We start from the raw sequence: 80,814 nt of genomic DNA, 5'->3' as shown, positions 1-80,814 counted from the left end.
TGGTCTGCGCCCGGTAGCGGGTCAGCGGGTCAGCGGGTCGGCGGGGGAGGTGGCTGGCGCAGCGCGAGCAGGAGCGCGGGGGCGTCGGCCGCGGTGGCGGCGGCCGCGGCGGCTGCGTAGCGGGCGGGGTCCTTCGCACCCGGGCCGGTCAGGTCGCCGCCGTGCGCGCGCAGCGCGGCCACGAACGACGGCCACAGCGCCAGTTCGGCCTCCAGGGCGTCGGGCAGGACCGTGACCCGCTGCGGCGGCAGCAGCCGCAGCACCTGCGCGGTGGCCCGGTGGTGCGTGGTGCGGGCGCGGGAGCGGTTGCGGGCACGCCGCCAGCCGTCCGCGTCACCGTCCACGACGGCGTGCCAGGACGCGCCCAGCGCCTGCGCCACGGCCCCGGCCAGCGGCAGCAGGTGCTTGCCGCCCACCGCGAGGACCACCGGCCCGGACGGGCCGTGCAGCAGGGGACCCAGCACGGCGGCGTCCGTGGCGCCCTCCACGAGCAGCACCGCCCGCCCCCGCACGGCCGCCTCCCGCGCGGAACGCGCGAAGCCCGGAGGCAGCGCGGTGCGCGCCAGCCTCCGGGCTCGTGCGGTGCTCGTGCCGAGGGCCGCGGCGACCAGCGCCACCGCGTCCTCGTCCACGTCCTGCGGGACCTGCGGGTCCAGCGAGGAGTCGTCCAGGTCAGCCGACCTTGGGCTTGTCCTCGGCCTTCGGGTAGATCTCGGTGTTCTGCGCGGTGCTGATCAGCGCGTCCTCGGAGCGCGTCTGGTTCAGCGCCACCGCCTGCGGCGGCAGCACCGCGTGCAGCGCCCAGTCGGTGAGCACCCGGACCCGGTTCGCCATGCTCGGCAGGGCGAACAGGTGGTAGCCGCGCGCCACGATCTTCGCGGGCAGGCCGGTGAGCTCGACGCCCAGCGGCTTGGCCACGGCGGTCAGCCCGCCGAGGTCGGCGACCAGGCCCAGGTCCTTGTGCACGTAGTCCTTGGCCTGGCCGATGCCGAAGCTGGCGGCGATGTTCTGCCCGACCGCGGTGCCCTGGCGCTGCGCGTGCTGCGCCGTCGGCGGGGTGACCGGCTGCGGGCCGTCGGCCGGCTTCTCCTTGGCGAGGTCCGGCACGGCGGCGGCGTCCCCGACGGCCCAGACGTCGTCGGTGACCTTCATCTGCGCGTCGACGACCAGGCGGCCGCGCTCCAGCGGCAGCCCCAGGGTGCCCATGAGCGGGTTGGCGACGATGCCCGCGTTCCAGATGAGGGTGCGGGAGGGGACCGCGGTGTCGTCGGTGAGGTTGATGACGTTGCCCTCGACGGAGGCCACCGACACGCCCAGGCGCACGTCGATGCCGCGGGCCTTCATGGCGGACAGCGCGTACTGGCCCAGGCGCGGCCCGAGCTCGGGCAGCACCGCGGGGGCGACGTCGATGAGCAGCCACTTGACGTCGTCCACGTCGATCTTCGACCAGCGGTCGGCGACGCGCTTGAGCCACCGCTGCGTCTGGGCGACGATCTCGGTGCCGGTGTAGCCGGCGCCCACCGCCACGACCGTCATCCGCTCGGCGCGCTCGGCGTCGAAGCGGGGGTCGTCCGGCAGGGAGTCCGCGGCGTCGAGCTGGTTGACCAGGTGGTCGCGCACGAACGCGGCCTCGGTGATCGTCTTCACGCCCCGCGCCGACTCCGCGACGCCGGGGATGGGGAAGCGGCGGGTCACGGAGCCCGGCGCCAGCAGCAGGCGGTCGTAGGACATGACCTGCGGGTCCGCGTCGGACTCGCCGCGGGAGATGGTGATCGTCTTGGCCTCCACGTCCACCGAGGTGACGTGGCCGACGACCAGCCGGTGCCGCGGCAGCGACTGGCGCAGCGAGACCGCGACGTGACGCGGCTCGAGCACCGATGCGGTGACGTCGGGCAGCAGCGGACTGTAGGTGAGGTGGTCGGTGGGGCTCACGATCACCAGCTCCGCCGTGCTCGCGGGGAGCAGCTTCTCCAGCTTCTTACCGGCGTACAGGCCGGCGAAGCCCCCGCCGACGATGACGACTCGCTGTCGATCGACCATGTAGGGCACCTCTCGTCTCTCCGTCGTCGGGACCGGGACTCCCGTTGCTCCCCGGAATCCTTGCACGATGCTCGCCGGAGTCTCAGCCCGGTGTGTCACCGCCGGGTCCCGCGGGCTCCCGGCGGGCCCGTGAGGGCACCCCGCGGCGGCACCGTCAGCGCCGGTCGCGGCGGGCGGGGCAGGCGGCGAGGTGGTCGTCGACGAGGCCGCAGGCCTGCATGGCGGCGTAGGCGGTGGTGGGGCCCACGAAGCGGAACCCGGCGGCCTTCAGCGCCTTCGCCAGGGCCGCGGAGGCGGGGGTGGAGGCGGGCACGTCCGCCGGTGAGGCGGGTGCGGGCCCGGGCGGGGCGGGGGCGAAGGACCACACCAGCTCCGACAGCCCGGGGCCGGTCTCGGCCAGCCGCAGCGCGGCGCGCGCGTTGGCGACGACCGCGGTCACCTTCAGGCGGTTGCGGATGATCCCGGGGTCGGCGAGCAGCCGGGCCACGTCCGCGTCGCCGTAGCGGGCCACGAGGGCGGGGTCGAAGCCGTCGAAGGCGGCGCGCAGCGTCTCGCGCCGGCGCAGCACGGTGATCCACGACAGGCCCGACTGGAACGCCTCCAGGCACAACCGCTCGTACAGGGCGGCGTCGCCGTGCACGGGCCGGCCCCACTCGGTGTCGTGGTAGCGCTCGTAGAGCGGGTCGCCGGTGCCGAAGCAGCGGAACGGCACACCCGGTGCGGCTCCCTCGGTGGTGCCTCCGGTGGTGCCTCCGGTGGTGCTCGTCGTGGTCACGGCCGCACCCTGGCAGCCGCCGCCGACACGAGGGGCCGGGCGCCCGCCCCTCCCGCCGCGGCGCGGGTCGTCGCGGCGCGGCGCGGCACGGGTCGTGTCGGGAGGGGCCGGTACCGTCCCGTCCCGTGCAGCGCGTCCTCGTCCTCAACGGCCCCAACCTCGGCCGGCTCGGCAAGCGGCAGCCGGAGGTGTACGGCACCACGACCCTCGCGGACGTCGAGGCCGGGCTGCGGGAGCTGGCGGCCGAGCTGGGCGTGCAGGTCGAGGTCCGCCAGACCGACGCCGAGCACGAGATGCTCGCCTGGGTGCACGAGGCCGCCGACGAGCGCCGCCCGGTGGTGCTCAACCCCGCGGCCTGGACGCACACCTCGGTGGCGCTGCGCGACGCGTGCGCGGAGCTGACGGCGGGGCTGGTGGAGGTGCACCTGTCGAACGTGCACGCGCGCGAGGACTTCCGCCGCCGCTCCTTCATCACCCCCGTCGCCACCGGCGTGATCGCCGGCCTGGGCGTGGAGGGGTACGCGCTGGCGGTGCGCTTCCTGGCCGCCCGCCGCGCGTAGGCTCCCGTCGGGCCCGCGCCGGGCGGTGCTCGGCGGCGGGCGGTTCCGGCAGCACGTCAGCGCCGGGCCGGCAGCAGGTCCTTTCAGCAGCAGGTCAGCAGGTCAGCGGGTCGCGAGCACGGGAGACGCAGTGGTCGAGCACATGAAGTGGTGGGGCTGGGGCCAGGAGGGCGTGGCCTTCCACCACGAGGACAAGCCGGGGCTGGCGCCGTTCGCGCGCAGGATGGCCGGCATCGACTTCGACGCGCCGCCGGTGCGGGTGCCGGAGCTGTCCGAGCTGACCGTGCCGGCCTCGCAGGCTCCCGAGGAGCTGCGCGCGGCGTTCGCGGGGGCCGTGGGCGCCGAGCACGTCCACGACGACGACCTGGACCGCGTCGTGCACTGCTACGGCAAGTCGATGCGCGACCTGGTGCGCATCCGCCGCGGCGACTTCGGCCGCCTGCCGGACCTGGTGGTCTACCCGGGCACCGAGGCGGAGGTGGAGGCCGCGCTGCGCGTGGCGCTGGACGCCGACGCCGTGCTGATCCCCTTCGGCGGCGGCTCCAACATCGTCGGTTCGCTGGAAGCGCCGCGCGAGGAGACCCGCCCGGTCGTCTCGCTGGACCTGGGCCGCCTGCGCTCGCTGCTGGAGCTGGACGAGACCTCGCAGCTCGCCCGCATCCAGGCCGGTGCCCTGGGCCCGGACCTGGAGGCGCAGCTGAACGCGCGCGGCTGGACCCTGGGGCACTTCCCCGACAGCTTCAAGCACTCCACCCTCGGCGGCTGGATCGCCACGCGCTCCTCGGGCATGCAGTCCGACCGCTTCGGCGACATCGCCGACATCACCCGCGCCGTGCGCGTGGTCACCCCCAAGGGCGTCGTCGCCACCCGGCAGGTGCCGGTGCAGGCCGCGGGCCCGAGCGTGCGCGAGATGGTGCTGGGCAGCGAGGGGCGCCTGGGCGTCATCACCGAGGCCACCGTGCAGGTGCACCGCCTGGCCGAGGAGCGCGTCATCCAGGCGTACTTCTTCCCCGACTACGGCGCCGGCCTGAAGGCGATGCACGACATCGCCGCCTCGGACGCCTCCCCGTCCATCACGCGCGTCTCGGACGAGATGGAGACCCAGTTCACGCTGGCCACCTCCAAGAAGGGCAGCGCCCTGTCGCAGCTGCTGTCCAGGGGCGTGAAGCTGTACGCCGCCAGGGGCAAGGGGTTCGACCTCGAGAAGATGTGCCTGTCGTTCATCGGGTTCGAGGGCTCCTCGCTGCACGTCAAGCGCAGCAAGCGCCTCGTGGACGAGATCGTCAAGCGCCACGGCGGCTTCGGCGTCGGCACCGGCCCGGGCACCCTGTACGACCAGAAGAAGTTCGACACCCCGTACATCCGCGACTTCATCCTGGACCGCGGCGCCTACGGCGACGTGTCCGAGACGTCCTCGAGCTGGGCGACGCTGAAGACGCTGCACGACGACGTGGTCGCCGCCGCCCAGAAGGCGTTCGCCGAGATCGGCACGAAGGGGTTCGTCTTCTGCCACCTGTCGCACAGCTACCACTCCGGCGCGTGCCAGTACTTCACGTTCGCGTTCCAGCCGCCGGCGGACCGCGACGGGCTGGAGGCGTACGACATCGTCAAGGGCGCCATCCAGCAGGCGTTCATCGACAACGGCGGCACGCTCTCGCACCACCACGCGGTGGGCCGCGAGCACAAGCCGTGGGTCACCGACGACCTCTCCCCGGCGGGCGCCGAGGTGGTCAAGGCGCTGTTCGCGGGCGTGGACCCGGGGCGCAACCTCAACCCGGGCGCGATCGTCGACTGACGCGCCGAGCGCGGTCGTGGCCTGACGCGCCGGGCGCGCGTCAGGCCACGCGCAGCTCGGCCCAGACGGTCTTGCCGTCCCCGTGGGCGCTGACCCACCAGCGTTCTGCGAGCACCTCGACGATCTGCATGCCGCGGCCGCTGAGGGAGTCCTCGCCGGCCCCGCGCGGCAGCGGGTGCGAGGTGGAGCAGTCGTCCACGCCGAGGGCCAGGCACGCCGACAGCGGGTCGTGGCGCACCGTCAGGGCGGTGCCGGAACCGGTGTGCAGCACCGCGTTGGTGACGAGCTCGGAGACCACCAGTTCCGCCTCGTCGGCGACGCGCACCAGTCCCCAGGCGTCCAGGGTCACGCGCAGGTGCTCGCGCGCGGCGGCCACGGCGCGGGTGTCCCCGGGAAGCGCGAGCTGCGACTCGCGGCTGCCGGGCGCCGGGCCGGCGTAGTCGGCGAGGAGCAGGGCGGCGTCGTCCGCGCGGGCTCCGGCGGCCGGGGCCAGCAGGGCGTCGGCGAGGTGGTCGGGGTCCGCGGCGGCGTGCTCGCGCAGCACGCGCTCCAGGACGGCGACGCCGTCGGTGCGGCCCCCGCGCGGCCACTCCACGACGCCGTCGGTGTGCAGCAGCAGCCGGCTGCGCCCGGGGAAGCGGTGCCGCGCCGCCGGGTAGGTCGCTCCGGGCACCACGCCCAGCGGCGGCCCCGGCTCCACCCGGAGCGCGCGCGGCGGGTCCGGTGCGAACGCCACGGGGGCGGGGTGCCCGGCGCTGGCCACGGTCGCCTCGCCGGTGTCGGTGTCCAGGGCCAGCAGGCAGCAGGTGGCGAACAGCTCCGTGCCGGCGGAGCAGAGCAGGTCGTTGGTGCGCTGCAGGACGGCGGAGGGCTCGTGGCCCTCGCTGACGTAGGCCCGCACGGCGGTGCGGACCTGCCCCATGAGGGCGGCGGCGGCGGTGCTGTGCCCCTGCACGTCGCCCATGACGAGCACGAGGGTGCGTTCGGTGCGCACGGCGTCGTAGAAGTCGCCGCCGACCTCGGCGCCGTCGGTGCCCGGCAGGTAGCGCGCGGTCAGGAGCACCGCCTCGTCGCGGGGCAGGGCACCGGGCAGCAGGCCGGCCTGCAGCGCGCGGGCCGTCTCGGCGGCCCGGCGGGCGTGCTCGACGGCCTCCCTGTCCTGCGCCTGGCGGCGGGCGCGCCGTTCCCGGTCGAAGATCGAGACGACGAGGTCGGCCAGGTCGGCCAGGTCGGCGCGCCGTCGCGCGTCCAGCGTCGCCGGCTCGGGCCCGAACGCGCACAGGGTGCCCAGGGCCAGGCCCTCGGGGGTGAGCAGGGGGGCGGCGGCGTAGGCGCGCACCTGCGCCATCCGGCCGTCGACCCAGGGGTTGGCGGCGAAGCGGACGTCGCGGCTGGCGTCGGGGGCGTGCACGAGGCCGCCGACGCCGATGGACACGGCGCACATGGAGTCCTCGCGCGCGCACTCGGAGCGCTCGAAGCCCTCGGCGGCCAGCTGCCGCTGCAGGTGCTCGTCGATGACGTTGACGACCGCGTGGGGCAGGCCGGTGACGCGGGTGGCGAGCCGGACGACGGCCTGCAGCTCGCGCGGGGGGTCCGCGGTGACGTCGACGTAGTCGCGCAGGGCCGCCAGGCGTGCGTCGTCGGGGGCGGCGGCCTCCCCGGCGGGCCTGCCCGAGGGGCTGCTGTGCACGACGGCAGGTTACTAGATGGTCACTCTCTGTTGTGAGGTGTCGGGGGAGTCAGTGCTTCCCCGTCGGGTGCCGCCGCGCGGCCCCGCCCGGTGCGGCGTTCCACACGCGGCTCACCAGCCCTCGGGGCACCACGTCCAGCAGCGTCGAGACGGCCTGCCAGCGCCGCGTCGGCACGCTCACCGCCCGGCCCGCGAACAGGTCGTCCAGAGCGGCGTCGACCACGTCGTCCACGTCCAGCCACACGCGCCGCGTCAGCGCCGAGCGCCCGCCCGAACGCATCCCCGAGCGCTCGTGGAACTCCGTGCGCACGTACCCCGGCGCCACGACCGTCGCGCGCACCCCCGTGCCGCGCAGCTCCCCGGCCAGCGTCTCGGTGAGCACGATGACGTACGCCTTGGCCGCCGAGTAGTGGCCACCCCCGGGCACCATCCCGGCCACCGAGCCCACGTTGAGGACGTACCCGCGCCCGCGCGGCACCATCGCGCCCGTCGCGGCGCGCGAGAGCACCAGCACCGCCCGGCACAGCACGTCGAACATCCGCTCGTGGTCGGCCGGGTCGCCGTCGAAGAAGCGCTGCTTGAGCCCGAAGCCGGCGTTGTTCACCAGCACGTCCACCGGTCGCACCGGGTCGGCCACCCGCTCGGCGACCCGCTGCAGCGCGGCGCGGTCCGCCAGGTCCGCGGCCAGCAGCTCCACCGCCACCCCGTGCCGCTCGCGCAACCGCGCCGCGCGCTCCTCCAGGCGCCCGGCGTCGCGGGCAACCAGGACCAGGTCGTGCCCGCGGGCGGCCAGGCGCTCGGCGAAGCCGGCGCCCAGACCGGCGGTCGCTCCCGTCACCAGGGCGGTGGGGCGGGCGGGGACGGGGGCGGGGGAGGCGGCGGGGGTGCTCACGGCGCGCGAGCCTACGCGGGCACGGCCACCACGCCGCGCCAGCGCCGCTGCGACAGCAGGGCGACCGCGGCCGCGGCCAGCACCGCCCCGGCGGCCGTCGCCAGCGACAGCTGGGCCGTGCGGTGCTCCAGCACCGCCCCGGCGACCGCGTTGCCGATCGCCGCGCCCGCCGTGATCGCCGTGGTCAGCCACGCCTGCGCCTCGCCCATGCGGTGCGCGGGCACGAGGTCGTCGACGAGGTGCTGGGCGGCGATGAGGTTGGGGGAGATGAACAGGCCCGTGACGAACAGCGCCCCCAGCAGCAGCGGCAGCGGCACGCCGCTGCCGGCGCTGGCCGACAGCAGCACCAGCAGCCCGCCGAACCCGGCGAGGGTCACCACCAGGCGCAGCCGGTCCGCGCTGCTCCAGGAGCGGCTGCCGTACAGCAGGCCGCCGACCGCGCTGCCGCTCGCGATCGCGGCGAACAGCACGCCGAGGTCGTCGGCGGAGCCGAACCGCTGCTCGGCCATGCCCGCCATCGACACGTCGAGGAGCCCGAACCCGATGCTCATGGCCGCCATCACGGTCAGCACCGCGGGGATCCCCACCGCGCGCAGCACGCCCAGGCCGGCGCCCGCCCCGACGGCGGTCTCGGCGCGGGCGGCGGGCGCCGGGCGCCGGCGCGGGCCCTCGCACCGGCAGTAGGCCAGCGTGCCGCCGGCGAGCATCACGGCCGTGGCCACCAGCGGCACCACCGCCGGCCCGACGGCCAGCAGCAGCGTCAGCAGCAGCGGCCCGGCCACGAAGAGCGTCTCGACGGCCACCGCGTCGAGCGCGTAACCGCGGCGGCGCAGCCGCTCGTCGGTCACCACGACGCGCCAGGTGGTGCGCATCGCCGGGCTCAGCGGCGGGAACGTCAGGCCCGCGCCGAGAGCGAGGACGAGCAGCACGGGCGTCGGCACCGCCGGCGCGGCGATCGCCGCGGTCAGGACCAGCAGCAGCGCCGCGCACGAGAACGCGGTCGGCAGCAGCACCCGCGGCTGCCCGTGCCGGTCCAGGCCGCGCCCCCAGAAGGGGGTGCCCACGGCCAGTCCCACCGCGAAGACGCCGGTCACCAGCCCCGCGAGGTCCCACGCGTCGCGCAGGTCGCGCACCAGGAGGACCAGGCCCAGCGGGATCGTCGCGATGGGGACGCGCGCGACCACGGAGGCCGAGAAGGGAGCTGCCACCCGCGGATCGCGCAGCAGCGCGACGTACCCAGCCATGTCACCGTTCCAGTCCGCTCACCCGGGGACGTGCCACCCGGTGCCGGCGGCCGCGCCGGTCCTCGCAGCCTGCCACAGCGCGGGCGGGCACCCGGGCCCGGTGCGGGCCCGTGCTCCGGCCGCCCGGTGCGGGCCCGTGCTCCGGCCGCCCGGTGCGGGCCCGTGCTCCAGCGGGGAGAGGGGGCGGGGGTCAGGCGGCGCTGATGCGGGCGCAGGCACCACCGGCGGCGCGGGCCGCGTCCAGCGCCGCAGCGGCCTGCCGCACCGCCTCGGCGGTGGTGGCCGCGCGCTGGGTGGCCAGGCTGGCGCCGACGCAGACCCCGAGATCGGCCGGTTCCCAGCGCTCCACCGCGTGCAGCAGCGCGTCGGCGGCGCGTTCCACCGTCGCCTCGGCGGTGGCGGGCCGCAGCCCCGTCAGCACGACCGCGAGCAGGCCGGGCGACAGGCGCGTCCAGCGGCCGGCGGCGCCCACGGCCGAGCGCACCCGCCGCTCGACGGTCGCGGCGCAGGGGCCGTCGGGGCGGGTGGCGACCTCCACCAGCAGCAGCGCGGTGACCGTGCCGAGGCGGTGGTCGGTGTCCAGCGCGTGCTCCAGGGCGTGCTCCAGCGCGTGTGCCAGGTCGTGCTCCGGCGAGCGCCGCGGGTGGGTGGGCAGGCCGGCGAGCACCGGCGTGGGGGACAGGACGAGCGCGGGGGAGACGGTGCTGGCCGGGGTCACCGCACCTGCATCGGCCGGACGGGCGACGCCCTTGAGGGGGCGACGGTCCCGCGCCGGGAACGTTCGACATCGTCGAACCGTCGACGTTGACGCCCCCGGAGGGTCCTCCTAACGTCCCCGACCGCGGCCCCCAGCCGCCCGTCGACTCAACGAGGAGTTCCCCCACCCATGGCAGAGACCAGATCCACGACGGCGCCGCGTGTCGTGCGGCGCGAACCGACCCTGACCGGCGAGCTGCTGGCCGAGTTCGCCGGCACCGCGATCCTCATCCTCTTCGGCGTCGGCGTCGTCGCGCAGGTCGTCGCCGGCCAGAACGGCGACGACGACTCGATCCACTGGGCCTGGGGCCTGGGGGTCACCTTCGGCGTCTACGTCGCCGGCCGCACCAGCGGTGCGCACCTGAACCCGGCCGTGACCGTCGCGCTGGCGGTCTTCAAGGGCTTCGCCTGGCGCAAGGTCCTCCCCTACAGCGTCGCGCAGCTCCTCGGCGCCTTCGTCGCAGCGCTCATCGTCCGGTGGGTGTACGCCGACGCCATCGCGACCGTCGACCCCCGGACGACCTTCGACAGCCAGGGCATCTTCTCCACCCTGCCCGGCGCGGGCGTCAGCATCGGGACCGCGTTCCTCGACCAGGTCGTCGGGACCGCGCTCCTCGTCTTCCTCATCTTCGCGGTCACCGAGCTGCGGGCGACGCCGCCGGCGGCGAACCTCGCGCCGTTCATCATCGGCCTGATCGTCGTGGCCATCGGCTTCGCCTGGGGCAGCAACGCCGGCTACGCCATCAACCCGGCCCGCGACCTCGGCCCGCGCCTGGCGTCGTTCCTCACCGGCTACTCCACGGCGATGCGCGAGCCCGGCGGCCAGTTCTACTTCTGGGTGCCCATCGTCGCCCCGCTCATCGGCGGCGTGCTCGGCGGCGGGCTGTACCGGGTCCTGGTGGAGCGCCACCTGCCCGACCAGACGGACGCGGAGCAGCCCACCGGCCGCATCCCGGCCGAGGACGACTGACCGCCGCCGGCGGCACCCACCCACCACCCCTGCAGAGAGGCAGCACGAACATGGCGAACGGCAGCGGAGCCCGGTACGTCGGCGCGGTCGACCAGGGCACGACCTCCACCCGCTTCATGGTCTTCGACCACAGCGGCAACGAGGTGGCCAAGTACCAGCTCGAGCACACCCAGATCATGACGAAGCCCGGCTGGGTGGAGCACGACCCCATCGAGATCTGGGAGCGCACCAGCTCGGTGATCCAGAGCGGGCTCCGGCAGGCGAACCTCGGCGCGGACGACCTCGCCGCCCTGGGCATCACGAACCAGCGCGAGACGGCGCTGGTGTGGAACCGCCGCACCGGCCGGCCGTACTACAACGCGATCGTGTGGCAGGACACGCGCACCGACCGCCTCGCCTCGGCGCTGGACCGCGACGAGCGCGGGCAGACGATCCGGCGCAAGACCGGCCTGCCCCCGGCGACGTACTTCTCCGGCGGCAAGGTGCAGTGGATCCTGGAGAACGTCGAGGGGGTGCGCGAGGCCGCCGAGCGCGGCGACGCGATCTTCGGCAACACCGACTCCTGGCTGATCTGGCACCTGACCGGCGGTGTCCACGGCGGCGTCCACGTCACCGACGTCACCAACGCCAGCCGCACGATGCTCATGGACCTGGAGACCCTCGACTGGGACGACGAGCTGCTGGAGATCTTCGGCATCCCGCGTTCCATGCTCCCCGAGATCAAGCCCTCCTCGTTCACCGCCGGGTACGGCACGACCACCGCCGACGGCCCGCTGGGCGGTGAGGTGCCGCTCACCGGGATCCTCGGCGACCAGCAGGCCGCCATGGTCGGCCAGGTGTGCTTCGAGCCCGGCATGGCGAAGAACACCTACGGCACCGGCAACTTCATGCTGCTGAACACCGGCACCGAGCTGGTGCGCTCCAAGGCCGGCCTGCTGACCACGGTCTGCTACCAGTTCAACGACGAGAAGCCCGTGTACGCGCTGGAGGGTTCCATCGCCGTCACCGGCTCGGCCGTGCAGTGGCTGCGCGACCAGCTCGGCATCATCTCCGGCGCCGCGGAGTCGGAGAGCCTGGCCCGCCAGGTGCCCGACGCCGGCGGCTGCTACTTCGTGCCGGCGTTCTCCGGACTGTTCGCGCCGTACTGGCGCTCCGACGCGCGCGGCGCGATCGTCGGCCTGTCGCGCTACAACACCAACGCGCACATCGCCCGCGCCACGCTGGAGTCGATCTGCTACCAGAGCCGCGACGTCACCGAGGCGATGGCGGAGGACTCCGGGGTGGCCGTGGAGGTCCTCAAGGTCGACGGCGGCATCACCGCCAACACGCTGTGCATGCAGCTGCAGGCGGACGTCCTCGGCGTGCCGGTCTCCAAGCCCGTCGTGGCCGAGACCACCGCGCTGGGCGCCGCCTACGCCGCCGGCCTGGCCGTCGGGTTCTGGAAGGACACCGACGAGCTGAAGGCGAACTGGAACGAGGGCGCCCGCTGGGAACCCACCTGGACCGACGAGCAGCGCACCGACGGCTACGCGGGCTGGAAGAAGGCCGTGCAGCGCACGCTGGACTGGGTGGACGTCGACTGACGCCCGCGAGGACGTGATCGCGCGCGGGTGGGGCACCCCGCCCGCGCGCTCCGCGGCACCAGGCCGCACGATGGACGAGACGCTCGATCTGGAGGACACGACGTGGAGACCAAACCGCTGTCGCCGCAGGCGCGGCAGGACGCGCTGCGCGAGATGGCCGAGGGCGAGCTCGACGTGCTCGTCGTCGGCGGGGGCGTCGTCGGCACCGGCGCCGCACTGGACGCGGTGACCCGCGGCCTGCGCACCGGGCTGGTGGAGGCGCGCGACTGGGCCAGCGGCACCTCGAGCCGCTCCAGCAAGCTCGTCCACGGCGGCCTGCGCTACCTGGAGATGCTCGACTTCGCCCTCGTGCACGAAGCGCTGCGCGAGCGCGGCCTGCTGCGCAACAAGCTGGCCCCGCACCTGGTGAAGCCGGTGCCGTTCCTGTACCCGCTGACCAAGCGGTTCGCCGAGCGCCCCTACGTGGGTTCCGGCGTGGCCCTGTACGACGGCATGGCCCTGTCCAGCGGCAACAACCAGGGTTTCCCGCTGCACCGGCACCTGACCCGCAAGGGCGTGCAGAAGGAGGCGCCCGGCATCCGCCGCGACGCCATGGTCGGCGCCATCCAGTACTACGACGGGCAGGTCGACGACGCCCGCCACACCATGACGATCGCCCGCACCGCCGCCACCTACGGCGCGCTCGCCGCCAACCGCACCCGCGTGAAGGAGTTCCTGCGCGAGGGTGAGCGGGTCGTCGGCGCGGTGCTGGTGGACCTGGAGTCCGGCGCGGAGATCCGGGTGCGCGCCAAGCAGGTCATCAACGCCACCGGCGTGTGGACCGACGAGACGCAGGAACTCGTCGGGGCCCGCGGGCAGTTCAAGGTGCGCGCCTCCAAGGGCATCCACCTCGTCGTGCCGCGCGACCGCATCCAGTCGAAGACGGGGATGATCCTGCGCACGGAGAAGAGCGTGCTGTTCATCATCCCGTGGGGCCGGCACTGGATCATCGGCACCACCGACACCGACTGGGACCTGGACAAGGCGCACCCGGCGGCCACCAGCGCCGACATCGACTACGTCCTCGAGCACGCCAACGGGGTGCTGAAGTCCCCGCTGACCCGGGCGGACGTCGAGGGCGTCTACGCCGGGCTGCGCCCGCTGCTGAGCGGTGAGTCGGAGTCCACCAGCAAGCTCTCCCGCGAGCACGTCGTCGGCCACCCCGTGCCCGGCCTCGTCGTCGTCGCCGGCGGCAAGTACACGACGTACCGCGTGATGGCGAAGGACGCGGTGGACGTGGCGGTGGACGGCCTGGACGGCAAGGTGCCGGCCTCGACCACCGAGAACGTGCCGCTCGTGGGCGCCGAGGGCTACCACGCCCTGTGGAACCAGCGTCACCAGCTGGCGGCGCGCGCCGGCATCCACGTCGACCACGTGGAGCACCTGCTGAACCGCTACGGCTCGGCGGTCGACGAGGTGCTGGCGCTGATCGCGCAGGACCCGTCGCTGGGGGAGGTGCTGCCGCACGCCGACGACTACCTGAAGGCCGAGGTCGTCTACGCGGCCACCCACGAGGGCGCCCAGCACCTCGACGACGTCCTGGCCCGCCGCACCCGCATCTCCATCGAGACGTACGACCGCGGCACCGAGAGCGCCGAGCTCGTCGCGCAGCTCGTCGGCGACGCCCTCGGCTGGGACGAGGAGCGGCGCACCACCGAGGTGAAGACGTACCTGGAGCGGGTGGCCGCCGAGCGCGCCTCCCAGGAGGAACCCGACGACGCCGCCGCCGACGCGGCGCGCCTGCGCGCCCCGGAGATCGTGCCGGTCTGACCCCCGGCTGCCTGCCCCCGCCGCACCGCGTCCGCGGGGCGGCGGGGGTCCTCGCAGCGGGTCGGTCGGCCGGCGGGGAACCGCTTCGTGCGCTCCTCGCGCAGGTCGTCGAGGACGGCCGCGGCCCGGGCCCCGCTCACCCGCGCGGCATCGGCGGCACGTGCCGCAGCGGCGCCAGCGACCACAGCGACAGCAGCACGGCCGCCACCACGGCGCTCGCCAGCACCGCGGCCGTCAGCCGGCCCGCGAAGCCGAGGACCACCGCGGTCCACGCCGCCGCGAGCAGCACGAAGACCACCCGGGCCGCGCCGAGCCGGCCGGACGCGGCGTGCACCAGGAACGCGGCCAGCCCGCTGGTGGTCCCGGTGAGCAGCCCGAAGAAGGCCCCGGGCAGCAGGGCCCCCGCCCAGTCGTCGCCGGGCTGCCCGTCGCCGGTGGCCGCGCGCACCGCCGCGGCGATCGCGGCCAGGACGACGGAGCCGAGCAGCGTGCGGGTGGCGGCCGCCACGGCGGCCCACCCGGGTGTCCGGGGCATCAGGGGCACCTGCGCACCCTCGCACGTCACCGCCGCTCACCGGTGACCGCGTGGCCCGTGCCGTGACCCGCTGCCGGTGGGTGAGCACGCGGACGGGTGTGTGGAACGGTGGGTTCGGTCCCCACCACCCCGCCCAGCCGGCGTCGTCCTGCCAGCCCGGGGGAGCGAACGTCCCTGGCGAAGCCGTCCAGCGAGATGGAGGAGTCGTGGATGCGGGTCCGTGTCATCTGCTCGCTCCGTCCGGTGGGATCACAGGCGTCCCAGCGCGTCGTGCACGTCGGCGTCCAGGTCCAGCGCCTCCAGGACGGCCGTGAGCTGGCGCTCCTCGTAGCGGAAGTGCGACTCCACGATCGCCGCGACGCCCTCCAGGTGGCGGTCCAGTTCGACCGGGGTCGCCGACCGGTCGACGGCGGCCCGCGACCCGGCGAGCAGGTGCGCGATCATCGAGTGGTCCTGCTGCAGGAGGAGCAGCGCACCGCGCAGGTGCGGGTGCTGCTGCGCGATCGAGGGGAACAGCTCCCGGTCCTCGCCCTCGTGGTGCCCGGTCAGGGCGGTGCAGAACCCGTGGCAGTGCAGCAGCAGGTCTCGGGTGGCCGGTGGCGCGGCGTCGCCGCCCTGCGCGAGCGCGGTTCTCGTGACGTGCAGCGCTTCTCTCAACCGCTCGTGCACGGTGCGCAGTTCACGGCTCCAGGTCAGCAACCTGGTCTTCTCGCCCTCACCCACGGGTGACGGGCGAAGGGGACGACGGCATCAGCGTCGCGCTCCTTCGTTCCGGTGCCTCCATGCCTGACACGGTCTGCCACCGGCACGCGACGCTGCGGCGACCGTAGCCCTCGACACCCGAGGTGCACCAGGGTGTTCGGGACCCGTCGACGACCGCGGGAACTCCGGGTCACGTACGGGTGCCGCACCACCGGTGAGTGCCGGGCACCGGTGCGGTCATCGATGCGTCGGCCCGCTCTCAGGAGGACGGTTCACATCTGCCTCGCCCGCCGCTGACCCCTCGGACCTGCCCGCGCGCACCGGCCGCCCGGTGCGTGAGGCGCCTCCGCAGCGCACCTCCGCTCAGGCCGGTCCCGCCGCCCGCTCGGGGACGGCGGAGGTGGAGGCGACCGTGGTCCAGTACTCCTGCTGAGCGGGCGTCAGTTCACCGGTGGTCCCCGGTTCGGCGGGGGGCTTCAGCAGGACGTGGAAGGGGGCGGAGTCGACCGTGCCGCTTCGCACGACGACGACCGGGGCGTTCCCCGTCGCCGCCTCGCAGGCGGGCAGTTCGTCGCGGCACACGACGACGCCCGATCCCTCGCTCATGACGTCCAGGACGGGGTGGTCCCACCAGGTGCTGGTTGCGGTCGGAGGCGGGCCCGGCTCCGACCCGGGTTCGCGCAGAACGCGCCACGTGCGTGCGGCACACCGCTGGCCGAAGCCGAGGTCGCGGTGCCGCTTCGGGGATGCGCCCTTGAACCGTTGACCTATCGGTGAAAACCGATACAGTCTCCTCCGTGGCCCGGCCTCCAGCGACGCTCGACGTCTTCACCGCCATCGGGCACCCGCGACGCCGCCAGATCGTGCAACTGCTCGCCACCGGCGACAAGGCCGTCGGTGAACTGGTCAGCGAGCTCGCGGCCTCGCAGTCGACCGTCTCCGAGCACCTGGCGCACCTGCGGGCCGCAGGTGTCGTCAGCGGCCGCCCGCGCGGCCGCGAACGGCTCTACCACCTCGAGAGAGCACCGCTGCGACAGGTCAGCGCGTGGATCGACCACCTCGACGCGTTCTGGGACGAGCGCATCGAGAAGCTCCGGCACGTCCTCGACGACCTCCAGGGAGAGGGACCACGATGAGCCAGATCCACAAGAGCGTCGACTTCGACGTCCCGGCGAGCACGCTGTGGCGCGCCCTGACCGAGAAGGACCTGCTCGCCACCTGGCTGATGCCCAACGACTTCGAGCCGCGGGTCGGTCACCGCTTCACCATGAGCACCGACCCGGCGCCCTTCTTCGACGGCACCGTGCACCTGCAGGTCCTGGAGATCGACGCACCGCACCGCATGCGCTGGTCCTGGCGCGGCGGCCCGATCGACACCGTGGTGACCTTCACCGTCACCGAGCTCGGCCCGGGATCGTGTCGCTTCGACTTCCTGCAGGAGGGTTTCCACGGGGGCAAGGCGCAGTTCGCGCGGTTCTTCCTCGACCTGGGCTGGCGCAAGACCGGGCGGGTGCTGCTGCGCACGGTGGTGCGCACCCTCGAAGCGACCTCGGTCGCGCGGTGACCGGCGTCGCGCCCGCGCCGACCGCTGCGCTGCACCGCAAGCTGCGCATCGGCCCCGGCGCCCGGGTGTGGGTCTGGCCGGACGCGGAAGACCTGCGCGACGTGCTGGGGGACCCCGGCGGCGGGTACTGCGACGACCCGTCGCAGGCTGACGCCGCACTCGTCGTCGTCGCCGACCGCGCCGGCCTGCGCGAGGCGCTGGAGGAGCACCTGCAAGCCCTCGCGGGCATCGAGGTGGTGTGGCTCGTCTACGCCAAGGGCAACCGGATCGACGTCAACCGCGACTCGCTGTGGGTGGAACTGGCCGCTCACCAGTGGCGGGCGGTGTCCCAGGTGGCCTTCGACACCACCCGCTCCGCCCTGCGGATCCGGCCCCTCAGAGTCGGCGAAGCAGTGCGCCGCGGGTGACGTCGGCACTTCGCGCACTTCGACACGGGGTCTGCTGCACTGATCGGTGACAACCTGATCATGCGGCAGACCCGCTCGGGAGCCGCGGGTTTCGAGGACACGGGACGGGCGTGGGTGGGTGCGCGTGAGGCGGTCGCCGTCGGCACGGTGCGCGCGAGCGACCGCGAGGCACCGGCGGTGGCCGAGTCGTGGATCCGCCTGGTGCGCCAGCTGCGCCTGCGTCTGACCGCGGAACTGGGCGTGTCGGTGGTGCACGTGCTGCCCCGCGAGGTCGCCACCGACCCGGCCGCGCGCCTGAAGGCCACCACCGCGCAACTGGCGGAGGGCGGGCAGCTGGAGGCGACGCTGCGCGTGCCCGGCGCGGCAGGTCCGGTGAGCATCGTGGCGGACCTGCGCACCACCCGGGTGCGCACGTCCGTGCGCGTGAACGCCCCCGCCGACCTGCTCATCGAGACGCACTCCACCGGGCGGGCTGAGAGCACCTGCGAGCAGCTGCGCGACGTGCGCTGCAGGCCGTCCCGGGCGGGAGCGTCCCGAGCTGGTCAGCGGCGCGCCGGCCCCCGCGCTCCACCCAGACCCGCGCGCGCCGGCAGCCCGCGGCCCGCGACGGCCCTCACCGCGACGGTCAGGGCCGCGGCACCGACCAGCCCGGCGAGCGCACCGCCGCACACCGCCCTGCGGGTGCTGCCCACCGGGGCGAGGGAGTCGACGACGTCCTTGACCCGGTCGGACAGGGCCAGGCCGGCTCCGGCGACGACGTTGCCCGGGGGACGGCGGGAGACCTTCGGGTGCGGCCGGGTCGGCGAGCCCAGCCGAGCGGCTTCCCAGGCGGCGCCGATGGCCCGCAACTGCCGGGCGCTGGCGACCTGCTGCAGCCGGGGCAGCAGGTCGTCCTCCTCGTCGTGGGCGTCGTGGCGGATCACCGCGAAGGCGCGGCGGACCTCGGCGTCGTAGTCCGCCGAGCCCGGGTCGGCGCGCTGGAGGTCCTTCAGCATCTCGTTGACCTGCTGGTGGTCACCCTCGATGTGCCGGGTCAGCTCGTCGTCCTGGCCGGCAGCGGGCAGGAACCGCCGGTACGCCGGGAAGAGCACGGTCTCCTCGGCGAAGGCGTGACGCAGGGCCCGCTCGCTCAACTCGGCGACGATGCGACCGCGCGCGCCGGCGTCGGGCTCGCGCTCGTAGGCGTGCATCAGCTCGTCGAGGTCGCGGTGGTCGGCGCTCTGCCGGCTGAGGATGCTGCCCGGACCCCCGCGCTGGTCCTCGGACTGGTCCGCGACCGACGTCAGCCCGTCGCGGCGTGGGTTCGTCATGGCCGGGCCCTACCCGCGCCCCACCACGGGCAAACGGCACGGGCGGTTCCAGGCCGCTGCCCACCCCGACGAGCACCGCCCCGGCACACACCACCCAGGACTCCTCGGACTGCGTGAGTTGTCGTCTCCTCGCGCAGCACGTCCCGTCGTCAGCGGTGGCGACGGGTGCACCGGACGCGGGTGGGCGCACCGCACCCCGGTGGGACACGGTCTCCCGGCCCGCGGCGCGAGCGACGAGTCTGGAAGGCGTGAACAGAGGAACCGGACAGGAAACCGTGCCCGCACCCGGCGACGCGGCGCTGAGCGCGCACCTGGGGCTGTGGTGCACCGGGGGCGGGCACGTGCGCCAGGAACTGCGCCCCGACGGTCGCTACGTGGAGGCGCGCGGCACGCACGAGGCCGCCTACACGGGCCGCTACCGGATCACCGGCGACCGCATCGAGTACTGGGACGACTCGGGTTTCACGGCCGATGGCACGTTCGTCGCCGGCGAGCTCCTCGAGGGTGCGGTCCCGGGTGTAGGCGGTGGCGCGCAGCAGGGCCAGCGCATCGGCGGTGCACAACGCCTGACGGGCCGTGCTGATGATCGCGCGTCTGCCGAGACAGTGAGCTCGTGAACGAGGCCCGAGCCTGGCTGCCAGCTGTGGTCGGCGCAGTCGCTGCCGGTCTCGGAGGGGTTCTGGGACTCGGCGTAGCGACGCTTGCGCCATCAGCTCCGGCTGGCTCCACCTGCTGCTGATAGCTGCCTTCGGATCAGGGGTCGGCGCCTGGGTGGCGTGGGGGCTCGTCGCAGGCTCCGGTCTGGCCGAGGTGTTGCACTGACCGCCTGAGCCCGCAGCCATGACCGGGCAGGTGGCGACATGAGCGCCCCTACGACTCAGCCTGGGCGAGCGATCAGATCAGGTAGGAGATGTGCAGCGCAGCCATCAGAGACATGGCCGCCACGACGATCGTGTCGCTGACCCTCCAGGTCTTCTCATGACGACGTCGTCGACGGTGAGCGCCGATCAGGACAGCGCCGATGAGCGCGATCGAAGCGACGAGGAAGATGACGCGACCCGTGGTGCCGAACACCTGTCGAGGTTATTCAGCTCTGGACGAGGGCGTGAAGACCATCCGCGACTCGACACGATGGCGCACCGGAGGGCGGCATGAGCGGACGTGTCGCAAGCTCGCCCCTACCGTGGTGGCGTGGAGCGACAGCGATCTCGTGCGTGGCGGGTGGCTGAGCGTCTACGGCTCGTCGAAGAGCCTGGGCTCCGCCCGGTGGGCAGTCGAGCATGGTGGCGCCGTTTGGCGTTGGCCCTCGGTGTGGGCTTGGGCGCCAACATCCTCATCCGTGCCTTCGACCTCTTCGGCTGAGCTGCTGGCTGAGGCCGGTGACGGGGCAGGTCTGGTGGGTCAGGTGCTGGGAACCGGTGGTCGGCGCGGAAGCAAGCGTGGTTGCAGGGGTTGATGGTTCAGCGGCCCGTTGCGGGCGAGGACGTCGATGTCCTCACCTTCGCCGACCTCGACGTGCAGGCGACCGGTACCAGCGGGCCAGGGGGTACCGCGGTAGCGGATGAAGGTCTCGACCAGGTGGGGTCCGACCGTCAGGGGGAAGGACGAGGTCTGTCCCCAGGTGAGGGGGTGCTCCTGCCCGTCCAGGCGCAGGAAGGGGCGGGTGCAGGGGAGCAGGACGATCGCGTTCACCCAGTGGGCCCGGGCCTGGATGCGTAGGCGCGCTGCCGGGGTGCCCTGACGGGGCTGGGCAGGTGTTGGGGGTGGGGTGTTGCTCACCTCTCCAGCCTGGCACTGCGGTGCTCAGCTGCGGCTGAGCACTGAGGGTGCTGGTGCTCATCGAGTGCGTGGTCTTCGGCATGAGCGCGCCTTCGACCCGGTGATCGTGCTGCCACGGTGAAATGGTGCGCAGCGAGGGCGTGGCCCCCCGGGACGCCGGCTTCGAGGTCGAGCATCCGGTCCACCGCGCCTGCTCCTGGCGGCCCACGGGCACCGGCCACACCTTCCCGCAGCGCCGCGGCGGCGAGCAGGGGCCGACGCGGGCGGACCCGTCGTACGCCGGGCGGCGAGCACCGCCTGCGCGAGGCCGGCGACGTTCAACCCCGCCGCGCACCTGCTCGGGCGGCCACGGCCCGGTCGGCTGCTGCGGGACTCGCGTCGAGCCGCGTCACCGTGAGCGCCTCACGTCCGTGCGTGTCGTCCCCTCCGCACTCGGTCCCTGGCCGACGATCACCGGGGGCCTGGCGCGTTCCACCTGTCACCGTCGGCTGCCCTGGCAGGAGCCGCCTCGTCGCCCGTGGGGGCCGCCCTGGTCGCCGAGCTGGTGCAGTGGCGCGCCTCGCGCCGGGGGTGGAGCGACGAGGCCAGGCCACTGCCCGGCCCGCAGGTGGTCCTGGTGCTGGGCTGCCCCTCGCGCCCGGGCGGCCGGCTGCACCCGGTGCAGCGCTGGCGCACCGACATCGCGGTGCGCTCGATGCACCCGGTGCACGGTCGGCTGCGCTTCACCGGCGGGTGCACCGGTGTTCCCGGTGAGCCTGGCGGAGCGCGCGTGGTGGCCTCCTGCGCTCGCGACGTCGTCGGCGTGCCCGGTGAGCGGATCGCGCTGGAGGAGGCGGCGCGCAGCACGTGGCAGAACGTGGAGCAGCACGTGGAGCACTGCCTGGACGACCGGTCGTCAAGTGCGCATGCCCGCTCGTGGACCCGGCGGGCCCGTGGTCGTGCTCGCGGCCGCGTGCTCGTGCAGGGCCGCGTAGAACGGGCGCAGCGCGTCGGCGACCCCGCCAGCGCCGGGGCCCAGGGCCACCGCGTCCAGGTCGTCCGCGGCGGTGCGTCCCGGCGCGCGCCGCACCACGCTCAGCTCCGGCGGCTCCGCGGCCATCCGGTGGAACGCGACGGGGTCCGACGGCAGCGCCTCCGCGGCGGGGGAGGGGCCGGAGGCGGCGCTCTCCACCCGGCGCAGCAGCGCCGCCGGCGCGGCCCCGCGCAGCACCAGGACCGCGGCGGGTTCGGCGTCGGCGTGCTCGGCGAGGGCGTGCAGCAGGGCCGCGACGTGCTCGCACGCCCCCTCGCCGTCGTGCGGGCAGCTGCAGTCGTGGGTGAGGTCGCCGCAGGAGGGCAGCAGGTCCAGGCCGACCTCGCCGAGGAGGTCGGTGAGCGCCGGCGGCACGTCGCCGGCGGCCAGCGGCGCGATGAGCAGCGGGTGCTCCACCACGACGGCGACGAGCGCGTCCACCTCGGCCGGGCCCCAGCGGCGCACGCCCACCTCCACCAGCCACGGCCTCGGGCGCTCGCCCTGCACGCGGGCGCCGACCGCCCCGGCGCGCACGCGCAGCTCGCCGACCGCCCCCGTGCCGGCGAGCTCGGCGCCGCGGCGCCAGGCCGCGGGGTCGTGGCCGCGCTCCAGGGCGCGGGGCAGGGCGGTGAGCAGGCGGTGCGACCAGCGGGCCGCGGCGGGGCGCGACCTGCCGGGGCCGGGGCGTCCCGCGCCGGGCCGGGCGTCGCCGGGTGCGGTGCGTCGGTAGCGGGCCACGGCTCAGTCCCCGACCGCGTCGGCGCCCAGGCGCAGCAGGTCGTGCAGCGCCTCGTCGTCCAGCTCGGTGATCCAGCGCTCGCCACCGGCGACGACCGAGCCGACCAGTGCGCGCTTGCGGGCGATGACCTCGTCCACCTTCTCCTCCACGGTCCCCGTGCTGACGAGCGTGCGCACCTGCACCGCGCGCCGCTGCCCGATGCGGTGCGCGCGGTCGGTGGCCTGGTCCTCCACCGCGGGGTTCCACCAGCGGTCCAGGTGCACGACGTGGTTGGCGGCGGTCAGGTTCAGCCCCGTCCCGGCGGCGCGCAGCGACAGCACCAGCACCGGTGGGCCGTCGTCGCGGGCGAACTCGGCGACGACCGCGTCGCGGCGGGCGCGGCTCAGGCCGCCGTGCAGGAACGGCACGCGCCGCCCGGTGCGCTCGGACAGGTGCGGGGCCAGCAGGTGCCCGAACTCGGCGAACCGGGTGAAGCACAGCACCTTCTCGCCCTCGGCGAGGGCGGTGCCCACCACGTCGTCGAGGACCGCGAGCTTGCCCGAGCGGTGCCGGCCGCGGTGCAGGACGCCGGAGCCGTCGCCGAGGTAGTGGGCGGGGTGGTTGCACACCTGCGCCAGGCGGGTGAGGGCGCCCAGCACCAGCCCGCGCCGGCCGACGTCGTCGGCGTCTGCCAGGCGCGCGAGCAGCCGGTCCAGCACCGCCCGGTACAGCGCCGCCTGCTCGGGGGTGAGGTTCGCCCGCACCGTCATCTCCAGGCGCTCGGGCAGGTCCGGGGCGACGGCGGGGTCGGTCTTGACGCGGCGCAGCACGAACGGGCGCGTCACCAGCGCCAGCCGCTGCGCGGGCGCGGTGTGGCCGAGCTTCTCCACGGGCACGGCGAAGGTGTCCCGGAACGCCGCCGGGCCGCCCAGCAGGCCGGGGTTCACCGCGTCCAGCACTGCGCGCAGGTCCTCCAGCCGGTTCTCCACCGGGGTCCCGGTCAGGGCGACCCGGTGCTCGGCGGGCACGGCCCGCACGGCGCGCGCGGCGCGGGTGGCGACGTTCTTGACGTGCTGGGCCTCGTCGAGGGCGAGGCGCCGCCAGCGCACGGCGGCGAGGTCGGCGGCGTCGCGCACGAGCAGCCCGTAGGTGGTGACGACGAGGTCGTGCGCCGCGGCCGCGCGGGCCAGGTCCGCCCCGCGGGGCCTGCCGGGGCCGTGGTGGACGTGCACGCGCAGGGCGGGGGTGAACCGGGCGGCCTCGGCGGCCCAGTTGCCGACCAGGCTCGTCGGGCACACCAGCAGGGTCGGCGCACCCCCGCCGGGGGTGCGCTCGTGCAGCTCCAGGGCGAGCAGCTGCAGGGTCTTGCCCAGGCCCATGTCGTCGGCGAGGACCGCGCCCAGCCCGAGGCGCGCCATGGCCGCCAGCCACGTCACGCCGCGCCGCTGGTAGGGCCGCAGCGTCGCCGCGAGCCCCGGCGGGTCCGGCAGCTCCTCCAGGTGGGCCTCGGCCCCGCCGGAGAGCACCTCGCCCAGCGCGCCGCGCGCGTGGACGCCGGTGACGGCGGCGGGCAGGTCGCGCGCCGAGCCCAGGCCGGTCAGCAGGTCCAGGACGGTGGCGCGGCCGCTGCCGCGCCGGCGCAGGAACTGCGCGCTGCGCCGCAGCGCCTCGCGGTCCACCTGCACCCACTCGCCGCGGAAGCGCACCAGCGGCTCGCGGGACGCGGCCAGCGCGCGCAGCTCCGCCTCGGTGACGGGCTCGTCGCCGAGCGCGGCGCGCCACTCGAAGGCGACGAGGTCCGCCTGCCGCAGCCGCGGGTTCGTCACCACCCCCGGCTGGACGGCGCCGGCGTGCAGGGACAGGCCCACCGCGCGCCGCGTCCAGTGCCGCGGCAGCTGCAGGGCGATCCCGGCGGCGGTCAGCCGCGGGCCGCCGACCTCGACGAGGTCCAGCAGGTCCTCGGCGCCGATCTCGACGTCGCCGTCCCCGGCGCCGGCGAGCAGCCGCTTCAGCGGCGGGTGCACGGCGGCCGCCTGCGCGGTGCGGGCCATCAGCAGCAGCACCGGGTCCTCGCCGGCCCCGGCACCGCCGCCGGCCCCGGTCTCGGCGCGCACCTGCTCCAGCGTCAGGGCGAGGCTGGGCTCGTCCACGGGACGCAGCCGCGCGTGCAGCCGCCACGGCGCGTCCTCGCCGGGCGCCGGTTCGAGCACCCGCAGCACGAGGTCGTAGCCGGACTCGTCGGCGCTGCGGTGCCAGTCGCGCACCCGGTGCGCCAGCGCCCGCGGCTGCGCGCCGTCGGGCACCGCGGCGCCGGTGGCCAGGGCGCGCAGCCAGGCGGCGGGCGCAGGGGCGAGGCCGTCGAGGTCGGGACGCACGTGCGCGGTGCGGCGGCTGACGAGCAGGTCTGCGACCGCGGCGCACACCTCGTCGACCAGCGCGGCGGCCGCCGGGACCGGCGTGCGCGGCGGGCGGGCCTCGGCGCGCAGCACGGCGGGCGCCAGCTCGGCCAGCGCGGTGCGCCAGCGGTGGAAGCGCTTGTCGGGCAGCGGGACCCAGCGGGCGAGCGCCTCGCCGCCCACCTCGCCCAGCGCGGGCACGACCGAGCCGGCGTCCACCGCCGCGCGGGCGCCGCGGGCCACGTGCGCCAGCCAGCGCAGCCCGTCGCCGGCGACGCCCGCCGCCGCGCCCGGCCCGGGGTCCAGCACCTCGGTGAGCACGTCCACGGCCGCGTCGCCGCGCAGCTCCACCACGGGCACCGCCACCTCGTGCAGCACCAGGTCCGCGCGGGGGCGGGCGCCCGCGGCGGCGGGCCGGCCGACGGGGGTGCAGGGCAGCTCCACCAGCAGCGAGCGGGTCACCGGCCGGGCCAGCGCGGCGGCCATGTGCACCGCCCGGGGCGCGGCGGAGGCCAGGGCGGCGCGGTCGGCCGGACGGGCCGCGCCGACCGGGCGGCGCGGTGCCTCCACCCACAGCGCCAGGGTGCCGGCCCGCGTCCAGGTGCCGTGCACGCGCAGGCGGGTGGACGGCGTCGGGGAGCGGTCGGGCACGGCGAGGAGGCTAGGGGGCGCCGGCGACACGACGTCGCCACCGCGGTCCGGCTGCGTGCGACCCGGCAGCAGCAAGCGCTTTCCGATCCGGGGGTCCGGTGCTTGGATGCTTCGGTGACCGCTCCACCGCCGGACCGGGCCCTCGACGGGGACCGCCCGCTGCGCTCGGCCCTGCGACTGCTGGGCACCCACCGCCGCCGGGTGGCCGGTGCCGTCGCCTTCATGGTCGTGAAGGAGACGCCGCTGTGGCTGATGCCCGTCATCACCGGCCGGGTGATCGACGTCCTCGTGGCCGGCGGCCCGGTGAGCCGGCTGTGGCTGTGGACGACCGTGGCCGTGGTGGCCCTGGTCCAGAACTACCCCTGCATGGTGCAGTACACCAAGCGGTACATGGGGGCGGTGCGCACCATCGGCGCGGACCTGCGCAACGCCCTGGCGGACCGGCTGCAGAACCTGTCCATCGGTTTCCACACCCGCGTGAGCTCCTCGATCGTGCAGACGAAGGTCGTGCGCGACGTGGAGAACGTCGAGCTGATGTTCCAGCAGATCGCCCACCCGCTGCTGTCGGCGACGATGGTGGTGCTCGGCGCCGTGGCGATGACCGCGGTGACGGTCCCGCAGTTCCTGCCGTTCTACGCCCTGACGATCCCCCTGGCGGCCCTGCTGCGGTACGCCCTGGGCCGCCGCTCCCGCCAGCGCAACGAGGAGCTGCGCCGCGAGGTCGAGCGGTTCTCCGCCCGGGTGGGCGAGATGGCCACGCTCATGCCGATCACCCGTGCGCACGCCCTGGAGCGCACCGCCGCCGAGCGGGTCGCCGCCGGGGCCCGCGAGGTGCAGGAGGCGGGGCTGCGGCTGGACGTGCTCAACGGGCGCTTCAGCGCGCTGTCGTGGGTGAGCCTGCAGCTGCTGGGGGTGCTGTGCCTGGTGCTCGCCGCGTTCGCCTCCCTCTCCGGCGCGCTGGAGATCACCCCCGGCCAGGTGGTGCAGCTGTCGTCGTACTTCACCCTGCTGACCGGTGCGGTGACGAACCTGCTGATGCTGCTGCCGGCCGGTGCGCGCGGCCTGGAGTCGATCCGCTCGATCGCGGAGGTCCTGGCCGAACCGGACCTGGAGGAGAACGAGGGCAAGCGCACCGTGCCGGCCGTGCGCGGCGAGCTGGCGCTGCGGGACGTGCGCTACCGCTACCCGGACGCCGCCGAGGACGCCCTGGACGGCGTCACCCTCGACGTGCGGCCGGGGGAGACGGTGGCGTTCGTGGGTTCCTCCGGTTCCGGCAAGTCCACGCTGCTGAACCTGGTGCTGGGCTTCGTGCGGCCCACGGGCGGGCGGTTCCTCGTCGACGGCGTCGACGCGGCCACCCTGGACCTGCGCAGCGTGCGCCGGCACGTGTCGGTGGTGCCGCAGGAGTCGGTGCTGTTCGAGGGTTCCGTCCGCGACAACGTCACGTACGGCCTGCGGGACGTCGGCGACGAACGGGTCCGCCGCGCCCTCGCCGACGCCAACGCCGCGGGTTTCGTGGACGCGCTGCCCCGGGGGTGGGACACCGTCGTCGGGGAGCGCGGTGCCCGGCTGTCCGGCGGGCAGCGTCAGCGGCTCGCCATCGCCCGCGCCCTCGTGCGCGACCCGCAGGTCCTGCTGCTGGACGAGGCCACCTCGGCGCTGGACGCGGAGTCGGAGGTGGCGGTGCAGCAGGCCCTGGCGCGCCTGATGCGCGGGCGGACCACGCTCGTCGTCGCGCACCGGCTCTCCACCGTGCGCGCCGCCGACCGCATCGTCGTCCTGGACCGGGGCCGCGTCGTCGAGGCCGGCACCCACGAGGAGCTGCTCGCCACCAGCGGCCGCTACGCCGAGCTGCAGCAGGCGCAGCGGTCGTGACCGGACCGACCGAACCACCGACCGGCCCCCTGGAGGACGAACCCGTGGAGGACCCCGTGCAGGACACCGACCCCCGGGTCCCCGCCCACCTCACGGTGGACGACCTGGTCCGCCCGCTGAGCGCGGGGCCCTCGCCCCGGTTCGGCTGGTTGCCGCAGCACCCCGGCGGCGACCAGGTGCAGACCGCGTACCAGGTGCGCCTGCTGGACGCGGTGTCCGGGCGGCTGGTGGCCGACACCGGCCGGGTCGACTCGCCGGAGTTCCAGCAGGTGCGCTGCCCCGTCCCGGACCTGCCGCCGGGGGAGGCGTTCACCTGGACGGTGCGCACCTGGGACCGCGACGGCGCCGTCTCCCCGTACGCGCCCGAGGAGGGTTTCGACACCGCCCTGACCGACCGCGACTGGTCCGGGGCGCAGTGGGTCCGGCGGGTGCCCGCGCCGCCGGCGACGGGGTCGGGCACCACGTCCCTGGACGCGTACGACGACTACACCCTGGCCCGGCTCGAGGTGGACGTCCCGGCTTCGCCCGTGGTGCGGGCGCGGGTGCACGTCGCGGCGAGCAAGCAGTACGAGCTGCACCTGGACGGCGCCGTCGTCGCCCGCGGCCACGCGTTCGGCTACCCCTCGGAGGGGTACTCCCAGACCACCGACGTCACCGCGCACGTGCGCGCCGGCACCCGCCTGGCGATCGGGGTGGTCTACCACTACTGGGTGGGCACCTGCCAGGGGAACCCCCCGGGCCCGGACGGGCACCCGTCGGGGTTCCTGCTGAAGCTCGTCGCCGACCACGCCGACGGCAGCCGCACCACCGTCGTCAGCGACGGGACCTGGCGCGTGGCGCGCGCCCCGCAGTGGTGCGCCCCCGAGGTCGACGACGTCCCCGGCAGCCCGCGCCGCTACACCGAGCGCTACCGCAACGACGACGCCGGCGACTACTGGGAGGAGTACGACGCCCGCGCCGAACCGGACGGGTGGGACCGGCCCCGTTACGACGGCCGGGGCGCGAACTGGGAGGAACCCGTCGTCGTGGGCGAGCACCCGCTGCCGCCGCGCGCCGACGGGGCGCCGGAGTTCACCCGGCTGCACGCCCAGGAGACCCGGCTGGAGCGCACCGAGCGCGAGCCGGTGTCGCTGACCCGCCTGCCGGACGGCACGCTCGTCGCGGACCTCGGGCAGGTCGTCTCGGCCGTGCCCGTGCTGCGGTTCCGCCGCGGCGTCGCCGGCCGGCGGGTGCGGGTGCTGACCGGCTACACCCTCGACCCCGACGGGCGGGTGGCCACCGACCGCACCTCCACGCAGGGCAGCCGCACGTGGTTCGACCTCGTGCAGCGCGACGGTGAGCAGGAGCTGCGGCCCTTCACGTACTGGGGCTTCCGCTACGTGCAGCTGCCCGCCGAGGCGGTCGCGGGGGAGGAGCCGACCTCCGCCGACGTGCGCGCGGTGGTGCAGCACACCGAGGCCCCGCACCCGGCGGGGTTCTCCAGCTCCGAACCGGTGCTGGACGAGGTGTTCGAGCTGATGCGGCACTCCGCGCTGGTGTGCGCCCAGGAGCAGTTCCTGGACACCCCCACGCGCGAGAAGGGCCAGTTCACCGCCGACGCGATCAACATCTCGGCCGCCACCACGGCCGCGTGCGGGGAACGCGCGCTGACCCGGCAGGCGATCCGCGAGATCGTCGCCTCCCAGGCGCGGCACTGGTACGAGGGGGAGTTCCGCGGGCGCGTGAACGCCGTCTACCCCAACGGCGACGGCCCGCGCGACATCCCCGACTTCACCGAGATGGTCCCCGGGTGGGTGTGGCAGCACCACGTCGAGACCGGGGACCTCGAGCTGCCCGAGCAGGTGCACCCGGCGCTGGTGGAGATCGGCGAGTACGTGCAGCGCGCCACCGACCCGGCCACCGGGCTAGTCACGGCGCTGCCCGGGGGCGGTTCGCGCGGCCGGGAGAACGCCGTGTACCGGCAGGGCATCGTGGACTGGCCCGCCGCCGTGCGGTACGGCTACGACTGGGACGGCACGCTCGACGGGGTGCGCACGCCCGTGAACGCCTGGGCGGTCGACGCGCACGCGTCGCTGGCGCGGCTGGCGCGGGCGCTGGGCCGGCCGGCCGACGAGGTGGCGCGGCACGAGGAGCGCGCCGCGGCGCTGGTGCGCGCGGTCAACGCCCGGCTGCGCCGCCCGGACGGCGTCTACGTCGACGGCCTGGCCCCCGACGGCACCCCCTCCGCGAGGGCTGCGCAGATCTCCAGCTCCCTGCCGCTGGCGTTCGGGTTCGTGCCGGAGGCGGACGTCGCCGCCGTCGCCGACCACGTGCAGTCCCTGGGGATGAACCAGGGACCGATGACGGCGCACCGGCTGCTGCAGGGCCTCGCCGCCGCGGGGCGCACCGACGCCGTGCTGCACCTGCTCACCGACCCGGACGCCGACGGCTGGGCGAACGTCCTGGCCCGCGGCGGCACCTGCTGCTGGGAGCAGTGGAACCCCGTGGACGACCAGAGCTACTCGCACGGCTGGGGCGCGCAGGCGGTCGTGGACGTCCAGGAGGTGCTGCTGGGCGTGCGGATCGCCGCCCCCGGCGCGGCCCTCGTGGAGGTGCGGCCCCCGGTGTGCGCGCTGCGGCGCGCGGCCGGCACCCGCTGGACGCAGCGCGGGCCGGTCGAGGTGCGCTGGTCGCGCGAGGAGGGCACCGGCACCGAGCTGGAGGTGCGGGTCCCGGTGGGGGTGCGGGCCCGCGTCAGCGTCCCGGCCGACTCGCGCGGTGCGCGCGGCGAGGGCCGACCGCGCCTGCTCGAGGAGGGCGCCGGCCGCGTGACCTACCTCGTGGGCAGCGGGACCAGCGCGTTCGGCCGCGCCGCTGCAGGTGCCTGAGGCGCCTCACGCCTCCTGGCGCGGGGACCCGGGGCGGGGGAGGTGCGGTGCGGTCTCGTCGAGGGCCTGCTGCACCCCCTCGGCCGCGCGCAGCGCCAGCGCGCCGCCCGCGGCGGTGAGCACCGCGGCGGCCACCTGCCCGGCGGCCCCCAGCGCCTCGACGCCGCCCACGAACGGCACCACGGCCGCCGCGGCGGCGGCGGCGGCCAGCAGGACGCGACGCGAACGGGGGTGCGCGGTGAGCGCCGGCGGGGCCAGCGCCGGCAGCGCCAGCAGCAGGGCACCCAGCACGGCCGCGGCGGCGAGGAGCGTGCCGGGCGCGCGCACGGCACCGGCGAGTGCCGTGGCCGCGTAGGCCGCCCCCCAGGTGGTGGGCAGCAGGCTCGGGCCGCGCCGCGCACCGCCGCACCCGTCGTCCACGACCCCTCCCTGCTGCGAGGAGAACCCCGGGCGGTGCCCGGCGTCAAGGGCCCCGCACCCCCGGTTGCCGGTCCCCCGGGCGACCAGCCGGAGCACCTGGAGCAGGACGACGTCCGGGGGGCCGGGGTCGGCCAGCACCGCCTGCGCCACGGTTGCCGTGCCGTGCCGTGCCGTGCCGTGCCGTGCCGTGCCGTGCCGTGCCGTGCCGGGCACGGTCCACCGGTCACCGTCGCGGCGCACCGACCGGACGGCGGGCAGGGCCTCCAGGACACCGTGGTCCACCGGTGGCAGGGGGCGGAAGGCGAGGCTGTGCCCGGCGCCGTCGTCAGCGCCGGCGGCGGTGAGCTCGTCCGGGGTGCCCGTGGCGCGCACACGCCCCCGGGCGAGGACGGCGACGCGGTCGCACAGGTGCGCCACCTCGTCCATCTGGTGGCTGACCAGCACCACGGTGGTCCCGCCGCGGTTGACCTCCCGCACCAGCTGCCACACCCCGCGCCTGGCCGCGGGGTCCAGCCCGGTGGTCAGCTCGTCGAGGACGACCACCTCGGACCGGCCCAGCAGGGCGAGCGCGACGGGGACGCGCTGCTGCTGACCGCCGGACAGCTCGCCGAACGCGGTGCGCTCCGCACCCGCCAGACCCACCCGCTCCAGCACCTCCCGCCAGTCGGCCGGGTGCGCGTAGAAGGACGCGTACAGCGCGAGCACCTCCGCCACCCGCAGCCGCGGCTGCACCCGGCTGGCCTGCAGCTGGGCCCCGACCCGCTGGACCACCTCGGCGCGCTCGCGCACCGGGTCCAGGCCGAGGACGCGCACGCTGCCGCGGTCGGGACTGCGCAGCCCCAGCAGGCACTCCACCGTCGTGGTCTTGCCCGCCCCGTTGGGGCCCAGGACCCCGAACACCTCCCCCTCCTCCACGGACAGGTCGACGTCGTCCACCGCCACCCTCGAGCCGTACTCCTCGTGCAGCCCCCGCACCTGGACCACCGGCACCGTTCCCACCCCCGTCGTCGTCGCGAACCCGCTGACGCGTCCAGGCTGGCGATCGGCGGCGCGCCGCGGATCGCTCGACGGGCGGGGGCGCCGGCCGACGGGGGTGAACCGGGGGTCGACCGTCCGGTGGACCTCCGGGCGCGCGGGTGACGGAGACGTCGTCACGCTCCGCCGGGCGCGGCCCCGTCGCGCACCACCCGGTAGCGGCACACCAGCACGCCGGTGGGGCTCGTCGTCGCGGACACCAGCTCCAGCGGCCGCGCGCGCCCGTCGGCGGGGAAGACCCCCTTGCCGCCGCCCAGCAGGACCGGCTCCAGCGCGAGCTGGTACTCGTCGACGAGGTCGTGCTCGGCCAGCTGGGTGGCCAGCGAGGCGCTGCCCATCACCTGCAGGACGCCACCGGCACCGGCGCCGCTGTCCTCGCGCAACCGGCGCACCGCGCCGATCGCGTCGTCGGCCGGCAGCAGGGCGGAGCCCCGCCACGTCAGGTCCGCGGCGGTGAGGGTGCGCGAGGCGACGTGCTTGGGGATCGAGTTCATGCGGTCGGTGAACCCGTCACCGTCCCCGCCGCGCTCGGGCCAGGCGGCGGCCATGGCCCGCCAGGTGCGGGCGCCGAACAGCAGCGCCTCCGTCTCGCCCATGAGGGCGTCGATCGCCCCGCCCAGCACCTCGGGGTCGAAGTACGGCATCGACCAGCCGCCGTGGGTGAAACCGCCCTCGGTGTCCTCCTCCGCCCCGCCCGGGGCCTGCACGACGCCGTCCAGGCTGCTGAACTCGCTGACGACGATCCTCATCGCTGCTCCTCCGTCTCCTGCGCCACCACGTGCCCCTGGGACCGGCGCGGGTGCGAGAACTCATCGTCGGGCCCCGCCGCGCTCAGGCGCCGTCGTGGACCGTGACGGCGTAGCCGTCGGGGTCGGCGAAGGTGAAGGTGCGCCCGAACGGTCCGTCGACCGGGGTGCTGAGGATCGGTGTGCCGGCGGCGGCCAGGTCGTCGTGCAGCTCTTGCGCGTCGTCGGCGCGCAGCCACAGCGCGACGCCGAGGCCGGGGCTGTCCAACGCCGAGCTGGCGCGCGGGGCGTTCGTCACCCGCCAGGCCACGAACGGTGTGCTGCGCGGCCTGGAGGAGCGAGGGCTGGTCACCCGCCCCGGCACCGCCCCGCACGGCCGGGCGCTGCCCGCCGAGCTGACCGCGGACGGGCGCGAACTGCTGCGCTCGGCGAGCGCCGCCGTGCGCGCGGTGGAACGGCGGATGCTGGAACCCCTCGGGAGCACCGGGCAGCACCGGCTGCGCCAGGACCTCGCCGCCTGCACCGCCGCTCTCGGCGAGCGGCGCCCCGAGGGTCCCTGACGCGCGGCGCCCCGCCGCCCGGCACGGTGCCGGGCGACGGGGCGCGTCGCGGGGTGGGGCCGGGTTCAGCCGCGGTGGCCGCCGCCGTGCCCGCGCCCGTGACCGCGCCCGGCGTCGCACCCGGAGTCCTGGTCGGCCACGAAGGACGCCACCCACGCCATCGGCGCGTTCCAGTTGATCGTGATCTCGTTGGTCGACCACGAGCCGATGTCGTCGACGTAGCAGAACTGCGCCACGCAGCCGTCGGGGAACAGCGCCGCGGTGATCGGGTCACCGCTGGTGGCGGTGGGCGAGTACGGCCCGCCGGCCACCGTGCCCGCCGGCGGGTTCGGCGACGCCGGGTCCAGCTGGTTCGCGTACATCCGCGAGTGCTGGTTCCGCGAGAACACGTCCCCGTAGCCGGTGATGTAGGAGTTGTTCAGCGCGTTGCGCCCGAGCAGGTAGTCCGTGCTGCGGACCACGCCGTCGCGGTAGGCGTCCTTCCCCGTCAGGTCGAACGCGGTGCCCAGGACCTGCAGGTTCGACAGGATCTGCGCGTTCGACCCCCAGGCGTACTGGCCGTCCTCGGGGGCGTAGGCCTGCCCGAACGGCTGGGTCGCCTGGGCGGCCAGGAGGCGGTCGGCCGCCTCGGTCACCGAGCGCCGCACCTGCCGCAGCTCGTGCTTGCCCAGCCGGCTGGGCACGGTGGCCAGGTCCAGGCGGCCCAGGGCCCCCACGTGGCCCCAGTCGAAGCCGCCGGCCGGGAAGACGTCGGCGGTGTGCACGGGGGAGCGCAGCACGTCCTTGCGGAACTGCGGCTCACCCGTGGTCAGGTACAGCTCTGCGGCCGCCCAGTAGAACTCGTCGGACACGTCGTCGTCGTCGTACGGGCCGCTGCCCGGGTTCGGGTCGAGCGTCGCGTCGGGCGCCGGGGCGTACAGCTCCGGGTTCGCCCGCGCTGCCGCGTAGGCGGTGCGGGCCGCGGCGAGCAGGCGCTCGGAGAACGCCGGGTCGAACTCCGCGAAGAGGCGCGCGCCCTGCGCGGCGGTCGCCGCGACGTTCAGCGTCGCAGCGGTGGAGGGCCGGTACAGCACGCGCGGCTGCGGGTCGGCGGCCGGGTCCAGCGGCAGGCCGGTCCAGTCGACGTCGGCGACCTTGTGGAACACCATCCCCTCCAGGGGGCGGCCCGGCTGCACCTGCATCTTCAGGAACCACTCCAGCTCCCAGCGCGCCTCGTCGAGGACGTCCGGGACGCCGTTGCCGGCCTCGGGGATGCGCAGGGTGCCGTCGGCGAGCGCACCCCGGTCCGCGGTGGGGGCGTGCAGGCTGCGCTCGTACTGCTGCAGCAGCTGCGCGACCGCGATGCCGCCGTTGACGACGTACTTGCCGTGGTCGCCCGCGTCGTACCAGCCGCCGGTGACGTCGGTGGTGTAGTCGCACGTCCAGGGCTCGTCACCCTGGGCCACGAGGATCTCCTGCGAGTCGTCGTCCAGGCTCTGGCACGGCACCGCGGTGTCGCCCTGGTTCGGCGCCACGCCGACGTGGCCGGCCTCCCGGCCGTAGCCGGGGGTGAGCTCGTCGGAGATCGGGGTGCCGCTGCGGTTGGTGTAGAAGAACGTCATCGCGTCGTCGCGCAGGCGCTCCCAGGCGGCCTCGCCGATGTCGAACGGGTGGCTCGTCTCGCCGTCGGCCACGAGCGCGTACCCCGTGCCGCCCTCCGCGTAGCGGCTGAAGTCGATCGTGTGGACGTTCAGGCCCGCAGTGGGGTCGACGCCGCGCGGGGTCGTCGTCCCCTTCGCGACGGTGGTGCCCGCCGCGTCCTTCAGCTCCCACGGCAGGGACGTGGTGGCGTCGGTGACCAGCGTGGCGCCCTTGGGGCCGTCCGGCAGGTACGTCTCCTGGTTCACGCGCACGCGCGGGCCGGTCTCGGGCACGTACGGCGGCCGCTCGGCTCCGCCCTCCAGCACCACGTCGTCCACGCACAGCGTGTACCCGACGGGGTTGACGACGTCCTGCTGGAAGGCCAGCTGGGCGTTCGGGTAGTCGCGCTCGGCCGTGAAGTAGTACTCGTGGGTGCCGAACGCCGAGGCGAAGGCGGGCTTGTCGGCCGGCAAGAACTGCTGGTGGTTCACGTCGGCGCCGCCCTGCACGACGACGCGCACCGGCCCCTCGGTGGCGGGGGTGGTGCGGGCGCGGAAGGTGAGCTTGTAGCTCTCCCCGGCCACGAGCGGGATCTCCTGCTGGATCGCCGCGCCGTAGGCGGCGGTGGAGGCGGGCACGGTGGCGCAGCCGGCGCCGTCCTGGACGGAAGGGTTCGGGTAGATCGTCCAGCCCGTGGTGCCCTGGTCGAAGGCGCCGTTGACGATCTGGTCGGCGGCGTGGGCCGCGGTCGGGGTGAGCAGCAGGCTCACCGGGGCGAGCAGCGCGGTGGCCGCGGTCAGTGCGCGGGCGCGTCGCTTGCGCGCGGGGTGCATCGGCACGTGGTCCCTCCTCGTTGAGAGCGCTCTCACAGCGCGCGGACAGAGTCACCTCGCAGTGGCCGCGTTGTCAACGCGAACCGGCCCGCACGTCGAGGGCGCGGCTCCCGCGTCGTCGCTCCCGCCCCCGGCGGGCGCGGGTCACCGGGCTGTCTGAGCCATCATCATCGGGTGGAGCAACGGCCCGGGGAGCACCCCGACGAGCACCGCCGGGGCCGGCTGCGGGTCTACCTCGGAGCCGCCCCCGGCGTCGGCAAGACCTACGCCGCGCTCGACGAGGCGCAGCGTCGCGCCGAGCGCGGCACCGACGTCGTCGTGGCCGTCGTCGAGACCCACGGGCGCCGGTGCACCGCGGAGCGGCTGGAGGGCCTTCAGGTGCTGCCGCGCCGCGTCGTCGACCACCGCGGCCACGAGCTGTCCGAGATGGACCTCGACGCGGTGCTGCGCCGCCACCCCGAGGTCGCCGTCGTCGACGAGCTCGCCCACACCAACGCGCCCGGTTCGCGCCACGCCAAGCGCTGGCAGGACGTGCAGGAACTGCTGGAGGCCGGGATCGACGTGGTCTCCACGGTGAACATCCAGCACTTGGAGTCCCTCAACGACGTCGTCGCCCACATCACCGGCGTCGAGCAGCGCGAGACCCTGCCCGACGCGGTGCTGCGCGGCGCCGAGCAGGTCCAGCTCGTCGACATGACGCCGGAGGCGCTGCAGCGCAGGCTCTCCCACGGCAACGTCTACCCGGCCGGGCGGGTGGACGCGGCCCGCTCGAACTACTTCCGCACCGGCAACCTCACCGCCCTGCGCGAGCTGGCGCTGCTGTGGCTGGCCGACCGCGTCGACGAGGGCCTGGAGCGCTACCGCGCCCAGCAGGGCATCGAGCAGACCTGGCCGGCGCGCGAGCGCGTCGTCGTCGCCCTCACCGGCGGCCCCGAGGGCTCCACCCTGGTGCGCCGGGCCGCGCGCCTCGCCGGCCGCGGCGCCGGGGGTGAGCTGCACGCCGTGCACGTCGCCAGCGGCGACGGCCTGGTGCGCACCTCCCCGGCGCGGCTGGCCGAGCAGCGCACCCTCGTGGAGTCCCTCGGCGGCAGCTACCACCGCGTCGTCGGCGACGACGTGGCCGGCGCCCTGCTGGAGTTCGCCCGCGGCGTCAACGCCAGCAGGCTCGTCGTCGGCGCCAGCCGGCACGGGCGGCTGGCCGCGCTGTTCCGCGCCGGTGTGGGCGACGCCGTCGTGCGCGGGGCCGGGGCGGTCGACGTGCTCGTCGTCACCCACGAGGAGCAGCCCGCCGGGCTGCGGCTGCCGCCGCGGGCGCGCGCGGCGCTGTCGGGCGGGCGCCGGCTGCTCGGGTGGGTCCTCGCGCTGGGCGGCCCGGCGGTGCTGACGGCCCTGCTGGGCACGTTCCCGCGCCAGGACCTCTCGACCGACCTCATGGCGTTCCTCGTCGTGGTCGTCGCCGCCGCGCTCGTCGGCGGGCTGCTCCCCGCCGTGGCCGCCGCGCTCGTGGCGAGCCTGGCGGTGAACTGGTTCTTCACCCAGCCGACGGGGCGGCTGACCATCGCCCAGCCCGCCAACGCCGTCGCCCTCGGCGTGTTCGTCCTCGTGGCGCTCGCGGTCTCCAGCACGGTCGACCGCGCCGCGCGCCGCACCGAGCAGGCCGCCCGCAGCCGCGCCGAGACGGAGGCGCTGTCCGTGCTGACCCGCACCGTCATGGCCGCCGAGGACCCGCTCGCCGAGGCCCTGGAGCACACCCGCACCACCTTCGCCGTCACCTCGGCGTCCTGGCTGGAGCGCACCGGCCCGTCCGCGCCGTGGACGTGCGTCGCCTCGTCCGGGGACCCGCCGTGCGCCTCGCCGGCCGAGGGGGACGCGGAGGTCGTCGTCGACGCCACCGCGTCCCTCGCGCTGCGCGGGCGGCTGCTGGCCGCCGGCGACCGGCGCGTGCTGGAGGCGTTCGCCGCGCAGATCGCCGCGCTGCGCCAGCGGCAGCGGCTGCGCGCCGAGGCCGCGCAGGTGCGCCGCCTGGAGGAGGGCGACGCGGTGCGCGGGGCGCTGCTGACGGCCGTCTCGCACGACCTGCGCACCCCGCTGGCGACGCTGAAGGCGTCCGTGGACGGGCTGCGCGACGAGGAGCTGACCCTGCGGCCGGAGGACGAGGCGGAGCTGCTGGCCTCGGTGGCCGAGTCCGCCGACCGCCTGCAGCAGCTCATCGACGACCTGCTGGACCTGACCCGCGTGCGCAGCGGCGTCGTGCGGCCGCACCTCGTCGCGACCGGCCTCGACGAGGTGGTGCCCGCGGTCGTCGCCGAGGCCCCGCCCGGTCGCGTCCGGCTGGAGCTCCCCGAGGACCTGCCGGCGGTGTCCACCGATCCCGGCCTGCTGCGGCGCGTCGTGGCGAACCTCGTGCAGAACGCCGTGCGCCACGGCGCCGGGGCACCGGTGGAGGTCGTGGGGGCCGTGGCCGTCGAGGAGGGGCGGCGCAGCGCCCAGCTCCTCGTCGTCGACCACGGGCCCGGCCTGCCCGGGGCGGCGAAGGAGCGGGCGTTCACCCCCTTCCAGCGCCTGGGGGACCGCTCCGGCGCCGGTCTGGGCCTGGGCCTGGGCCTGGCGGTGGCGCGGGGGCTGACCGAGGCCGTCGGCGGGCGGCTGGACGCCGAGGACACCCCCGGCGGCGGCCTGACGATGGTGCTCGCGCTGCCGCTGGCGGGTGCCGCGCCCGCGGGTCCGGCGCCCCGGCCCGGGCGCCCCGCGGAGGTGGGCGGGTGAGCCGCGTCCTGGTCGTCGACGACGAGGCCGGGTTGCGCCGGGCCCTGGCCATCAACCTGTCCGCCCGCGGCTGGGACGTCACCGCCGCCCCCGACGGCGCCACCGCGCTGGAGGCCGCCGCGAGCACGCACCCGGACGTGGTGCTGCTGGACCTCGGGCTGCCCGACCTGGACGGCCTGGACGTCATCGCCGGGCTGCGCGGCTGGACCGACGTGCCGATCATCGTGCTCACCGCCCGCACCTCCTCCGCGGACACCGTCGACGCCCTCGACGCCGGCGCGGACGACTACGTCACCAAGCCGTTCGCGATGGACGTGCTGCTGGCGCGGCTGCGCGCCGCCGTGCGCCGCGGCGCCGCGGGGGAGGGCGGTGCCCCGGAGGTCGTGGAGGCCGGCGCCCTGCGCGTGGACCTGGCGCGGCGCACCGTCACCCGGCACGGCGAGCCGGTGAAGCTGACCCCCACCGAGTGGCACCTGCTGCAGGTCCTCGTCACCCGCGCCGGCCGGCTCGTCACGCAGACCGAGCTGCTGAAGGAGGTGTGGGGCCCGGCGTACGGGCGGGAGACGAACTACCTGCGCGTCTACGTCGCGCAGCTGCGCCGCAAGCTGGAGGAGGCGCCGGCGCAGCCGCGCCACCTGATCACCGAGCCGGGGATGGGCTACCGCTTCGAGCTGTGACCGCCTCCCGGGGCCGGGCGGTGTTCCGGGCACCGACTAGTCGACATCTCGACTAGCCGGTGCCACGATGAGCGGGTGGACGCGGACGGCGGGAACCCCGACTGGCAGCGCGGCGTGCTCACCACGTGCGCGCTGGCGGTCCTGGCGCGCGGCAGCGCCCACGGGTACGCCGTGGCCCAGCAGCTCCAGTCCGCCGGCATCGGCCCCGTCAAGGGCGGGGCGCTGTACCCGGTGCTGAACCGCCTGGAGCAGGACGGGGTCCTGACCTCCGCGTGGCAGGAGGGCGCCGGTGGGCCCGGCCGCAAGGTCTTCACCCTGACCGGTGCCGGCCACGCACGCCTGGAGGCGCTGCGCCGCGGCTGGCAGCCCTTCGCCGCGGCCGTGGCGGACCTGCTGGCCCCCGACACCTCCCCGGCGGCCGCAGCCGCCGGGGGACGACGAGCGGACGGGAGCACCCCGTGAGCGCACCGGTGCAGCAGCGCTGGCCGAGCCCCGAGGACGAGCGGTGGGGCGATCGCCTGCGGGTGCGGCTCGCCGTGGAGCACGGCGTGCCCGCTCCCGTCGCCGAGGAGGCCGCCGAGGAGGCCCGGCTGGCCTGCCGGGAGTCCGGTCGGCCCGCCGAGGAGCTGTTCGGCCCCGCCGACGAGCACGCCGCCGAGGTCGCCCGCGAGCGCGTGCCCGTGGAGCGGCGTGCCGCCGTCGACCTGGACGGCGGCTCCCCGCGCGACCGCTGGACCCTGTGCCTGCTGGGAGCGGGCTGGGGCGGTTCCCTGGGCGGCGTCCTGCTGCTCGTGACGCAGGGGTGGACGACCCCCGTCACCCCCGCCGCACTGGCCGTGCTGGCCGCGACCGCCGCCGGGTGGACCGGCGCCGCGTGGGGCGTGCTCGAGCGCCGCGACGGCCGGCTGGAGCGAGGGTGGGCGTGGGCCGCAGCGGGTGCCGCCGGCGTGGTCGCCGGAGCCGCCGCGGCCGACGCGCTGCGGGACCGCCCGGCGCTGGGGGAGCTGCCGGTGCCGCTGGTGCTGCTCGCCTCCGCCGCGCTGGTCGTGGCCGGGCTGAAGCTCCCGCAGCGCCCCGCAGCCCTGGACGCGCGCGCTGCCACCGGCGACCCGGGGGAGTGGTTCGAGCGCCTGGCCGGCGTCCTGCGCGGGCGCTTCCACCTGACCCGCGGCGACGTGCGCGACCGCGTGGAGGAGGCCCGCGGCTACTGGCGCGACAGCGGCAGCGCCCACCCCCGGGACGAGTTCGGCGCGCCCGAGGTGCACGCCCTGCGGCTCGTGGAGGGCTCCGACGAGCCCCGGCGGCGCCGCTCGCGCATGAAGGCGTGGTTCTACGGCGCGCTGACCCTCTACTGGGGCACCACGGTCGTCGACACCGCCCTCGGCGAGGGGTTCGGCGGGGAGCTGCTGTGGCGGGCGGCCGCCGTCGCGCTGACCGCCTCCCTCCTGGTGGGTGCCTGGCGGGGTTCTCGCGCGAGCGCTCCGGCCGCCGGGTCGTAGCCGTCGCCGAGCGCCGGCCCCGGTCAGGCCGAGCGCTCGTCCGGCTCGTCGCCCGCGACGGTGGACCGGCGTGCGCGGCGGCCCCGCGCCACCTCGGTCGCCAGCGCGTCCAGCGGTTGCGCGAACGGTGCCAGGGGGTCGGCGGCCCGCGCGAGCCGGTCCAGCCACTCCCGGGCCGCGCCGACGCCGGACGCGTCGAGGCCGTACAGGTGTCGGGTGCCCTCGGAGCGCACGGCGACCAGACCGGCGGTGCGCAGCACCCCCAGGTGCTGGGACACCGCCGGCTGGGAGATCGCCCCGTGCTCCCGCAGCGCCGCGACGACCTCGCCGACGCTGCGCTCACCTGCGGTGAGCAGTTCCAGGACCCGTCGGCGGGTGGGGTCGCCGAGCGCGGTGAAGACGTCCCCGCTCACGCGCCGGTGTCCTCCTCGCCGGCGCCGTCGGGGACGGTCGTGTAGAAGGCCGTCGTGCGTTCGGCGGCCGCGCGCGCCCCGCTGGGCTCGTCGCCGTCGGTCACGGCGGCCTCGGCCCACCCCGCGGCGGCCCGCTCGACGAACGCGACGCCCTCGGGGGAGGTGCTGAAGGCCGCGGCGGCGGCCGGGTCCACCGCCGTTCCGCTCGCCAGGTGCAGCCCCAGCCCCACCAGGGCGAGGTCCCAGCCGACGCCCACGGCGCCGGGGCCGAACTCCTCCCAGAACCCGGGGTCCACGGGAGCTTCGTGCGTCAGCTCCAGGCGGGTGCCGGCGCCGTCGGGGACGAGCCGCACCTGCAGCCAGGACACCGCCGGGCCCATCTCCCAGGTCAGGGCGAAGGACCGCGGCCGCTCGCAGCGTTCGACGAGGCCCCCGGCGTTGCCCTCCAGCTGGTAGCGGCCGCCCACGTGCAGGTCGCCGCTGACCGGCAGGAACCAGCGGGGGATGCGCTCGGCGTCGGTCAGGGCGCTCCACAGGTCCTCGGCGCCGGTGGGGTAGGTGCGGTGGGCGACGGCGACCTTCGTCGGTGCGCCGTCCCGGGTGGAGCTGCGCACCGCGCGGGTCACCAGGCCCGCCGCGGCCAGGGGATCGGGGATCACGGCCACTCCCTCCATAAGTTTCAGCTTATGAAAGGAGGTTAGGCTCGGGGTTCTCGCGCCGCAAGGGTCTTCAGCTCCCCAGCGACACCAGGACCTTCCCGGACACCTCCGAGTCCGCCGCCACCGCGAACGCCTCCGCGGCGCGCGCCAGGGGGAACTCGTGGGTGACGACCCGCTCCAGCGCCGGGTTCGCCGCCAGCACCCGGACCGCCTCGTCGATCTCCCCGGCGAAGCGGAACGTGCCGCGCAGCTGCAGCTCCTTGGACACCAGCGGCGCCAGGTTCACCGGGCGGGGCTCGTCCGGCACCATGCCGACCTGCACGACGACGGCCGCCCGGCGCGCCGCCGCCAGCGCCGCGCTCACCGCCACGGGCACGCCGGAGCACTCCAGCACCACGTCGAAACCCTCGCGCTGCACCTCCTGCTCCCCGATGCGCACGGTGCCGTGCACGCCGAGGGCGCGGGCGCGCTCCAGCGGGCCGGGCAGCACGTCGGTGGCGACGACCTCGCCCGCGCCGCGCTCCAGCGCCGCCGCCGCCACCAGCAGCCCGATCGGCCCGGACCCGGACACCAGCACGCGGCGGCCGGCGACGTCCCCGGCGACCGTCACGGCGTGCAGGGCCACCGCCAGCGGCTCGGCCAGCGCCGCGGTGCGCAGCGGCAGCCCGTCCGGCAGCACCCGCACCATCGAGCGGTCCACCACCAGGAACTCGCTCATCCCGCCCTGGGTGTGCGGCCACGTCGAGGCGCTGCCCAGGTAGGACCCGCCGGGGCGCAGGTGCGGCAGGTCCTCGAGACCGTCCGCGGACGGCCCGAACGTCGCCGGGTGCACCGTCACCGGCGTGCCCGGCGCCAGCTCACCGGAGGGGTCCGCGTCCACGGTGCCGGACACCTCGTGCCCGGGCACCAGGGGCTCGCGCACCACGTACTCGCCGTTCGCGCCGTGCGCGAAGTAGTGCAGGTCCGAGCCGCAGATCCCCGCGTACGCCATCCGCAGCCGCACCCGCCCCGGGCCGGGGTCCGGCAGCGCGAGCTCCTCCTCGCGCAGGTCCCTCTCCCCGTGGATCCGAACAGCTCGCACCGCAACGCCTCCCGGAGGTCTCAGAGCACCGACGTCATGCCGCCGTCGACGACGACGTTCTGCCCCGACACGTAGCTGGACGCGTCCGAGGCCAGGTAGATCAGCGTGCCCAGCAGCTCCTCCACCCGGCCCCAGCGGCCCGCGGGGGTGCGCTGCTCCACCCAGGCGTTGAACTGCTCGTCCGCGACGAGCGCGGCGTTCATCTCCGTGGCGAAGTAGCCCGGGGAGATCGCGTTCACCTGGATCCCGTGCCCCGTCAGGTCCGCCGCCATGCCCTTGGTGAGCGAGGCGACCGCGCCCTTGGTGGCGGTGTACGGGGCGATGGTCCGGCGCGCCAGCACCGACTGCACCGAGGCGACGTTGACCACCTTCCCGGAACCGCGCGCCACCATGTGCGGCACCACCGCGCGCGAGACGTGGAACACGCTGGACAGGTTCGCGGCCACCAGGTCGTCCCAGTCGGCGGTCGCGAACTCCTGGAAGGGCGCGCGCCGCTGGATGCCCGCGTTGTTCACCAGCACGTCCGGCACGCCGTGCTCGGCGACCAGCGCCTCGACCGCCTCGGCGACGGCCCGCGCGTCGGTGACGTCGAAGCTCACCACCGCCGGCTCCGAGCCGGTGCGCCCGGCGATCTCCGCCCGTGCCCGCTCCAGCTGCGCGCCGTCGCGCCCGTGCAGCACCACGCGCGCGCCGGCCTCCGCCAGCCCCGCCGCCATGGCGCGGCCCAGCCCGCGCGAGGACCCGGTGACCAGCACCAGCCGGCCGGTGACGTCGAACAGTGTGCTCACCCGGTGAACACTGGCACACCCGCCGCCGAGACCGCCCGGGACCCGGCCCGGCTTCGCCTACCGTGTCCGGGTGACCGCCACCTCCCGGCCCCCGTCCCCGCCGTCGTCCCCGTCCTCCCCGTCGTCGTCCGGCGGGCGCCGGCTGCCCGCCGACGTCGTGCGCGGTGCCCTCATCGGCAGCGCCGAGGTCGTCCCCGGCGTCAGCGGGGGGACGCTGGCCCTGGTCACCGGCGTGTACGAGACGCTCATCGGCGGCGCCGGGCACGTCGTCACCGCCGCCCGGTACGCCGTGACCGGCCCCCGCTCGCAGGTGCGCGCCGAGCTGGCCCGGGTGCGCTGGTCCGTGGTGGTGCCCGTCCTGGTGGGCATGGCCGCCGCGGTCGTCGTCGGCTCCGCGGTGCTCGAGCCCGTGGTCACCGAGCACCCGGTCGGTTCGCGGGCGGTGTTCTTCGGCCTGGTGCTGGCCTCGCTCGTCGTGCCCGCCCGGATGGTGGGGCGCTGGACGGCGCCCCTGGCGCTCGTGGCGGCGGTCGCGGCCGTCGCCGCCTTCCTGCTCACCGGGCTCCCGGCGGCGTCGGAGCAGCAGCCCTCCCTGCTGGTCGTCGCCGTCGCGGCGGCCGTCGCGATCTGCGCGCTGGTGCTGCCGGGCGTCTCCGGGTCGTTCCTGCTGCTGACGGTGGGCCTGTACGAGCCGACGCTGCGCGCCGTCGCCGACCGCGACCTCGCCTACGTCGGCGCCTTCGCCCTGGGGGCGGTGGTCGGCCTGGGCTCGTTCGTGCGCGTGCTGCAGCACCTGCTGGACCACCACCGCGCCGTGACCCTGGCGGTGATGACCGGGCTCATGGCCGGTTCGCTGCGGGCCCTGTGGCCCTGGCAGGGCGAGGACCGCGAGCTGGCCACGCCGTCCGGCGACGTGCTGACCGTGGTGCTGCTCGCGCTGGCCGGTGCCGCCCTGGTCGTGGTGCTGCTCCTCGTCGAGGACCGCATCCAGCGCCGCGGCGCGTCAGCGCCGGCGGACCCCGTGCGCTGACGCGTCACGGCACCTCGTGGCGCACCCACCCGAACGTGCGCCGCACCGCCTCCTGCCAGTCCTGCCACCCGCGCTCGCGCACGTCCCCGGCCATCGCCGGCGACCACTGCGCGGCGCGGTGCCAGCGGCGGCGCAGCGCGGTCGTGTCCGGCCAGAAGCCCACCGCCAGGCCCGCCGCGTACGCCGCGCCCAGCGACACCGTCTCGGAGACCATCGGCCGCACCACGGGCACGTCCAGCACGTCCGCGACCGTCTGCATGAGCAGGTTGTTCGACGTCATGCCGCCGTCCACCCGCAGCGAGGACAACCGCAGGCCGGAGTCGGCCTCCACGGCCTCCACCACCTCGCGCGTCTGCCAGGCGCTGGCCTCCAGCACCGCGCGCGCCACGTGCCCCTTGGTGACGAACGAGGTCAGGCCGATGAGCAGCCCTCGCGCCTCCGCCCGCCAGTGCGGGGCGAACAGCCCGGAGAAGGCGGGCACGAAGTAGCAGCCGCCGTTGTCGGGCACCGTGCGCGCCAGCGACTCCACCTCCGGGGCGGTGGAGATCAGCCCCAGGTTGTCGCGCAGCCACTGCACCAGCGCCCCGGTGACCGCGATGGACCCCTCCAGCGCGTACGCGGGCGGCTCGTCGCCGATGCGGTGCGCCACCGTCGTCAGCAGCCCGTGCGAGGAGCGCGGCACCTCGGTGCCGGTGTTCATCAGCAGGAAGCCGCCGGTGCCGTACGTGCACTTCGCCTCGCCGGGGGAGAAGCACGTCTGCCCGAACAGCGCCGCCTGCTGGTCGCCCAGGGCCGCGGCGATCCGCGCGCCCGGCACGACCGCGCGCGCCGTGCCGTACACCTGGGAGCTGGGCACGATCCGCGGCAGCGCCGCGCGCGGCACCCCGAACGCCTCCAGCAGCTCCGGCGACCAGTCCAGCGTGCGCAGGTCCATGAGCATCGTGCGGCTGGCGTTGGTGACGTCGGTGACGTGCTCGCCGCCGTCGGGGCCGCCGGTGAGCTTCCACACCAGCCACGACTCGACCGTGCCGAACAGCACGTCGCCGCGCTCGGCGCGGCGCCGCAGCGACTCGTCGTGGCGCAGCAGCCACGTCATGCGCGGCCCGGCGAAGTAGGTGGCCAGCGGCAGCCCGCACACCGGCGCGAACCGGTCCGCGCCGCCGTCGGCGGCCATCTCCTCCACGATCGCGGCGGTGCGGGTGTCCTGCCACACCACGGCCGGGCCGACGGGCTCACCGGTGCGCCGGTCCCACACCACGACCGTCTCGCGCTGGTTGGCGATGCCGACGGCCACGACGTCGGCCGGGGAGGCGTCCACCTGCGCCATCGCCCGCGGCACCAGCCGGGCCACGTCCCGCCAGATCTGGGCGGCGTCGTGCTCGACCCACCCCGGGCGCGGGTAGTGCGGGCGGTGCTCGCGCTGGGCGACGGCCACGAGGCGACCGGCATGGTCGAACAGGATGCAGCGCGTGGACGTGGTGCCCTGGTCGACGGCCACGACGTACCCGCGGTGCTCGGGTCGCTGGCCCGCACCGTCCAGCGTCGTCGCCGCCCGCGTCGTCACGCGCGCCATCCTGCCCGACGTCCCCGTCCCCGTCCCCGCACCGCGGGAAGGGGGCGGGGTCGGGGGTGGGAGGTCAGGAGGGGCGGGCACCCAGCTCGCGGGAGATGGCGCGGGCGGCGTGCCGCACCGCCGGCACCAGGCCCGCCCGGGGGCGGCCGCGGGTGTCCACGAGGCGGTCCGCGTCCCCGTCCACCCCGATCGCCCCCGCCACCAGCCCACCGCGGTCGCGCACCGGCGCCGCGACGCCCGCGACCGACGCGGTCAGCTCCTCCACCTCCAGGGCCCAGCCCTGCTCGCGCACCGCCACCAGCGCGCGCCGCAGCGCCGCCGCGTCCGTGACGGTGCGGGCCGTCATCGCCGGCAGGGACCCGCGCAGGCGCACCGGCGCCGACGCCAGCAGCACCTTGCCCAGGGCGCACGCGTGCGCCGGCAGGCTGGTCCCGGTGGTCAGCTCCTGGGCGCTGTCGTCGGGCCGGAAGACGTGGTGCACCACCAGCGCCCGGCCCTCGTGCAGCACCGCCAGCCGCACCGACTCGCCCGTGCGGGCGGCCAGCGAGTCCGCCCAGTTCACCGCGTGCGCGCGCAGGTCGTCGGCGCCGGTGCGGGGCCGGCCCAGGTCGGCCAGCGCGGGGGAGGCGCGGTAGTCGCCGTCGTCGTCCTGCACGACGAAGCCCACGTCCACGAGGGTGCGCAGCAGGCCGTGCGCGGTGGTCTTCGCCAGCCCCAGCGCGTTGCCGACCTCCACCACGCCCAGGCCGCGGCCGGCGCCGGACAGCAGCCGCAGCACCGCCGCGGCCCGCTCGACGGACTGGATGGGCCCCGGCACCTCCCGCCCCCGCCCCCGCGCCGGCCCGCCCTCAGCGCGCCGGGGCGGTCGCCGGGGTCTCCTCGGCGGGGGTGTCGGCGTCCACGACGATCCGGATGCGCCCCGTGCGCACGTCGTAGACGCCGCCGGCCACCGGCATCCGCGGCGGCAGGAACGGCCAGGAGCGGATGCGCTGCACGTCGTGCACGAGCGTGGCCTCCTGGTCGCTGATCGTGCGGAAGTCGATGCTGCGCGTGTCGACGCCCTGCGCCAGGACCTTCGCGTGCACGTCGGCGTCGGTGTTCTTCGTCATGCCGCAGTCGGTGTGCGCCAGCACGAGCACCCGCTGCACGCCCAGCAGGTAGGTGGCCAGCACCAGGGTGCGCAGCACGTCGTCGGTCACGCGCGCGCCGGCGTTGCGCAGGATCTTCGCGTCCCCCGGGACCAGGCCGAGCACCTCCAGCGGGGAGATGCGCGAGTCCATGCACGTCAGCACGGCCAGGCCGGAGCCGGCCACGCCGGGGCGGCCGCTGTCGACGAAGGAGTCGGCGTACGCGGCGTTGGCGCTCAGGACGTCGCCGAACGGGTCGCCGGGGTGGGGGTCAGTGGTCTCGGTCACGGCGACATTCTCACCACGGGGCGCAGTCCACCGGCACGGGGCGTACCGTCCCGTCCGTGTCCATCCTCGTCGTCCGTCACGGGCAGACCGCCTGGAGCCTGTCGGGCCAGCACACCGGCACCACCGACGTGCCCCTGACCGCCGAGGGCGAGGCCCAGGCCCGGGCCCTGGCCCCGGTCCTCGCCGCCCGCCGCGCCTGCCTCGTCCTGAGCAGCCCGCGCGTGCGCGCCCGCCGCACCGCCGAGCTCGCGGGCCTGGCCGCCGACGCCCCGGTGCGCCTGGACGACGACCTCGTCGAGTGGGACTACGGCGGCTACGAGGGCCGCACCACCGCGGAGATCTCCGAGCAGCTGGGCCGGCCGTGGTCGGTGTGGCACGACGGCGTCGTGCCCGGCGGCACCCCGGGCGAGACCGTCCACCAGGTCGCCACCCGGGCCCGCGCCGTCCTCGGCCGCGCCGCCACCGCCGTGCGCGAGGCGGGCGGCGACGGGGGGGCCGACGTCGTGCTCGTCGCCCACGGCCACCTGCTGCGGGTGCTGGCGGCCTGCTGGCTGGGCCTGTCACCCACCGCGGGGGCGCTGTTCGCCCTCGACGCGGGCACCTGGGGCGAGCTCGGCCACGAGCACGGCCGCCCCGTGCTGACCCGCTGGAACGTGCCCGCCGGCGGCTGACCGGGGGGGCGGGTCGCCCGCACCGCCCGCCGGCCGGACTCACCCGACCGGACCGTTCAGGGCTCGCGCCGCCGCGCCGATGGGCCTTCGTGGACACAGCCTGGATCGCCTGGACGACCGTCGTCCTCGTGACCGCGGCGGCCGCGATCGCCCTCGCCGTCGTGGCCCACCGGCGCGACCGGTGCAACGCCCGGGTGGCCCGCACCGACGCCCTCACCGGCCTGGGCAACCGGGCCGCGCTGGCCGAGCACGTCGCGGCGCTGCTCGCCCGGGGCCCCGCACCGGCGCTGCTGCTGCTGGACCTCGACGGCTTCCGCGACGTCAACGACACCCTCGGGCACACCGCCGGCGACGCGCTGCTGCGCCAGGTCGCGGACGTGCTGCACCGCACCGCCGGCGACCAGGCGGAGGTCACCCGCCTCGGCGGCGACGAGTTCGCCGTCCTCGTGCCCGGCCCCGTGGACGCCGGTCAGGCGGACGTGCTGGCCCGGCGGCTGCTGGCGGGCCTGGCGATGGGCGGCTTCACCTCCGGCGGGGTCCCCCTGGACGTCCAGGGCAGCATCGGTTTCGCGCTCTCCGGCCCGGACGGCGCGACCGCCGAGGAGCTGCTGCAGCACGCGGACGTGGCGATGTACGCCGCCAAGCGCGCTCGCGTCGGGGTGCTGCGCTACGACCCGGCGCACGACCCGCACTCCACCGGTGCGCTGGAGGTCCTCGGCCAGCTGCGGCAGGCCATGGAGGAGGACCAGCTCGTCCTCCACTACCAGCCGAAGGTGGCCGGTGGCGGTGACGGCCGGCTCCTGGGGTTCGAGGCGCTGGTGCGCTGGCAGCACCCCACCCGCGGGCTGCTGCCCCCGGCGGCGTTCCTGCCGTTCGTGGAGCGCACCCGCCTCATCCACCCGCTGACGCGCTGGGTGCTGCTGACCGCGGCGCGGCAGGCGGCGACGTGGCGCGCGCGGGGGCTGGAGACCACCATCGCCGTGAACATCAGCGCGGCCTGCCTGGACGAGGGGCTGCTGGGCGTGGTGGAGGAGGCCCTGGCGCTGACGCGCTGGCCCGCGCAGCAGCTCGTCCTGGAGATCACCGAGACCGCCATCGTCGTCGACCCCGAGGGTGCGCGCCGCACCGTGCAGCGGCTGCGCGAGCGCGGTGTGCGGGTCTCCGTCGACGACTTCGGGGCCGGCGCCACGAGCCTGGTGCACCTGCGCGGCCTGGCCGTGCACGAGCTGAAGGTGGACCGGCAGTTCGTCACCGAGCTGATGGCGCACCCGGAGGACGAGGTCATCGTCTCCTCCGTCATCGCGCTCGCGCACCGGCTCGGGCTGGTCGTCGTCGCCGAGGGCGTGGAGGACCCCGGCACCGCCGAGCGCCTGCGCGCCATGGGTTGCGACGAGCTGCAGGGGTACCTGTTCGCGCGGCCGCTGCCGGCGGCGGAGGCGCTGGGCTGGGCCCTCGGCGAGCTGGACCGCCGCTCGGGCGGGCCGGTGGCCGGGCCGGTGGGCGATCCGGCGGGCGATCCGGCGGCCGACCCCGCCTGACCCCCGCCCCCGCCGGGCCCCTCCCCGGGCGAGCGGCCATCCTGGGCGGTGGACGTCGTGCGGGAGGGGTGGGTGTGCTGATCGACGGTGACGAGGTCTGGCGTCGCGTGGAGGGGCGGGCCGAGGTGCGCAGGACCCGCGTGCGCGGCCGCAACCCGGCCCTCGTCGCCGTGCGCGCCGCCCACCGCGCCGTGGAGGTGCGCGTGCCCGGCCTGGCGGCCGAGATCGCCTACTACCTGCTGGTCTCCCTGCTGCCGCTGGTGACGATGCTCGGGGCGAGCCTGGGGCTGCTGCGCGGGTTCCTCGGGCAGCAGGCGGTGGACCGCATGGAGGAGCGCATCACCGGTGCGGTCGAGGCGGCGCTCAGCCCGCAGCTCGCCGGTGACGTCGCGGTGCCGTTCGTGGAGCAGCTGCTGCGCGAGGAGCAGGTGGGTGTCGCGCTGACCAGCGTCGCGGTCGCGCTGTGGCTGGGCAGCAGGGTGTTCCGCGCGGCGGTGCGCACCCTCGGCGACGCCTACCGGGTGCAGGAGCGCCGCGGCTTCCTGCGGTTGTGGGCCCTGTCCCTGGTCTTCACGCTCGTGGCGGTGGTCGTCACCACCGCGTTCCTCGCGCTCGCCGTCGTCGGCCCGCTGCTGGGCGGCGGCCAGGAGATCGCCGACGCGCTCGGTGCGGGGAGCGCGTTCCGCAGCGCCTGGGCGCTGGTGCGCTGGCCGGTCCTGGCCGTCGCCGTCACCGCGTTCCTGGCCTGGCTCTACCAGGTGGGGCAGAACGCGGACACCCGCTGGCGCGACGCGCTGCCGGGCGCGGCCCTGGCCACGCTCGGCCTGGTGGTGCTCGCCCTGGGGTTCCGGCTGTACGTCGACGTCGCCGGGCCGAGCACGCCCGACGTCGAGGGCGGGGACGCGGCCGTGCGGGCCGTCGGTCAGTTCCTGGGCACGGCCCTGGCGGCCGCGCTGCTGGGCTGGCTGGCCGCTGTCGTCGTCCTGCTCGGCGGGGTGTTCAACGCCGAGTGGCACGCCGAGCACCACGCGGAGCAGGACGTGGAGCAGGACGCCGAGAACGACGCCGAGCGCCGCGCCTGACCGCGCCGGGCGGTGCGGGGTTCCGCGCGCGGGCCGCGGGCGCCACGATGGCAGCGCGGGGGCGGCGCCGCGCCGCCCGGGAGGGGGACCGGGGTGGGCGGCGGGGCGGAGCAGGCCGAGCGGACCCGGTGCGTCGTGGCCGGGGGTGGCCCCGCCGGGGTGGTGCTGGGGCTGCTGCTGGCGCGCGCGGGCGTGCCGGTGCTGGTGCTGGAGAAGCACGACGACTTCCTGCGCGACTTCCGCGGCGACACCGTGCACCCCTCGACGCTGCGGTTGCTGGACGAGGTCGGGCTGGCCGACGAGTTCCTGCGCCTGCCGCACTCGCGGGTGCGGCGGGCGGCCGTCACCACCGACGACGGCACGTTCGAGGTGGCGGACTTCTCCCGGTTGCGGGGCCGGTTCCCGTTCCTGGCGCTGGTGCCGCAGTGGGACTTCCTGGACCTGCTGGCCGCGCGGGCGCGGCGCTACCCGGGGTTCGAGCTGCGCACCGGGGCCGAGGTCACCGGGCTGCTGCGCGAGGGCGGCCGGGTGGTGGGCGTGCGGTACCGGCAGGCGGCGCACGGGGGAGGCCCGGGGGGAGGTCCGGCCGGCGGCGGGGCCGAGCGCTCCGTGCGGGCGGTGCTGACGGTGGCGGCCGACGGGCGCGGTTCGGTGCTGCGCGAGGACGCCGGCCTGCGGCTGCGGGAGTTCGGCGCCGGGGTGGACGTGCTGTGGTTCCGCCTGCCGCGGCCGCCGGGAGCGGTCACGGGCGTGCGCGCCTCCAGCGGCCGGTTCGTCGTGGTGCTGGACCGCGGGGACTACCTCCAGTGCGCGTTCGTGGTGCCCTCCGGCGGGCTGGAGGCGGTGCGAGCGGGGGGTGCCGCGGCGTTCCGCGCGGACCTGGCCCGGCTGCTGCCGGCGCTGGCTCCGGTGGTGGGGGCGCTCGCGGACCTCGACGAGGTGCACGTGCTGCGGGTGCGCATCGACCGGTTGCGGCGCTGGTACCGCGACGGGCTGCTGGTGATCGGCGACGCCGCGCACGCCATGTCCCCGGTGGGCGGGGTGGGGGTGAACCTGGCGGTGCAGGATGCGGTGGCCGCGGCCCGGATCCTGGCGGGGCCGTTGCGCCGCGGGGCGGTCTCGCGCCGCGACCTGGCGCGGGTGCAGCGGCGGCGGTGGCTGCCGGTGGCGCTGACGCAGGCGGCGCAGCGCGTGGCGCACCGCCGGGTGCTGGGGGCGGCGCTGGCCGCTGCGGGGCCGGTGCGCGCGCCGCGGGCGCTGCGGCTGCTGGCGCGGGTGCCGGTGCTGCGGGTGCTGCCGGCGGCGGCGATCGGCCTGGGGGTGCTGCCGGAGCACGCACCACCGGAGCGGGTAGCACCCGATACCTCAGCGATGTATCGTTGACGCATCGAGCGCGGCACCGTGCTGCGCTCCACCCCGGAGGTGCACCGTGCGCAACCCCTTCTCCTCCTTCCCCGGCCCCGAGGGTCCCGGCCCGCGCGGCGGCGGGCACCGGCACCACCGCGGCGAGTGCGGGCGCCCGCCCTTCGAGGGCCCCGGCGGTCCCGGGGCCCGTGGCGCGTTCGGCGGCCGCGGCGGTTTCGGCCCCGCCGGTTTCGGCCCCGCCGGTTTCGGCCCCGGCGGTCCGGGGCGCGGCGGTTTCGGTCCCCGGGGCCCCGAGGAGGCCGACTGGCCCTTCCCCTTCGGCCCCGGCTCCCGCGGCCGCGGCGGCCCGCGCCGTCCCAAGGGCGACGTGCGCGCGGCCGTCCTCGTGCTGCTGGCCGAGGGGCCCAGCAACGGCTACCGCATCATCGGCGAGGTCGAGCGCCGCAGCGACGGCGCCTGGAAGCCCAGCCCGGGCTCCGTCTACCCGACGCTGCAGCAGCTGCAGGACGAGGGCCTGGTGACCGCCGACCCCGCCGACCCCAAGCGGTTCACCCTCACCGACGCCGGCCGCGACGTCGTCGAGCGGGAGCTCGCCGGGGCACCCGCGCCCTGGGAGAGCGTCGGCGGCCGGCCCTCGCGCGGGGAGTTCCGCGACCTCGGCCGGCAGGTCCAGCAGATCGCCGGGCTGCTGCACCAGGTGGCGCTCAGCGGCCGCCCCGGCGACGCGAAGCGCGCCGGTGACGTGCTCGAGCGCTGCCGCCAGGACCTGCTGCGCCTGCTCGCCGAGGACCCCCGCGAGGAGAGCCGCGGGGATCAGGACGACGCCGGCTGAGACACCGCCGTCAGGAAGCCCACCACCGGCGTCATCGCGTGCACCAGCGTGCGGTCCCCGCCACCGTCCAGGGCGGCCGCGCCGCAGCGGCGCAGCAGGTCCGCGCGCACCGCGAGGTTCAGCCGCACCGGGTGCGGGCCGTGCGAGCCGCGCACCGGGCCCGTGCTCGCCTCCGCACCGGTGGCGTGGTGGTGCACGTGCTCGGTGATCCACCGGCTGCTCACCGCGACCCGCGGCGCCGTCGTCAGCAGCACGACCGCACCGGGGCGGGGCAGCCCGGCCGCCACCGCGCCGGCCGCCGCGGCCAGCACCCGCTCCGCGTCCCCGGACGCCGCCAGCACCGGGCCCGGCTCCACCGGCTCCAGGGCCACCCCGTCGACCAGCGCCACCAGCGGCCGCCACGACGCCAGCACCTGGGCGGCCGCCGGGCCGGGCGGCACCGCGGGCACCAGGGTCGTCGGCACGCCGGCGGCGGCGGCCTCGTCGGCGCAGGCCACCAGCCGCTCCAGGCAGGCGTCGAGCAGGGGCAGGTCGGCGGGCAGCACCGGCAGCACCACTACCGCGCGTTCGATGCGCACGCGCCTCCCGTCCACCGCGGAGGGACCCGGTCCGCGCCCCTCGCCTCCCCGGCGTGTCTACGTGGGGCCGCCCGGCCGGTCAAGCGGAGGCGCGTCACCCCGTGTCCCTTGACCCTGCCGCTGCGTCAACTCCTAGCGTCGTCGGTGGAGTTCGGGAGGGCGCCGTGGAGTGGACGATCCACCAGGTCGCGAAGGCGACCGGCACGACCAGCAGGACGCTGCGGCACTACGCCGACATCGGCCTGCTGGCGCCCAGCCGCGTCGGGGCCAACGGGTACCGCTACTACGACGACGCGGCCCTGCGCCGCTACCAGCGCATCCTGCTGCTGCGGGAGCTGGGGCTGGGGCTGGCCGCCATCGCCGAGGTGCTCGACGAGCGCACCGACGAGGTGAGCGCCCTGCGCGCGCACGCCGGGCTCCTGGAGGCGGAGGCCGCCCGCCTGACCCGGCTGGCCGGGGCGGTGCGGGAGACCCTCCGCAGGACCGAGGAGGGAGAGGAGCTGGACGTGACGACGAGCTTCGACGGCTTCGACGCGAGCCGCTACGAGGACGAGGTGGTGCAGCGCTGGGGCCGCGACGCGCACGAGGACGCGCAGCGGGCCTGGCGGGGGATGGGCGAGGAGGGTCGGGCCGCGCACGGGGCCGAAGCCGACGCGATCGGGCGCGGCCTCGCCGCGGCGGCCGCCCGCGGCGCCGCGCCCGACGAGGGGGCGGTGCAGGACCTGGTGCGCCGCCACCACGCGTGGGTGTCGCGGTTCTGGGTGCCCGGTGCCGACGCGTACCGGGGGCTGACGGCGATGTACGTCGACGACGAGCGGTTCCGCACCACGTACGAGGCGTACGGACCCGGCACGGCGGTGCTGCTGCGGGACGCGGCGGAGGTGCTCGCGCAGCGCGAGCTGGCCTGACGCGGGCAGCCGGGCGGTCACCCGCCCGGCACCCGCCCGTCACGCTCCCGTCCCCGCGCGTCGTCCCGGGCGTCGTCGCCGTGTCGCAGGGCGGGTGCAGGGTGGGTGCATGAGCGAGACGCCCACCGCCGAGGTCGCCGCGGGCACCGTCACCGCCGTGGCCGCCGCGGCCGACCTGTCCGACCGCGCCGGCTACGACCCGGGTTTCCTCGCGCCCGGGCCGGTGGTGCCGCTGCCGGTGCCCACCGACGGCACCGCGGTCGTGGTGCTGCCCTACACGCACTTCTCGGTGGTGCTGCGCCCCGACCGGCGCCTGGCCGCGGCCACCGCCGTCACCGTCGACGGGGCGGCGCTGCGCGACGTGGAGCGCGGCGGGGACGGCTGGTTCCTCGACCCGCGCGTCGGCCCGGACGCCCAGGCCGGTGCGGACCTGTACGCGCGCAACGACTTCGACCGCGGTCACCTCGTGCGCCGGCGCGACCCGGTGTGGGGAGGGCCGGCCGAGGCCCGCCGGGCGAACGCCGACACCTTCAGCTACACCAACGCCGCCCCGCAGGCGTCGGGCTTCAACCAGTCCCTGGAGCTGTGGCTGGGGCTGGAGGACCACGTCCTCGCGCACGCCCGCGGGCACGACGCCCGCCTCGTCGTGCTCACCGGCCCCGTGTTCGCCGACGACGACCCCGAGTACCGGGGGGTGCGGGTCCCGCGCAGGTTCTTCAAGGTCGCCGGGTACCTGCTCGGCGGGGGTGCGACCGGCGGCGCCACCGGCGCGGGCGGCCCCGTCCTGGCGTCCGCCGGTTTCGTGCTGGACCAGACGCCGCTGGTGGAGGAGGTCCTGCGCTCGGAGGCCGCCGCGCAGCACGCCCCCGAGCTGGGCGCCTTCCGCACCTTCCAGGTGCCCGTGGCCGACGTCGCGGAGCTGACCGCGCTGGACCTCGGCCCGCTCGTGGCCGCCGACCGGATGCCCGCCCTCGTGCCCGCCGCCTCGGCCGAGGGCGACGGCGTGCCGATGTGGCGCCCCCTGACCGCACCGGGGGAGCTGCTGCTGTGAGCACCCGCTCGCGCTGACGGGCCCCGGGGTGGGCGGGGCTCAGCGCCCCACGGGGGCCGGCTCGGGGCGCTTGCCCGTGCGGTGGGCCCCGGAGGTGGTGCGCCGCAACCGGCGTCGCACCCACGGCAGCAGGTGCACCCGGCCCCAGCGCAGGTCCGCGGCCAGCGTCTCGCGCCACGGCACCGGCTCCGCGGCCGGCAGGGGGCTGCGGTAGTCGCGCTCGGTCTCGCTCAGGTGCACCGGGGCGGGCCGCCCCAGGGCGTCCAGGGCCGCCAGCGCCACGCGCCGGTGCCCCTCGGGCGTCAGGTGGATGCGGTCCTCGCCCCAGCAGCGGCGGTCCGCCAGCGCCCGCAGCCCCCACAGGTCCACCACGTCGCACCCGTGGCGGTGCGCGAGGCTCCACACGTGGCAGTTCCACGTGGCGACGGCGCCCCGGGTGCGCCGCAGCAGCGGCGCGGCCGCCGGGTCCGCGCCCGTGGCCAGCAGCACGCGGGCCCCGGTGGCGCGCAGCCGCACCACCGCCCCCTCCAGCAGCCCCGCCAGCTCGTCGGGGTCCGTGCCGGGGCGCAGCAGGTCGTTGCCGCCGCCGACCAGGCTCACCAGGTCCGGGTCCAGCTCCAGCGCGCGCGGCACCTGCTCGTCGACGATGCGCGGCAGCAGCCGCCCGCGCACCGCCAGGTTGGCGTACTCCACGACCGTCCCGTCGCCCTCGCCGGCCGCGGCCAGGTGCTCGGCCAGGCGGTCGGCCCAGCCGCGGTACCCGCCGCCCGGGCGGCCGTCGACCATGCCCTCGGTGAAGGAGTCCCCGAGGGCGACGTACCGGTAGGTGACCACGGGCACCATGCTCGCCACCGCCGGCCGCCGGCGCACCCGTGACGTTCGTCATGCCCGGGCCGTGCACGGCACCGCCGGAGTCGTGACGGCGGGCACGGGGCCGGGCCCGCACCCGGGGGAACGATGGGGGCATGACGACGCAGACCCCCGCGGAACCGCTGCAGCGCACCGGTCGCGGTGCCGGTGGACCCGCTCCCGCCGCCGTCGAGGTGCGCGACCTGCGGCGCACCCACGCCTCCGGGGCCGAGGCCGTGCGCGGCATCAGCTTCACCGTCCAGCCCGGGGAGGTCTTCGGCCTGCTCGGCACCAACGGCGCGGGCAAGACCTCCACCACCGAGGTCGTCGCGGGCCTGGCGGCCGCCACCTCCGGCACCGTGCGCGTCCTCGGCCACGACCCCGTCCGCGAGCGCCGCCGGGTGCGCCCGCGCACCGGCGTGGTGCTGCAGTCCGGCGGGCTGCCCGGCGACCTCACCGTCACCGAGGCCGCCACCACCTGGGCGGCGACCCTGACCGCGGCCCGCCCCGTCGGCGACGTCCTCGACGTCCTGGACCTGACCCGCAGGGCGAGCACGACCGTCAAGAGCCTCTCGGGCGGGGAGCGCCGCCGCCTGGACCTGGCCGTGGCGCTGCTGGGCGACCCCGACCTGCTGCTGCTCGACGAGCCGACCACCGGCCTGGACGCCGAGAGCCGCCGCGCCGTGTGGGACCTGGTGCGCGACCTGTCCGCCGCCGGCACCGCGGTGCTGCTGACCACGCACCACCTGGAGGAGGCCGAGCACCTGGCCGACCGGCTGGCCGTGATGCACCGCGGCCTCGTCGTCGCCGAGGGCACCGTCGCCGACGTCGTCGCCACCCACCGCGCCGAGGTGCGCTGGCACCGCGACGCCGGCCGCCCCGACGACACCGCCCTGGCCCCCGGCGACGCGGTGTCCTTCGACGGCCGGCACGTGGTGGTGCGCACCGCCTCGCTGCAGCGCACCCTCGCCCGCGTCCTGGCGTGGGCGGACGCGCAGCGCCTGGAGCTGCCGGAGCTGCGGGCCACGCCCGCGTCCCTGGAGACCGCCTTCCTCGCCCTGGCGCGCAGCGCTGACGAGACCCGCTGACCACCCCCACCTCCCGGAGGAGACCCGATGAGCACCACGACCGACGCCCCGCCCCGCGTCGCGGCACTGCCCGCCGCCGCGCCCGCGCGCGGCCCGCTGCCCGGGTCGCTGCGCCGCACCGCGGCCCTGGCGGGCGCGGAGGGTCGGATGCTGCGGCGCAACCGCACCGCGCTGTTCACCGCCCTCGCCCTGCCGGTCGGCTTCGTCGCCCTGGTGGCCTCCGTCGCGGGCGCCCGGCTGGCCACCCCCACCGGCGCCGCGGGCGCGGTGAACCTGCTCCTGGGGGTGCTGCTGCTGATGGTCGTCTTCTACAACGTCCTGTCCGCCGCCGTGGCCCGCCGCGAGGAGGGCGTGCTGCAGCGGCTGCGCACCGGTGAGGCCGCCGACGAGGAGGTCCTGACCGCGATGGCGGTGCCGTCGGCGGCCCTGACCGTGGCCATCGCCGCCGTCTTCGGCGTCGCGGGCGCGGTCGCGCTCGACATGCCGCTGCCGGGGCGCCCGCTGCTGCTCGCGCTCGCCGTCGTCCTGGGGTGCGCGGTGATGGCCCTGCTCGCCCTGGTGACCGCCGCGTTCACCCGCACCCTGGAGTCCGCGCAGATCACCAGCCTGCCGGTGATCGCCGTGTGCGGCCTGGGCGCCGGGCTGTTCGTCCCCGCCGACGCCCTGCCGGGCGCGCTGGCCCGGGTGGCGGGGTTCACGCCGCTGGCGCCGGTGGTGGAGCTGGTGCGCGCCGGCTGGATCGGCGACCCGTCGGCCGCCGACGTCGCGGTGTGGACGGCGACGCTGCTGGCCTGGGTGCTGCTGGGCTCGCTCGTGGTGCGCGCGCGGTTCCGCTGGTCCCCGCGCTCCTGAACGCCGCCCGGTGCCTGGCAGGGTGGGGCGCGTGGAGCGCGTGGACCCTCGGGGGGCGGGCGGCCGGTGGCGCCGCTGGTGGGGCGGCAAGGACGACGTCGAGCGCATCACCCTCTACACCCGCCAGTCCTTCGCCCTGCTGCTGACCATCGGCCCGTCCCTGACGTTCGGGCAGGTGGGGCGCAGCGGGGCGCTGGCGCAGGAGGCGGCCGCCGCCCTCGCCGTCCTGGCGGCGGTGGTGGTCCACGCGGTGGCCGTCGGTCTCGTCCTGGACCGGCAGATCGCCGGCCGGCCGGTGCCGGGCCCGTGGTGGCTCGCGCTGGCCGCGGTCACCGCGGCGGCCTTCGCCGCCACCGCCCTGCTGCCGCCGGAGCGGGGCGGTGCGATCGCCCGCGTCGTCGTGGTCGGGGCGCTGTTCGGCCCGGCGGCCTTCCTCGGCACCCGGCGCAGCGTCCTGCTGGCGGTGCTCGCGGGGGCGGGGCTGCTGGTCCTGCACCGCGACGGCTTCGCGTGGCCGCAGCAGGGCCTGCTGGCGGGTGTGCTCCTGGTGGGCGCGTTCGCGTTCCTGGCCGTCACCGTGCAGCTGTCGATGTGGATCGTCGACGTGGTGCGCCGGCTGGCCGGTGCCCAGCGCGACCGCGCGCGCCTGGCGGTGGCGGAGGAGCGGCTGCGGTTCGCCCGCGACCTGCACGACGTCGTCGGCCGGGACCTGTCCGCCATCGCCGTCACCAGCGACCTCGTCGCCGAGCTGGCCCGCCGCGGGCGCCCGGAGGCCGTCGAGCGCGCCGAGGAGGTGCGCCGCATCGCGCAGGAGTCGCTGCGCGAGGTGCGTGAGGTGGTGCGCGGCTACCGCGGGGTGGACCTGGACGCGGAGCTGGAGGGTGCGGCGGCCCTGCTGCGCTCGGCGGGCGTGGAGTGCACGGTCACCGCCGAGGCCGCCGGTGCGTCCGAGGCGGCCCGCACCGCCGCCGCCTGGGTCGTGCGGGAGGGTGTGACCAACGTGGTGCGGCACGCGGCGGCGACGCGGTGCCGCATCGAGGTGCGCGGTGGCGGGGAGGGACCGGTGCGGGTGCTGATCGAGAACGACGGGGCGCCCGGTGCGGCGCCGGGGCGCGGTTCGGGCCTGGTGGGGCTGGCCGAGCGGCTGCGGCCGCTGGGCGGGGAGCTGAGCACCGAGCGCCACGAGGGCACCTTCGCGCTGCGCGCGGAGCTGCCGGTGGTGAGCGCGTGAGCGCCGCGGCGGGCGAACCGATCCGGGTGCTGCTGGCCGACGACGAGAACCTCGTGCGCTCGGCGGTGGCGGGGCTGCTGCAGCTGCAGGACGACATCGACGTCGTCGCGCAGGCCGCCTCCGGGCCGGAGGCGATCGCGATGGCCCGCAAGGAGCTGCCCCGGGTGGCGGTGCTGGACCTGCAGATGCCCGGGGCGGACGGGCTCGCGGTCGCCGAGGCCGTGCACGCGGAGGTGCCCGGCTGCACCACGCTGATCCTCACCAGCCACGGCCGGCCCGGCTACCTCAAGCGGGCGCTGGAGCTGGGGGTGCGGGGCTTCCTGCCGAAGACCGCCTCCGGCTCGGTGCTGGCGGAGGCCATCCGCACCGTCGCCGCCGGCGGGCGCTACGTCGACCCGGAACTGGCGGCCGACGCCATCGCGGCGGGGGAGAGCCCCCTGACGCCGCGGGAGGCCGACGTCCTGGAACTGGCGGCGGACGGTGCCGGCATCGAGGAGATCGCCGTGCGCGTCTCCCTCTCGCCGGGCACCGTCCGCAACCACCTGTCCAGCTGCGTCGGCAAGCTGGGGGTGTCCAACCGGCACGAGGCCGTCGTCGCGGCACGCCGCGCCGGCTGGATCTAGTCCCCGTCAGCCCACGGTGACCGTCAGGCCTTGGCGACCTGCACGACCGCCCACGACAGCGGCGGCAGCACGACGGTGGCCACGCCGTCGACGATCGAGACGTCCTGAAGCGGGCGCAGGCCCACCTGGTCGTGCGAGCCGGTCGCGTTGGTGGTGTTGCGGTCCTGGCCCTCGGTGGCGGCCAGCACCTTCGCGTTGACGACCTTCGAGACGTCGAAGCCGCGCAGGGACACCTCGACGGAGGCGCTCTCGGACTGGTCGCGGTTGGCGAGGAACAGCGAGACCGTGGAGGTGTCGTCGTTCCAGGTGGCGCTGGCGTCCACGACGTCGACGTCGCCGAACTTGTCGGTCTCGTACTTGTCGGACGTCGTCGCGACCCGCAGCACGTCGCCGGTGGCGAGGTGGCGCATCTGCTCGAAGGGGTGGGCGATGGTCTGCTTCCACGCCTCCCCGCCCGCCTCGCTGCGCAGCAGGCCGATGACGTTGACCAGCTGGGCCTGCGCGCCGATGGTGACGCGGTCGGCGTGGCGCAGCAGCGAGTTCAGCAGGGTGCCGACGACGACGGCGTCGGTGATGGAGTACTCGTCCTCGATGACGCGCGGGGCGACGTCCCACGGCTGCACGCCGGGGGCGTGGTGGGGGCGCGACTGGTACCAGACGTTCCACTCGTCGAACGAGATGTTGATGCGCTTGTTGTGCTTGCCCTTCGCGCGCACCGCGTCGGCGGTGGCGACGACCTGGTCGATGAACAGGTCCATGTCGACGGCCGAGGCGAGGAAGCTGGCGGCGTCGCCGTCGGACTCCTCGTAGTAGGCGTGGCAGGAGATGTAGTCGACCGCGTGGTACGAGAGGTCCAGGACGGTGGACTCCCACTCGCCGAACGTCGGCATCGAGCGGCTGGAGGAGCCCACGGCCACCAGCTCGATGTCCGGGTCGATGGAGCGCATCGCCATGCCGGTCTCGGCGGCCAGGCGGCCGTACTCGTGCGCCGTCTTGTGGCCGGTCTGCCAGGGCCCGTCCAGCTCGTTGCCCAGGCACCACAGCTTGATGTCCAGCGGGTCCTTGGTGCCGTGGGCGACGCGCAGGTCGGAGTACTTGGTGCCCGAGTTCAGGTTCGTGTACTCGAGCAGGTTGCAGGCGTCCTGCAGGCCGCGGGTGCCGAGGTTGACGGCCATCATCGTCTCGGTGCCGACCTTGCGGGCCCAGGAGTCGAACTCGGCCAGGCCGAACTGGTTCGTCTCCACCGAGCGCCAGGCGCGGTCGATGCGCCGGGGACGCTCCTCGCGCGGGCCGACGGAGTCCTCCCACTCGAAGCCGGAGACGAAGTTGCCGCCGGGGTAGCGCACCACGGTGGGGGCGATCTGCTTCGTCAGCTCCAGGACGTCGCCGCGCAGGCCGTCCTCGTCGGCGGTGGGGTGGTCCGGCTCGAAGATGCCGGTGTACACGCAGCGACCCATGTGCTCCACGAAGGAGCCGAACAGTCGGTGCGGGACGGGGCCGACGGTGAAGGCGGGGTCGAGGGTGAGGCGGGCGTTGCGCACGGGGGTCCTTCCAGGGTGGTGGTTCGAGGAGGGCTTCAGCGGCCGCCGAGGCCGGTGGTGGCGACCCCGCGGATGATCTGGCGCTGGAACAGCATGAACACGATGATCAGCGGGAGGCCGGCCAGCAGCGCCGAGGCCATCACCTGCGCGTAGCGGACACCGAAGCTGGACTGCACCTGCACCAGCCCGACGGGCAGCGTCATGAGGTCCGGGTTCGACGTGATGATGAACGGCCACAGGAAGTTGTTCCAGGCGCTGATGAAGATGAAGATGCCCACCGCGGCGAGGATGGACCGCGACAGCGGCAGGACGACCTGCCAGAAGATGCGGAACGAGCCGGCGCCGTCGACCCGGGCGGCCTCCTCCAGTTCCCGGGGGATCCCGTCGAAGAAGCTCTTCAGGATGAAGACCATCGTCGGCACGGCCAGCTGCGGCAGGATGATGCCCCAGTAGGTGTCGGCCAGGCCCATCGCGAGGACCTCGCGGTACAGCGGGACGATGAGGATCTGCGGCGGGATCATGATCCCGGCGATCGTCAGGGCGAACAGCAGTCCCTTGCCGCGGAAGTCGCACCGGGAGAACCCGTAGGCGGCCAGCGCCGAGACGACCAGCGTCAGCGCCGTGACGACGACGGCGACGAAGGTCGAGTTCACGAACCACCGGATGAGGTTGTCGTTGCTCAGCACGGACTCGTAGGCGGTCCCGGTGTACCCGGCGTCGGGCACCAGCTGCAGCGGGACGTCCGTCGTCTCGCCCTCCGGCTTCAGGGACGTGATGAGCGCCCACGCCAGCGGCGCCAGCCACAGCACTGCCACGACGATCAGTGCCGTGACGACGAGGGCGCGGCCCATGGGCGAGTACTGGCGCACCTTGGCGCCGCTGCGCGAGGTGGTCGCCGCCGCTTCGGCCCGGGGGATGGTCGGGGTGCTCATGCTGCGGTCCTTCCCCGGCGACGGCTCAGGGCGAACTGCCCGAGCGAGACGACGATGATGAGGGCGAAGAAGACGTAGGAGATCGCCGAGGCGTAGCCCAGGCGGTAGTTCACGAACCCGGTGTCGTACACGTACTGCAGGATCGGCGCAGCCGCGCCGCCCGGTCCGCCGGAGCCGTTGAACAGGATGTACGCCTGGTCGAAGACCTTCAGGGACGCGAGGATCTGCAGGACGATCACCAGGCCGGTCGTCCCCCTCAGCAGGGGCAGGGTGATGGACAGCGTCCGCCGCCAGCCGCCCGCACCGTCCAGGGCGGCGGCCTCGTACACGGACTCGGGGATGGCCTGCAGGGCCGCCAGGTACAGCAGGAAGTTGAAGCCGACGGTCCACCACACGGTGATGAGGACGACCGAGGTCAGGGCGACGCTCTCGTCGCTGAGCCAGCCGACCTTGGGCAGTCCGACGAAGTCCAGGATCCCGTTGATGAAACCGAAGTCGCCCTGCATCAGCCAGTTCCAGATCAGGACGACCGTGGACACGGGCAGCAGGTAGGGGGCGAAGAAGGAGAAGCGCCAGAACCACTGGCCCTTGACGCCGGTGTGCACCAGCAGCGCCATCGCCAGCGACACCAGGATGAGGGGGACCGTGGAGAGCACGGTGAACAGCAGGGTGTGCCCGAGGGTCCGCCACACCTGGGCGTCCCCGAGCAGCTCGGCGTAGTTGTCGACGCCCACGAACGTCGTCGGGGCACCGGCGAGGCTGACGTTGAAGAAGCTCATCCCCAGCCCGTACAGGACCGGGAAGATCGTGAAGGCCGCGTACACGACCAGGAAGGGCAGGACGAACCAGAACCCACCGGGGTTCGTCGTCAGGGACGGGGTCTTGCGCCGGGGCTGCGTCGCCCCGGGCGGCGGCACGACGGTGGCGCCGCTCGCGGTGGTGGCCATGGAGTACCTCTGTCGTCGAGGGCCGGCTCAGACCGGGCTGGGGATGGCGAGCTGCTGGTCGAGCCAGGTCACCAGGTTCTCGGTGGCCTGCTCGGGCGTCTGGGCGCGCGTGGAGACGCCGAGGATCTGCTGCCCGCCGTAGGACATGAGCTGCGAGCCGGACCCGGAGAAGTACGCGGCCGGGTCGTACTCGACGAACTCGGCAGCCTCGGCGTAGTTCGACTGCGGCTCCAGGGTCAGGAACTCCGGGCTCTCCGAGACGGCCGACAGCGCGGGGATGTGCCCGCCGCCGGCCCACGAGAGGCTGTTGCGCAGCATTGAGGCGGCCATGTCGTAGGCGGCCGCGCGGCGTTCCGGGTCGACCGAGAGCTGCCGCGGCAGGACGAAGCTGTGGCTGTCCGCGCGGATCAGCGGAGCGTCCCCGAAGAGCGCCGGGAAGGGGACCATCGTGAACGGGATCCCCGCGGTCTCGGCGGTGATGAGCTCCCAGGGACCCAGGACGAACAACCCGGCCTGCTGGCTGGCGAACACCGCCGGTGCCGCCGGGCCGTCCAGCGTCTGCGAGCAGATCGTGCCGTCGGTCATGTCCCGGATGAAGGAGAACGTCGCGGTCATCACCTCGCGGTCCACCTGCGCGGGGCCGCCGTCGGGCAGCTCCATCACCCCGCCCATCTGGCGGAAGATCGACCAGAACATCATCCAGCTGGCGAGGCCGTCGGCTGCGGCCCAGGAGATGCCGGTCGAGCCGGTCACCTCGGCCAGGCGGCGGCCGGCGTCGAAGAACTGCTCGACGGAGGTGATGGGGGCCAGCTCGCCGTCGTCGCCCATCAGGCCGGCCTGCGAGCACAGGTCGGTGTTCACGTAGAGCACCATCGGGTGCGTGTCCAGGGGCAGGGCGTAGAGCTCACCGTCGACCTGTGCGTTCTCCCACACCCGGCTCGGGAACTGGTCCTGCGTGATCCCGCGGGCCGCGAGCTCGTCGAGGTCGAACGGGTCGAGCAGGTGCGCGGCGAACGGGCCCAGGCGCGAGACGTGCATCGTCGCCAGGTCCGGTGCGCGGCCGCCGGCGCAGGCCATCGCGAGCTTCGTGTAGTACGGCGCACCCCACATGAGGGTCGTGGCCGTCACGTCCACGGACGGCGCCTCCGCGCGGTAGCTGTCGACGAGCTCGACCATCCGCTCGCCGTCACCACCGGTGAAGAAGTTCCAGTACGCCAGCTGCGTGCCCGAGCCGCTGCCCGTGACCGGTGTGGCGCACGAGGCGAGCCCCGTGGCGCCCACCCCTGCTGCGGCCGCACCCGCTGCGCGCAGGACTGTCCTGCGCGAGGGGGTAGTGCGGGTCATCGTCGACCTCCCATGCTTCCTTGCAACGTTGGAAGAACCAAACACCCTCGAACCGCGGTGCGTCAAGCGAGTCCGGCGGGGCGGTGCCGCGGCCGGAGGGATCGGTGCCATGATGCGCCCATGCCAGCGACCCGAGCGACGACGCTCAAGGACGTCGCCGCAGCGGCCGGCGTCTCCATCAAGACCGTCTCCAACGTGGTCAACGACCACCCGCACGTGCGCCCCGAGATGCGCGAGCGCGTGCGCGCCTTCATCGAGCAGCTGGACTACCGCCCCAACGGGATGGGCCGCCAGCTGCGGCAGGGCCGCAGCGGGCTGATCGCGCTGGCCGTGCCGCACGTCACCAGCCCCTACTACGGCGAGCTCACCAGCGCTCTCGTCGACGCGGCCCGCGAGCGCGGGCTGACCCTGCTCGTCGAGCAGACCGACGCCGACCCCGACCGCGAGCGCCAGGCCGCCGAGGGGTTCGGGGTCCGCATGGTCGACGGGCTGGTCTTCGTGCCCCTGAACATCCCCACCGGCGTGCTGGCCGAGCGGCGCGACCGGACGCCCGCGGTGCTCATCGGCGAGAACGGCGAGGGCGCCGACGCCGACCGCGTCACCGTCGACTCCGTGGCCGTCGGTGACGTGGCCACCACCCACCTGCTCGAGCGCGGCCGCCGGCGCATCGCCTTCCTCGGGGACAAGGACGCCGAGCGCTCCCCGGTGCTCGCCCAGCGCCTCGCCGGCTACCGCCGGGCGCTGCAGCGGGCCGGGATCGAGGTCGACCCGCAGCTCCTGCGGCCGACGCCCGAGTGGGAGCGCGGGCACGGCCACGACGCCGTGGTGGAGCTGCTGACCGCTCGCCCCGACGTCGACGCGATCTTCGCCGCGAACGACCTGCTGGCCTTCGGTGCCCTGCACGCCCTGCGCCGGCTGGGGCGGCGCGTGCCCGAGGACGTCGCGGTCGTCGGGGTCGACGACGTCGAGGAGTCACGCTTCTGCGCCCCCACCCTCAGCACCGTGACCCTCGACCGCACCTCCATCGCCGAGCAGGCCCTCGCGCTGCTGGCCGAGCGCCTCGACGGCCTGGACGCCCCGCCGCGCACCCTGGTCGCCGAGCACCGGCTCGTGGTGCGGGAGAGCACCGGCGGCTGACGCCCCGCCCGGGCGTCGGGCAGGATCGCGGCGTGCGAGCCGTGCAGATCACCGCCACCGGCGGCCCGGAGGTCCTCACCCTCGTCGAGGTGCCGGAGCCGGAGCCGGGCCCAGGTCAGGTGCTCGTGGCCGTGGAGGCCGCGGGCGTGAACTTCATCGACACCTACCGCCGCAGCGGGGTGTACCCGCTCCACCTGCCCGCCGTCCTCGGCAGCGAGGGCGCCGGCCGCGTCGTGCGCGCCGGCGAGGGCGTCGAGGGGTTCGCCCCGGGGGACCTCGTGGCGTGGAAGGAGGGGCCGGGCAGCTACGCCGAACGGGTGCTCGTCGCCGCCGGGGAGCTGGTGCCCGTGCCCGAGGGCGTGGACGCGCGCACCGCGGCGGCCGTGCTGCTGCAGGGGCTGACCGCGCACTACCTCGCCACCGACACGTTCCGCGTCACCGAGGGCACCTGGGCGCTCGTGCACGCCGCCGCCGGCGGTGTCGGGCTGCTGCTGACGCAGGTCGTGCGGCTGCGCGGCGGACGGGTGCTCGCGACGACCTCCACCGAGGAGAAGGCCGACCTGGCGCGCGCCGCCGGCGCCGAGGAGGTCGTGCGCTACGCCGACGCCGCCCGCCGCGCCCGCGAGCTCACCGGCGGCCGGGGCGTCGACGTCGTCTACGACGGCGTGGGCGCGGCCACCTTCGACGACTCGCTGGCCGCGCTGCGCCCGCGGGGTCTGCTCGCGCTGTACGGCGGCTCGTCCGGGCAGGTGCCGCCCCTCGACGTGCAGCGCCTCAACGCCGCCGGCTCGCTGTTCCTGACCCGGCCCACCCTGGCGTCGTACACCCGGGACCGCGCCGAGCTGCTGGGGCGCACCGGTGAGCTGTTCGGCTGGGTCGCGGACGGGCGGCTCGACGTGCGGATCGGGGCGACGCACCCGCTGGCCGACGTGCGCCGCGCCCACGAGGACCTCGAGGGCCGGCGCACCACGGGCAAGCTCCTGCTGCTGCCCTGACCCCGTCCCGCCGCTGCCGGGGGGTCAGGCGTCCCCGCGCCCGGTGCCGCCGTGCGCGGTGCTCCCGCGCGTGCCGTCCTCGTGCGCTCCGTCCTCGTGCGCTCCGTCCTCGTGCGCTCCGTCCCCGTGCGCGCCGCGGCCCCCGCGCAGGCGTGCGACGAGGGTGACGACGAGCACGACGAGCGCGCCGACGACCAGCCCGGCGAGCGCGCTGCCCAGCGTGTTGGTCGTCCAGCCGAGGACGCCGCCGAGCGCCCCGGTGGCCTCGTGGACCGCCTCCTCGGCGTGGTGCACGAGCCCGTACGGGGCGTGCAGTCCGAGCTCGTCGGCGCCCACCAGCAGGATGTGACCGCCGACCCACAGCATCGCGGCGGTCCCGACGACCGTCAGGGCGGTCAGCAGCCGGGGCATCCCCTTCACCAGCCCGCGCCCCAGACCGGCCAGGGCGCTGCCGGGCGTGCGGGACAGGCGCAGCCCCACGTCGTCCATCTTCACGATCAGGCCGACGACGCCGTACACCAGGACGGTGATGGCGACCGCGACGACCGCCAGGACGACCGCTCGGGACACGAACGGCTCGTCGGTCACCTGGTCGAGCGAGATCACCATGATCTCGGCCGACAGGATGAAGTCGGTGCGCACCGCCCCGGAGACGATCGTGTCCTCGTCCGCGAGCTGCTCCTGCTCGCCGTGCCCGTGCCCGTGGCCGCTGAGCTTGCCCCACACCTTCTCCACGCCCTCGTAGCAGAGGTAGGCCCCGCCGAGCATCAGGATCGGGGTGAGCAGGAACGGCAGGAACTGGCTCAGCAGCAGCACCGCGGGCAGGATCAGCAGCAGCTTGTTGCGCAGCGAGCCCAGCGCGATGCGGCGGACGATCGGCAGCTCGCGCTCGGCCGCCAGGCCCCGCACGTACTGGGGCGTGACGGCGGTGTCGTCGACGACGACACCGGCGGCCTTCACGCCGGCTCGTGCCGCCGCGGCACCGATGTCGTCGACGGACGCGGCGGCGGCGCGCGCCAGCACCGCCACGTCGTCGAGCAGGGCCACGAGTCCACCGCTCACGGGAAGGTCCTCTCCGTCCGGCCGGCACCGCGGGCGGGCACCGATCCCGCCCATGGTGTCCGCCCGGAGCGCCGGGCGCACCCGGCGGGCGTTCAGCCCGCCCGGCCGGACAGCACGCAGAACTCGTTGCCCTCCGGGTCGGCGAGCACCACCCACCTGACGCGCCGGTGCTGGCCGACGTCCACCGGCCGGGCCCCGGCCTCGCGGGCGGCGCGCACCACCCGGTCCTGCCCCGGTGGCGGGGAGGTGGGCCGCACGTCCAGGTGCCAGCGGTTCTTCACCGCGTGCGGCGTCGCGGTGCGCACGAACTCCAGGTACGGCCCGCGGTGGCCGTCGCGCAGCGCCGAGGCGGCCGGGTCCGAGCGCACGACGTCCCAGCCGGTCAGCGGGGCCCAGAAGGCCGCCAGCGCCTGCGGGCGCAGCGCCTGCACCACGACGGCCGCCACCCGCCCGCAGCCCTCGTACTGCGGGCGCGGGTCCAGCACGCAGAACTCGTTGCCCTCCGGGTCCGCCAGCACCACCCACGGGGCGTCGCCCTGGCCGACGTCAGCGCGCCGGGCGCCGGTGTCCAGCAGGTACTGCACCGTCTCCCGCTGCTCGGCGGGGGAGGAGGTGTCCAGGTCCAGGTGCACGCGGTTCGGCCCGTCCTTGGCGTCCCGGACCGGCACGAACACCAGCGGGACCCCGGGCTCGCCCTCGGGGGGGTCGACGTCCACCTCGCCGGCGTCGGCGTGACCGAGGCGCCAGTCCAGCGCGCGCGCCCACCAGCGCGCCAGGGCGGGCGGGTCGGCCGCGTCCACCGTGACCGACGCCAGCCGCGCCCCCGCCCCGGGCGCGACCGCGGGACCGGGCGCCACCGCGGCTACTGCCCGCGGCCGGTCTGCTGCTGCAGCTCGTCGATCATCTCGGAGGCCTGCGCCTTCGTCAGGCCCTCGGGCAGGTCCCGGCCGGCCTCGCGGGCGAGGGTCTGCAGGTAGCTCTGCTGCGGGCCGGTCATCGGCTCGTCGCCGGTGACCCAGGTCTCCGGGTCCTTCTCGGCGTTCTGGGCGGGGTCGGGGGCCTGCTCTGCGCCGGTGTTCTCGCTCACGGGCCCGACGCTACGACCCGGGTGCGACACGCGCCCGGCGAGCGGGGTGACGGCCGGTGATCACGACCGGTAGCCTCGCACCGCACCCCGCGACGGACCCGACCCCCGGGAGAGCCGTGCCCGAGCAGCCCGAGCCCTCCGAGCGTCCGCAGCCCCCCGAGCACCCCCGCGCCGGCGACGTCCTCGCCGCCGCGCGCGCCCTCGCCCCGCTGGCGGCGCGCGCCGACGACGACGAGCGGTGGGAGCGCCCCGCCGCGCCGACCCGCTGGAGCGCGGCCCGCAGCGTCAGCCACGTGGCCGACGCGCTGCTGCTGTACGCGGGGCTGGTCGCCACCCGGGCCACCGGCCCGCGCCCGCCGCTGCGCGAGGGGCGCCCGGCCGTGCCGTCCGAGCAGCTCGCCGACGTCGACGGCGCGGCCGCGGTGCTGGCCGCGGTCCTCGGGGGCCTCGGGCGCGAGCGCGCCTGGCACCCCAGCGGCCTGGCCGACGCCGCCGGCTGGTGCGGCATGGCCGTCACGGAGGTCCTCGTGCACGGCACCGACGCGGCCGGCGCGCTGCAGGTGGAGCTGCCGCTGCCCACCGGGGTGTGCGAGCGCACCGTGCGGCGCGTCTTCCCGTGGGCCGCGCACGCCCTGGACGTGGCCGATCCCGCGACGGTCCTGCTGGCCGTCACCGGCCGTCGCCACCTGGACGGGCTGGGCCACGACCCGGACTGGTGGTGGTGGTCGGCGCCCCTGGAGGAGTGGGGCGGCGCCCCGCACCGCCGCACGCGGGCCCCGCACTGGCGGTGACCACACGGGGTGGGCCCGCACCGGGTGGTCGGGCACCGTCCCCGCGCACCGGGGCGGACCACCCGAACGGATCAGCGAACCACCTGCCCGACCCCCTCCCGAATCACTAGTCTCACCCCTCGGCGACGAGCCGTCACCGCCGGGTGGCGAGCCGTCGGGGGACGAAGGCACCGGGGGAGACCGTCATGACCGCTCGAACAGCCGCGCCCGCCACCAGCCGCCAGGAGTGGGCGGACGCGGCGAAGGGCGCCAGCGTGGCGCTGGTCGTGCTGGGGCACGTCACGTGGTTCCACTACCTGCCGGTCGTCGAGCGGGCCTGGCCCGGCGCCTCGGGCGCCCAGTGGCTGTGGTCGATGTTCAACGAGGTGCTGCGCCCGCTGCGCATGCCGCTGTTCTTCGCCGTCGCCGGCTACTTCGCGGTGCGCGCCCTGCAGCGGCCCTGGTCGTCGGTGCTGCGGCCCCGCGTGGGCACCTACGCCTACCTGCACGTGGTGTGGCTGCTCCTGTGGACCCTCACCGGGCTGGCCGTCGGCGCCGTCGCCGGCGGTGGGCTCGAGGCCGGCAGCCTCGGGCTCGTCGTGCCCGCGGACCCCGCCGGGTGGCTCACCGCCGGCCTCGCCGGAGGGGTGGGTCCCTGGTTCCTCTACGCGCTGGCCCTGTACTTCACGATCGGCAAGCTCACCGCCCGCCTGCCCCGGGCCGTCGTCGTCGCGGCGGCGGCCGCGGTCGCCACGGCCTCCTTCGCCACCTGGCTCCCGGCGCCCTGGGGCTCGGAGTCGGTGCTGCAGAACGGCGTGTGGTACTTCCTCGGCGCGGCCTGCGCCGGCCGGCTGCGGGAGCTGGCCGCCCGCCCGCGACCGCTGTGGGCCGCGGTCGCCGCCGCCGGGCTGCTCGGCGCAGGCGTCCTGCTGTGGCGGCTGGACCCGGGGGTCGTCGGCCAGGCCGTGGCGGAGCTGCCGCTGCGGCTGCTCGCGGTGACCACCGGTGTCCTGCTCGCGGTGCAGCTGACCACCTCCCTGCCCCGGCTGGCCGCGCCCTGGGTGCGCCTGGGCCGCCGGACCCTGCCGGTGTACGTGCTGCACCCCGTCCTGCTGTTCGTGCTGCACCCGGTGCTGCTCGTCCTCGACGAGCGGCTGCTGAGCGCCCTGCCCGGTCCGCTGCCGCAGGCCGCCGCCCTGCTCTACCCGCCGCTGCTCTCGGCGGCGCTCGTCCTGGCCTCGGTGGGCGTGCACGCGCTGCTGCTGCGGGCCGGGGCCGCGTGGCTGTTCGCCCTGCCGGGCGGCCCGCGCCCCGCGCAGCTGCCGCCCGCCCCCGTGCCCGCCCAGCCCGCCCAGCAGACCCGGCCCGACCAGCGGACCCGGCCCGCCCCGCAGGCGGCGGAGCCCGCCGCGGTCCGGCCGCCGGAGGGCGGGCCCACCCGGTAGCCCACCCGGTGGCCCACCCGGTGGCCCCCGCCGGGCGCCCTAGGATCGCCCCATGACCCACGTCCTGTCCGCGGTGGCCTGGCCCTACGCCAACGGCCCCCGCCACATCGGCCACGTCGCCGGCTTCGGCGTCCCCTCCGACGTGTTCAGCCGGTACATGCGGATGGCGGGTCACGACGTCCTCATGGTCTCGGGCACCGACGAGCACGGCACCCCGATCCTCGTGCAGGCCGAGCAGGAGGGCGTGAGCCCGCAGGAGCTGGCCGACCGCTACAACCGCGTCATCGCCGAGGACCTGCACGGCCTGGGCCTGGCCTACGACCTCTTCACCCGCACCACCACGCGCAACCACTACGCCGTGGTGCAGGAGATGTTCCGCACCGTGCACCGCAACGGGTACATGGTCGCGAAGAAGGGCATGGGCGCCATCTCCCCGTCCACGGGGCGCACCCTGCCGGACCGCTACGTGGAGGGCACCTGCCCGATCTGCGGCTTCGACGGCGCCCGCGGCGACCAGTGCGACAACTGCGGCAACCAGCTCGACGCGATCGAGCTGAAGAACCCGCGCAGCCGCGTCAACGGCGAGACGCCGGTGTTCGTGGAGACCGAGCACTTCTACCTCGACCTGCCCGCGCTCGCCGACGCGCTCGGGTCCTGGTTGCAGACCCGCGGCGAGACCGGCCGCTGGCGGCCCAACGTGCTGAAGTTCTCCCAGAACCTGCTGAAGGACATGAAGCCGCGGGCGATGACCCGCGACATCGACTGGGGCATCCCGGTGCCGCTGGCCGGGTGGGAGGACAACCCCGCCAAGCGGCTGTACGTGTGGTTCGACGCCGTCATCGGCTACCTGTCGGCGTCGGTGGAGTGGGCGCGCCGCTCCGGCGACGACGACGCCTGGCGCGCCTGGTGGACGGACCCGTCCGCCGAGTCGTACTACTTCATGGGCAAGGACAACATCACCTTCCACTCCCAGATCTGGCCGGCCGAGCTGCTCGCCCACGACGGGAAGGGCGCGAAGGGCGGCGAGCCCGGCCCGCTCGGCTCGCTCAACCCGCCCACCGAGGTGGTGGCCAGCGAGTTCCTCACCATGGAGGGCAAGCAGTTCTCCTCCAGCCGCGGCGTCGTCATCTACGTGCGCGACGTCCTGGCCCGCTACCAGCCGGACGCGTTGCGCTACTTCATCTCCGCGGCCGGGCCGGAGAACAACGACTCGGACTTCACCTGGCGGGAGTTCGCCACCCGCACCAACTCCGAGCTCGTCGCCGGCTGGGGCAACCTCGTCAACCGCACGGCCAGCCTCATCGCCAAGAACGTCGGCTCGATCCCCGAGGCGGGTGAGCGGACCGACGCCGACCGGCGCGTGCTGGAGACGACGGGCAGGGCGTTCAGCGCGGTCGGCGGCCTCATCGAGGCCCACCGCCAGCGCGCCGCCCTCGGCGAGGCGATGCGCGTGGTCGGCGAGGTCAACAAGTACCTCACCGAGCAGGAGCCCTGGAAGATCAAGAACTCCGACCCGGAGCGGATGCGCGCGGTGCTGCACGTGACGGCGCAGGCGGTCTCGGACTGCCGCACGCTGCTCTCGCCGTTCCTGCCGCACTCGGCGCAGGCGGTGCACGAGGCCCTCGGCGGCACCGGCACCGTCTCGCCGATGCCGGAGCTGCGCGAGGTCACCGACCTCGACGACGCCTCGCGCTCGTACCCGGTGCTGACCGGCGACTACCGCCGCGGTGAGAACCTGCCGGGCTGGGGCTCGGTGCGCGTGGTGCCCGGCACGCCCGTGGCGCCGCCGAAGCCGGTCTTCACCAAGCTCGACGTCGACGCGGTGGTCGAGGAGGAGCACCGCCGGCTGCGGGGCGAGGACCCCGACGTCGGGTGAGCCCGCGCGAGGGCTCCCGGCCACCGGCACCGGAACCGCTGCCGGTGCCGGTGGTCGACAACCACACCCACCTGGACCTGGAGTCCTCCCCGGCCGAGGTCGCCGCGCTGCTCGCGGCGGCCGCGGCGGCCGGGGTGCCGCGCTCGGTGCAGATCGGCTGCGACCTGCCCGCCGCCCGGTGGACCGTCGAGGCGGTGGACCGGCACCCGCAGCTGCTGGGCGGGGTGGCGATCCACCCGAACGAGGTGCCCGGTCTCGTCGAGCGCGGTGAGCTGGACGCGGCGCTGGCCGAGGTGCGCGAGCTCGCGCGGCACCCGCGCGTGCGGGTGGTGGGGGAGACGGGGCTGGACTTCTTCCGCACGCCGCCGGAGCAGTGGCACCTGCAGGAGGAGTCCTTCCGTGCGCACATCGCCCTCGCCAAGGAGCTGGGCCTGGCGCTGCAGATCCACGACCGCGACGCCCACGACGCGGTCCTGCGCGTGCTGGCCGAGGAGGGGGCGCCGGAGCGCACGGTGTTCCACTGCTTCTCCGGTGACGCGGCGATGGCGCGCGCCTGCGCCGACGCCGGCTACTACCTGTCCTTCGCCGGCACCGTGACGTTCAAGAACGCCGAGCCGCTGCGCGAGGCCCTGCGCGCGGTGCCCCGCGACCGGGTCATGGTGGAGACCGACGCGCCCTACCTGACCCCGGTGCCGCACCGCGGCCGGCCCAACGCCGGCTACCTCGTGCCGCTGACCGTGCGCTCGATGGCGCGGACCCTCGGCGCGGACCTGGAGGAGCTGTGCGGGCAGCTCGCCGCGACCACGGAGGCCGTCTACGGGCCCTGGTGAGCTGCGTCACCCCCGGTGTGGCGGGCGGTGCCGCGCCCGTCCGGCGGGGCCTCCGCCGGACGCGCTGCACCGCAGACCTTCCGCCCGGTGATCACGTTGCGTCCACTGCTCGCTCCAGCGTGATCACTCCTCGCGACAGGGCTCCAGGGATCACGGGAACTTGTCGAAACGATGTCAGCGCGGTTACGGTCCCGCGCAGTCGGCCGGATCGAGCAGGCCGGGCGCCACGGCCGACGTGGGGGACGGGGGTCCCCCTCACACCGGCCCGCGCCCGCGCTCGTGCCCGGGAAGCACGTCGAAGGACTCCTCGTGCAGTTGCGCACCATCCTCCCCGCCACGTCCCGCACCGTCCGCATCGCCGCAGGGGGCACCGCCCTCGCGGCCGTGCTCGGCGGCACCGCGGCGTTCACCGTCCTCGACAAGGACGTCACCCTCGACGCCGACGGCTCGCGCACCGAGCTGAGCGTCTTCGGCGGCACCGTCGCCGACGTCCTCGAGTCCGAGGGCGTCGAGGTCGGCCCCCACGACATCGTCGCCCCCGCCGTCGACACCGCCGTCGCCGACGGCACCGACATCGTCGTGCGCTACGGCCGGCAGCTGACCCTCACGGTCGACGGGGAGCAGCAGGTCCGCTGGACCACCGCCCGCACCGTCGACGAGGCGCTCGCCGACCTGGGCGTGCGCGCCGACGGCGCCCAGCTGTCCGCCTCCCGCTCGCAGCCCCTGGGCCGCTCGGGCCTGGTGCTGGACGTGGTGACCCCCAAGAGCGCCGTCGTCGTCGCCGACGGCCAGGAGCGGGCCGTGACCACCACGGCCGCCGACGTCGCCGCCCTGCTCGCCGAGACCGGCGTCACCGTCCGCGAGGGCGACGAGGTGTCCGTGGACACCGCCGCGCGCGTGACCCCCGAGATGCGGGTGCAGGTCGTGCGCGTGGACCGCTCGCAGAGCACCGAGCAGGTCGCGATCCCGCACGGCAGCCGCACCGAGGAGACCGACGCCCTGTACGAGGGGGAGCGGAAGGTCGTCACCGAGGGCGTGGACGGCTCCAAGACCGTCACCTTCGACGACGTCTTCCGCGACGGCGTGCGCGTCGCGCACGACGCCGTGGGCGAGACCGTCGACGCCCAGCCCGTCGAGCGGGTCGTGCAGGTCGGCACGAAGCAGAAGCCGCAGCCCGCCCCGGCACCCGCCGCGGCGAGCAGCTCCGCCTCGTCCTCCGGCGGCGGCTCCGTCGGCGGCGGCGTGGACTCGCTGAACTGGTCGGCCCTGGCCGCCTGCGAGTCCGGCGGGAACCCGAGCATCGTCTCCGCCACCGGCAAGTACCACGGCCTCTACCAGTTCAGCGTGGCCACCTGGCGCTCCGTCGGCGGCAGCGGCCTGCCCAGCCAGGCGTCGGCCGCCGAGCAGACCTACCGGGCCAAGCTGCTGTACCAGCGCTCCGGTGCCGGACAATGGCCCACGTGCGGCAAGCGCCTCTGACCACGACCCGCCCGGCCGAGCGCCCGGCGAGCTCCTCCCTACCCGTGCGACGGGGACCGGCGTGTCCCTGCTGAGCGCCGGGGACGTGCGCGAGCTCGCCGGGCGCCTCGGCGTGCGGCCCACCAAGACCCTCGGCCAGAACTTCGTCGTCGACGCCAACACCGTGCGCCGCATCGTGCGCGTCGCGGGGCTGGAACCCGGGGACGTCGTCGTGGAGGTCGGTCCCGGCCTGGGCTCGCTCACCCTGGCCCTGCTCGAGGTCGTCGACCGGGTGGTGGCCGTCGAGATCGACCCCGTGCTGGCCGCCGAGCTGCCCGCGACCGTCGCCGCCCGCACCCGCCCCGGTGCCGAGCTGGAGGTGGTGCTGGCCGACGCGGTGGCCGTCACCGAGCTGCCCGGCCCGGCCCCCACCGCCCTCGTGGCGAACCTGCCCTACAACGTGGCCGTGCCGGTGCTGCTGTCGATGCTGGCCCGCTTCCCGTCGCTGCGGCACGGCCTGGTCATGGTCCAGTCCGAGGTCGCCGACCGTCTCGTGGCACCGCCGGGCAGCCGCACCTACGGCATCCCCAGCGCCAAGACCGCCTGGTACGCCGAGGCCCGCCGCGCCGGTGCCGTGCCGCCGCCGGTGTTCTGGCCCGTGCCGCGGGTGGACTCCGGGCTGGTGGCCTTCACCCGCCGCCCCGCCCCGGAGACCACCGCGAGCCGCGAGGAGGTCTTCGCCGTGGTCGACGCCGCCTTCGCGCAGCGCCGCAAGACCCTGCGCGCCGCCCTGGCCGGCTGGGCCGGGTCGGCCGCCGGTGCCGAGCAGGCGCTGCGCGCAGCCGGCGTCGACCCCGCCGCGCGCGGCGAGCAGCTGGACGTGGCCGCCTTCGCCCGGATCGCGGCGCACCGGCCCGGTGCCGGGACGCCGTAGGGTCTGACCCCGTGCTCAGCAGTCCCGCGCGGGAGTCCGTCACCGCCCGCGCCCCGGCCAAGGTCAACCTCCTGCTGGAGGTCGGCCCGCGCCGCGACGACGGTTACCACGACCTCGTCACGGTCTTCCAGGCCCTCGACCTGGCCGAGGACGTCACCGCCACCGACGCCGACACCTTCTCCGTGGAGGTCACCGGCACGGCGGGCGCCGACGTGGACGGCGTGCCGCTGGACGAGCGCAACCTGGCCCTGCGCGCCGCCCTGCTGCTGGCCGCCCGCGCCGGCGTGGACCGCGGCGCCCACCTGAGCGTGCGCAAGGGCGTGCCGGTCGCCGGGGGCATGGCGGGCGGGTCCGCCGACGCCGCCGCGGCGCTCGTCGCCTGCGACGCCCTGTGGGGCCTGCACCTGGGTCTGGAGGCCCTGACGGAGCTGGGCGCCGAGCTCGGGGCCGACGTGCCCTTCTGCCTGCACGGTCGCACCGCCGTGGGCACCGGCCGCGGCGACCGGCTCGTGCCGGTGCTGACCACCGCCTCCTTCCACTGGGTGCTCGTGCTCGCCGGGCGGGGCCTGAGCACCCCGGAGGTCTTCGCCGAGTGCGACCGCCTGCGGGAGGCGTCGGGGCGGCCGGTGCCCGAGGCCGACGCCGGCGAGAGGCTGCGCGCCGTGGAGGCCGCGGTGCGCTCCGGGGCCCCCTCCGCCCTCGGCCGGGCGCTGTCCAACGACCTGCAGGACGCGGCCTGCTCGCTGGCGCCCGAGCTGACCGGGACGCTCGCCGCGGGCGCCGACGCCGGGGCGCTGGCCGGCCTGGTCTCCGGGTCCGGTCCCACGGTCGCCCTCCTGGCCGCCTCCGCGCCCGACGCCCGCCGCCTCGCCGCGCAGCTGCGGCCGCGCTTCGGCGAGCGGGTGCGCACCGCCGCCGGCCCCGTGCCCGGCGCCCGGGTGCTCGAGGCCGTCCGCGCCCGCTGAGCCCCCACCACCGCACCCAGCACCGCACCCACCACCGCACCCACCACCGCACCCACCACCGCACCCACCCGCAGGAGGAGCACCGTGCCCGCAGCCAACCTGGTCAGCGCCGAGGCCCTGACCGTCGTGCACGGCTCGCGCACGCTGCTCGACGCCGTCTCGCTGGGGGTCTCCGAGGGGGACCGCATCGGCGTCGTCGGCCGCAACGGCGACGGCAAGTCCACCCTGCTGCGCCTGCTCGCCAAGCAGCAGGAACCCGACGGCGGCCGCGTCACCCACACCGGCGGGCTGCGCATGAGCATGCTCGCGCAGGCCGACGCCCTGCCGCCGGCGACCACCGTGCGCGAGGCCGTCCTGGGCGACCTGCCCGAGCACGCCTGGGCCTCCCAGCCGCGCGTGCGCGACGTCGTGGCCGGCCTGCTGGGCGACCTGGACGCCTCCGACGTCGGCGGGCTGGACACCGCGGTCGGCACCCTGTCCGGCGGCCAGCGCCGCCGCGTCGGGCTGGCCGCCCTGCTGGCCGCCGACCCCGCCGGCGAGCTGCTCGTGCTCGACGAGCCCACCAACCACCTCGACGTCGAGGGCGTGGCCTGGCTGGCGCAGCACCTGCGCACCCGCTGGGCCCCCGGCTCCGGCGCGCTCCTCGTCGTCACCCACGACCGGTGGTTCCTCGACGCCGTCTGCGAGCGCGTCTGGGAGGTCCACGACGGGGTCGTCGATCCCTACGACGGCGGCTACGCCGCCTACGTGCTCACCCGCGCCGAGCGCGCCCGCGTGGCGGCCGTCACCGAGGAGCGCCGGCAGAACCTGCTGCGCAAGGAGCTGGCCTGGCTGCGCCGCGGCGCCCCCGCCCGCACGAGCAAGCCGCGCTTCCGCATCGACGCCGCCAACGCCCTCATCGAGGACGTGCCGCCGCTGCGCGACTCCGTCGAGCTGGCCCGCATGGCCACCACGCGCCTGGGCAAGGACGTCGTCGACCTCGAGGACGTGTCGCTGTCCTACGGCCCCAAGCGGCTGCTGGACCACGTCACCTGGCGGCTGGGCCCCGGCGACCGCGTCGGCGTGGTCGGCGTCAACGGTGCCGGGAAGTCCACCGTGCTGGGCCTGGTGAACGGCACGGTGCAGCCGGACGCGGGCCGGGTCAAGCGCGGCAGCACCGTCGTGGTCGCCACCCTCTCGCAGGAGGTGCGCGAGCTCGACGAGGTCGGCGAGCTGCGCGCCCTGGAGGCCGTGGACAAGGTCGCCAGCCACGTGCGCCTGGGCGACCGGGACGTGCCCGCCGGCCAGCTGCTGGAGCGCCTGGGCTTCACCGCCCAGCGCGCCTGGACGCGCGTGGACGACCTCTCCGGCGGTGAGCGCCGCCGCCTGCAGCTGCTGCGGCTGCTCATGGCCGAGCCGAACGTGCTGCTGCTGGACGAGCCCACCAACGACCTCGACACCGACACCCTCGCCGCCGTGGAGGACCTGCTCGACGGCTGGCCCGGCACCCTCGTCGTCGTCAGCCACGACCGCTACCTGCTGGAGCGCATCACCGACCGGCAGGTGGCCCTGCTCGGCGACGGCGCGGTGCGCGACCTGCCCGGCGGGGTGGAGGAGTACCTGCAGCGCCGGGCGGCGGCCAAGGCCGCGCAGGTCGCGGCCCCGGCGGGCGGCGCGGGTGGTGGTGCTGCGCGCCGGCCCGCCGCCGACGGAGCCGCGGTGCGGGCGGCGCGCAAGGAGATGGCCCGCGTCGAGCGGCAGCTCGACCGCCTGGCGCAGCAGGAGGAGCGGCTGCACGCCGAGCTGGCCGAGCGCGCCACCGACCTGGCGGCCGTCACCGAGCTGGACGGGCGGCTGCGCGCCCTGGGCGCCGAGCGCGAGCAGCTCGAGCAGGCGTGGCTGGAGGCTTCCGAGCTCGTCGAGTGATCCCGGCCCGGTCCCCGTCGGCGGCCGACCCCGAGGTCACCGTGCGCGACGTCGCGGTCGCGCTGCGCCGAACGGGTGAGGCCGTCCAGGGGCAACCGGCCGGACACGCCCGGACGGGCTGCGGAACGCTTGCGCCGTCCAGGTGACGTTCCCCTACGCTGTGCGGCGCCGCGCGGTCCCATGGGGGTGGGATCACGCAGGTGGCCGAGCCGGCGAACCGGCGATCCGATCGAGTCCAGGGGGGACTTTGAGCATCAGCGACGCGCCCGGATCCAGGACACAGCCCGGCGAGCTGGAGGACCAGCTCCTGGGCACCTCACCGGCGGACGAGCAGGCCGACGCGGCGCGCCGCGAACGGCTCCTGCTGCCCCGCCAGCGCACGACGCTCGGCCTGCCCGAGCGCACACCCGCCTGGCAGCGCAGCTACGTGCAGAAGATCGTCGCCCTGGACGCGACCGTGGCCGCGCTGGCCGCCTTCACCGGCTTCTTCGCCCGCTTCAACGGGCGCCCGGCCGACCTGGACAGCACCGCCGGCCGCGCGGTCGTCGCCTGCGCCGTGCTGCTGCCCCTGATCTGGGTGGTCGCCATGGGCGCCTTCCGGACCTACGAACCGCGCTTCCTCGGCGTGGGCTCCGAGGAGTTCCACCGCGTGCTGTCCGCGGCGCTCGCCGTCGTGGCCCTCGTCGGCACCTCCTCGTGGGCCTTCAACCTCGACGTCGCCCGCGGGTACGTCGTCGTCGCCTTCCCCGTGGCCACCGTGCTGACCCTGGTGGGCCGCTACGCGGTGCGCCGTCGCCTGCACGAGCGCCGCACCCGGGGCGAGGCGGGGCAGAGCGTGGTGGCGGTGGGCCACCGGGCCGCCGTGGCCGGCATGGCCCGCCAGCTGCACCGCGCCTCGTACCACGGCATGCGCATCGTGGGCGCCTGCGTGCCGGGCGGGAAGGGCAGCGCGGTGGAGGACGCCGAGCTGACCGAACTGGGCATCCCCGTCGTCGGCAGCCTGGAGGAGGTGCGCCACGCCGTCACCAGCGTCGACGCCGACGTCGTGGCCGTCACCTCCTGCCCCGAGCTGGACGGCCCGGCCCTGCGCCGCCTCGGCTGGGAGCTGGAGGCCACCCGCGCCGACATGGTCGTCGCCCCGGCGCTGACCGAGGTGATCGGCCCGCGCGTGGCGATCCGCCCCGTGTGCGGGCTGCCGCTGCTGCACGTGGAGCGCCCCGAGCTGGACGGGGTGCGCCGCCTGGCCAAGACCACCGTGGACCGCACGGCGGCCGCGGTCGCCCTGCTGCTGCTCAGCCCCGCGCTGCTGGCCGTGGCGCTGCTGATCAAGCTCGACAGCAAGGGCCCGGTCTTCTTCAAGCAGCAGCGCGTCGGCAAGGACGGCAAGCTCTTCCCGATGTTCAAGTTCCGCTCGATGGTCACCGACGCGGAGAAGCTGCTCATCGACCTGCGCGAGAACACCGACGGCAACGGCGTCCTGTTCAAGATGAAGGTCGACCCCCGCATCACCCGCGTCGGGCGCGTCATGCGCCGCTACTCCGTCGACGAGCTGCCGCAGCTGATCAACGTGCTGCGCGGCGAGATGTCCCTCGTCGGCCCGCGCCCGCCGCTGCAGGCGGAGGTCGACAAGTACGGCTACGACATGCGCCGGCGCCTGCTGGTCAAGCCGGGCCTGACCGGCCTGTGGCAGATCAACGGCCGCTCCGACCTCGACTGGGACGAGTCGGTGCGCCTGGACGTGCGCTACGTGGAGAACTGGTCCTTCACGTTCGACTTCATGATCCTGTGGAAGACCGCGGGCGCGGTGCTGCGCGGCCGCGGCGCCTACTGACGGCCCGCCCGCGCACCGTCCCGCGGCGCCCCCGCACCCACC

Annotated in this window: 72 protein-coding genes and 3 pseudogenes; 40 read left to right on the top strand and 35 right to left on the bottom strand. The window is 75.8% G+C overall.

All coding sequences use genetic code 11. The features are described 5' to 3' along the window. Positions 1-29: 29 nt before the first annotated feature. The 3 genes from MN205_RS08330 to MN205_RS08320 all read right to left on the bottom strand — a co-directional run bounded on the left by MN205_RS08330 (position 30) and on the right by MN205_RS08320 (position 2,752). Positions 30-632, bottom strand: a complete 603-nt coding sequence (locus MN205_RS08330; RefSeq protein WP_242126160.1) for a hypothetical protein — start codon at positions 630-632, stop codon at positions 30-32. Between the two features lie 40 nt (positions 633-672). Continuing rightward, complete coding sequence (locus MN205_RS08325; RefSeq protein WP_242126158.1) at positions 673-2,040, bottom strand: NAD(P)/FAD-dependent oxidoreductase; 1,368 nt, start codon at positions 2,038-2,040, stop codon at positions 673-675. Positions 2,041-2,194: 154 nt separating this feature from the next. Then, positions 2,195-2,752, bottom strand: coding sequence for a DNA-3-methyladenine glycosylase I (locus MN205_RS08320; RefSeq protein WP_242126267.1), 558 nt, complete (start codon positions 2,750-2,752; stop codon positions 2,195-2,197). Between the two features lie 188 nt (positions 2,753-2,940). Here MN205_RS08320 and aroQ point away from each other — a divergent pair, with 188 nt between their 5' ends. Beyond that, entirely contained in the window at positions 2,941-3,375 is a 435-nt protein-coding gene (gene aroQ / locus MN205_RS08315) for a type II 3-dehydroquinate dehydratase (protein ID WP_242126156.1), read from the top strand. 130 nt (positions 3,376-3,505) lie between these two features. Then, the gene (locus MN205_RS08310; protein ID WP_242126154.1) at positions 3,506-5,170 is read left to right on the top strand and encodes an FAD-binding oxidoreductase; all 1,665 of its coding nucleotides are present in this window, start codon (positions 3,506-3,508) and stop codon (positions 5,168-5,170) included. 40 nt (positions 5,171-5,210) lie between these two features. On the opposite strand, the gene MN205_RS08305 is transcribed toward MN205_RS08310, so the two are convergent. The 4 genes from MN205_RS08305 to MN205_RS08290 all read right to left on the bottom strand — a co-directional run bounded on the left by MN205_RS08305 (position 5,211) and on the right by MN205_RS08290 (position 9,714). Further along, complete coding sequence (locus MN205_RS08305; RefSeq protein ID WP_242126151.1) at positions 5,211-6,860, bottom strand: SpoIIE family protein phosphatase; 1,650 nt, start codon at positions 6,858-6,860, stop codon at positions 5,211-5,213. A gap of 49 nt (positions 6,861-6,909) precedes the next feature. Then, the gene (locus MN205_RS08300; RefSeq protein ID WP_308220252.1) at positions 6,910-7,752 is read right to left on the bottom strand and encodes an SDR family NAD(P)-dependent oxidoreductase; all 843 of its coding nucleotides are present in this window, start codon (positions 7,750-7,752) and stop codon (positions 6,910-6,912) included. Between the two features lie 11 nt (positions 7,753-7,763). Continuing rightward, the gene (locus MN205_RS08295; RefSeq protein WP_242126150.1) at positions 7,764-8,996 is read right to left on the bottom strand and encodes an MFS transporter; all 1,233 of its coding nucleotides are present in this window, start codon (positions 8,994-8,996) and stop codon (positions 7,764-7,766) included. Between the two features lie 190 nt (positions 8,997-9,186). Then, positions 9,187-9,714, bottom strand: coding sequence for a hypothetical protein (locus MN205_RS08290; protein WP_242126148.1), 528 nt, complete (start codon positions 9,712-9,714; stop codon positions 9,187-9,189). A gap of 168 nt (positions 9,715-9,882) precedes the next feature. On the opposite strand from MN205_RS08290, the gene MN205_RS08285 reads away from it, so the two are divergent. From MN205_RS08285 to MN205_RS08275, 3 genes are all read left to right on the top strand, one after another. Then, a complete protein-coding gene (locus MN205_RS08285; protein WP_242126146.1) occupies positions 9,883-10,722 on the top strand; it encodes an MIP/aquaporin family protein in 840 nt (279 codons plus the stop codon). 50 nt (positions 10,723-10,772) lie between these two features. After that, positions 10,773-12,305, top strand: coding sequence for a glycerol kinase GlpK (gene glpK / locus MN205_RS08280; RefSeq protein WP_242126145.1), 1,533 nt, complete (start codon positions 10,773-10,775; stop codon positions 12,303-12,305). A gap of 102 nt (positions 12,306-12,407) precedes the next feature. Continuing rightward, positions 12,408-14,114, top strand: a complete 1,707-nt coding sequence (locus MN205_RS08275; protein WP_242126143.1) for a glycerol-3-phosphate dehydrogenase/oxidase — start codon at positions 12,408-12,410, stop codon at positions 14,112-14,114. A gap of 136 nt (positions 14,115-14,250) precedes the next feature. Here MN205_RS08275 and MN205_RS08270 read toward each other — a convergent pair whose 3' ends face one another. The 3 genes from MN205_RS08270 to MN205_RS08260 form a co-directional block, all read right to left on the bottom strand. Next, complete coding sequence (locus MN205_RS08270) at positions 14,251-14,649, bottom strand: hypothetical protein (RefSeq protein ID WP_242126141.1); 399 nt, start codon at positions 14,647-14,649, stop codon at positions 14,251-14,253. A gap of 249 nt (positions 14,650-14,898) precedes the next feature. Next, positions 14,899-15,372 (bottom strand): hemerythrin domain-containing protein, encoded by a 474-nt coding sequence (locus MN205_RS08265; RefSeq protein WP_242733330.1) that lies wholly within the window; start codon positions 15,370-15,372, stop codon positions 14,899-14,901. A 342-nt stretch (positions 15,373-15,714) separates the two neighbouring features. Continuing rightward, a complete protein-coding gene (locus tag MN205_RS08260) occupies positions 15,715-15,957 on the bottom strand; it encodes a hypothetical protein (protein ID WP_242126138.1) in 243 nt (80 codons plus the stop codon). Positions 15,958-16,148: 191 nt separating this feature from the next. Here MN205_RS08260 and MN205_RS08255 point away from each other — a divergent pair, with 191 nt between their 5' ends. From MN205_RS08255 to MN205_RS08245, 3 genes are read left to right on the top strand one after another with little or no spacing between them, the layout of a single operon-like run. After that, complete coding sequence (locus tag MN205_RS08255) at positions 16,149-16,487, top strand: helix-turn-helix transcriptional regulator (protein ID WP_242126136.1); 339 nt, start codon at positions 16,149-16,151, stop codon at positions 16,485-16,487. Then, the gene (locus MN205_RS08250) at positions 16,484-16,915 is read left to right on the top strand and encodes an SRPBCC domain-containing protein (protein ID WP_242126134.1); all 432 of its coding nucleotides are present in this window, start codon (positions 16,484-16,486) and stop codon (positions 16,913-16,915) included. Before MN205_RS08255 ends, MN205_RS08250 begins: the two co-directional genes overlap by 4 nt. Further along, positions 16,912-17,322 (top strand): hypothetical protein, encoded by a 411-nt coding sequence (locus MN205_RS08245; protein WP_242126132.1) that lies wholly within the window; start codon positions 16,912-16,914, stop codon positions 17,320-17,322. Before MN205_RS08250 ends, MN205_RS08245 begins: the two co-directional genes overlap by 4 nt. A gap of 542 nt (positions 17,323-17,864) precedes the next feature. On the opposite strand, the gene MN205_RS08240 is transcribed toward MN205_RS08245, so the two are convergent. After that, complete coding sequence (locus tag MN205_RS08240; protein WP_242126130.1) at positions 17,865-18,632, bottom strand: hemerythrin domain-containing protein; 768 nt, start codon at positions 18,630-18,632, stop codon at positions 17,865-17,867. 275 nt (positions 18,633-18,907) lie between these two features. Between MN205_RS08240 and MN205_RS08235 the strand changes: the two are divergent. Next, positions 18,908-19,132: pseudogene (locus tag MN205_RS08235) on the top strand (Atu4866 domain-containing protein); the annotation flags it as partial. A 394-nt stretch (positions 19,133-19,526) separates the two neighbouring features. Here MN205_RS08235 and MN205_RS08230 read toward each other — a convergent pair. Further along, complete coding sequence (locus MN205_RS08230) at positions 19,527-19,706, bottom strand: hypothetical protein (protein ID WP_242126126.1); 180 nt, start codon at positions 19,704-19,706, stop codon at positions 19,527-19,529. A 327-nt stretch (positions 19,707-20,033) separates the two neighbouring features. Continuing rightward, positions 20,034-20,324, bottom strand: a complete 291-nt coding sequence (locus tag MN205_RS08225) for a hypothetical protein (protein WP_242126124.1) — start codon at positions 20,322-20,324, stop codon at positions 20,034-20,036. 604 nt (positions 20,325-20,928) lie between these two features. On the opposite strand from MN205_RS08225, the pseudogene MN205_RS22320 reads away from it, so the two are divergent. Further along, positions 20,929-21,267 (top strand): annotated as a pseudogene (locus MN205_RS22320) (ElyC/SanA/YdcF family protein); the annotation flags it as partial. Between the two features lie 39 nt (positions 21,268-21,306). On the opposite strand, the gene MN205_RS08220 reads toward MN205_RS22320, so the two are convergent. Further along, positions 21,307-22,161 (bottom strand): SWIM zinc finger family protein, encoded by an 855-nt coding sequence (locus MN205_RS08220; RefSeq protein ID WP_242126122.1) that lies wholly within the window; start codon positions 22,159-22,161, stop codon positions 21,307-21,309. Positions 22,162-22,164: 3 nt separating this feature from the next. After that, positions 22,165-25,188 carry a DEAD/DEAH box helicase gene (locus MN205_RS08215; protein WP_242126120.1) on the bottom strand — a complete coding sequence of 1,008 codons (3,024 nt, stop codon included), beginning with the start codon at positions 25,186-25,188 and terminating at the stop codon, positions 22,165-22,167. A 114-nt stretch (positions 25,189-25,302) separates the two neighbouring features. Here MN205_RS08215 and MN205_RS08210 point away from each other — a divergent pair, with 114 nt between their 5' ends. Together MN205_RS08210 and MN205_RS08205 are read left to right on the top strand one after the other, a co-directional pair. Beyond that, a complete protein-coding gene (locus MN205_RS08210; RefSeq protein ID WP_242126117.1) occupies positions 25,303-27,063 on the top strand; it encodes an ABC transporter ATP-binding protein in 1,761 nt (586 codons plus the stop codon). Beyond that, positions 27,060-29,930: a family 78 glycoside hydrolase catalytic domain gene (locus tag MN205_RS08205; protein WP_242126115.1), complete on the top strand. Its 2,871-nt coding sequence runs from the start codon at positions 27,060-27,062 to the stop codon at positions 29,928-29,930. The genes MN205_RS08210 and MN205_RS08205 overlap by 4 nt, the downstream gene beginning before the upstream one ends. 6 nt (positions 29,931-29,936) lie before the next feature. On the opposite strand, the gene MN205_RS08200 is transcribed toward MN205_RS08205, so the two are convergent. The 3 genes and pseudogenes from MN205_RS08200 to MN205_RS08190 form a co-directional block, all read right to left on the bottom strand. Beyond that, complete coding sequence (locus MN205_RS08200) at positions 29,937-31,340, bottom strand: ABC transporter ATP-binding protein (RefSeq protein WP_242126113.1); 1,404 nt, start codon at positions 31,338-31,340, stop codon at positions 29,937-29,939. Positions 31,341-31,501: 161 nt separating this feature from the next. Further along, the gene (locus MN205_RS08195; protein ID WP_242126111.1) at positions 31,502-32,134 is read right to left on the bottom strand and encodes a dihydrofolate reductase family protein; all 633 of its coding nucleotides are present in this window, start codon (positions 32,132-32,134) and stop codon (positions 31,502-31,504) included. 82 nt (positions 32,135-32,216) lie between these two features. Continuing rightward, a pseudogene (locus MN205_RS08190) lies at positions 32,217-32,390 on the bottom strand (VOC family protein); the annotation flags it as partial. Here MN205_RS08190 and MN205_RS22315 point away from each other — a divergent pair. Next, positions 32,314-32,691 (top strand): MarR family winged helix-turn-helix transcriptional regulator, encoded by a 378-nt coding sequence (locus tag MN205_RS22315; RefSeq protein WP_374115884.1) that lies wholly within the window; start codon positions 32,314-32,316, stop codon positions 32,689-32,691. The pseudogene MN205_RS08190 and the gene MN205_RS22315 overlap by 77 nt on opposite strands. Positions 32,692-32,756: 65 nt before the next feature. Here the strand turns inward: MN205_RS22315 and MN205_RS08180 are convergent, their stop codons facing one another. After that, complete coding sequence (locus tag MN205_RS08180; RefSeq protein ID WP_242126263.1) at positions 32,757-35,144, bottom strand: glycoside hydrolase family 9 protein; 2,388 nt, start codon at positions 35,142-35,144, stop codon at positions 32,757-32,759. Positions 35,145-35,318: 174 nt separating this feature from the next. On the opposite strand from MN205_RS08180, the gene MN205_RS08175 reads away from it, so the two are divergent. The 4 genes from MN205_RS08175 to MN205_RS08160 all read left to right on the top strand — a co-directional run bounded on the left by MN205_RS08175 (position 35,319) and on the right by MN205_RS08160 (position 40,086). Next, on the top strand, positions 35,319-37,910 hold the full coding sequence (locus MN205_RS08175) for a DUF4118 domain-containing protein (RefSeq protein ID WP_242126105.1): 2,592 nt from the start codon (positions 35,319-35,321) through the stop codon (positions 37,908-37,910). Next, entirely contained in the window at positions 37,907-38,587 is a 681-nt protein-coding gene (locus MN205_RS08170; RefSeq protein WP_242126104.1) for a response regulator, read from the top strand. The genes MN205_RS08175 and MN205_RS08170 overlap by 4 nt, the downstream gene beginning before the upstream one ends. Before the next feature lie 75 nt (positions 38,588-38,662). After that, the gene (locus MN205_RS08165) at positions 38,663-39,049 is read left to right on the top strand and encodes a PadR family transcriptional regulator (RefSeq protein WP_242126102.1); all 387 of its coding nucleotides are present in this window, start codon (positions 38,663-38,665) and stop codon (positions 39,047-39,049) included. Further along, positions 39,046-40,086, top strand: a complete 1,041-nt coding sequence (locus MN205_RS08160) for a hypothetical protein (protein ID WP_242126100.1) — start codon at positions 39,046-39,048, stop codon at positions 40,084-40,086. Before MN205_RS08165 ends, MN205_RS08160 begins: the two co-directional genes overlap by 4 nt. A 23-nt stretch (positions 40,087-40,109) precedes the next feature. Here MN205_RS08160 and MN205_RS21755 read toward each other — a convergent pair whose 3' ends face one another. From MN205_RS21755 to MN205_RS08140, 4 genes are read right to left on the bottom strand one after another with little or no spacing between them, the layout of a single operon-like run. Then, a complete protein-coding gene (locus MN205_RS21755; protein ID WP_242126098.1) occupies positions 40,110-40,499 on the bottom strand; it encodes a helix-turn-helix transcriptional regulator in 390 nt (129 codons plus the stop codon). Beyond that, positions 40,496-41,173 (bottom strand): SRPBCC family protein, encoded by a 678-nt coding sequence (locus MN205_RS21750; RefSeq protein WP_374115883.1) that lies wholly within the window; start codon positions 41,171-41,173, stop codon positions 40,496-40,498. Before MN205_RS21750 ends, MN205_RS21755 begins: the two co-directional genes overlap by 4 nt. A gap of 55 nt (positions 41,174-41,228) precedes the next feature. Continuing rightward, on the bottom strand, positions 41,229-42,239 hold the full coding sequence (locus tag MN205_RS08145; RefSeq protein ID WP_242126094.1) for a zinc-binding dehydrogenase: 1,011 nt from the start codon (positions 42,237-42,239) through the stop codon (positions 41,229-41,231). A gap of 20 nt (positions 42,240-42,259) precedes the next feature. Continuing rightward, complete coding sequence (locus MN205_RS08140) at positions 42,260-43,027, bottom strand: SDR family oxidoreductase (RefSeq protein ID WP_242126092.1); 768 nt, start codon at positions 43,025-43,027, stop codon at positions 42,260-42,262. Between the two features lie 70 nt (positions 43,028-43,097). On the opposite strand from MN205_RS08140, the gene MN205_RS08135 reads away from it, so the two are divergent. Beyond that, entirely contained in the window at positions 43,098-44,057 is a 960-nt protein-coding gene (locus tag MN205_RS08135) for a DUF368 domain-containing protein (RefSeq protein ID WP_242126090.1), read from the top strand. Between the two features lie 4 nt (positions 44,058-44,061). Here the strand turns inward: MN205_RS08135 and glpK (MN205_RS08130) are convergent, their stop codons facing one another. The 3 genes from glpK (MN205_RS08130) to MN205_RS08120 form a co-directional block, all read right to left on the bottom strand. After that, complete coding sequence (gene glpK, locus MN205_RS08130; protein ID WP_374115881.1) at positions 44,062-45,630, bottom strand: glycerol kinase GlpK; 1,569 nt, start codon at positions 45,628-45,630, stop codon at positions 44,062-44,064. 64 nt (positions 45,631-45,694) lie between these two features. After that, positions 45,695-46,447, bottom strand: a complete 753-nt coding sequence (locus MN205_RS21745) for an IclR family transcriptional regulator (protein WP_242126086.1) — start codon at positions 46,445-46,447, stop codon at positions 45,695-45,697. A gap of 31 nt (positions 46,448-46,478) precedes the next feature. Continuing rightward, positions 46,479-47,045 carry a carbonic anhydrase gene (locus MN205_RS08120; protein ID WP_242126084.1) on the bottom strand — a complete coding sequence of 189 codons (567 nt, stop codon included), beginning with the start codon at positions 47,043-47,045 and terminating at the stop codon, positions 46,479-46,481. Between the two features lie 56 nt (positions 47,046-47,101). Here MN205_RS08120 and MN205_RS08115 point away from each other — a divergent pair, with 56 nt between their 5' ends. The 5 genes from MN205_RS08115 (at position 47,102) to MN205_RS21740 (ending at position 52,533) form a co-directional block, all read left to right on the top strand. Beyond that, positions 47,102-47,716 carry a histidine phosphatase family protein gene (locus MN205_RS08115; RefSeq protein ID WP_242126081.1) on the top strand — a complete coding sequence of 205 codons (615 nt, stop codon included), beginning with the start codon at positions 47,102-47,104 and terminating at the stop codon, positions 47,714-47,716. A gap of 89 nt (positions 47,717-47,805) precedes the next feature. Continuing rightward, a complete protein-coding gene (locus MN205_RS08110; RefSeq protein ID WP_242126079.1) occupies positions 47,806-49,254 on the top strand; it encodes a bifunctional diguanylate cyclase/phosphodiesterase in 1,449 nt (482 codons plus the stop codon). Positions 49,255-49,328: 74 nt separating this feature from the next. Then, on the top strand, positions 49,329-50,336 hold the full coding sequence (locus MN205_RS08105; RefSeq protein WP_242126077.1) for a YihY/virulence factor BrkB family protein: 1,008 nt from the start codon (positions 49,329-49,331) through the stop codon (positions 50,334-50,336). Between the two features lie 93 nt (positions 50,337-50,429). Further along, a complete protein-coding gene (locus tag MN205_RS08100; RefSeq protein WP_242126075.1) occupies positions 50,430-51,719 on the top strand; it encodes an FAD-dependent oxidoreductase in 1,290 nt (429 codons plus the stop codon). Positions 51,720-51,765: 46 nt separating this feature from the next. Then, positions 51,766-52,533: a PadR family transcriptional regulator gene (locus MN205_RS21740; RefSeq protein ID WP_242126074.1), complete on the top strand. Its 768-nt coding sequence runs from the start codon at positions 51,766-51,768 to the stop codon at positions 52,531-52,533. Here MN205_RS21740 and MN205_RS08090 read toward each other — a convergent pair. Next, positions 52,515-53,111 (bottom strand): hypothetical protein, encoded by a 597-nt coding sequence (locus MN205_RS08090; RefSeq protein ID WP_242126072.1) that lies wholly within the window; start codon positions 53,109-53,111, stop codon positions 52,515-52,517. The two genes, MN205_RS21740 and MN205_RS08090, sit on opposite strands and share 19 nt — an antisense overlap. A gap of 164 nt (positions 53,112-53,275) precedes the next feature. On the opposite strand from MN205_RS08090, the gene MN205_RS21735 reads away from it, so the two are divergent. Both MN205_RS21735 and MN205_RS08080 read left to right on the top strand, forming a co-directional pair. Continuing rightward, complete coding sequence (locus MN205_RS21735; RefSeq protein ID WP_242126070.1) at positions 53,276-54,019, top strand: MerR family transcriptional regulator; 744 nt, start codon at positions 53,276-53,278, stop codon at positions 54,017-54,019. Between the two features lie 109 nt (positions 54,020-54,128). After that, entirely contained in the window at positions 54,129-55,070 is a 942-nt protein-coding gene (locus tag MN205_RS08080; RefSeq protein WP_242126068.1) for a DNA/RNA non-specific endonuclease, read from the top strand. Positions 55,071-55,109: 39 nt separating this feature from the next. Here MN205_RS08080 and MN205_RS08075 read toward each other — a convergent pair whose 3' ends face one another. After that, positions 55,110-55,913 carry an SGNH/GDSL hydrolase family protein gene (locus tag MN205_RS08075; RefSeq protein ID WP_242733446.1) on the bottom strand — a complete coding sequence of 268 codons (804 nt, stop codon included), beginning with the start codon at positions 55,911-55,913 and terminating at the stop codon, positions 55,110-55,112. Between the two features lie 122 nt (positions 55,914-56,035). Between MN205_RS08075 and MN205_RS08070 the strand changes: the two genes are divergently transcribed. The 4 genes from MN205_RS08070 to MN205_RS08055 are packed head-to-tail and all read left to right on the top strand — an operon-like array spanning position 56,036 to position 59,713. Further along, positions 56,036-57,007 carry an ABC transporter ATP-binding protein gene (locus MN205_RS08070; RefSeq protein ID WP_242126064.1) on the top strand — a complete coding sequence of 324 codons (972 nt, stop codon included), beginning with the start codon at positions 56,036-56,038 and terminating at the stop codon, positions 57,005-57,007. 27 nt (positions 57,008-57,034) lie between these two features. Continuing rightward, positions 57,035-57,859, top strand: a complete 825-nt coding sequence (locus MN205_RS08065; protein ID WP_242126061.1) for an ABC transporter permease — start codon at positions 57,035-57,037, stop codon at positions 57,857-57,859. A 31-nt stretch (positions 57,860-57,890) separates the two neighbouring features. Then, positions 57,891-59,090 (top strand): histidine kinase, encoded by a 1,200-nt coding sequence (locus tag MN205_RS21730; RefSeq protein ID WP_308220251.1) that lies wholly within the window; start codon positions 57,891-57,893, stop codon positions 59,088-59,090. Further along, positions 59,087-59,713, top strand: a complete 627-nt coding sequence (locus MN205_RS08055) for a response regulator transcription factor (protein WP_308220250.1) — start codon at positions 59,087-59,089, stop codon at positions 59,711-59,713. Before MN205_RS21730 ends, MN205_RS08055 begins: the two co-directional genes overlap by 4 nt. 23 nt (positions 59,714-59,736) lie before the next feature. Here the strand turns inward: MN205_RS08055 and MN205_RS08050 are convergent, their stop codons facing one another. Genes MN205_RS08050 through MN205_RS08035 form a run of 4 tightly spaced genes read right to left on the bottom strand, consistent with a single transcriptional unit; the run spans position 59,737 to position 64,414 of the window. Then, a complete protein-coding gene (locus tag MN205_RS08050) occupies positions 59,737-61,254 on the bottom strand; it encodes an alpha-N-arabinofuranosidase (RefSeq protein ID WP_242126059.1) in 1,518 nt (505 codons plus the stop codon). 35 nt (positions 61,255-61,289) lie between these two features. Then, on the bottom strand, positions 61,290-62,186 hold the full coding sequence (locus MN205_RS08045; RefSeq protein ID WP_242126057.1) for a carbohydrate ABC transporter permease: 897 nt from the start codon (positions 62,184-62,186) through the stop codon (positions 61,290-61,292). After that, a complete protein-coding gene (locus tag MN205_RS08040; protein WP_242126055.1) occupies positions 62,183-63,133 on the bottom strand; it encodes a carbohydrate ABC transporter permease in 951 nt (316 codons plus the stop codon). Before MN205_RS08040 ends, MN205_RS08045 begins: the two co-directional genes overlap by 4 nt. 27 nt (positions 63,134-63,160) lie before the next feature. Next, positions 63,161-64,414: an extracellular solute-binding protein gene (locus MN205_RS08035; RefSeq protein WP_242126053.1), complete on the bottom strand. Its 1,254-nt coding sequence runs from the start codon at positions 64,412-64,414 to the stop codon at positions 63,161-63,163. 183 nt (positions 64,415-64,597) lie between these two features. On the opposite strand from MN205_RS08035, the gene MN205_RS08030 reads away from it, so the two are divergent. Then, positions 64,598-65,614, top strand: a complete 1,017-nt coding sequence (locus MN205_RS08030) for a LacI family DNA-binding transcriptional regulator (protein ID WP_242126051.1) — start codon at positions 64,598-64,600, stop codon at positions 65,612-65,614. A 32-nt stretch (positions 65,615-65,646) separates the two neighbouring features. Next, on the top strand, positions 65,647-66,609 hold the full coding sequence (locus MN205_RS08025; RefSeq protein ID WP_242126049.1) for a quinone oxidoreductase: 963 nt from the start codon (positions 65,647-65,649) through the stop codon (positions 66,607-66,609). Positions 66,610-66,633: 24 nt separating this feature from the next. Here the strand turns inward: MN205_RS08025 and MN205_RS08020 are convergent, their stop codons facing one another. The 3 genes from MN205_RS08020 to MN205_RS08010 form a co-directional block, all read right to left on the bottom strand. Beyond that, positions 66,634-67,671, bottom strand: coding sequence for a DUF808 domain-containing protein (locus MN205_RS08020; RefSeq protein ID WP_242126047.1), 1,038 nt, complete (start codon positions 67,669-67,671; stop codon positions 66,634-66,636). 92 nt (positions 67,672-67,763) lie between these two features. Beyond that, positions 67,764-68,528 (bottom strand): VOC family protein, encoded by a 765-nt coding sequence (locus MN205_RS08015; RefSeq protein WP_242126045.1) that lies wholly within the window; start codon positions 68,526-68,528, stop codon positions 67,764-67,766. A 5-nt stretch (positions 68,529-68,533) separates the two neighbouring features. After that, positions 68,534-68,758 (bottom strand): DUF3072 domain-containing protein, encoded by a 225-nt coding sequence (locus MN205_RS08010; protein WP_242126044.1) that lies wholly within the window; start codon positions 68,756-68,758, stop codon positions 68,534-68,536. 116 nt (positions 68,759-68,874) lie between these two features. On the opposite strand from MN205_RS08010, the gene MN205_RS08005 reads away from it, so the two are divergent. The 9 genes from MN205_RS08005 (at position 68,875) to MN205_RS07965 (ending at position 80,772) form a co-directional block, all read left to right on the top strand. Then, a complete protein-coding gene (locus MN205_RS08005; RefSeq protein ID WP_242126042.1) occupies positions 68,875-69,549 on the top strand; it encodes a maleylpyruvate isomerase N-terminal domain-containing protein in 675 nt (224 codons plus the stop codon). A gap of 185 nt (positions 69,550-69,734) precedes the next feature. Further along, positions 69,735-70,973, top strand: coding sequence for an acyltransferase family protein (locus MN205_RS08000; protein WP_242126040.1), 1,239 nt, complete (start codon positions 69,735-69,737; stop codon positions 70,971-70,973). Positions 70,974-71,025: 52 nt separating this feature from the next. Continuing rightward, positions 71,026-72,849, top strand: coding sequence for a methionine--tRNA ligase (gene metG, locus MN205_RS07995; protein ID WP_242126038.1), 1,824 nt, complete (start codon positions 71,026-71,028; stop codon positions 72,847-72,849). Next, positions 72,846-73,679 carry a TatD family hydrolase gene (locus MN205_RS07990; RefSeq protein WP_242126036.1) on the top strand — a complete coding sequence of 278 codons (834 nt, stop codon included), beginning with the start codon at positions 72,846-72,848 and terminating at the stop codon, positions 73,677-73,679. The genes metG and MN205_RS07990 overlap by 4 nt, the downstream gene beginning before the upstream one ends. A 309-nt stretch (positions 73,680-73,988) precedes the next feature. Next, positions 73,989-75,158: a resuscitation-promoting factor gene (locus tag MN205_RS07985; protein WP_242126034.1), complete on the top strand. Its 1,170-nt coding sequence runs from the start codon at positions 73,989-73,991 to the stop codon at positions 75,156-75,158. A 61-nt stretch (positions 75,159-75,219) separates the two neighbouring features. Further along, positions 75,220-76,071, top strand: a complete 852-nt coding sequence (gene rsmA / locus MN205_RS07980; RefSeq protein ID WP_242126032.1) for a 16S rRNA (adenine(1518)-N(6)/adenine(1519)-N(6))-dimethyltransferase RsmA — start codon at positions 75,220-75,222, stop codon at positions 76,069-76,071. A gap of 11 nt (positions 76,072-76,082) precedes the next feature. Further along, a complete protein-coding gene (locus MN205_RS07975) occupies positions 76,083-77,036 on the top strand; it encodes a 4-(cytidine 5'-diphospho)-2-C-methyl-D-erythritol kinase (protein WP_242126030.1) in 954 nt (317 codons plus the stop codon). Positions 77,037-77,120: 84 nt separating this feature from the next. Then, entirely contained in the window at positions 77,121-78,941 is a 1,821-nt protein-coding gene (locus MN205_RS07970; RefSeq protein ID WP_242126028.1) for an ABC-F family ATP-binding cassette domain-containing protein, read from the top strand. A gap of 247 nt (positions 78,942-79,188) precedes the next feature. Then, positions 79,189-80,772 carry a sugar transferase gene (locus MN205_RS07965; RefSeq protein WP_242733385.1) on the top strand — a complete coding sequence of 528 codons (1,584 nt, stop codon included), beginning with the start codon at positions 79,189-79,191 and terminating at the stop codon, positions 80,770-80,772. Positions 80,773-80,814: the final 42 nt, after the last annotated feature.

This window comes from Kineococcus sp. TRM81007 (assembly GCF_022669155.1).
Classification (GTDB): domain Bacteria; phylum Actinomycetota; class Actinomycetes; order Actinomycetales; family Kineococcaceae; genus Kineococcus.
Note: the sequence above shows the minus strand (reverse complement) of the source record. Positions and strands in the feature narration are given on the sequence as shown.

Coding starts and splice junctions, on each gene's coding strand:
- MN205_RS08325 (WP_242126158.1), bottom strand. CDS start 2,040: ATGGTCGATCGACAGCGAGTCGTCATCGTCGGCGGGGGCTTCGCCGGC.
- MN205_RS08295 (WP_242126150.1), bottom strand. CDS start 8,996: ATGGCTGGGTACGTCGCGCTGCTGCGCGATCCGCGGGTGGCAGCTCCC.
- MN205_RS08285 (WP_242126146.1), top strand. CDS start 9,883: ATGGCAGAGACCAGATCCACGACGGCGCCGCGTGTCGTGCGGCGCGAA.
- glpK (WP_242126145.1), top strand. CDS start 10,773: ATGGCGAACGGCAGCGGAGCCCGGTACGTCGGCGCGGTCGACCAGGGC.
- MN205_RS08270 (WP_242126141.1), bottom strand. CDS start 14,649: ATGCCCCGGACACCCGGGTGGGCCGCCGTGGCGGCCGCCACCCGCACG.
- MN205_RS08260 (WP_242126138.1), bottom strand. CDS start 15,957: ATGAGCGAGGGATCGGGCGTCGTCGTGTGCCGCGACGAACTGCCCGCC.
- MN205_RS08250 (WP_242126134.1), top strand. CDS start 16,484: ATGAGCCAGATCCACAAGAGCGTCGACTTCGACGTCCCGGCGAGCACG.
- MN205_RS08240 (WP_242126130.1), bottom strand. CDS start 18,632: ATGACGAACCCACGCCGCGACGGGCTGACGTCGGTCGCGGACCAGTCC.
- MN205_RS08195 (WP_242126111.1), bottom strand. CDS start 32,134: ATGAGGATCGTCGTCAGCGAGTTCAGCAGCCTGGACGGCGTCGTGCAG.
- MN205_RS08180 (WP_242126263.1), bottom strand. CDS start 35,144: ATGCACCCCGCGCGCAAGCGACGCGCCCGCGCACTGACCGCGGCCACC.
- MN205_RS21750 (WP_374115883.1), bottom strand. CDS start 41,173: ATGGAGGGAGTGGCCGTGATCCCCGATCCCCTGGCCGCGGCGGGCCTG.
- glpK (WP_374115881.1), bottom strand. CDS start 45,630: ATGGCGCGCGTGACGACGCGGGCGGCGACGACGCTGGACGGTGCGGGC.
- MN205_RS08080 (WP_242126068.1), top strand. CDS start 54,129: ATGAGCGAGACGCCCACCGCCGAGGTCGCCGCGGGCACCGTCACCGCC.
- MN205_RS08075 (WP_242733446.1), bottom strand. CDS start 55,913: ATGGTGCCCGTGGTCACCTACCGGTACGTCGCCCTCGGGGACTCCTTC.
- MN205_RS08070 (WP_242126064.1), top strand. CDS start 56,036: ATGACGACGCAGACCCCCGCGGAACCGCTGCAGCGCACCGGTCGCGGT.
- MN205_RS08065 (WP_242126061.1), top strand. CDS start 57,035: ATGAGCACCACGACCGACGCCCCGCCCCGCGTCGCGGCACTGCCCGCC.
- MN205_RS08045 (WP_242126057.1), bottom strand. CDS start 62,186: ATGAGCACCCCGACCATCCCCCGGGCCGAAGCGGCGGCGACCACCTCG.
- MN205_RS08040 (WP_242126055.1), bottom strand. CDS start 63,133: ATGGCCACCACCGCGAGCGGCGCCACCGTCGTGCCGCCGCCCGGGGCG.
- MN205_RS08030 (WP_242126051.1), top strand. CDS start 64,598: ATGCCAGCGACCCGAGCGACGACGCTCAAGGACGTCGCCGCAGCGGCC.
- MN205_RS08000 (WP_242126040.1), top strand. CDS start 69,735: ATGACCGCTCGAACAGCCGCGCCCGCCACCAGCCGCCAGGAGTGGGCG.
- metG (WP_242126038.1), top strand. CDS start 71,026: ATGACCCACGTCCTGTCCGCGGTGGCCTGGCCCTACGCCAACGGCCCC.